Raw genomic sequence first — 115,343 nt, 5'->3', positions numbered from 1 at the left:
CATAGCGGAGAACTTATTCATAATAATGCAAGTGTGACTGTTCCCTCATTGGATGCACTATTTCTGTTGAAAAAGTAATGGCATGTGATCAGAATGTTTTGTGAAGTTCTGTTATGGGTAGTTGATAAGAGTGTTTAAGTCGGTGGTTTACTATGTTGATTGTTGATACAAGAAGTCGTTTAATTTTTAGGTAATAATAAAGATCATTAAATATGAAGAAAAATAAATTAACAATCCAGTATATAGGCATCCTATTGCTCATTGTAACGAACATTTCCTTTATCGATAGTTTGCAAGGCCAAACTATAAAGAAAAAGCCAAATGTGATTGTAATCATAACTGATGATCAGGGGTATGCTGATGTGGGGTTTCAAAACTTTCATGCTTCAACACAGGTACTAACTCCTAATCTGGACAAACTGGCCCAATCAGGTCTTATTTTCAATAATGGGTATGTAGCCTTTTCAACATGTGGTCCTTCACGGGCATCGTTGCTTACCGGAAGAAGTGCCAGCAGGTTCGGCGTGGAAGATAACGACAGATATGTCGACTCTACTGAGATAATTATACCCAGAGCAATCGCATCACAGGGCTACGCAACAGGCGCTTTCGGTAAATGGCATTTGGGTAAAACGTCAGGCACAACACCATTGGACAGGGGTTTTGATTATTACTATGGCGATCAAGAGAAGTATAAGGATTATTTTATGCGCATCGTAGCAGACCCTCCGTGCTGGGTAGATGGAACTAAATCACCAGGGGAAAACGGTCGGTATATCACCGATGCTTATACAGACGAAGCGATGACTTTTATTGAGAAAAACAGCGACAAACCCTTCTTTGTGTACCTTGCTTACAATGCTCCGCACTCTCCTTTTTTAACCACTCGCCAATTGCTGGAACGCGTGGTAACCGAACGGCCTGAATGGACATCTGTTTATGAACGGATGAAAAAAGAGACAAAAAAATGGAAGGGCGACAATTATAGTTTTGGGAAATTTATGGGAGAGGGCCTTGATGAGGAGGTGATTAGGCTGTGCTATATTTCCATGTTGCTGGCTGCCGATGATGGTGTCGGGAAAATCTTGGAAACGCTGGAAAAAAATAATTTAAGAGAAAACACCCTTATATTTTATCTGAGCGATAATGGGGCTGCACTTGATAGACCGAATGATTTGGGTGGTGTTAATCTTCCTTTAAGAAGTGGAAAAGGAAGCGTATATGATGGTGGTGTAAGAGTGCCCTATGTGATGAGCTGGCCGGGGGTAATCAAACCTGGTGTCAATAACGATATGATTGTATCCTCGATGGATATTTTTTCAACTACGGTTGAACTGGCTGGGGAGCAAATTCCAAGTGATAGGGTGATTGATGGGGTGAACCTGATTCCTTATTTAACGGGAGAAAAAAGAGGACGACCACATGAATCTTTGTTTTTTAGAAGAGCAGATAGAAACACCTGGTCCATCCGACACGGTGATTACAAATGGGTTTATTATGGCGGTAAAAACAAGAAACTGGCAGATCAAGAGCCAGAAGGGGGCGGTCTTTATGATATTCAACATGAATTAGGAGAATCTGTAAATCTTGGTGAGAAATTAAAGTCAAAACATACAGAGCTATCAAAACTCTATGAGGAATTAACCAAAGGTCTGCCGGCACCACTGCTAAAAATTGAAGGGACTGAAGAATAAAACGTGCTTAGCCATTTTTAAAGCGACTCTAATAAATCATACGATTATGCAATCAATTAACACAATGACACATAGAGGTATTATTAGTACGGTGCTGCTTCTATTTATTGGCTTATCCACATCCTTTTCTTACAGTGGGAATAATCAGCGAAAACCGAACATCATCATTTTTTATCTCGATGATATGGGCTACGCGCAACCTTCATGTTATGGAGGTAAGCTGATAGAAACACCAAATATTGATAAGCTGGCTGCTAATGGCATAGACTTTACCGATGGGCATGGGTCAGCACCCATCTGCGGCCCCTCACGTGTTGGACTGATGACCGGAAGATATCAGGCAAGAACAGGTCAGGATTCGAATGGTAAATTGTTAGACAGAGAATTGTTAATAGATGAAGTTCCCCTGGCTCAGTTGCATAAGAAACTCTTTTATTAACCGTTTGAATAAAGCAAATATTCCACGTATAAACAATTTATTTAAAAATAAAAACTATGAAATTATTAAAAATGAATCAAATGATACGATTTAAAACATTGTTAGTATTTGTTTTTTTAGGCACCAATTTGTTTGCTCAAAACAACAAAATGAAAGAACGTGCAAACACATTGGTTGAAGAGATAAATACGCAAATAATTTCTGAAGATAAGACTATAGCGCTCTCAGAAAATCAAAAAATAAATATTGGAGAATTAATGATTCAGCGAATGCAAGCTGTTAAAGATTTAAAAAAGTCTGAAACAAATGAAGAAAAACGTAAAGAAGCCCAAAAGGCAATAAATAAAGAATATAATCAGAAAATATACGGTGAAATTTTATCAAAGGCGCAGCGACTTGCCTTAAGAGATGCAAAGAGTAAATTAAAAGGCAAAAAAAACAAGTGATAGGTTAATTTACTAAGGTTATTATCGCTAAAATGAAAAAAGTTTTTATTACAATAGTTTTATTTTTAAATAGTCAGGTATATGCTGCAGAGATTATCTGGAACTTAAACGCCACTTATGGTGTTACACAAGCAGGCATAGCCAATACCATATCGGATGCCAAAACACATTTTATAGGCAATCCAAATGATATCATTACAGTAACCATAGATGCAGGAACTTATAATATTGGAGGCAATGGAAATCACGGCATAAACCTTGCCTCTGGTTTTGAGCCAGGACCTAACGGAAGACTCATTTTTAAAGGTGCTGGAATGGATTTAACCAAACTTATTTTTACCGAAACCAGAGAAGATATGATTTATGGAAAAGGTGTTTATAGGATCACGTTCCAAGATATGCACATGGCCAGATCTGGTTATACGGTTACGCAAGGGATCGTTGTAAGCAGGGCGGCTGGGGAACTTGTGCTAGAAATCCAAAACGGGTTTCCGACCCCTTTGGAATTATACAATGACACATTTGCTCAAGGGAGATATTTTAGAAAATACACGAATAGTACCACAGACCCTCAAGTGATACAAACAAATAATGACCAAGTAGCCTGGGGATATAGAAACAGTACCTATTTATACCCTGAATTAATTAGTGGACAGACCTGGAAGTTTTTCTTGAACAATGCAACAACAGTGTTATCGAACTATAATGTTGGAGACCTCGTTGGTGTAAAATCGAAACATGAAGGCGAAATATATTGGTTTGCCGGTGGAAGCGACGTTGTTTTCGAGAACATAAAATGGACTGGAAGTTCCAGAGGGCTTGCCCGTGGAGGTTTTTCAAATCTTACTATTCGAGGCTGCAGAATTGATCGTGGTGCTCCCATTAATGGACAAATGCCATGTTTGTCTACCCCTTCTGGAGGGCCACAAATGAACCAACCTTTAGACGCTGTGTCAACTAACATGATTGTTGAAAATTGTTATATTGACTCTCCAGGTGATGATTGTGTGGCATTTTTCAATGCAGACTGTGGAAAGGTTATAAACTCTACCCTCAGAAACTCTTTTGCAAGAGGGTTTTTAGTAACCAGCGATGCTAGCAATATTTGCGGTGCCAATAATATTGTACAGAACAATCCATATCAGATTGAAAACGGACAGCCTTTGATAGAGATTACAGATTGTGGCACGGAGATCCTCGACATCACAGCCACCGACAGTTATCTGTCCAATTCTGGAATTTTGTATACAGAATCTGCCTATTTTGCAGATATTTATGATGACTCCATTTGTGATACCGTAAAATATATCAATTTGACCATTGAACCCTTATCAACAGAAGATCTTATAATTGTAAAGCAAAATAGAATTTCTTATCCATCCATCACAGAAAACATAATCAAGTTTTCAAAAACACTAAGTAAAGTACAAGTGTTTAACATCAATGGAATAAAGATTTTGGAAATTTCTAATAAGGAAGGTATACAATCTATTGATGTTTCGCAGTTAAGTTCCGACTTATATTTTATAAAATTAGATGAATTAGTAGTTGAAAAAATTATAAGGAAGTAAGACAAGAAATTTGTGTCATTTTTAACATTATTATTATGTATAGAATAATTTTAGCATTTGTCATGATATTGTGCACAACAATATCCTTTTCACAATTACAACTTCCTTCTTTTTTTGGGGACAATATGGTACTACAACAAAAATCAATGACTTCCGTTTGGGGGAAAGATGTACCCAATAGTGCGGTTGTTATTACCGGTAGTTGGAACGAGAGAGTTGCAACCAATACAGATAAAGAAGGTAAGTGGCATGTAAAATTAGCAACACCTGAAGCAGGGGGGCCATATACACTCACTATTCAAGGAAGCGAAAAGATTGTTTTAAAAAATGTATTAATTGGCGAAGTTTGGATTTGTTCTGGACAATCAAATATGGAGATGCCATTAAAAGGATTTCGTAATCAACCAGTTAATGGAAGCGATGAAGCAATTGCAAATGCTAGTAACAATAAAATAAGGTTATTTAATGTAGATAGAAAGGCAAGTCTTGTTCCCTTGAATGATGTTTCTGGCAAATGGGCTGTTACAGAACAACAAACAGTAAAAGATTTTAGTGCAGTGGCCTATTTTTTTGGAAAAACCCTCAATGATTCATTGAATGTACCTATTGGATTGATTAGTGTAGCATGGGGATCTTCCAAAGTTGAAGCATGGATGGATGAGAAAACGATATCAAAATTTAAGAATATTGAAATTGAGAAAGAAATTCCAGCAGAAAAACCCCAACGTTCACCAATTTTTCTCTACAATGGAATGATACATCCACTCCAGGGGTTCACAATCAAAGGGTTTATTTGGTACCAAGGAGAAGGAAACAGGCAAAATGCAAAAGAATATACCGACTTGTTTCCTGCCATGATCAGTCAATGGCGAAACCAATGGGGTCAAGGCGATTTACCTTTCTACTTTGTGCAGATAGCACCATTTGGAAAAGACGCGAAAATACCTGACGGAGCATTTCTCAGAGAATCACAGTTAAAAACTATGCAAAAAGTGACAAATACAGGAATGGTGGTTATTATAGACATAGGGGACTGCGAAGCTATACACCCTCCAGACAAGCAGCAGGTTGGCGAACGCCTCGCATATTGGTCACTCGCCAAAAGCTATGATATGAGCGGTATTAGTTATTCAGGGCCATTGTATAAAAAAATGATAAAGGCTAAAGGTGGGAGAGTCATATTGTACTTTGATTATAGTGACAAAGGTTTGTCTAGTTTTGGTAATCCATTAACTGGTTTTGAAGTAGCTGGAACAGATAGGGTCTTTTATCCGGCAATAGCTGAAATAAACGATGATGGATCGGTTATCGTTTTTTCAAAACAAGTTAAACAACCAAAAGCTGTTCGTTATGGATTTAAGAATTGCCCTACCGGAACTTTATTTAACACTCAAGGGCTTCCCGCTTCTCCGTTCAGAACTGACAATTGGGAGCGATAAACGTTTTTTAAATCTGGAAAAAGAGCAATAAGACAATTAAAAGCGTATTGTGTACAAGAGTTATTACTTCAAAAAAATCGTTGATGTTACAAAAACGGCAGGAATGGTTACATAAGCCATACTTCCGTGAAGTTCTAAACTCGTAAATTTACTTAACTGTAAATCCATATTGAGAAAAATGATCAAGGTAATTCTGTAATTAAGAAGAAAAACAGTGATAATTAATGTTCTAATTAAGAAAAATAAACAGATTAAGATGAAAAAGATAACTATGATTTTGGCAATAATAGCGGTGTCAGCTACTTTGGGTATGGCCAAAACGTCTGATCCAATAATTATAAAACCAGTTGATGGAGACATGACGCCGATAATTATTAAAATACTTGATGATGTCGACACAAAGGATATTCAACTGGTATTCGAGAAAGGAGTTTACAGATTCCTGCCCGACTATGCGCTTGGAAAATATCTGGAAATCACGAATCACGGAAATGGGTATAAGCGAATTATTTTTAACTTCAATAAATTTCGATCAGTATCTATAGAGGGAAATGGTTCGGAATTTATTTTTCATGGGCAGGCAATGCCTTTTCTTTTCGAAGATTGTGAAAGTATTAAAGTAAGTGATCTTGTAATTGATTGGGATATTCCTTTTACTTTTCTTGGTGAAGTTGTTGCAGTCAATGAAGAAGAGGGATGGCGAGATATCAAACCTTTAAAGGATGGGTTTTCCTGGGAGATAAGAAATGGTCAACTGGAATTTCCCAATATTGACGGTTTTAGTTACAGCTATCCGGGTAGTACATTGGCATTTGATGCGACAGAAAAGCGACCGGTACACGGGGCTTGGGATATAGATAGTAAACCTCGATGGGTGGAAAAATTACCAAATGCCAATTTAAGATTTCATGAACGCCTTAAGCATTATCCTCCAATTGGTTCTTTGCTGAGCTCTAAAGGAGATAGAGAGCATGATCGTTATGCCCCTGCATTTGATTTTAAAACATCTTCAAACATATATCTTGATGGAATTGTTATCCATCATGCCTTAGGTATGGGTTTTCTTTTTGAACGCTCTGAAAATATTAGATTGATCAATTCTGGTATTTATCTTCGGGTAGGTACAAACCGCGTCATATCGACCACTGCAGACGCTACCCATTTTTGTAATTGTAAAGGATCCATACTAATTGAAAACTGTAGGTTTGAGAATATGCTGGACGATGGGACCAACGTTCATGGAACCTATGTAGAAGTGGATGAGGTGATTGATAATAGTACCCTACGGACTAAGTTAATGCATTTTGAACAGCGAGGATTTGAATTTGCAGCTCCAGGGGATGAAGTCTGGTTTATCATACAACCATCCCCACAGCGAAGTGAAACGGCTGTAATTAGTAAAGTAAAATTCATAAACGATGAGTTTATTGAAATTAGTTTTGATTCTCAACTTCCAGCAGGGCTAAAGTCTGGTGATATTTTAGAAAACAAGACATGGAATCCTGAATTTACTATGCGAGGTTCTACCATCAGGAACCATAGGGCCAGGAATGTTGTGCTTAAAACACCTTTAAAAACAGTAATTGAAGATAATTATTTTTCGTCCATGATGTCATCAATATTTTTCAGAGGCGAGACTTTCTTCTGGTTTGAGTCCGGCGCAGTAAATGATGTCTTGATTCAAAACAATACCTTCGAATACTCTGCCTACAGCGGATCAGAGCATTCTGTTCTCAATATCACGCCTAGGTTAGGTAGCGCGTTTGATCAGTCGATTACATACGACCGTAATATTAGTTTTGTAAACAATACGATCCGTACCTTTGGCAACAGGATTGTAAATGCAGACAGGGTAGATGGCTTAACAATCAAAAACAATAAGATTATTAAAACCTATGGGGTACCAGAGCTTTATCCTGGCACACCACTTATCGAATTGACCAATTGCCAAAATACGGTGATCCAGGGCAACAGTTATGAAGGTGATTGTGAAACAGCTATCAAGACCGATGAACAAAGCAAATTAACTTTATTCGTAAAAAACAACAAAGATTTTAATTAAGGGTTGGGTTGATTAAAACCCTCTAAATAGAATTACTTTTTTTGCTTTAAATTAGCTATGTATTCTGTCGCAGTAACATTCATGATCTTCTTGAAGTTATTATTGAATTTGCCATAGTTGGTAATTCCCACAGCATCCATTGCTTCTTGTACACGGTCACATCCATTATCAAACATGTCAACGGAATATTTTATTTTTACGCTGGTGATGATGCTTCTTCCAGTTTCTCCAACCAGTGTTTTCAATTTACGGTGTAAATGCATCCTGCTAAGGCCAACTTTTGATGCAAGATCATTTACCGTAAAATTAGGATTGTTAAAATTGCTCTCAATGATCTGATTTATGTTTTTGATGAGCTTTTGATCATAGGATGTGTAATGAGATTTAATATCCAAATTAATATTCTGGTCCATTAAATAGGTTTTGAATTTGTTTCTTGTCTCAAGGATATTATCCACTTTTCTATGTAAAGCTTCTGAGTCAAAAGGTTTGTTTATAAAATCCCAAGCCCCTGCTTCAAGACCTTTTTTCTGATATTCAACATCAGTTTTTGCGGTCAGAAAAATTAAAGGGATATGCGATGTGTCCTTATTTGATTTTAGTTTTTGACACATTTCAATGCCATCCATTAATGGCATCATAATATCACTGATGACCATATCTGGAAGATTTTCCTCTGCGAGGAACAAACCTTGTTCGCCATTACTTGCTTCCAAAATAGAATAATCATTTTGAAGACTCATCTTTAGGTAATTTCTGAGATCATGGTCATCTTCTACGATGAGTATGGTCTCCCCTTTTTCAATGGCTTCATCATCAAACACACTATCTTCATATTTTCCAGTATCAAAAACTTCTTCAATGTTTTCATCTATTGCTTTATCATCATAATAATTACTTGATATAGGTAACCTAATCTTAAACTTGGTGCCGCCCAACTCACTATCTTCTACAGAGATACTTCCACCGTGGGCCTGGATAAGGCTTTGTGCAAGATGCAATCCTATCCCTGACGACGCCCTATCTTTTCCATGATAAAAACGTTCAAAAATAAGTTCCTTTTGGGAGTCAGGCACGCCTGGTCCACTGTCACTTACTGTTATGATTGCATACTCAAAATCTTTTAATTTTTCAACTTTTAGAGAGATGTCAATAACACCGCCTGAAGGGGTATATTTAAATGCATTTGACAATATGTTATAAAATCCCTTTTCTAATACATTACGGTCAAAGTATCCTTCACATTTATCAAGATTTAGCCGCAGATCTATTTCTTCATGTAGTACCTGCCATTGAAATGCTTTAGTATAATCTATTATAGCTTGACGGAGGTCTTTTTTTGTTACCTTAACAAGTTTCTCTCCTTCGGATATTTTACCAAAGTCCAATAATTGATTCACCAAAAAATTCATCCGATGGATATTACGCGACACTATTTCCATGCACATCTTTTTTTGTTCCGTGCTTAAGGTTCGATTCATTAAATCATTAAATGGTGCAAGTATTAATGAAAGAGGTGTTTTAAATTCATGACCAACATCAACCAAAAACCTCAGTTGTTTGTCTCTGAGTTCTTTGTCCTGGTTAATCTTTATTTGATCCAGTTCAATCTGATGGTCAAGTCTCTCTTTGTGGAACCAGAAGTAAATGAACCCTGAGATCATTAGGCAAATAATGATGGCATAAATCGCATAGGCAAGCTTGGTTTTCCAGGGGGATGGAATAATAGATATTGGGAGTCTAATGCTTTTTTTGGTCCAATTACCCTCATTATCCTCTATCTGAACGTGTAAAGTATAATTTCCTGGATCAAGTTTAGAATACGATATGAAGGAATTGGTGGAAGTGTAAACCCACTCATTGTCATAACCTTCAAGTCGATATCTGAAATTATTTCTCGAATTGTTCGCATAATTGGTCCCACTAAAATCCAAAGACACATTATTTTGTAAATGGTTTAAGGATAACCGCTCTGTTGAATTGATGTTTTCGTTTAAAATAACCGATCCAAATAATTTGACATCAGGCTTTACTAATTCGTTGTTTACCTTGAGATTTGATAACAACAATTGAGGGTGGTAGGGATTTGGAGAAATTTCAAGTGGATTAACATAATTTACACCATTGGTTGTGCCAAAGAACAGTTGCTTTCCGTAATATCCAGATGCTTCGGTCATGCTACTGGATAACAGACCATCATCATACGTATAGGTTTTAACCTTCTTTGTATTTGGATTATAATGAATCAGACCATGTGTACTGGAAAGCCAAAGTTTATTATGTGAATCTTCGATGATACTCATAATCTTTTTGTCAATGACTCCTTCTACCTCAACTTGTTCAAAGAAATCTGAGTTACCCTTTCTTTTGAAAAGACCAACGTCAGAACCAATCCATGTGGTATTGTCTTTTCCCTGGTGGAAACACCAAACAGAGGTATTAGTTACAGGGTTACCTTTTACGCCCATTAGAACCTCCTTATCAAGTCGTGTCACATGCCCATTATCCTCAATATTTAGCACTATTAACCCTTTGGAAATGGTGCCAATTAATAATTGATTAAAATTAGGGTCAAACAACATCCTAAATATGTGGTACTGACTAAAATTTTGAAGTGAAGGAAAAGCTTCCCGGAGCCACTTTACTTCATTATTTTCCTTTACGAGCATCCCTTCAGGAGTACCAATAAAAAGACGTCCATAATGATCTTTCTCAATACACTTGATATTTGTTGGATGGTTTGGATTATTAAGAACTTGTTCAAGATTATTATCCCCTTTGAGTACCTGAAGACCTCTATTAGAACACACGTATAAAGTCTTATCAATTTTTGCGATTTGATTGACGTAATCGATATTTAGACCCTTTATTTTCTCAAGACGATCACTTTTTAGGTCATAGTTGAAGAGCCCTTCATTACTTATCCCAAGAATAAGATTTGAACCCTCTACTGACATGGACCTAACATTAGGGCGATTGAGACTTTGTAAATCAATGGCATTAAATCCTGAATTATGAAGGTTTGTATAGCAAAGTCCGTGTCTGTTTCCTACCCAAAGATTATTAAATCTGTCATGATATAATTTTAGAATTGTGTTACTTAGTAAACCTCTGGGGTTGGTTCTAGAACTTGTAATTTGATTGGCATATTTCAAAGAACTATCTAATTGAAGGAGCCCATGATTTTGTGTTCCTATCCAGATGTTTCCTGTTTGATCTTTAGTCATGGACATTATGGATGCTTCAGGCATCTGTGAATTCTGAAGTTTTTTAATTCCGTCAACGGAATCTATGGTGAAAAGCCCTGTGTTTCCTCCTGCAAGGATTGACTTATTTGTATATATCAAACTTGTAAAGGTGAGCTTTTCAGGATTTAGTAGTTTTACCAGATTGTTATCATTTAAATAGAAGATCCCACTATTTCCAGCAAAAAAGATATCGCCTTCAGGTAACTGAATACCATCTCTGATGTGAGTATTACTCAAATTAGGAATATATTCAAATCTGGGTTCAGCAGTTTCATTCAATTTAAGGACCCCTGTTGAGGTTAAAGCATATAGGCTATGATCGCTTGTATGAAGAAAATTAAATATGATGCCAACATTTTCTGGGGATTTTACCCGAATGAATTGTTCTTTTAAAAGCGAATAATAAGAGAAAAGTCCGGCCTCAGTTCCTATCCACAATCTTTTGTTTTGGTCCTCGATAAGTGCACTCACACGATTATCCGGAAGACTTGCAGGGTTTCCCGTTTCTCTACGAAAAGTTTCTAAATTTCTTCCATCCAAACGATTAAGACCATCATAGGTGCCAATCCAGATAAAACCATAACTATCCTGTACAATAGAGTTTACATCATCTTGTGATAAACCATCCTCAACTGTTAAATTTTTAAAATATAGTTCCTGAGCGTATAATGGGTTTAAAATGATGATGCCTATAAGCAAAAAAAATAGACATATTAACAGTTTTTCTGGTTTGACAAAACCCATCATAAGGTTGATTTTAAATTTCTACTCGAAAAGATAATTATTTTTCATTGAAAATTAATTGTAATTACACGAAAGTCTTAATCTGTTACTTTTTGAAAATGATATTAAATCCTTTATAATTAGATTATTGAAATATTACTTCTTTTACCCCTTTATTGTAATCTTTGCCTCTTAATTCTATAAAAAGAGTGTTCATTTCAGCTAGCTTTTCTAAATTAGAATTTGCCAAATTATTTGTCTGTCCTTTATCTTCCATTAAATTATACAGTTGCTCAAAAGGAAAGTTTCCAACTTCAATTCCAACTTCTTCTCTAAAATTTTTTCCGTCATATGCAGGAATATATAACCAATCTCCACTTCTTAAAGCGGTTTTTCCAGTAGCTTCTATAATTAAATGATCTCTACCTTTTTGTGATGTTCCAAGTAAGGCATTTAGGATATTTTTGCTGTCTGTTGATGTGTCTTCAGCACCTATTAATGTTGATAGTGAAGCTAATAAATCCATTTGACATACAATAGCATCAGAAACCCCTGGCTCTATTTTGCCTTTCCAATATGTTATAAACGGAACCCTGGTTCCGGCTTCGAAAATGCTGTATTTACCTCCTCTTAATCCTCCTTTTGGATCGTGATCACCTAATTTTTCAACCGCATCATCATAATAACCATCGTTTAAAACAGGACCATTATCACTTGAAAAAATTATAAGTGTATTTTCCAATAAACCTTCAGTTTCTAATGTCTTTATAAATTCACCAATGCACCAGTCTGCTTCCAGGATCACATCACCTCTTGGTCCCAAACCAGATCTGCCCGAAAATCTTGGATGTGGCGTTCTTGGAACATGAGGTTGTTGCATAGCATAATACAAAAAGAATGGTTTTTCTTTATGAGATTTCACGTAAGTTTGAGCCTTTTGTAAAAAATGATCGGCCATATCAATATCGCTCCATTTTGCAGATTCTCCACCTTTCATATAACCAATTCTTGGGATGCCGTTTACAATACTGTTATTGTGACCATGATGCCATTTCATGCTTAACATTTCAGGATTGGATATAGCTGTAGGTTCACCATCAAAATTTTCTTCATAACTAACTTGTATGGGGTCATTCTTATCTAATCCCACAACATTACCGTTTTCAATATAGACTGTGGGTACTCTATCTTGAGTGGCGGCTAGAATATAAGATTCTTCAAAACCTACTTCATTTGGTCCTGGAGAAACCCTCTCATTCCAGTTAACAATTCCTGTTCCTAAGCCTAAATGCCATTTACCGACAATTCCTGTTTGATAGCCTTGCTTTTTTAAAAATTTAGGTAATGTTTGTTGTTCTGTACTTATTAATAATGGAGCTGTTCCTGGTAATATTTTTGCCTTTTTATTGCGCCAAGGGTATACTCCTGTAAGTAAAGCATATCTACTTGGTGTACATGTAGCGGAAGATGCATAGGCATTCGTGAACTTGATACCATCTTTAGCTAAAGCAAATATATTTGGTGTTTGAAGCCCTGTTGCTCCATATGAACTTAAATCACCATAACCAAGATCATCGAGATATATGACTACAATGTTCGGTTTTATTGAATTGGTTGAGGGCTCTGCAACATCTTTTTTATGTGAAGAATTACAAGAGAGTGTCATTAAGGTGATGAAAAGGATTATGCTTTTTCTCATTTTAGTTTCATTTAACCACAAGTTTTAGACTTAAGATTTCTAAACAAAACTATTAAAATTAATAAGACAGAAAACAAGTATTTATTCAAAAATCATGCGGATGTTACGTAACGTTATCATCTTGTTACAAAACAAAACACCTAATTATAAAATGATTTATAAATTTGATTATTGACTAGTGAAGCAATCATTTAATTGAAAAACAACCTTATTTCTATATCAATATTTTTTTATTAACTAAAATTCAAAAACGATGAAAAAAAATTACTTTTCTTTACTTTTAACGCTGAGCTCAATTTTTCTGATTGCTCAGAATAACGATTTTAACAATGGAGGTGGAGACCTTTTGTGGTCTAATCCTGCCAATTGGACGCTTAATGCTGTGCCAGGCCCTGCAGACACTGTTCGATTACCTTTAATAGTTGAATCACAGGTAGATGCTCCATATACAATAACTAAAATCCAAACAACTAGTGCAACATCAGGAGATGTGGCTGTGGCTGGCAGTAATTTATTAACGATTAATCCTGGTGCTGCTAATGGGTATGCTTTTGAGAATGTATCAATGAACGATGTTAAATTGTCATTTAAAGGCAATGTTACACTAAACAATCCCTCTGGTTTCTCTCGCATTGGAAATGCAAATGGTGCTTCTAATTCTATAGAATTTGAAGATGGCTCTACGCTAACACTTACAACTGGTTTAGATATATATCCAGGTGCTAGTAATGATATAAATTTCAACGGAACTTTGGCTGGAAGTGGAAATATTCGTTTTCCAAATAATTCCGTTGCTACTTTTGGTAGTACCGCATCAAATTCAGGTTACTCAGGACAATTAGTTTTTATTGGAAGCGGAACTATTATAGTTAATACAGCAGATAACAATATTTTTTATGATGGGCCTAAAATACAAGTAAATCAAACTGGTGGTTCAATTACACTAAATGGCGCAAATGTTTTTCCCTCTGGTATTACGGTAGGAGGCACACATGCGTTTACGCTTAATGTAAATAAAAATCAAAGCAATATGACTAATATTATTTTTCAAGGTAGTGGTACACTTAACATGGCCATAGGTAATGATGTAACCAACCTTACATTCGCAGATAATTCGGCATCAGCATGGAATACAGGAACCCTGAATATTACAAACTTCACAGAAGGTGTTGTGCGTTTTGGAACTGACAATGCTGGTCTTACAGCGGCACAATTATCTCAAATTGTTGTGGATAATGGTGGTGGTCCAGTCGCCTTGGATAGTGCTGGATATTTGGTCCTTGAAAGTTCATTATCAACTAATGATATTGAATCGGGTGCTGTTAAAAGAATAGCTTACCCTACACTAGCTTCTAATAAACTCTTTTTCAGCAGGCCTCAACAAGATGTGAAGGTTTTTGATCTAAATGGTAGAATGATTATTCAAAATCAATCTAAGAGTCAAACAGAAATAGCAGTCAGCGCTTTAAATAAAGGCCTTTACTTTATTGTTTTTGATAACAAAATAGCTGAAAAGTTCATCAAACAATAAAATAAAATTGAGGTAGCCATATGAGGAGTTGTTCTATTTTTCTTTTACTGTATATTCTAACTTTTAATGGATATGCTCAGTTTCAGCCTGCCCCGTCTTTTTTTAGAACACCGCGAGCAACGCCATTAATCGAACTGAATGCTACCCAAACAATATTTGTTTCAAATTATGGGGCAGTTGCAAATGATGGCAATAATGATATTGCAGGTATTACAGCAGCCATTCAGGCTGCTGTAAGTCTTGCAACTTCACAAAACCCTGTTCGTTTGGTATTTGAAAATGGAACTTATGATTTAATGCCAACCAGCGGAACCCACTCTTTAAGTATGACTAATGCTAATGGCATTTTATGGGATGGACAAGGTGCAGTGTTTTTAATACACAATCCAGTTGTAGGGTTTTTAAGTTTACTGCGTTGCTCAAACACCATCATAAAAGATTTATCTGTAGATTATTCGACGCTTCCTTTTACTCAGGGAAAAATCACCAATGTAGATGCTGCAAATGGATTTTTTGAATTTGTTGTTGATGATAATTTTCCTTTGCCTGTAGAAAGTCATTTTACAAACGCTCCTCAAAGATGGGGCATGATTAAAAATTCTAAAGGAGGTATCAAAGAAGGTACACGTAATTTAATTCCGCATAACAGATTTTTTGAATTGGTAGGCACTAGAACATACAAATATGCCAATCAGAGCAGTAGTACTTTAAGTAACGTAGAGGTTAGTGATTATTTTGTACACATTGCCAGATATAACGGTTCAACTATTATTCTAAATGATGGAGGTAAAAATCTCACATATTTAAATGTTACAGGCTATGCAAGTCCTGCAGGGAGTTTTAATGCAAGAAACAGTGAAGAGTGGAATGTAATAAATTGTAAAATTAAGCTAAAAGAGGGCAGAGTAAATTCTAGCAATGCGGATGCCATACACGTTAGTGGGGGTAAAATTGGACCTTGGGTTGAAAACAGCCTTTTTGAAGGATTTGCAGACGATTGTATGAACCTCAAATACACTAAAAGGCAAATTAAAGAAGTACATTCACCTACTGAAATAACCGTTCAATTTCTTACTGAAGTAAACGATAATTTAGAGTTTTATAACCCTAGAGATGGTGTTTTTTTAGGTAGTGCAACAGTAACTAATGTACAAAACTTAGGAGGCAACCAATACAAACTTACCTTGTCATCATCAATAAATATTACTAATGTTGATGCTACAGACCATCAGTTAACAGATAAGGCTTATATCGAGACCAAATCGAATGAATCTTTTGTTTTTCGAAACAATATCGTAAGAAACTCAAGAAGATATGGCATTTTAGTACAAAGTAAATATGCCATAATTGAAAACAACCTCTTTCAAAATTTAAGCGGTTCTGGTATTAGAATAGAAAATGGGGTTGATTGGGGCGAAGGCTTTAGAGCAGACAATATCGAGATTAAAAACAACAGATTTGAAAATTGTGGTTACGATACAGATTATATTTTAGATAGTAACTCAGCATCCATTGCGGTAGATTTTGCTAAGTTGGGCACGCCTTGTTCTTTAAGCAATACTTGGTGTGGTACAGAAACTTCTAGTTGGAAAGCACACTCTAATATTCGTATTATAGACAATACCATACTGTATAACAAAAAAGGGATATACCTCAAAAACATAGAAGGATTAACCCTTACTAATAACTTTATTTGCCATAGGGATGAGGATATTACGCTAACTAATAATCAAAGTCCAGTACCTCAAACCATTCTAAATTGCAGCAATGTTTATATTGAGGATTATCAATACGCATTACCAGACCCTAACATACATTTTTTGCTTAATGAAGCACCTGGTTCACAAGATTTAATAAATTCTGGCACTGATAGTAATGTAAGTTTAGATGTTATTGTTCAAGGAGGTCAAATTACACAGGGATTTGTTGATGATGAAATTGGCTATGCTTTTAAAATAAACACCAGCGCTAATGGAGAATTAAGACTTGTAAATTCCAATGATGGTTCACCCTTTCCTGGACCAGTTCAGGGGGCAGCAAGAACCTATTCTTTTTGGGTTAAACCAGAACAATCAATCTTTCAAGCCTTGCTTTACAGTGGCGGCCCAACTGATGGAGAGGTTTTCACAGTTCAAATGCAATCTAATAGGGTTTTAAGAGTAACTGACAATAATCAAAATTTTGTTAGGATGGAGGACATGCCGCTCGATATAGGAAAATGGAATCATGTGGTCATTACAGTACCTACTAATAGCACCATGTTTAGTATCCAGTTATATAAAAATGGAATGCCATCAACTGAAACGCATTCTGGAAATGATGTGTTTATAAATACTGCAAGCAATACGGTAAAATTATTCCCTACATTTAATGGAACTGTAAGTGATATAAGATATTTTGATTATAAGTTATGTAGTAGTGAAGTAGAAAGTCTTTATAATAACAGACAAACACTCTCCATTAATGATTTTATAGGAGAGACCCACAAGATAATTGTCTATCCAACTATTACATCAAATACTCTTTATTTTAGTGAACCTATTTCTTCAATTAAAGTAATCAACTTACTTGGTGCCACTTTAATATCAAAAAAGGGCGTTAATTTAACCGAGCTAGATGTTTCCAAATTAGCCTCGAGTTTATACATTTTAAGAATAAACAACAACCAAACCGTCAAAATTTATAAAAAATAGCAAATGAAAAGAGCCTTTTTTACTTATGTTTCACTTTTAATATTTGGTTTTTATGCCAATGCGCAGTATCAATTTACCCTGCCTGAAAACTTTAGAACGCAACGAAACTTGCCACTCATTGATATGCTAATTTCTGTAAATATTAATTTAAAAGATTTTGGCGCAATACCCAATGATGGCAAAAATGATACCCCTGGCATCATGAAAGCCATAAACTTTTGTAAAAAAATGTCACTTACTGGAGCCACCGGTATCAAATTAGTATTTGAAAAAGGGCGCTATGATTTGTTTAGTAATGAAAAGTCCAAAAACACACATATCATTTATCTAAGTGACGCAAAGAATATTGTTGTTGATGGAAATGGCGCTGAGATAATTGTACATGACCCCCTGAAAGGTTTTTTTTCGGTCTTTAAAAGCGAAAATATCATTGTAAAAAACTTTTTTATAGATTATGATCCCTTGCCATTTACTCAAGGAAAAATTACTGCAGTTAATTTAAAAGATAAATTCTTTGAACTTACATTAGATGAAGGTTTTCCTAGTCTAAATGAAAAAATGTTTCAGCAAGCGTCTAGAGTTTGGGGCATGCTTATGGATCCTGAAATCCCAGGAAAATTAAAAGACGGAGCACCAAATCTTTTTGCAGCTAAAGAATTTGAAGAATTATCTCCTGGTCATTTTAAAGTGAAATTAAACGCTATCAACCTTCTCAAATCTATGGAAATAGGCGACTTGTATGTACACTTGGCAAGAACGAATGGTATAAGTGTTTTTAAATCTGGTAACAGTAAAAATATTACCTATTTAGAGAATACCAATTACTCAAGTCCTGCGGGTAGTTATAATGCTTTTAACATGGAAGAATGGAATATCATTGGAGGTCAAATAAAATTAAAACCTGGAAGAATTCATAGTGCCAACGCAGATTGTGTTCATGTTAATGGAAGTAAATTTGGACCATGGATTGAAAATTGTCTTTTCGAAGGCTACAGTGATGATGCAATCAATATGAAAGCTATAAAAGCACCTATTTTAGAGCAAAAATCTCCAACAGAATTAGTTGTGAAACAAACAGTAACAAAAGGAGACGTTCTCAGAATTTTTAACCCAAGAGAAGGTGTCTTAATTGGTGAATTTGAAGTCATCCAAAATAAATTTTTAGGAAATGCAAAAATGCACATTACTTTAAATAAACCAATAGAACAGAAACTTGAAGTAGGCGATACAAAAACAAATGATCTTGCATATGTTGACACGCAATCTAACGAATCTTTTGTAATTAGAAATAACACGTTTAAAAATGCTCGAAGATATGGCATATTACTACAAAATTCTTACGGAGTTATAGAACGTAATGTTTTTCAAAATTTAAGCCAATCAGGTATCACAATAAATAATGGCGTAGATTGGGGTGAAGGTTTTGTCGCCCATGATATCATCATTAACCAAAACATTTTCAATAATTGTGGTTATGATGACACGTATTTGAAAGAATACGATGCAGCAGCAATTCGGATGAGAGTTACAAAACTCAAAGATTTGGAAGCTAAAGGAAAATGGAATGGCGTAGCTACAGCAGACTGGCAAGGATTAGAAAATATTTCAATAACCAATAACACATTCTTGTATAATAAAAGAGCTTTATCTATTGAGTGTTCTGTGAATACAGTTGTTACAGGAAACAAATTTATAAGGAACATGAAAGACCTTTCTGATAAAAATGAAATTCTATTAGAGAACAATAATACAAACTTAGTTTTCGATAACTAAGTAGAACAAAAGGAATACAATAATTTTTTTTATGAAAAAAATAAAATTCTATTTTACGGCGCTATTAGTATTATTAGTTGGTAGCATTTTATTTGCCTGTCAGTCAAAAGAAACCGAACCAATTAAAAGGCCAAACATTCTATTTTGTATTGCAGATGACGCAACATGGAGGCATATGAGTATCTACGGAACAGATTGGATTGAAACACCTGCTTTCGATAAAATAGCAGATCAAGGTTTACTATTTAATAATGCCTATACCCCAAACGCAAAATGTGGTCCATCCAGATCTATTATTCTTACAGGTAGAAACTCATGGCAACTTGAAGAGGCCGCTAATCACTTGGCTTATTTTCCAACCAAATTTAAAACGTATCCGGAAGCACTTTCTGAAATAGGATTCCACGTAGGTTATACAGGGAAAGGTTGGGCTCCAGGAACATCTTTGAATGAAGATGGAAGCCAAAGAGAACTCCTTGTTAAAGCATATAATAAAATAAAAACAGAGCCACCAACGACGGGTATTTCAACAATTGATTACGTTGCGAACTTTAAAAGTTTTTTAGATCAAAGAAAATCCGATGAGCCCTTTTGCTTTTGGTATGGAGGACATGAACCCCACAGAAGTTATGAGTATGGTACAGGGGTTAGTGTTGGAAACAAAAAATTATCTCAATTAGATTCAGTTTTCCCTTATTGGCCACAGTCAGATGTAGTGAAAAATGATGTTTTAGATTATGCTTTTGAGTTAGAGTACTTTGACAAACAGCTGGATGGCATGCTTACAATTTTAAAAGAGAGAGGTGAATTAGAAAATACCATTATAGTTGTTACATCTGATAACGGTATGCCATTCCCAAGAGTTAAAGGCCTAAGTTATGAGCATTCAAATCATTTGCCATTAGCTGTTATGTGGAAAAAAGGGATTAAAAACCCCGGAAGAAAAATAGAGGATTATGTAAGTTTTATTGATTTTGCGGCCACATTTATAGATTTAGCAGGATATGATGCACAAGAGCTTGGTATGCATCCTATTCAGGGAAAAAGTTTAACGCCATATTTTAATTCAGAGAAAGAAAAAATTATTGATGCAAAAAAGGATTATGTTTTATTAGGTCAAGAAAGACATGATGTTGGTAGGCCTAATGATGTAGGTTACCCTGTACGGGGAATTGTTAAGGAAGGATTTATGTATTTGAATAATTATGAAAATGATCGCTGGCCTGCAGGAAACCCTGAAACAGGGTATACAAATACAGATGGTAGCCCAACAAAAACTGAAATACTGGAACTTAACAGAAGTGGTGAAAACAAAGAGTATTGGAATTTAAATTTTGGGAAACACCCCAAAGAGGAATTATACCAAGTTAGTATTGATGAGAACTGTTTAAATAATTTGGTAGAAAAAGAAGAATTTCAAAACATTAAAGAGGAATTAAAAAAATTGTTGGAATCAGAATTGAAAAAACAAAATGATCCTAGGATGTTTGGAAATGGTTCTGTTTTTGACAATTATCCTCCAGATAGAGGCGCAAATTTTTATGAAAAATACATGAATGGGGAAAATGTAAATGCAGGATGGATTAATGAATCAGATTTCGAAAAGAAAAAGAACTGAGTTTTCTCAAAATTCATAAATAATCACTCAAAAGCATATAAAACCTAACCGCATAATTTATATACTATAATTTATGCGGTTAGCACTTATTATTCAGGCATTCTATAGAGTTCATTTTATGAGTGGTTTTTATTTTATAGCCCTATCTTTTCCGATTGTGATATAAAGACTTTTAAGAATTTGAACGTCTTTTTTTGTTATTCAGGACTTCGGTTTAAGAACAGGTTCATTCTGATTGAAAGATTTACTGTTTTTAAATCACATAAATTCGTATCTTTATTAAGCATTTATACATGAATATTTAATAATAACCAAACAAATATTATAATTATGGATTTTAAAAAATCAATTCTTAATCTTCTCTTGTATTTAGTATTATCACCTGTCATTATTTACATCATTTTAGGAATGGCTGGATTAGCAGGTTCAACTTATGAAATGACTAATGGCGAAACGTTTATTATATGGCTATTAATGGCCATTGTAATAAAATTGGCTATTGTAAATAAAAGTTAATTACTTATAATGAGAAGAATGAACTAAAAATGCCAGTTTTAAACTGGCATTTTTAATTTAGAATTTATTCATTAAAGGATTTAATTAAATCTATAACTTTTTGAAGGTGTTTGGGCAAATAATTTTCGTTCCATGGATGTGATGCTCCAAATACATGATTAGCTCCTTTAATGACTTCTAATGAACTTTTTGGATTCCATTGATGCAGGCTTTTGGCTTCGTCTATAGAAACACTGGTGTCGGCATCTCCATGAATAATTAAAAATGGGATGTTTAAATGTTTTACCGCACTTTGTATGTTTAAACGAGCCTCATTTTTTATAAAATCATCGTAGAACTGAAAATAGTGGGGCATTTGTTGTTTTGTTCTGGCGTTTTCAACAAAGTAAACGCCAGATTCTTTCCATTTGTTAAATGCTGTTCCAAGGGGGAATCTGTTTTTATAATTACTGACACCGGCTAAACTCACTACTGCTTTTATTCTGGAATCTTCGGCAGATTTAATAATTACAATACCACCACCTCTGCTATGCCCAAGTAATGTAATATTATTTATATTGGCTTCTGTTGAAAGCTCCTTATTTAAACAAACCCAATTAATCACAGAGTCCAAGTCGTCTAACTCTTTAGTGTAATTGTTATTCCCAAAGGCTTCTAAATCCGGAAAATCTATGGGTTGCTCTTTAGTTCCTCCATTATACGAAAAATTGAATTTAATAAAACAAAAACCAGCTTCAGCAAAGGTATTGGCCATTAAATTCCAAGCGCCCCAATCTTTAAAGCCTTTATAGCCATGGCAAAAAATGATGAGGGGTTTTTGTAAGCCATTTGCCAAATACCTATAGTCAATTAAAATTGGTTTTTCATGTTTACCCTGAATGTCAATACTCTTTTTAATCATAATTTATATTTCTTTTTCTGTAAAAGGAATAGTGGGATTACATATTTCTAAAATAAGATTTTTTAACTGTATTGAAAAAAGGTTGAGTGTTTCGTCTGTAATTAAAACATCTTTTTTAGCATAGGCTCCCGATTTATCTTTTTTCGCAAATTTTAAAAACCCTGATTTTAAATTCTTAAAAGAAATGATCCCTGCTTCAACAGGAAGTTTAATGCTTCCGGATTGGTGTATCATATAGGCATAGGTTAGTATTTGAAAACTTTTGCTGAATTTTTTATAGTCTGAAGCAATTTCATCCCAATTCACAATTTCTACTTCATTTTGGGCTACTTTCCCCGTTTTATAATCAACTATTCGTATAATACCATTATATTCATCAACGCGGTCAATTTTACCTTTGATTCTCACTGGAAAGTCTAATTCCGGGATCTTAATTTCTGCCGAGGCATCAGCTTCAACAGCTAATATTTTTATATTATTACCTTTTTGTATATCGGATATTTCTAAATCTAAAAAATTAGAAACATAGCGTTTAGCAATCTCATAGATTATCAAGTTTTTGCCTTTGGTAATATCCCCTTCTTTGTAAACCTCTTTAAAATGAGACCTTACTGTTTTTTCTATGAGCAGTTTCATCTTTTTTATGGCTTCAACTGTTAAGAACGTATTTATAAAAGGACTATAGAAGTCTTCAAGAGTATTATGTATTACGGTCCCAAGAGTATTAGCAGCCACCGTTTCTTCTGCCTCGTCATATTCTCTAATATTTAAAATTTTCTGATAATAAAAATCAATAGGATTTCTGATATAGTTAGTAAGTGAGGAAGGAGAGAATCCTTTTTCAGCTATTAATTTTAAAGATTCAATGACAGCCGGTGTCTTGTGAATGGTATTTAAGCTGTTATTAATTATTGGAACTTTAGGCGTAATTAGATGATAAGATAATTTGTGAATACCTTCAATTTCCAATTGCGTAATAAAGCGACTTTTTTCGCCACCAGTCAGCACATCAGCCTCCGTATTATATAATATGAAAATATTTTTGGCACGCTGTAATAGACGATAAAAATGATAAGTATAAACAGCGTCCTTTTCTTTGTAGGTGGGTAATTTGTTTTCTACTTTAACGTCAAAAGGAATGAATGAATTATTTGTTTTTCCTGCAGGAAGAATGCCTTCGTTAACTGAAGAAATGATGACCGTTTCAAAATCTAAAACGCGTGATTCCAGCATGCCCATTATTTGTAATCCTTGTAATGGTTCGCCTTTAAAATCTAATGTTTCTGTGCTTAATAATTCTTTGTAAATGTTGTGTAATGTTAAAATATCAGAAATATGATTGTATTTAGAATTTAGCAACGTGAGCTCATTAAACAATTCATTAAAACGGTATAAATATTCTAATGAAAGTAAGTTTGAATTCTTGTTTTCATCTAAATATGATTTTATATTTAGAATGAGTTCTGAACAGTTTTTTAATGCTAAATCAATTGTTTCATGCCATTTCAAAAACAGCAGGTCAATAATGTTATTACACTTTGCCTCTGTAATTTCTTTTAATCGCTCAACACTAACATATATTAAATTATTGGATTCAATTGTTTCTGTTAGTTTTGCGGCATAATCAATGCCATTAACATAAAATAAAGGCCTTAAAAATTGATGCGACACTAATAGTATGATGTCTTTATAATAAAATGACTGAGAGGGCTTTTTATGCAGATGAAATAAGTGCTCAAATAATGAGGCCAAAGGAATAGATTTTAAAGGAAATCCCATGGTTATATTTAAGGCATTTATGTTTGATGGCAGGGAATTTAAAACAGGGATTAACAAGTTTTCATCTCCTAATACTAAAGCAGTATTAGTTAAAGAAAGATTCTCTTGTTTTAAGTTTTTTAAAATGGAACCAATGTATTTGGCCTGACCAATATTTTTTGGGATGCCGTAAACCGATATGTTTTTCTCTTTTGAATAATTATTGGTAATCCAATCAAAATTATTGTTTTTAAAATAGCTCCATTTGTTTTTGTGACTTCTTGTGAATAAGCCGGCATCATGAATGGCGTTATTCATAAAGATCTCGTCAATATCCCAATAAATTTTAGCCATACCACTCTGAAGAAGTTCTTGAAAAATAGTTTCTTCAGAAGTGTTTAGTGCATTAAACCCTAAAAACACATGGTCTTTGTTCAGATTATTTTGAATATATGTTTCTAAGTTTTCAACGGCTTCTCTATAGATAAGCCCTTGATATCCTGTTTTTTTAAGTAATAACTGTTCGGTAAAATGAGAATAATAAGTAAATATCTTATTCCAAAAGGACAAATAGTTTTTTATAAAATCTGTTTTATTTATTTCTAATGACCAATGACTCAGATCTTGTATGGCACTTAAATAATTAAAAATATTTTTTTGCGGAATAAGATATCTGTCAATTTCATTAAAGTCCTGAATGAGTATCTGGGCCCATTTTGAAAAGGATTCAAAGGATTCTTGTTGGTCTTTTGGTGTTAATGAGCTATATGTGTTATAAAACTCAAAGAGAAGTTCGGTATTGGAAATGGTTTTAAGTTCAGACAGTTCTTCAACGAATTCTTCAACACTTAAAATCTCAGGAGAAAAAATAGTTTCATTAACAACTTGAGAAAGCTGATGTTTTAAAAAAAGTCCAGCTCTTTTGCTGGGTAAAATAAAGGTTATTGAAGAAAGGTTTACATGTTTTTTTTGTAAATCTTTTAATACATCAAAAATAAAGGTAGCCATTATATAAAAATAAAAAACGCTTCGGATATCCGAAGCGTTTTAAACTTATTATTTTTTAGTTAATTAAAGAAAATTATTTAACTAAGTTAATTTCAACACGTCTGTTGTTAGCTCTACCCGCACTAGTTGTGTTTTTATCAATTGGTTTAGATTCACCATATCCAACAGATGAAAGTCTAGAACTATCAATACCATTTGCAACTAAATAGTCTTTAACTGAAGCAGCTCTTGCTTCAGATAACTTTTGGTTATTAGCTTCGCTACCTACACTATCAGTGTGACCTTCAACAGTGAACTTAGCATTAGAGTATTCTTGTAAGATATTAATAATATCGTTTAGTACTCCTGCAGATTGAGTTTTGATAGTTGCTTTACCGGTATCAAATAAAATCGTTTTAGCATAAGCATTTAAAGCTTTTTTAACTGCCTCAGTAACTTCTGGGCAACCATTATTAGCTACAGTACCTTTAACATCTGGACATTGGTCATCTTTATCTAATACACCGTCACCGTCAGCATCTGGCCAAGGACAACCTTTATTAGCAGCAGGACCAGCAACAGTTGGACAAGCATCATCAGCATCGGTTACTCCGTCACCGTCGGCATCTGGACAACCAGCTAAAGCTTTTAATCCAGCAACTGTAGGACATTTATCATTTTTGTCAGCAACACCGTCACCGTCAGTATCAGGACATCCGTTAAATTCAGCTAAACCAGCTTCGTTTGGACAATCATCTTTACTATCTTCAATACCATCACCATCAGTGTCAGGACAACCATTGAAAGCTACTAAACCAGCAACGTCTGGACAAGCATCATCTTTATCGTAAATACCATCACCATCAGTATCAGTTCCACCAAATTTGATAGAGATACCGGCAGTATGTTGGAAATGAGTTGATAAATAATCTTCAAATGCATATTTATAAGATGACTGAACTGTTAAACCAATATTTTCTGAAAACCAAAGATTGAAACCTAAAGTTCCGTTTAATGTACCAGCTCCAATGTCATCAACCCATGTGTAACCTCCACCAATACCTAAATAAGGGTCGAAAGTTGTTTCTTCTAGGAAGTTGTATTTAATGGTACCATCTAAACCATAGTAAGACAAATCGCCTACTGCAGCATCTCCAAATTTAGAGATTTTGTTTAAAGATCCAGCTACCCCAAAAGAGATTCCATCACTTAAATATTTAGATACAGAGATTGATGATACAGATGGCAAAATGTTCCAGTGATCACCAACATTAAAAAATTCAGCGAACGTATCGCCTTGCGGAGCATCTTCTCCAACAGGGAAGAAATCAACTGCGTTTACCCCAATAGTAATTTGCCATGGGTTGTTTTTGTCTTGCGCATTAACGTTGCTATAACCAAGTACAAGCAACATAGCGAACAATAATCTGCTAAGATTTTTCATATTCAAAAGTTTAATTTTAAGTGTTAATTGTAAACAAAAGTAAGTTGTTAAATTTTATTAACAAAGATAATTATACAAAAAAATTGAAGAAACTGTTTAATAATCAATAGTTCCAAGCTATTTTAGATAATATTCAGTGCTTTTCCAACCTTAGTAAACGCATAAATAGCCTTGTCTAAATGCTTTTTGGTATGTGCGGATGATAATTGTACTCTAATTCTTGCTTTTTCTTTCGGAACTACAGGAAAAAAGAACCCTATTACATAAATACCTTCTTTTAATAACATATTGGCCATAGTTTGTGACAATTTTGCATCATATAGCATAACAGGAACTATAGCTGAATCTCCATCAATAATATCAAAACCAGCTTCTTTCATACCTTTTTTGAAATAATTAGTATTCCATTCTAAAGTGTCTCTTAAGCTTGTATTGTTAGTGAGCATTTCAAAAACTTTAATAGAAGCACCAACAATAGCCGGCGCAAGTGAATTTGAAAACAAATAGGGTCTTGAACGTTGGCGTAACATTTCTATAATTTCTTTTTTACCGGTTGTATAACCTCCCATGGCGCCTCCTAAGGCTTTTCCTAGAGTTCCAGTAATAATGTCAATTCTGCCCATGACCCCTTTTTCTTCAAGGGTTCCTCTGCCAGTTTTTCCTATAAATCCGGCTGCATGGCACTCATCAATCATAACTAACGCATCATATTTGTCAGCTAGATCACAAATTTTATCAAGAGGCGCTACCAATCCGTCCATTGAAAACACACCATCAGTCACAATAATTTTAAATCTGGCGCCATTCATATTGGCTGAAATAAGCTGTTGCTCCAAATCAGACATATTACTGTTTTCGTATCGATATCTTGCGGCTTTACATAAACGCACCCCATCAATAATAGAGGCATGATTTAAAGAATCTGAAATAATGGCATCTTCAGCACCAAAAAGAGGCTCAAATACGCCTCCATTAGCATCAAAAGCTGCAGCATATAATATGGTATCTTCAGTCTGATAAAAATTCGCAATTTTTTGCTCTAATTCTTTGTGAATATCTTGTGTTCCACAAATAAATCTTACCGAAGACATTCCAAATCCATGAGTGTCCATAGTATCTTTAGCGGCTTGAATAACCTCAGGATGAGAGGATAATCCCAAATAATTATTGGCGCAAAAATTTAAAACCGTTTCCCCTGTATTTAGTGTTATTTCAGCGCCTTGAGCCGAGGTTATTATGCGTTCTTTTTTAAAAAGACCGTTGTCTTCAATAGATTGAAGTTCTTGTTGCAAATGTTGTTGAAGTTTGCCGTACATTTTATTATTTTTTACAAAGTTATAATTCTTTTACTTGTATGTCATTATTAATATAAACAAGAAATTTTTTTATCACTTTTAAGTGCATTGATTCTAATACATCCTGATAAGAAATTAATTGCTGTATATGACTTTTGTCTTCTTTACCCGTTTTATAATCAATGATAATAGCTTCGTTTTTAGAATTAATAATGACTCTGTCAGGTCTTAAAATCTGAGCTTGATTGGTAATTATATCACGTTCATTGTATATGAGAAGATCTGAATTAAAACAATTGGAAAGTTTTGGATGTTCAATAATTTCAAAAACTATTGTTTTTAGTATTTCAGATTGTTCCAGGTTAATTATAGACGATTCCAAAAAATCATTTATAGTAAAGTCAACATCTTCTTTCGTGTTGATTTTTTGCATGATATCATGAATGAGATTGCCTTTTTCTATGGCTTCTTCTTGATTGGAGTCCCATAAATAACCAGAGTTAGTAACAATTTTTATATTGTGATCTTCTTTTGCAGTAGAAATAAATTCTTGCTCTTGTAACAGGAGTTTTTGTTTGTTTTGTTTATCAGATTTTTCTGGTTTTCCAAAACTATAGGATAAATCAGAATCATGCCAAAGCCCTAAATATGTGAGATAATTAATAAATAATCCTGAATATTTTTTCTCAGTCACACCCTCTTTTATCAAATTTTCTTTTTTTGAAATAACATACAGCTGTTCAATAGCTCTTGTTAATGTAACATATAAAAGATTGATGTTATCTAGTTCTTGTTCAGATTTGTGTGAATTAAATATTCTTAAACCCTCCTCTCCAAAATATTCAAAGTCCTTAGAATAATTTAAAAGCGTATGCGAAAAATCATTGAAGTTTTCTTTTTCTAACGGAAACCATTCTTTAGGTTCTATTTCTGAGTAAATATCTAAATCTGCGTAGGGAAAAATAACTACAGGAAATTCCAGCCCTTTAGCTTTATGTATAGTCATAATTTGAACAGCATTTTGACCACTAGGAGAAACAATACTTAAAGAGTCTTTTTTCTTATCGAAATAATTCAAAAAACCTGAAATATCGGATCCTTTTTTCTGAGTGTAATCTAAAACTATATCTAAATAAAACTGAACATAAGCGTTTGAAGTTTTTACCAGTTTAAAATTTCTTACAATGGTTTCAGTGAGATCATAAAGAGAAAGATCAAGTAATGAGTTACTATTCATATAAACCTCAAAAACCTCGAAACTTTTGAATAAGTGAGCTACCGGCAAATGAATGCGATTACTAAAAAAGGCATGTTTGTCCTCAATCTTAAATAGAGTCGCTAAGTAATTTAGGACGCTGACTTTTATTTCATTATTTTTTGGTTGAATAATGAGCGTGAGCAAATCATTAATAAACTTAACTTCTTGGGCGTTGTAAATTAACAAAGTCTCAGAAGAAATAATAGGAACCGCTTTCTGACTTAAATAATTGGCAATGGCAACCCCTTCTTTTTTCTTTCTGACTAAGATGCAAATGTCTTCCAGATTAAAATTATTCTCTCTACAGGTATTAATGGTTTCAAATACTTTAGAAGCATAAAGTACATCCCTGTCATCCTCTTTTGTTATTTCTAAAAATGTAAAATTTACATAACCATGATCTTGAAAAGAACTGTCTTGAGAGGCATTTTCATAAAGAGATTCATAGCCTTTATTGATAAAAACATGTGTTGCTATATACTTAAAAAAAGCATTATTAAAACTTATAATCTCCTTAAAACTTCGATAGTTAGTGGGTAGATTTTTTATTTTTTTATCAACATGAAAAGGATTCACGTCATTAAATAAATCAATAAATTGTTCTGCTTTGCCACCACGCCAGCGATATATTGCTTGTTTTGCATCACCTACCAACATGGCGCTTCCGTTTTCAGTGGAAAGTGAGTTACTTATTAGTGGAATTAAATTTTCCCATTGAAGTATTGATGTGTCTTGAAACTCATCAATAAAATAATGATTAAATTTTTCACCAATGCGTTCATAAATAAAAGGGGTTGGTTGATTTTTGATTTCATTGCTTATTATGGAGTTAAATTCTGAAATCAATATTTTGTTTTGTTCGCTTTTAAGAGATTTAAGTTCATGATTTATGGCGTTTAAAACCGATAAAGGGGTGATATTTTTATAAAAGGCTTTAAGAAACTTAAGATGATAAACCGCCTGTTTTGTTTCATTAAAGGCTGAAATTAGTTGAGGCTGAATATTGTCAATAATTAAAATGATATCCTCACCAACTCTTTTGGGGTAAATAGGATTGTTTTCAATTAAATCTTTCTGCCATTTAGTTTCAAAGTTTAAGTCATATTTTTTATCTGCTAAATTTTTAAAATGTTTAGGTAAATAGCTGCCAGAGAAGTTATTAAATTCTAGCCCGCATTCCTGAATAAAAGTTAGAACTTTATTAGAAGTATCAACAATAATTTTCTCAGAAAGGGTTATCTGCTCTTTTAGTAAAAGTTTAAGAGCATTAAAGTCTTCTATTGATTTTTCTTTTAAAGTTTCAATAAAAGGAATATCATTTTCATTAATAAGAAGTTTAGCAATCTTGTTAAAATCAAAAGAAAGATCCCAGCTTTTGTCGTCATCAGCCTTTTCAATGGCAAAATCAACCAGGACTTTAGTGAGTTTTTTTTCAAGTCCAGCTTTTGAAAGAAGGCTATCAACCGCTTCATTTAAAAGGGTTTCTTGGTCAATTTCAACCTCAAAATTTAATGGAAGTTTTAAGTCATGCGCAAAGGTTCTAATGAGTTTATGAGTAAATCCATCAATAGTAGAAACATCAAAAGCCGCATAATTATGTAAAATAGTTTCTAAAAGCTTCTTAGATTTTAAATGCAATGCCATAGCATCCATTTCAAGCTCTTCATTAATGGCCATAAACATACTGTTAGGCTGTGATAAAATTGTTTTAGAAGAAAACTCTTTGAGGGTGTCGATAATTCGCTCCTTCATTTCAGCCACTGCTTTGTTGGTAAAAGTGATGGCTAAAATATGTTTGAATGGCTCCCTTTTTTCAGACTTGAATAATATTTTAAGGTACTCTTTAACAAGAGTGTAGGTCTTTCCGCTACCTGCTGATGCGTTGTAAATTGTAAAGGAAGGCAAGTTTTCCACAAAAAAGAAATTTTGCTTACAAGATAAAAACTATCAATGAGTTCATAACTATTAATTATTTTTAATTGAAGGCATTTATGCGTAAATTTGGATGAAATAAAATATTAATAAATTAAAACAAAATAATTATGGCTTTTGAATTACCGAAATTAGGATATGCATATGACGCTTTAGAGCCTCATATTGACGCGCGCACTATGGAGATACATCATACAAAACATCACCAAGGATATACAAATAATTTGAATACGGCTATAGCAGGTACTAATTTAGAAAGTAAATCTATTGAAGACATACTTACTGGTTTAGATATGAATAATGCAGCCGTAAGGAATAATGGCGGTGGATTTTATAATCATGCATTATATTGGGATGTTATGAATCCAGAAGGAAAAGGATATTTGTCTGGAGAGTTAAAAGAGGCTATTATTACAGCATTTGGATCTGTAGATGCTTTTAAGGACGCTTTTAGTAAAGCTGCGGCTACTCGTTTTGGCTCAGGTTGGGCCTGGTTATGTGTTCATAAGGGTGGAAAAGTTGAGGTTTGTTCAACACCAAATCAAGATAATCCAATAATGCCTGGAGTTTCTTGTGGGGGGACTCCAATTTTAGGAATTGATGTTTGGGAACACGCCTATTATTTAAATTATCAAAACCGTCGTCCTGATTATATTAATGCATTTTTTAATGTCATTAACTGGAATGAAGTTGAAAGAAGATATGCTTTAGGAAAATAACAGATAGTTAAATTGATATTATAAAAAAAGCGTCTAGATTTATCTAGACGCTTTTTTTATATCTATCAAATTAGTAAATATTTCAAATGAAAAAGGTGAACGTTAGTTCACCTTTTTGCCCCAAATCTACCATGAACTTAACCTACTTATGTTATGGTGAGTCAAATGTATGCAGTCATTAACAACTACAAAAATATTTTAGTTCAACTACTAATTTATTAGCTTAACAGAGAAAACGCGATGCTGTTTCAGGAAGAAATTTCCTTGTATTAATTAAAAAGGGCATAAAAAAAGGCGAACAGAAGTTCACCTTTTTTTGCCCCAAATCTACCATGAACTTAACCTACTTATGTTATGGTGATACCAATTTATATGTATTTTAGATAAAAATTTTATTTTTTAGATAAACAGCACTTTTATTAGATTAAATGTAATTATCATGGATAAAGTGCCTAAAATTTGATGAATTTAAAATTAATACGCTCTTTTTTTATTGCCTTCATAAAAGTTGATAAAAGCTCTGTTAACCACTCTATTGCCACCTACGGTTGGGTAGTTGCCGGTAAAATACCAATCGCCTAAATGATTAGGGCATGCTTTATGCAAATTTTCAACTGACTGGAATATTATTTTTATTTCTGAATTAACATTTTCACCAGTTAGTAATTCTGCTATTTTATCAGAGATTTGCTCATCAGTAAACGGATCATAAATTTCTTTAACAAAGTTTTTTACCTCTTTATCTTCTAGTTCTGTTTGATCAATACATTTATCATAGACCTCTTTTACAATGTCGTATTTGTTTGACTCTTTGAGCAATTCTAATGCGGCTTTAAAAGCTATGAGACTTTCAAGGTTGGCCATATCAATACCATAACAATCTGGATAACGTATTTGTGGTGCAGAAGAAACAATCACAATTTTTTTAGGATTCAACCTATCAAGCATTTTTATGATACTCATTTTTAAAGTTGTTCCACGAACAATACTATCATCTATAATAACCAAATTATCGGTTCGCTTGATAACACCATAGGTTACATCATAAACGTGCGCCACTAAGTCGTCACGGCTGCTGTCTTCTGTAATAAAAGTTCTTAATTTAACATCCTTAATGGCAATCTTTTCAATACGTGGCATTTGTGATAAAATTTCGGTAACACGCTCTGCAGACAAATTTCTGCTACCGCTAAGAATGGCTTTGGTTTTCTTTTTGTTAAGGAAATCTTCTACAGTTTCTATCATACCATAAAATGAGGTTTCTGCAGTGTTTGGTATGTAAGAAAAAACAGTGTTTTTAATGTCCTTGTTGATGGCTTCTAACACTTTCGGCATTAGTAATCTACCAAGCATTTTTCTTTCTTGATAAATTTCGGCATCACTTCCTCTTGAAAAATAAATGCGTTCAAATGAGCAAGCTTTTCGCTCTAATGGGTTCAATATTTTTTTGAGGGCAGTCTTTCCAGATTTCTTTGTGATAATAGCATAACCAGGTTCCAATTCTTTAACATCCTGATATTTTACATTAAATACCGTTTGGATCACAGGGCGTTCAGAAGCTACCACAACAATTTCGTCATCTTTATAATAATATGCAGGGCGTATCCCTGCGGGATCTCTTAATACAAATGAATCACCATGTCCTAATAATCCTGCCATAGCATATCCTCCATCCCAATTTTTAGCAGCTCTTTTAAGTATTTTAGCAACGTTTAAACGGTCTGCAATAAGCGGCGAACACTCGTTTTTGCTGTAACCTTCATTTTTTAAATCTTTATAAATTTTGCTAACAGAATCATCTAAAAAGTGACCAATTTTTTCCATTATGGTTATAGTATCCGTATACTCCTTTGGATGCTGACCTAAATCAATGAGGTTTTGAAATAATTCTTTAACATTGGTCATGTTAAAGTTTCCAGCAAGAATAAGATTTCTGTGTTGCCAGTTATTTTGTCTTAAGAATGGATGAACACTTTCCACACTGTTCTTTCCAAAAGTACCATATCTAACATGTCCTAAAAAGAGTTCACCAATATATGGAATGTTCTTTTTTTGTAAAGCAACATTTTCAACATATTCAGGGTTTTCAGAAAACTCTTTGTTAATACGTTGATTAATTTGAGCAAAAATATCTTGAATGGGCTGTTGTGCTATAGAACGCACTCTACTTATATAGCGCTCGCCAGGTTTTGTATCTAATTTAATACTTGCAAAACCAGCACCATCCTGACCTCTGTTATGCTGTTTTTCCATCATAAGATACATCTTATTGACGCCATAAAAAGCACTTCCATATTTCTCTTTATAGAATTCTAATGGTTTTAAAAGTCTTAAAACAGCAATTCCGCATTCATGTTTTAAAGCATCGCTCATTTGAGTAGTATTATTTGTTTTTTTATATAATTAAAAAACGCGCTCTATTTAGAGCGCGTTTGTTTATGTTAATTTGATATCAAATTGTGTTAGTTTTTTAAATTGTAATAAACGCTTATGAACTTCGTCATGAGTCAAAGTTTTCATGCGTTCTGTCCCAAATTTTTCAACACAAAAAGAGGCTAAGGTTGATCCATAAATAACCGCATTCTTCATGTTTTCAAATGAGGTATCTCCAGTTTTTGCTATATATCCAGCAAAACCACCAGCAAAAGTATCTCCAGCACCTGTTGGGTCAAATACTTCTTCTAAAGGCAACGCAGGAGCATAGAAGACATTATCATTGTGAAACAATAAAGCCCCATGTTCACCTTTTTTAATAACCACATATTTAGGGCCCATTTCATTAATTTTTCTTGCCGCTACTACTAAGGAGTATTCACCAGTTAGTTGTCTAGCCTCCTCATCATTAATAGTAATGACGTCAATTCGTTTAATAACATCATGCAAATCTGAAAGAGCACTATCCATCCAAAAATTCATGGTATCTAATATCACCAATTTTGGTTTAGTGGTCATTTGATTTAATACACTTGATTGAACTATAGGATGCAAGTTTCCAAGCATAACAACCTCAGCATCACGATAATTTGTGGGTACTACAGGATTGAAATCGGCCAATGTATTTAATTCAGTTACTAAAGTATCTCGGGTATTCATATCATTGTGGTATTTACCACTCCAGAAAAATGTTTTTCCTTCTTTAACAATTTCAACACCAGAGACATTTATGTTTTTACTAGACAATAAATCTAAATATTCTTGAGGAAAATCACCACCAATGATTGATACAACAGCAGAATCAACATCAAACTGTGAGGCTGATAAACCAATAAAAGTGGCTGCGCCACCAAGTATTTTATCGGTTTTACCGAAAGGAGTTTCAATAGCATCAAACGCTAAAGTACCTACAATGACTAATTTACTCATAAAGAGAAATAATATTTTTGTGCAAATATAAACTTTTTAAAAGCTAAAAAGCGAATTTATTTTCTCTCCAAATCGGCTGGATTTTTTAGCTAATTCTAAAGTTAGAACCTGTAAATATTAGTTCTTCAATCGTTAATAGCAATCAAAGGAGTGAACTAATTCCAATTGTTTGTCAAATTTTTACATAGATTTTATTTCTATCCATTATATAGCCTACTAACCAACAAGTCAATAATACAGAAAGGGCAAAGGCAAAAGACCCTGTATAATTTCCAAGCCAAGAGATGAATACGTTTTCTGCAATCCAATCATAAGCCGAAATTCCTTTCAATTTAAATTGGTATAGAGATATAATAAGTAATTCTGAAAGCAAATAAATAAATAAGGGGTTTTTACCCAATACTTCAAAGAAATAAGTCCATTTATCTTTTTTCAAAATATCTAAGAAATAGACTAAAACTGAAATAATAATAAGATCAATACCGATTGTGAGTAAAACAAATGAACTTGTCCAAAGTTTTTTATTAATTGGAAATAGTAAGTCCCACCCTAATGCCATAAAAATCAGAAAACTTCCAAACATTGTAAGAAGCGCAAGGGTTTTGTAATTCTGACCACTTTTTTGGAGAAATGAGCCAGCCAAATAACCTCCAATGATATTTACTATTGCAGGAAGTGTGCTTAACAAGCCTTCAGGGTCAAAAGCAATCCCATCCCCATGATACATATGGCTGGCACCAATTAACCAATTATCTAATTTTAACACAGCATTGCCTGAAAGGGAAAGGTCGCCAAAAACAAGAAGAACTATTTGATAGGAAAGAAGTGCAATAACACTAAATAATATAGCTCCTTTTGGTTTCCAGAAGCGTAAAATTAAAGAAGCAAAAAAATAACACAGCGCAATTCTTTGGAGTACTCCAAAAATTCTTGTTTCACTCAAACTTTTGAGTTCTCCATTTTCAAAAAACGGGAACCAATACATTAAAAAGCCTAATAAAAAAATTATTAATGTACGCTTAACCACTTTTGTTAGAAATATTTTATTCGATAAAGTTTCATACTTAGGCATGCTAAAACTCATTGAAGTACCAACAATGAAAAGGAAAGTTGGAAAAACCAAATCGGTTATTGTAAAACCATGCCATTGGGCATGTAATAATGGTGAAAAAGTAGTAGAATATTTCCCTGGGGAATTAACAATAATCATTAGGGCTATATCCAGGCCTCTAAAGACATCTAATGACAAATAACGTATTTTCAACTGTTTCAAATTGATAATTTATTAGAATGAAGATGGGTATTTATTTTTTTAATTAATCTGCGTTTATAAAATCACTTTTTCGGTTTTTTCCCCTAAGCGACTTTTTTCTGCTGTAAATCCTATAATATGACTTTCTACTGATACATCTATTGATGAAGAAAGCAAATCTGAGTTTTGCTTTGATACCGCCTGGACCCAATCTGATACTAAATTCCAATCGCCTCCACCATGGGCATCACTTGTTAGCTCCCATTCAGTCTTTTCACCAGTTATAAAATTGGTATACACAAATTGAGACATGTCTCCAACTATATCTCCATGACTACCCATAACACGCGTGCGCCTTCCTTCGTAAGAAGTAAAAGCCTCCATGCTAAATGCGGCGGTAACACCATTGGAAAACTGAAGATTGGTTGTATAATGATCTGGCTGGTCATTATCCATTTGATATACACAGCGTCCATAATCAGTAGTTTTTAGACGATCAAGAATGGCTTCACCATGTTTAGTTTCGTCCTCAGGTAGATCAAAAACATGAGTACGCTGTCTATCTCTATAATAAATTTTTAATGCACTGTAAGGGCATTCTTTTTCAATGGCACATCCATCCACACAACGCGGTGTTGCTCCTGTTGGCTCGTTCTCTTTTTTAAACCAGCTTAAATCACCAAAAGCAGAAATCTTTTCACAAGATTTTCCAACCATCCAACGTAGAATGTCTAGATCATGACATGATTTGGCAAGAATTATAGGGGTCGTGGCTTTGCTATTATGCCAGTTTCCTCTAACATAACTATGAGACATATGTATGTGTTCAATAGGCTCAAAGTGTTGAATACTTATGAGTTCACCAATACTTCCGTTTTGGATTAGTTCATGTAATTTTATAAAATAGGGGGAATACCTTAAAACATGGCAAACGGCAACTATTCGTTTAGTTTCTTTGGCCAACGATAAGATGTCTCTACATTCCTTTTCAGTAGGAGCTATTGGTTTTTCCAATAAGATATCATATCCCATAGATAGAGCTTTCATACAAGGGCCAAAATGCAAATTATCCGGAGTAGTAATAATAATGGCGTCTGCAAATTTGGCTCGCTCAAAAACATGTTCCCAGGTTACAAAACTATTTTCGACTGGAATATTGTGTTTTTGGCAATACCGGTCGTTTCTAATTTCGATAGGTTCAGCGACACCAATAATATTTAAATGATCAGAGTATTTAAGGGCATAATCACCATATACATTTCCACGGTTTCCAGCCCCAAGAGTAATTGCGGTAACGGGTTTATTAGGAGCTGGATACTTTATAGAATTAGGTATATGCAAGCGAACGCTCGTTTCTCCAAAACCTTGAAGAGGTAAACTAAGTAATCCACCAGTGGCAAGACCTAGGGTTTTAAGGAGATTTCTTCTAGTAAGGTCTTTTTTCATTTTTTTAATAAATTTAATAGTAGTTATGCTTGTTTAAACAAGTTATATTACTTTTTATAGTTAAATATAATATTTATAATTTAATAAAAGTAAAAGTTTATAGGGGGTGTTTTTTAAAAAGATTAAGTCTATTTATAAATCAAATAATAGCTCTTACTTTCGTCCAAAATCAGCGGGAATTTCACCCCAAGCTTTGGTTTCCCATTTTACTATAACTGATTTAAAATCATTAGTTTTTAACCATTGAACCGCTCTTTCTACCAATTCAAAAAGGGGCTTGTTTTTCTCGTTTTGTTCTAGTTTTGTGTTACAAGTTTTCTTTTTTACCCAGCTGATAGCCGTTTTAGAATCAGTATAAATGATTTTATCACTATTATTTTTTTTAAGAAGCGCTAATCCATGAACAATAGCTAAAAACTCACCTATGTTATTTGTTCCTTCTTCAAAAGGACCTTGAATGAACAATTGTTTTTTTGTTCTGGTATCAACACCTCGATATTCCATTATACCAGGATTCCCACTTGATGCCGCATCCACTGAAATGGAGTTGTAATTGGGCTGCCCTATTTTTTTGAGTTGTTCTGGAGATAATTCGCTTTTGAACGATTTTGATTTTCCAATATGATCCTTATAATTACTATTTAAAGCTTTATTAGCTGCCTCAAAAGTTAAAAATGATTTGTATTGTGCGCCTTCAAAATTGGTGATCTGAGCTTTACAGTCCTCCCAAGATTCGAACACACCTGTTTTGTGTCCTTTCCAAACCGTATAATATTTTTTCTTTTTACTACTCATTTGGGAATAAAAAGGATTCAACCACTCTCGGGAAATACTCCATTTCTAATTTATGAATCTTTTCTGCAATGTCTTTAGCCGAATCGTTCTTGTCAACAGCACATGAGATTTGAAAAATAATGGCACCTTCGTCATATTGTTCATTGACATAATGTATGGTGATTCCCGTTTCTTTTTCATGATTGGCAACAATGGCTTCGTGCACGTGCATGCCATACATTCCTTTTCCTCCATATTTAGGTAATAGGGCGGGATGTATGTTAATGACTTTATTTGGAAATTCTTTCAAAATTGATTCCGGGAATTTCCATAAAAAACCAGCTAGTACAATAACATCAGGGTTTATTGTTTTTAAAATATCTAAAATATGATTCTCAATATAAAAAGCCGTTCTATTAAAAGATAAGCAGCTAACTTTAAGATTGTTACATCTGTCAATGACTTTAGCATGAGGATTGTTAGTTAAGACCTGTACAACAGACACCTGTTTTTTTTGATTGAAAAACTGAATTAAATTTTCTGCATTAGTTCCAGAACCCGAAGCAAAAATTACAATGCGTTTCATTTACTATTTTTTAAGTATTTAGATATGTAATTAATTTAAAATTAATTGAATAACCTTTAAAGCTTCATGTTTACCCTATTAGGGAACGGCAAGAATGGTATAAAAATTTAAACAAAAAAAAGAATAATTATTAACAATTAGAGGGTAAATTATAAATACTTAAAAGTTATTTGGTAAATTTAGAATCATATTTTTAAACTAAAGTCGTGTTTTAAAAATAAAGTTTTTTATTTTTGCCAACTAATTAAAACCTTAAATTAAAAGATTATGTCAGACATTGCATCAAGAGTAAAAGCGATTATCGTAGACAAATTGGGAGTTGATGAGAACGAAGTTGTAACTGAAGCTAGCTTCACAAACGATTTAGGAGCGGACTCATTAGACACAGTTGAATTAATTATGGAATTTGAAAAAGAATTTGACATTCAAATCCCAGATGATCAAGCTGAAAATATCGCAACAGTAGGTCAAGCTATATCATATATAGAGGCTGCAAAATAAGTAAAAACTTTTATGGAATTAAAGCGAGTTGTAGTTACAGGATTAGGCGCTTTAACACCTATTGGGAATACCAAAGATGAATTTTGGGAAGGCTTAATTGGTGGTAAAAGTGGTGCTGGACCTATAACCTATTTTGATACCGAAAAGTTTAAAACAAAATTCGCTTGCGAATTAAAAAACTTTGAGGCTACCGATTTTCTGGATAGAAAAGAGGCACGCAAAATGGATAAGTTTGCGCAATACGCTATGGTTGCCGCTGATGAGGCAATTGCGGATGCCAAACTTAATCTTGACGAAGTCAACAAATTACGAGTAGGGGTTATTTGGGGAGCAGGAATAGGTGGATTGGAAACATTTCAAGAAGAAGTTTTAAACTTTGCTTCTGGTGACGGCTCTCCAAGATTCAACCCATTCTTCATTCCCAAAATGATTGCCGACATTGCTCCGGCTAACATTTCCATAAAATATGGTTTTATGGGGCCAAATTATACAACAGTTTCTGCCTGTGCTTCTTCGGCAAACGCGATGTTTGATGCACTAAACTCTATTCGTTTAGGGCATTGCGATGTCATAGTAACTGGAGGAAGTGAAGCAGCAGTAACTATTGCTGGAATGGGTGGATTTAACGCCATGCATGCGTTATCAACCAGAAATGAAAGTCCGGAAACTGCTTCTCGTCCTTTTGATGGAACTAGAGACGGTTTTGTTTTGGGCGAAGGCGCTGGCGCAATAGTTTTAGAAGAGTACGAACATGCAAAAGCAAGAGGCGCCAAAATTTATGCTGAATTTGTTGGTGGAGGCTTGTCTTCAGATGCTTATCATATGACGGCACCACATCCTGATGGAATTGGTGTTATTGCGGTCATGAAAAACTGTTTAGAAAATGCAGGGTTAAAACCTGAAGATGTTGATCATATTAACACTCATGGAACTTCTACACCTCTTGGTGATGTGGCAGAACTTAAAGCTATATCAGAAGTTTTTGGTAATCATGCTAAAGAAATAAATATTAATTCAACAAAGTCAATGACTGGTCACTTACTTGGTGCTGCTGGTGCTATTGAAGCTATTTCTGTGATTTTGGCAATGGAACACGGTATTGTTCCACCAACAATTAATCATTCTACTAGGGACGAAAATATTGACCCAGAATTAAATTTAACTTTAAATAAGGCTCAAAAGAGGGACGTCAAGGTAGGTATGAGTAACACCTTTGGATTTGGCGGACATAATGCTTGTGTAGTATTCAAGAGATTAGATTAATTACCGATTGAAAACCATTCGAAACATATTAAATTCCCGTTTTAAAAACAGCGGGAATTTTTTTATTCATTTAAAAAAAGTCTTGGGATTTAAGCCTAAGAATATTCAAATTTATAAAACGGCGTTTACGCATCGTTCCATGAATATTAGGGATGATGAAGGTAATGCTATTAATTATGAGCGTTTGGAGTTTTTAGGGGATGCCATGTTAGGAGCTGTTATAGCCTCTCACTTATATCTTGAAGTTCCTGGTGGTGATGAGGGTTATTTAACTAAGATGCGCTCTAAAGTGGTAAGCAGAGAACATTTAAATGAATTAGGGAGAGACTTAAATCTTATTGAACTTATTGAAAGTAAAATAGCGACGGCCCAGTTTGGAGATAATATCCATGGTAATTTATTTGAAGCCTTAATTGGAGCGATATTTTTAGATAAAGGATTCAAATATTGCGAGAAATTCATTTACAAACGAGTGATTATTCCATATGTTGATATTGCTCAGTTAGAGGGCAGAGTGATCAGTTATAAAAGTTTACTCATTGAATGGTGTCAGAAGGAAAAGAAAACATTTAATTATAATGTGTATGAAGACTCAGGTAATGATGAAATCAGACACTTTTCAGTAAAATTATCAGTGGATAATAAGGTGATAGCTAAAGCTCGAGCTACCTCAAAAAAGAAGGCTGAAGAAAAGGCTTCAAAACGTGCGTTTTATGTGTTTCAGACAAGAATGTCACATTAGCTTTTTTTATTTATAGAATAGTAATAACTACAACGATTGAGTTGTTGTTTCTTCTTAAGATTACGAAAAACTTATCACTTTGAATGTTTTAAATATTATATTTACATCGATTTATATAAGTTATGGCGGTACACAAACTTATTCTTGATGATGTTTTTGATGAGTCTGTATTTACTTTAATTGCAATTCATTGCAGTATTGAAGACTATCGTTTAGCGTATCTTCTTAATAAGTTTTTACATATCAATTTATGTAGGAAAAGATTTGATTTAGATTTTAAAAATGGAAAATCGGCCTATTCTATATTTAATTGGGAAGATAAAAAGCAACTTATTGACTGGAATTTAGTGTCAAATATTTGTAAAACAAATGATTACACACAAGTTAATTCTGGATTGTTATTTGAAACAACACAAAGTATTACTAAAACATATCATTTATTGCCTGAATTAAAAACGGTTAATTATCTATTGAAAATAGATGATGAATTAAATTTAGTAAAGGAAAAATATATTATTAATACGATATTAAGTATTCCTCAAATAGCAACAGCCTATACTATTGATCAAAATCAATTAAAATCTAAAGACAATTTAATTTTCAACTAATGCCAATCAGAAAAAAAACTAAAATAGTAGCCACATTAGGGCCAGCATCAAGTACCAAAGAAGTATTAAAAGGAATGCTTGATGAAGGCGTTGATGTCTTCAGAATTAATTTTTCTCACGCAGATTATAATGATGTCGCAGAACGCATTCAAATGATACGTGATCTCAATAAGGAATTTGGATATAACTGTGCCATTTTAGGCGATTTACAGGGTCCTAAACTTAGGGTCGGAGTCATGAAAGAAGAAGTTGTAGTGCATCCTGGTGATGAAATTATATTCGCAACTGGAGAACGTTTTGAAGGTACAAAAGAGCGCGTTTACATGACTTACGATAGATTTCCTCAAGACGCTAAACCAGGAGAAAGAATTCTATTAGATGATGGTAAATTAATTTTTGAGGTTGTTTCTTCGGATAAAATAAGTGAAGTAAAAGCTAAAGTCATTCAGGGAGGACCTTTAAAATCAAAAAAAGGAGTCAACTTACCTAATACAAATATTTCACAACCGGCCTTAACAGAAAAAGATATAGAGGATGCCCTTTTTGCAATAAAGCATCAGGTGGATTGGATTGCTTTATCATTTGTGCGTCATGCAGAAGATTTAATGCAGCTTCGTGATTTAATTAAGGAGCATAGCGAAGAAAAAATCCCAATTATCGCTAAAATTGAAAAACCAGAAGCTGTTGAGAACATAGATAAAATTGTGGCTCATTGTGATGGTATTATGGTAGCCCGTGGTGATCTTGGTGTTGAAATTCCAGCTGAAGAAGTTCCACTTATTCAAAAGCAATTAGTATTAAGAGCTAAAAAAGCGAGAATTCCGGTTATTATTGCTACACAAATGATGGAGACCATGATATCCAGTTTAACACCTACCAGAGCTGAGGTTAATGATGTGGCTAACTCTGTAATGGATGGAGCTGATGCGGTTATGCTTTCTGGTGAGACCTCAGTAGGTCAGTATCCCATTCAGGTAATTAGACAAATGGCCAATATTTTGAAAAGGGTTGAAGACTCTCCACTCATTCAAGTTCCTCAATTACCACCGCATATTCGTACAAACCGTTACATAACAAAATCTATATGTTATCATGCGGCTAATATGGCAAATGAAATTAATGCAAAAGCTATTTCAACATTAACAAATAGTGGTTATACGGCATTTCAAATTTCAGCCTGGAGACCTTTATCTCATATTTTAGTTTTTACTTCAAACAAACGAATTCTTACACAACTCAGCTTACTTTGGGGTGTTAAGGCTTTTTATTATGACAGATTTGTGAGTACAGATGAAACTATTGAAGACGTCAATAATATTTCTTGTAAAATGGGTTACCTTGAAGAAGGAGATATGTTAATTAGTTTAGCTGCCATGCCAATTCAGAGCAAAGGAATGGTGAATACCTTACGAGTTACAGAAATTACCTCTTGTCCAATTTAACAAGAAAGATTTTTAATATTTTAAAAAGATTCACATTTAATTCTAATGTGAATCTTTTTTTTTGTGCCAATATTAGCCAATAGCTTTATTAAAACCCAAACTTCAACTGCACACTGATGCTTTTTTGTTCGAGTATTTTTTTTGTTTCAGTATTTAAATTAGAGATAGAGATACCCAATAAGCGAACTGAATTATTTAGTTTTTCCTGAAATAATAAGTCTTTAGCCGTTTCAAAAATTAGGGATTTATCACTTATATAATAATGCAAGGTTTTACTTCTTGTTTGTAAGGTAAAATCACTATACTTTATTTTTAAAGAGAGGGTTTTACCAGCTACCTTACTTTTGTTTAAACGCTTTGAAACTTCATTTGCGATTTGATCTAATCTTTCAAGCATGAATATTTCACTTGACAGATTTTCATTAAAAGTATGTTCCGCAGCGAGTGATTTTCTAACTCTATTTGGTTTCACTTCACTCTTATCAATGCCTCTAACTATATTATAGTAATGTATACCTGATTTTCCAAAATGTGCTTCTAAATATTCTATGGATTTTGATTTTAAATCTTTCCCCGTAAAGATGCCTAGTTGATACATTTTTTCAGCAGTTACTTTTCCAACGCCATAAAATTTTCTAATATCAAGTTTTTCTAAAAACTCATGAACCTCTTCAGGCGTTATGGTTTTTTGTCCATTTGGCTTATTGTAATCACTGGCTACTTTAGCAATAAACTTATTTATTGAAATCCCCGCGGAAGCTGTTAATCCAACTTCTTTCAATATGCGCTCTCTTATCTCTTTAGCGAGTAAGGAAGCGCTAGGGTTTCCTTTTTTGTTATTTGTGACATCTAAATAGGCTTCATCCAATGAAAGAGGCTCAACCAGATCAGTATAATCATAAAAAATGGTTCGTATTTTTTTTGAGATTTCATGATACCTATCAAAACGAGGTTTTACAAAAATCAATTCTGGGCAATTTCGTATAGCCTGTATACCGCTCATGGCGCTTTTTACTCCAAATTTTCTGGCTTCATAACTCGCTGCACTTACAACGCCACGTTTTTCACTTCCTCCAACTGCAATCGGTTTTCCTTTTAGTTCAGGATGGTCCATTTGCTCTACAGAGGCATAAAAGGCATCCATATCAACATGAATAATTTTTCTAACAGGTGGAATCTCAGACATCTTGTAAAAATATAATATCTTTATCAAAGAGAATTCAATGCCATGGCAAAAACAGCAATTATTATTGGAGCAACAGGCCTTACAGGAGGTTTATTATTACAAGGTCTTTTAGAAGATAAGAGATACCAAAAAATCAAACTAATTAGCAGAAAATCATGCAATATCAAGCATCCAAAAATTGAAGAGCATCTGGTAGATTTATTTGAACTTGAAAAACAGCAACATTTATTCATTGCTGATGAGGTTTTTTGCTGTATTGGCACAACCAAGGCTAAAACACCTAATGAGGAACAGTATCTTAAGATTGATTATGAAATTCCTGCTACTTTGGCTGGCCTTTGTGGAAAAATGGGAATACAAACCTTCGTGGTCATTTCAGCATTAGGAGCCAATAAAAAGAGCAAAATATTTTATAATAGAACCAAAGGAAGAATGGAAGAAGAAGTTTTGAGGAATAAAATTAAAAACATCTATATTCTTCAACCTTCATTAATTGGAGGCTCAAGAAACGAAAAACGATTAGGAGAAAAAACCGCTAAATTATTTATGAGTGTTTTAAATCCGTTTTTAATAGGAAATTTAAAAAAATACCGATCTATACATCCTAAAACTATTGTAAACGCCATGATATGGCTTGCCAATAATGAATACAAATCTGGTAGAATCCCTTCAAATGAAATTCAACAAATTGCTGATAGTGTATGATTGAAATAGAACGCAAGTTTTTAGTAACCTCTCAAGATTTTAAAAATGAAGCTTTTAAAACCATCAGAATAGAGCAGGGATTTTTAAACACTCATAAAGACCGAACAGTGAGAGTTAGATTAAGTGGCAATCAAGGATTTATAACAGTAAAAGGGCTTTCTTCTGACAATGGATTATCTCGATTTGAATGGGAAAAGGAAATTTCAAAAGAGGACGCTAAAGCATTATTAAAACTTTGTGAACCCGGAAGAATCGAAAAAACACGATATGACGTTGAGTTTAACCAACATGTTTTTGAGGTAGATGTTTTTCATGGTGATAACGAAGGCTTAATAATAGCAGAAGTTGAATTAAAAAAAGTGAACGAGAAATTTAATAAACCTCATTGGATAGGTGAAGAAGTAACAGGAAACATTAAATATTATAATTCTCAATTAAGTTTAAAACCATTTAGCACCTGGCATCATTTATAGATTAAATAAAATTTAAAGCATGAGACTATTTTTTATAATTGGTATTATTTTACTCAACTTAACATCTTGCCGAAAGGTTGTTAAATCTAATTCAGAGATAAACACAGAGGACACTTTAAAAATTCAGAGTATAGACAGTTCTGCGAATGCCATTTTAGAATTTAAAAGTGAACAGAAAAAGGATTCGATCTTAACAGTCACAAATCAAAAAACTATTAAACAAATAAAACAAGAACTCATCCAAAAAGGGTTTCAAACCTTTGATTATGTTGATGTAAAATCAAAGGACACTATTTTAATGCAACAATATTTTATAGCCTTTTTAAAAAGTGGGCCGACACGTTCACAAACAAAAAAAGAAGCAGATAGTCTTCAATCATTACATTTGGCGCATTTAAGTAAGATGTATGAGTTGGGATACGCGGATATTTCTGGACCATTTGGTGACAATGGTGAAATTAGAGGCATTTCTATTTATAATGTGCCAACTTTATATATGGCGGATAGTTTGGCTAATTTAGACCCCATGGTAAAAGCAGGCAGATTAATTATTGAAATACATCCATGGTGGGCAGCAAAAGGGTTTTCTTTAAGATAGTACTGATGGTTTTCAGAATGATGTTACAACTTATTGATGTCGTAACAATTTTAGGTCTATTAGCAGTTCACTTTGTTATAAAAGAACGCACTTTTTGGTCTTCATTGTTTTTTTATGCCCTGCCTTTACCTGTTATTATTTTTATTGTATTAATGCTGTCAATTGTTCTCACAAAAAAGTGGAGGCGATATAATTTAATAATAGCTGCATTATTGTTATTGGTTTGGTTAGGAAGAAGTTTTAAATTACATATTCAAGATGATATTTTAGAAAATGATTTAGAAGTTGTGTTTTGGAATACTGCTAGACTCAATACTTTTGAAACGGCTTTTAATGAAGTGGAAGATATTCCAGATGTTATGGTATTGGCGGAGTACAGAAATAAAGATATAGGGGAATTAAAAATAAGATATCCTGAATATTATTTTTATAGATCAGATCAAGAAATGCTTATCTTTTCAAAAACACCATTAGTTATTGAAAGGGAAAACACTTCAAAATTTAACACTTCAGTTATTAATTTTAAAACAGCTGGCATCAATTTTTATGCAGTTGATGCTGCAGGAAGCACTGATGTCCCTCGAGAATGGGGATTAAGATACATCAATAAATCAATCAAGGAAAAGAATAATACCATTGTTCTGGGAGATTTTAATACACCTTATGAATCTATCTATTTAAAAGAATTAAAAAAGGATTTTAATCACGCATTTTCTAAAAAAGGAAATGGATTTAAGGAAACCTGGTTTTATAATTTACCATTATTGTGTCTCGATTATATTTGGGTTTCAAGGGATTTACATATTTTAAAAACAGAAAAAGTATTTAGTTCAAAATCAGACCATAGTATGTTGAAAACAGTTGTTAAAAGGCAATAGTATTTAAGTATATTAATCATTTAACCACTGCAATTATTTGTCTTAAGATGTCGGTTTTGATAATGAGTTGCGTTTTATTTGTTTCTAAGAGAAAAAATTATTTTAGTTTTTAACTTGTTATATTCCAAAGTCATATTCATGCACCACTTTACAAATCCTAACATGAAACCAACTGTACCAATCATTTTTGCCTTTTTCTTGAGCCTTTAAATGATCACTTTGATGTTTCCAGTTTTTAATATCCTCTAAAGTTTCCCAATAACTTACGGTAATACCGATATTGTTTCTTGCACTATCCATACTTATAAACCTTTTTTGTTTTTTGGCAAGTGTTTCCATATAGCTTGCCATATCATGGTATCCATTAGTGTTTAAGGTTTGCTTTGATGTAAAAATCACTGCATAATAAGTTTTTTTTCAGTCATTTTTAGATTTTAATTTTGCATTTTAAAGTTACATTTTTTAGGAAAAAGGCTGGGTTTTAAACGGCTTTTTATTAGTACCTTTACTTCAAAATTGGATAATTCGTAAAAACAAAGACAATATGGGCGCAATTGCTGCTGATTTCGGAATAAAAGAGGCCTTAAAACAATTAGGCGTTCAAGACATAAATAATGGAACTTCAACGGGGGCAAATAATTTTTCTAGCGGAGAAATCCTTGAAAGTTATTCGCCGGTTGATGGACAATTAATTGGAAAAGTAAAAACAACCACCAATGCAGATTATGAAAAAGTAATGGAGACAGCAACTTCTGCTTTTAAAATCTGGAGAACTAAACCAGCACCTCAGCGAGGCGAGATTGTGCGTCAATTTGGAGATAAACTTAGAGAGAAAAAACAAGCACTGGGCAAACTCGTTTCCTATGAAATGGGTAAGAGTCTTCAAGAAGGATTAGGAGAAGTACAAGAAATGATTGACATCTGTGATTTTGCGGTAGGATTATCGCGTCAGCTTCATGGATTAACCATGCATAGCGAAAGACCGGGTCACAGAATGTATGAACAATATCATTCCCTAGGAGTTGTGGGAATTATTTCGGCGTTTAATTTTCCGGTTGCTGTTTGGTCTTGGAATACTGCCTTAGCTTGGATTTGCGGCGATGTTTGTGTTTGGAAACCTAGTGAAAAAGTACCCTTATGTGGGATTGCTTGTCAAAATATTGCAGCTGAAGTTTTTAAAGCAAATAATTTGCCTGAAGGCATCTCTTGTTTAATTAATGGAGATTATAAAGTTGGTGAATTAATGACAAAAGATGCTCGAGTACCATTAATTTCTGCTACGGGCTCAACTAGAATGGGTAAAATTGTTGCGCAAGAAGTGGCGGGGCGTTTAGGAAGATCTTTATTAGAATTAGGAGGGAATAATGCTATTATAGTAACACCAGATGCTGACATTAAAATGACCGTGATTGGAGCTGTTTTTGGCGCAGTAGGCACTGCCGGACAACGTTGTACTTCAACACGCCGTTTAATTATTCACGAATCTATTTATGATAACGTAAAGCGAGCAATTGTTGACGCATATAAACAATTGAGAATAGGAAACCCGCTTGACGAAAACAATCATGTAGGGCCATTAATTGACAAAGATGCCGTAAAAATGTATCAGAATGCTTTATCAAAAGTAGTTGAAGAAGGCGGAAAAATAGCGGTTGAAGGAGGAGTGCTAACAGGTAAAGGTTACGAAAGTGGATGTTATGTGAAACCGGCCATTGCTGAAGCAAAACCAGATTTTAAGATTGTTCAGCACGAAACATTCGCACCAGTATTATACTTGTTAAAATATAATGGTAATGTGGAAGACGCCATACATATTCAAAATAATGTAGCTCAAGGATTATCTTCTGCTATTATGACAAACAATTTACGTGAAGCAGAGCGATTCTTATCTGTTGAAGGTTCTGATTGCGGAATTGCCAATGTTAATATTGGAACATCGGGAGCTGAAATTGGAGGCGCTTTTGGAGGTGAAAAGGAAACAGGTGGAGGACGTGAGTCTGGAAGTGATGCCTGGAAAGTTTATATGAGAAGACAAACAAATACCATTAACTATACTACCAGTTTGCCATTAGCTCAAGGTATAAAATTTGATTTATAAAATTATATAGGAAAAAACCTTGCCTCAATGCCGGTTTTTTTCGGGAGAGACAAGGTTCAGAATATAATTGATTAATAGCAATACAAAAATATAAATATTTTATGTTGTAATGCTATTTCAAGGTTAAGTAAAGGTTAAATTTAACTGTGTACATTAACTATATTTTACTTTTCTTAAGATCCTTAGGGACTCTTTATATGAATTATAAATGTCTTCGCTGTATTCTTTTAGAAAAGGCCTTGCTTCATTGAGTTTATCGATGGCTTCATGGAATAAATTCAAATAACAAATCAGGTAAGTTGCCGGTAAATTTTTTAAATCTAATTTTTCAATTTTTGTAAGTGTTAATCCTTTTTTAAGTTTTTCTAAAATGGTGTTATTACTGTTGTAAATATGATGTAATGTTTTTTTGTCAAATTGTGGCGGCTCAAATAATAACGTAGTTTCAATCGAATAGTTGGCATTATTTTCAAATTTTATGATGGTTTCTTCTAACTGATAATATTTATTATTGTTTTGCAAACCAAGATTAACATACTCAATAATTTTAAAATGGCTGTCATCAAAACTGATAGAAACCTCATCTAGAACTGAAAAAAATAAACGTACTTGCTCGTTAACGAGTTCTATGTCAACTCTAGAGAAAAATTCTTCATCCTTCACCATTTTTTTTTGTCCAGACCAACAAACCACAAAATATTCTTTGAACACTTTATATTGAGGATTGTAATCTTTTCTTTTGTTCAAAAAATCAAAAACACCATTTAAGGTATGTTCAATGTTGTTTTGAGCATTATTCTCAATGGCCTCAACCATTTTTGAATTAACATCTTTTATTTCAACATCAAATACTTTTGGCATACTCATGCTGCCATCTCTAAAAAAAACAGAGCCACCGTAATACTTCCAAATATTTTTTCTGAGCGATGTTATTTTTTCAAGAGACCTTATGGTCACCAATCCAACCACCTTATCATCTGGTAAATGAGGAAAAGGAATATTTTCGTATTGAACAATTGGCGGATTAGTTAGATAGGCATTAATGAGATTCTGAATTTTACTGTCATCAAAAAAATCGACTCCAACAATATTATTGTCTTCATCATCTACTCCAATAACAATGTAAGAATTGTTTTTTGGGTTGCTGTTTGACAACGCACAAATATGTTTTAAAAACTTCGCTTTTCCTTCTTTATGGCTAATATCAATTTTACGTTTTTTATCATAAAAACTATTCTCATCATTATGAGCCAACAGGTGTTTTATGAGCAAACGTTTATTAATCATAATCAGTTCAAACTAAAAGAGGTATAAAAGGAATTTAAATTATTAGCTTTTTTTAACGGTGGTACTGTTTGCTTGTGCTGTAGGAAACACGAGTAAATCAGCAATATTTACATGATACGGACGAGAAATAACAAAAGATATGATGTCTGCAATATCTTGAGCTTGTAATGCTTTAAAACCTTTATAAACAGTATCTGCAATTTTATCTCCTTTAAAACGTACTTGTGAAAATTCCGTTTCAACTAAGCCAGGGTTTACAGAGCCCACTTTAATTCCAAACGGATTAAGGTCAATTCGCATGCCTTCAGTAATTGCTAAAACGGCATGTTTGCTGGCACAATATACATTGCCTTTTGGATATACTTCCTTGCCTGCCGATGAGCCAATATTTATAATGTGTCCCGCCTGTCTTTCAGTCATTTGAGGAATAATCGCTTTGCTAACATATAAAAGACCTTTTACATTAATATCCATCATAGCATCCCAGTCATCAAGACTGCCTGTTTGTATGGGGTCTAATCCATGTGCGTTACCTGCATTATTAATTAATATATCTATTGTTTTAAATTCGTTTGGCAATGAATTTATAGCTTTTTCAATTTCAGTTTTATCTCTAACATCAAAGCTTAGAGTATAAATTTTTGTTAATGACTCCAATTCTTTTTTAATAGTTTGAAGTCGTTCTGCTCTTCTTCCACATAAAATTAAATTAATGCCTTGTTTAGCAAATTCATAGGCCGTGGCCTTTCCAATGCCACTTGTTGCTCCAGTTATTAGGGCGGTTCTTTTCATTTATTTATAGCGTGTAATAATGGCACTTAAACGAATACCATTGCAGGTTATATATGTTTTTTTGCAATTCATGTATAAAAATACTTAAAACGAATTTAATATCTTACTATTGCTTATTAATTATGATTAACTATTGAAATAGAGTGTATTGCATGCTTTTTTGTTTTAATAATTTCATGTTTAAATCACATATTGATATTTTATTATTCATTAAATAATTTTTATGAAGTCTAAAACTCAATGATAAGTCGTATATAATTTAATAAACCCAAAACATAATTTTTATGAAAACTCTCAAAAAAATAAACCTTTTTATTTTAACTCTGATTTTAATATCCTTTTATTCTTGTAGTAATTCAGAAACTGACGCTAATAAAATGGAAGGGATAGCACCTAGAATATCAGTTAGATTGGTCGATGCTCCCGGTGATTTTAAGGCTGTTAATGTTGAAGTTGTTGATGTTATGATTAAAATGGATGATGACAGTGATGGAGAAGGCGGTTGGATGTCTCTTGAAGTGCAAAATGCAACAGTGAACTTATTGGATTTCACAGGCGGAATAAGTCAAGTTCTTGTGGACCGATTTCCTATCCCTGCGGGTACTTTAAGTCAAATGCGTTTAGTGTTAGGAGACGGAAACACGATTGTTATAGAAAATAATTCTGAAGAAGATATTGAATATGACCTCAAAACACCAAGTGCGCAGCAATCAGGATTAAAACTTAAAGTGAATACGGTTATTGAAGAAGGATTTACCTATGATTTTATTTTAGATTTTGATGTTGAAAAATCTATTGTAATCGCTGGAAATTCAGGTAATATTATTTTAAAACCTGTTCTTTATGTAAGCACAGAAGTCAGTTCAGGAATTATTGAAGGAACTGTAACACCTGTTGATGTGCCATCTATAGCATCGGTATTGGTTGACGATAAAGGGACGCCAGAAACGGACGATGATTTTATAATTTCTGCTTATACAGATGAAAATGGAAGTTTTGCTTTATGGGGAGTTCCAGAAGGGACGTATGAGGTGATTATAACCCCTGTAGATCCTGAATCAGATTATATTGGTGGAAGCGCAACAGATGTTGTTGTTACTAAAGGAGAAATAACGATTATAGCGAATCCTATAGAGTTACAATTGAAACCAGGATCCATAAGTGGAGACGTAACTAATAATATAGAAGTAACAGTTGAGGTAAAAGTTAGTAGTACTGAAGAAGTTATTGTAACCATGAATTCTAATGAAAATGGAGAATTTCTTATTGAAGGTATTCCGGCAGGAACCTATATTGTAACCATAAGCGCTACAGGATATGTTTCACAAGACTACTTAAAAGATGGTTCAAAAGATGTAGTAGTTTTAGTAAATACAGAAACAGTATTAGACCCAATTACTTTAGTCGCAAATTAATTATTAAAAACATACTTATTTTAAAGAGCAACACTTAGGTGTTGCTCTTTGTATTTTAACCAATTATTAACGGCCTTTCAGAAATATTTTAACCAATTATTAACACCATACTATTTAAAATTTTAACAATTTGCATAGCCTAATTAAGGGCAGTATATTCAAGTTTTTAAAAAATAAAAAATGATGGAAGAAACAGGGACAATTGATATAAAAACAATCAATGAAAAGATAGAAAAAGAAAGTGCTTTTGTTGATTTGCTCATGCTAGAAATGAACAAGGTCATTGTGGGCCAAAAGCATATGGTTGAAAGACTTTTAATTGGCCTGTTGGGCCAGGGGCATATTTTACTTGAAGGAGTGCCCGGTTTAGCAAAAACATTAGCGATTAATACTTTAGCAAAAGCTATTGATGGGTCTTTCAGCAGAATCCAGTTTACACCAGATTTGTTACCAGCGGATGTTACGGGAACATTAATCTACAACATGAAGCTTAATGATTTCTCAATTAAAAAGGGGCCCATTTTTGCCAATTTTGTTTTGGCCGATGAGATCAATAGAGCGCCTGCAAAAGTGCAGTCTGCTTTGCTTGAAGCCATGCAGGAAAAACAAGTCACTATTGGTGATGAAACCTTTATTCTTGATAAACCATTTTTAGTAATGGCAACCCAAAACCCTGTGGAACAAGAAGGAACCTATCCATTACCAGAGGCTCAGGTTGACCGTTTTATGCTAAAAACAGTGATAGACTATCCAAAATTATCAGAGGAGCAATTGATCATGAGAGCCAATATGAAAGGCGCTTGGGATAAAGTGAATCCTGTGGTATCCATTTCAAAAATATTAAAAGCTCAAGAAGCGGTGAAGGAAGTTTATATGGACGAAAAAATTGAGAAATACATTCTTGATATTGTTTTTGCTACACGTTACCCAGAAAAATATAAACTACCAGATCTAAAACCTTTAATTTCTTTTGGAGCTTCACCGCGTGGTAGTATTAATTTAGCAATAGCTGCTAAATGTTATGCCTTTATCAAACGTCGTGGTTATGTCATTCCAGAAGATGTTAGAGCCGTTGTACATGATGTATTAAGACACAGGATTGGGATTACTTATGAAGCTGAAGCTGAAAATGTGACTTCTGAGGATATCATCAACAAAATTGTCAACGAAATAGAAGTACCATAGAATTTCAGATTTTAGAATGAAGAATAACGATTTAAAGAAATCGTAAATCAATATCTACAATCGTAAATTGAGAAATGGACACTAAAGAATTACTAAAAAAAGTACGAAAAATAGAGATTAAGACACGTCGGTTGTCTGATCATATATTTGGAGGAGAATACCATTCCACCTTCAAAGGGAGAGGTATGACATTTAGTGAAGTAAGGCAGTATCAATACGGTGATGATGTTAGAAATATTGATTGGAATGTTACAGCAAGATATAGTGAGCCTTTTATAAAAGTTTTTGAAGAGGAACGTGAATTAACCATGATGCTCATGGTAGACATTTCAGGGTCAGAATTTTTTGGTACCCAAGGACAGTTCAAAAATGAAGTAATTACAGAGATTGCAGCAACTTTAGCTTTTTCCGCAACACAAAACAATGACAAAATTGGGTTGATTCTGTTTTCAGATAAGATAGAACTTTATATTCCACCTAAAAAAGGACGATCACACGTGTTAAGGATTATACGTGAACTTATAGAATTTAAGCCTCAAAGTAAAAAGACAAACATAGCTGAAGCCTTGAAATTTTTATCAAGTGTTATGAAGAAAAAGGCAATTGTCTTTGTGCTTTCAGATTTTATTGCAGATGATTTTCAGCACAACATGAAGATAGCAGCAAAAAAACACGATGTTACTGGAATACGCGTATATGATAAACGCGAAGAAGAAATTCCAAATTTAGGAATGGTTCAAATGGAAGATGAAGAAACTGGTGAGTTAATGTTGGTAAATACATCATCAAAAAAAGTCAGACTTAATTATGGTAAATTCTATCGTGACCGTGTTGAATATTATAAAAACAGTTTTTCAAAATCTGGTGCAGGGACCATTAATTGCAGAGTTGATGAAAGTTATGTTAAAAAGTTATTAGGTTATTTTAAGGCAAGAGCATAAAAATATTTATGAATAATAGTTTAAGAATATTGAACAAAAAATTAGCTGATTGGGGCCTTAGGTCTTCAGGTGTTTTATGTTTGTTCTTTTTCCTTGCGTCATGGCTCTTAAACGCTCAAGTTACGGCCTCAATAGACTCAACTTCTATAAAAATAGGAGCACAAATAACATATAGTATTGAGGTAAAAACAGATACAACCAGTTTAGTTGTCTTTCCTGAAGGACCATCATTTTCTCCTTTAGAAATGATTGAGTCTTATAAAACCGATACGCTTTGGCAAAATGATAAGTATAATCTTATAAAAAAATACGGATTAACTCAATTTGATTCCGGTGCTTATACTATTCCGCCTCAAAAAATCATTATTGGAGACAAAACATATCTAACGGATTCATTAAAAGTTGAGGTGAGAAATATTTTGGTAGACTCTACCAAGCAAGGTCTTTATGATATAAAACCAATAATTGAAGTTGAAAAACCTACAAGTGATTGGTGGAAATATCTACTTTATATTTTGTTGGCATTAGGGGTTGTCGCCGGCATATTATATTGGTTTTTATGGCGAAAAAAGCCTCTAACTGAGGAAGAACAGATTGCCTTATTACCGCCTTATGACAGAGCGAAATTGGCATTAAAAAAGTTAGAAGAAAGTACTTATTTAAAGCAGGATGAATTTAAAGAGTATTATTCTGAACTGACATTAATAATTAGAAAATATTTAGATGAGAAAGTGTATGACCATTCTTTGGAAAGTACCACAGATGAACTTATTAATAGACTTAGATTATTAAAGGAAGCCAATCAGATTGATTTAAATCAAGAAACTATAAAAAATCTGGAAAGCATCCTAAAACGTGCAGATTTAGTAAAATTTGCAAAATCCAAACCAGATCCTGCCTTGGCTGAATTAGACCGAAAAACCATTGATGTGGAAATTGATCATGTAAAAGAAGTTTTGCCAGAGCCTAGTGAAGAAGAGAAACTTCTTAACGAACAATACAAAGAAGAATTAAAAAGAAAAGAAAATAGAAAAAAGATAGTAATCACTATTGCCGTTGCAGCGGCGCTTATAATCTTAACATTTGTTGGCTTTGGGCTTAAATATGGTTTCAGTTATGTAAAAGACACTGTATTAGGAAATTCCAGTTTAGAATTGCTTGAAGGAAATTGGGTAACTAGTGATTATGGCGTACCACCAATCACTATTTCGACGCCAGAAGTGTTAAAGCGCATGTCACCTGAACAATCAAAAGAAGCTATTGAACAAGCTCAAATGACGATGTTTGGTTTTGGGAATTTAGTCGAGCAGTTAAGTATTGTGGTAGTCACTTCAAAAGTGAAACTTGAAGGAGATAAAAAAGTAGATTTAAAAGAGGTTGTAGAAAAAAACATTAAAACCTGGGAGGATAGTGGTATTCAAAACATAGTAGTTCAAAACGACCAATTTGTAACACCTAATGGCGCGGAGGGATTAAAAACCTATGGAACGGCAGATTTTCCGCATGGTACTTCTGGTGACAATAAATCAAAAGGGAATTATGTGATATTGGCATTTAATTCAAACAATGTCATTCAAGAAGTTATTTTGTCATGGAAAATGGATGATGTTTATGCTAATGAAATGGCAGATCGTATTTTAAATTCAGTTGAACTCATTAAACCTAAAGAGTAATGTTTGAAGGCATTGAATTTATAAACAAGGAATTCTTTTGGTTGTTATTATTACTTCCTGCTGCTATACTTTGGTATATTTTAAAAAATAAAAAGCAAACAGCAGAACTTAAGATAACGAGTTTAAAAGGCTTTAAGATTACAAATTCTATTTTGCCAAAGTTTAAGCACCTGCTATTTGTTTTAAGACTTCTGGCTTTGGCTTTAATAATTGCAGCAATGGCAAGACCTCAAACAGTTGATGTGTCAACACGAACAAAAACAACACGAGGTATTGATATCGTCATGGCTATTGATGTATCGGCAAGTATGTTGGCAAAAGATTTGTTACCTAACAGACTTGAAGCTTTAAAAGAAGTGGCTGCAGAATTTATAAAAGACAGGCCAAATGACAGAATTGGGTTAGTAGAATATGCGGGTGAAAGCTATACTAGAACGCCAATAACTAGTGATAAATCCATTATTTTAAATTCTTTAAAAGGCGTAAGATATAATACTATAATTGAAGGAGGAACTGCTATTGGTTCTGGTTTGGCTACCGCTGTGAATAGGTTAAAAGATAGCAAGGCTAAAAGTAAAGTTATCATATTATTAACTGACGGAGTTAACAATTCAGGATTCATAGACCCGAAGATAGCAAGTGAATTAGCCGTTGAATATGGCATAAAGGTTTACACCATTGGATTGGGAACCAATGGAATGGCTTTATCACCTATTAGAATTGATCCAAGAACCGGAGATTTTGAATATGGTCGTGTTCAAGTAGAAATAGATGAAGCTTTATTAAAGGAGATTGCAGAGGTTACGAACGGGAAATATTTTAGAGCGACTAATAATGAAAAGTTAGAAGAAATTTATGCTGAAATCAACAAACTTGAAAAAACGGACATTGATGAATTCAAGTATTATAATTATCAAGAAAAGTTTCGCCCTTTGGCTCTTTTAGCAGGATTTTTATTGCTATTAGAATTTTTATTAAGAGCGACCATTTTTAGGAGTTTTGTATAAAATAAAATATTCAAATTAATAGAATAGGCACAGAAAACAGATGTATCAATTAGATGAAAAAATATGGTTTTGGGTTTTGGGAGTTATTCCTATAATAGCCCTATTCTTTCTAATTTTACAAATTTGGAAGCATAAATCACAAAGCAATTTTGCTGATAAATTATTGCTTAAAAGATTAAGTCCTAACACCTCATTATTTAAATCAATCTTAAAATTAGTAGTACTTAGTTTAGTCTTTGCATCTCTTGCCATCGCCTTAGTAAACCCTAAAATTGGAACAAAACTGGAAACAGTAAAGCGCGAAGGTGTTGATATCGTTTTTGCTATTGATGTTTCTAAAAGTATGCTGGCAGAAGATATTGCGCCAAACCGTTTAGAAAAGGCAAAGCAATTAGTAACTCAAATCATTAATAATTTAGCAAGTGACCGTGTTGGTATTATTGCCTATGCGGGAAAGGCGTTTCCTCAATTACCAATTACGACAGATTATGCCGCTGCAAAAATGTTTTTGCAGAATATGAACACAGATATGCTATCGTCTCAAGGAACGGCTATTAATGAAGCTATTAAACTGGCTAAAACTTATTATGATGATGAAGAACAAACCAATAGGGTGCTTATTATAATTTCCGATGGCGAAGATCACAGTGAAGAAGCTGCATCGGTTGCTGAAGAAGCTAATGAAGAGGGCATTCGAATATTCACTATAGGTGTTGGTGATGTTAAAGGTGGTCCAATTCCTGAAAAAAGAAATGGAATAATTTTAAATTATAAAAAGGATAATAATGGCGAAACTGTTATAACTCGATTGAATGAAGAGATTCTTGAAAGTATAGCTAGTAAAGCAAATGGCGTTTATATTAATGGTAAAAACACTAATGAATTAGTAGATCAAATAGGCGAAATTTTAAATAAAATGGATAAAAAAGAATTTGAATCAAAACAATATGCCGATTTTAAAGACCAGTTTCAATGGTTTTTAGGTTTGGCTTTGTTCTTTTTATTTTTAGACATTTTCTTATTAGAACGTAAAACAGGTTGGTTAAAGAAATTGAATTTATTTAACGAGAATTTATAAAACCTTTAACTTGTTGATATATATTGGTTTAATATCTTTAGATTGATTTAAAAAAGGAAGAAAGAAGATGAATATGAAGAACTTAATTATAATTATTACTACATTATTTGTGACCGTTTCTTTTTCGCAGGAAAAGGAAGAACAGGATCTATTGGCAATAAAAAAAGCCAACAGTTATGTTTATGAAGGGAATCAATTATCTAAGGGAGAGGATTTTGTGACGGCTGAGATGGAATACAGAAAAGCCATATCTGAAAATGTATCCAGCGCTGTAGGTGCTTATAATTTGGCCAATGCTTACTACAAAAAGGGAAGTTTTGAAGAAGCTTTATACCGTCAACAACAGGTTGTTCAATCATCTACTTCCAAAGCAGAAAAACATAAAGCTTTTCACAACATTGGAAATATTTTAATGCAGAATAAAAAGTGCAAAGAGGCCGTTGAAGCCTATAAAAATGCATTAAGAAATGACCCAACTGATGATGAAACTCGTTACAATTTTGGGCTAGCTAAAGAATGTGCCGAGCAACAAAAAGATCAGCAAGACCAAAATAAGGACAATAAGGATAATCAAGACAAACAAGACGAAAATAAAGATAAGCAGGATCAAAAGGATAAAGACAAGGAAGGTGATAATAAGGAAGACCAAAAAGATAAAGGCGATCAGGATAAAAAGGAAGGAGATGATAAAAAAGATGAAGAAGGAAAGCCTAAGGAAGAGAAAAAAGATCAAGATAAAGGAAAAGAAGATACTCAAAATAAAGATCAACAAAAACCTCAACCCCAACCTGGAAAATTATCTGATCAGCAAATAAAAAGTTTGTTAGAGGCAATGAATAATCAGGAACAAAAAGTTCAAGAAAAAATGAATGCCGAAAAGCAAAAAGGAGTAAAAGTAAAAACAGAGAAAGATTGGTAATTAGATAGACGTATTGTTAAAGATTATGAATTTCATAAAACATATTGCCGTAGTATTAATTTTAATTGTGAGTAGTATCTCCTATTCGCAAGTGAAATTTGAAGCTAAAGTGAGCAAGAACAAATTGGGTCTTAATGAACGTTTGCGTATTGATTTTGAAATGAATCAGGACGGCGATCATTTTAGTCCTCCAGACTTTAGTAATTTTACTGTTGTAGGGGGTCCAAATCAATCAGTTAGTAATTCTTGGATTAACGGTGTGCGTTCATTCACTAAAACCTATAGCTATTTTCTAGCTCCAAAAAATCAAGGCAATTTCACTATAGAACAAGCTTCTATCACTATAGATGGTCAAACTTATAAAACGATTCCATTAAAAATCGAAGTCACTGCAGCTATTGATATTCCTAAAGATCCTAATGACCCAGATTACTTAGCAGCAGAAAGCATTCATTTAGTCGCTGAAATTTCTAAAACAAACCCTTATTTAAACGAAGCGATTACTGTTGTTTATAAGCTTTATGTATCTCCAAATACGGGTGTTGATAATTGGCAAGAAACTAATAGTCCTAGATATAATGATTTTTGGAGTCAGAATATAGATATGCAAGGGCAAAAAGTTCAAACAGGAACTTTTAATGGCGAAGATTATCGTTTTCTGGTGTTAAGGAAAACAGTTCTTTATCCTCAAAAAACTGGTAAGCTAGACATTGAACCTTTAACTTTAGACATTTCAGTACAAGTGCCAACAAATAGGCGAGATATTTTTGGTAGACGCTTAATGACACAAGCTCATAGAACAGTTTCTGCAGGTAATAAGACTATAGATGTAAAACCATTGCCGGAAGTTGGTAAACCGGCCGATTTTTCAGGCGCAGTTGGGGATTTTAGCTTTAATGTTACCATGTCAAAAACTGAACTTAATGCTACAGAATCCTTAGAGGCTAAAGTTGAAGTTAAAGGGAAAGGCAATTTAAAACTTATTAATCTTCCTAAAATATCTTTACCTAGTGCATTGGAAGTTTATGAACCTGAGCATAACGAAAATGTTCAAACTAATTTAGAGGGTATGCAAGGGTCCATTTCAGACACTTATACCGTAGTGCCTCAATATAAAGGTAAATATCCAGCCCCTAGTATTTCCTTTTCTTATTTTGATTTAAAAACGGAAACCTATAAGCGCTTGGATTCAAAGGAAATCGTTATTGATGTATTGGAAGGACCTACCGGTGGGGCAAGTTCAAATGACAATATTGCTGCCAATAGTTTTAAACAACCCGTGGTTTTAAGTAGTGACCAATTTGCCTATATTAAAACAAAATCAAATTTCACTTCCATCACACCATCTTATTTTTTTCAATCCAGATTATTTTGGAGCACGCTTTTATTACCATTCTTAGCTATTCCGTTAGCGATGGTCATAAGAAGGAAAAAAGCAGAACGAGATGCTGATATTTTTGGGAACAGAATGAGAGCTGCGGATAGATTAGCTAAAAAATATTTAAGTCATGCAAAAAAGGCATTGGGTAAAAAGGAAGCGTTTTATGTTGCTCTAGAAAAGGCCTTACATAATTATTTAAAAGCAAAGCTACATATAGAAACCAGTGATTTTAGCAAAGACATCATTAAAAATCTTTTGGGTGAGCGTAAGGTGGATGCCCAAATCATTGCAGATTTCATCAGCATTTTAGAAAGTTGTGAATTGGCTAGATATACGCCAATAAACATAGTAACCATGCAGCAGGATTATGAAAAGGCTGCTAAGACTATTTCATTAATTGATAAACAAGCAAGTTAATATGAAACAGTTATTATATATATACATCGCCTTGTTTAGCGCAGTGCTTTTTTCCCAAAACCAATCTTTATTTGAGCAAGGGAATCAGTTGTATAATGATGGTAAATACGATGAAGCTATTGAGAAATACCAAGCTATTCTTAAAACTAATAATCATTCAGAAGCCTTATATTTTAATTTGGCCAATGCGCATTATAAATTAAATCATATTGCACCGAGCATCTATTATTATGAGAAGGCTCTTCAGTTAGCTCCTGATGATCAAGATATCAAAAACAACTTGGCATTTGCAAGAAACATGACTATTGATGCCGTTGATGTACTTCCTGAGACAGGGTTTTCTAAACTCAGTAAAAAAGTAACCGACCTTATGAGTTTTGATAATTGGGCGAAATTGGCCGTAGGCTCTGTTTTAATGTTCGTCATTATCTTTTTATTGTATTATGTCACCTATTCTACTGGCAAAAAACGATTAGCATTTATAACCAGTAATCTATTTCTGTTTTTAGCCATATTTTCTTTAGTAATTGCATTTCATAAATATAACCTTAGTAAAAAGGACAAGCCCGCCATTGTTTTTGCACAAGAAACTATTATTAAAAGTGAGCCAAACAAGAGAAGTCAAGAATTGTTCAGGTTGCATGAAGGCACTAAAGTTCAAATTCTTGATACCGTTAACCAATGGAAAGAAATAAAGTTGGCAGATGGTAAAATAGGTTGGATTGAAAATGAAGATATTAAGGAACTTTAATATATTTCAAGTATCTTTATCTCAATCAATTTTAGTTTTATGAACTTAGATAAAGTATTTGAAAATAATGAACAGTGGATTAAAGATAGGCTTGCTGTGGAACCTGATTTTTTTACCAATTTAGGAAAAGGTCAAAGTCCCGAACTTTTATTTATAGGCTGCTCTGACAGTAGGGTTTCTGCTGAAGAATTAATGGGCTTAGGTCCTGGAGACGCCTTTGTGCACCGCAATATTGCTAATATGGTTATAAGCATTGACCTTAATGTAATGTCTGTTGTCAACTATGCGGTAGAAAATCTTAAAGTAAATCATGTTGTTGTTTGTGGACATTATGAGTGTGGTGGTGTAAAAGCGGCTATGCAATCTGCTGATTTAGGTATTTTGAATCCTTGGTTACGTAACATTCGTGATGTATACCGTATCCATAAAAATGAGCTCAATGCCATTACAGATGAAGACAAAAAGTACGATCGTCTGGTGGAACTTAATGTTAAGGAACAATGCGTTAACCTTATTAAAACAGCGGCGGTTCAAAAAGCTTACAGAGACCGAGGATTAAAGGTACACGGTTGGGTATTTGATGTACATACCGGGAAACTTATTGATCTAAAAATAGACTTTGAGAAGTATTTAAAAGATATTATGGAAATTTATCATCTTGACTAAAATATGAGAGCTTAAATAATCTCTTCTTGTTCAGGATTTATCTCTTCGCCAATTGGTTTGCCATTCACTTTTACCTCAGGGAATAGCATAGGGACTAATGATTTTACAGGATTATAAAGTACAGATTCTTGTTGATCCTGCTCCTTAACAAAGGGCACATTGGCATCTAGTTTATCTAACACAATAAGGATAACACTTAAAATTAAAGCTACTTTCAATCCACCAAAAAGGGCCCCAAGTACTTTGTTAAAAAGACCCAACATTGCAAAATCGGCTATTTTAGTTAAGGCTTTTCCGGCTAAGGCAATCACTAAAACGATGATGATGAAAGTAATAATAAAGGCTGCAATATTTACTGAATTTTCATCCCAGTTTACCCGTTCTTTTAAAAATGAGGCTGCAAAATTACTAAAATGAAAAGCGCCATAAACACCCGCAATTAAAGCAACTAAAGAGGCTAATTCAACAAAAAAGCCGCGCATAAAACCACGGACTAACCCTAAAACCAATAAGGTTAACAAGGAGAGGTCTAAAATACTCATAACATTCAGATTTATAACAAACCTACATAATTTTTGTTTTAAATTTACAAATGCAACATAAAAAGAAGTATCACTTAGGTTCCCTCTGACATCTATTTAAAATATTTATTTCAGAGGAAATATAAAGTTTTGAAAGGAAACTACTTCGTAACTTTGCAACTTTAAAAAAACATTATGTCAAGAGACGAACTTTTAAAACAACGTTGGGAATTAGTAACTAAAAAGTTATCTAATCAATTTGCAGATGGAGACACTTTAGATCTTGATGCCATTATTTATTTAATTGGGGTACAAGAACTTGGGCAGTTGGACCGCCCATTTAAAAAAGAACAAAAACTAGACTTAATGCACATAGCTATCTGTAAGCTTTTATTGCCTTATGGCTATTATGAGCTCGATTTTGTAGATGATGAAGGCTGGCCACATTATAAAACAATTGAAACCTTACCGCACTTAAAGGCAGGCGAACAAAGTGTGCTGATGAAAGAAGCCATAGTAAATTACTTTTTAGAAACAGAGTATATATTTTAAATAAACAGACATACTCGGAATAAAATTCTTACATTCGCGGCTAACTTAAAAAAAACCAACAATTTTGAAAAAATTAATTTTAGTATTAAGTCTAGTTGCCATTGCTTTTACTTCATGTAGTAAAGATGATAACAATGATCCATCGCAGGATTTATTGATTGGAACATGGACCTATTTTAGTGCCTTTGAAGATGGTGTTGAAGTTCCTTTAACCGATTGTGAAAAGCAAGAAACACAGGTTTTTAATGCGAATGGTACGTTTACCATGACGTTTTATGATGACTTTGATGGGCCTTGTGTTGAGGATGGGTCAATTTCAGGTACATGGGTAAACTCCGGTAATGGAATTTATACTGCCACTATTTTTGGGCAATCCATTGAACAGGCAATTACATTTGATGGTAATACTTATACGATAATTACAACGGATATAGATGTGGAGTATATTGATGTATATGTTAGAAAATAGTTATTTTTTTAATTAGAAATATTAACTCCTTCTGAAATGAAGGAGTTTTTTGTTTAAAAAAATCATTAAATTTGCCATCATTTTGAATTGATATCATGATAGAGAAGATAAAGGAACTTATTGCAGAGGCTGAGGCATTTAAAGCACAGTCAAAAGAAGAGATTGAAGTATTCCGTATAAAATATTTAGGTAAAAAAGGACTATTAAACGACTATTTTGCAGAGTTTAAAAATGTGGCGAATGACCAGAAAAAGGAGTTTGGTCAGGTTATAAACAAACTTAAAAAAACCGCTGAAGATAAAGTAGCCGCTTTAAAGGAAGAGCTTGAAAGCAAGGAAGAAGTTAAAGGTGTTTATGGTGATTTATCAAGACCAGGAGAACCCCTTCAAATTGGCGCACGTCATCCTATTTCTATTGTAAAAAACCAAATTATTGATATCTTTTCACGTATTGGATTTAACGTGAGTGAAGGCCCGGAAATGGAAGATGACTGGCACAATTTTACAGCCTTAAACTTACCGGAATACCATCCGGCACGCGATATGCAGGATACGTTTTTTATTCAAACTAATCCTGATATTTTGTTGCGTACGCATACCAGTTCGGTGCAGGTGCGTTATATGGAAAACAACAAACCACCTATTAGAACCATTTCACCAGGGCGCGTGTTTAGAAACGAAGCTATTTCCGCACGTTCTCATTGTTTTTTCCATCAGGTAGAAGGCTTGTATATAGATAAAGATGTGAGTTTTGCAGACTTAAAGCAAACACTACAATACTTTACCACAGAAATGTTTGGAAAGTCTAAAATACGCTTACGTCCTTCTTATTTTCCATTTACTGAACCAAGTGCTGAGGTAGATGTGTATTGGGGATTGGAGACTGAAACCGATTATAAAATGACCAAAGGAACCGGTTGGTTAGAGATTATGGGTTGTGGTATGGTAGACCCTAATGTACTTGAAAACTGTGGTATAGATTCTAAAGAATATTCCGGATTTGCTTTTGGTATGGGTATAGACCGTATAGCCTTATTACTTCATCAGATTAGCGATATAAGACTCTTAAGTGAAAACGACGTGCGTTTTTTAGAGCAGTTTAAATCTGCTTTATAGAAAGCCATATTTTATAATAATTTAAGCCGATATATGTCGGCTTTTTTTATTTAACATTTTTTTGTAATTTCGATTGGTTCGGATAAAAACGAACCTAAATTATATTTGTATTCAAATTTATTGGTTATGAATAATGAGTTATGTAAGCAAAAGCAAGCCTTAGTTGAAAAATTAGGAGTTTTAATTGAAAGCAAGGACCAACTTGCACCAGTTGAGGCGCGGATTTTATCTTATATTATACTGACTGGAAAAGCAGGAACCACTTTTGAAGATTTGGTAACAAACCTAGGTGCCAGTAAAAGTACCATATCTACACACTTAAATCATTTACAAGACTTAAAGAAAATAGAGTATTTCACTAAAACAGGAGATCGAAAAAAGTATTTTATTATGAATCAGGAGGCGATACTTCAAAGTATTGATGATATGATAAATACATGGTCAAGCCAAAAAGAACTGCATATTGAAATCAAGCAATATAAAGAAAAAGAAAACCTAAAAATTTCTGATGAAACAAAAAAATTTGATTTAGAATTTCATGATAATTATATCCAATTTTTAAATGAAGCCACTAGATCCATTCAAGAATTACAGACAAAAATCACCAATAATATAAATAAAAACTAACTCATCATAATGAAAAAAGTCAAGCTAAAATCAATAATAACAGTATGTTTTGCCATGGTGTTATTGTCAAGTTGTGGAAACAAGCAAGACAATCAACAAGCACAAATGCCACCGGCAACCTTTCCTGTTGCTCAAATTGCACATAAAACAATAACCGGCTATCAAGAATATCCAACAAATATTGAAGGGATTGTAAACAGTCATGTTAGAGCCAAAATTTCCGGGTATATTCAAAAGGTATTTGTTGATGAGGGTCAAAAAGTTACAAAAGGCCAGCCTTTATTTAAATTAGAAACACAATCATTAAGTCAGGATGCCGGATCAGCTAAGGCTCGTATCAATGTGGCACAAGTTGAGGTTGATAAACTCATTCCTTTGGTTGAAAAAAATATCATTAGCGCTGTTCAGCTGGAAACCGCTAAAGCTAATTTAGCGCAGGCTAAAGCTAATTATAACAGTATAGTCGCAAATGTTGATTATGCGACGGTAAAAAGCTCTGTTGACGGGTATGTGGGATCAATTAATTTTAGAGAAGGTTCCTTAGTTAGCCCCAGTGATGCAACACCATTAACTACAGTAAGTGATATTAAACAAGTGTATGCTTTTTTTAGTTTGAATGAAGCGGATTATTTAGATTTTTTGCAAAAGACAAAAGGAGAAAATTTAAATGAAAAGATTGCTAATTTTCCTGAAGTTAGTTTAATTCTTGTGAATGGAAACACCTATTCTGAAAAGGGAAAAATTGAAACAAGTTCAGGTCAAATAAACCAAAACACCGGAACAGTAAATTTTAGAGCTATTTTTAATAATCCAAATGAGCTGTTAACGAATGGTAATAGCGGGAAAATTAACATTCCAACTATTTATGAAAATGCCATAGTGATTCCGCAGGAAGCCACTTATGAGCAACAAGGAAACATCATGGTTTTTAAAGTGGGGGAAAATAACACAGTATCCTCTTTAATAGTTAAGGTCAAAACAAGTATTGATAATTTATATGTTGTGGAATCTGGTATTAAAGAAGGGGATAAAATTGTTACTAAAGGTGCTGAAAAATTGCGAACTGATATGGTTATTACACCTCAGGAAATTCCTTTTGATAGTATAATGAAGCCTATTAAAACTGCATTTAAAAACTAGAACGGATCATTATGCTAAAGACATTCATTGAACGACCAGTACTTTCCACTGTAATTTCCATTATCATATTAATGCTTGGATTTATAAGTATTTCAGGGTTACCCATAGAACAATATCCAGACATAGCACCACCAACGGTACAAGTGTCGGCCTCTTATCCTGGAGCCAGCGCTGAAACCGTATTAGAAAGTGTTATCATCCCTATTGAAGAACAGATTAATGGTGTAGAAGGGATGACTTACATCACTTCAACAGCCGCGAACAATGGAACTGCAAGTATAACTGTCTATTTTGATCAAGATGTTGACGCCGATGTTGCCGCTGTAAATGTTCAAAACAGGGTATCCCGAGCAAATCCTTTGTTGCCTCAAGAGGTAAAGCAAACAGGAGTAACCACTCAGAAACAACAGACAAGTTTCTTAATGGTATTTGGGTTTTATTCAGAAAACAAAGATTATGATGCCACTTTTATTCAAAATTATTTAAAAATCAATGTTATTCCTGCCATTCAACGGATAAACGGGGTTGGCAATGTTAATGTATTTCAACAAAACGATTACGCTATGCGTATTTGGTTAAAACCCGAAAAATTAGCGGCATATAACTTGATGCCTTCTGATATAACAACTGCATTACGAGAACAGAATATTGAAGCTGCTGCTGGATCTCTTGGAGAAAATTCTGGAGAGGCATTTACCTATGTGCTAAAGTATGGTGGTCGTTTTAAAAATGAAAAGCAATATTCAGATATCATTATAAAAGCGTTGGGTAATGGCCAGTTTTTACGTTTAAATGATGTGGCCTCCATAGAGCTTGATGCGCAATCTTATACTTCAGGAGCTATGGCTTTTGGCCATCCGGCGGTGTTTATGGGCGTTTTACAAACCAAGGGATCCAATGCTCAGGAAATTATTAAAAACATTAAAGTTTCTTTGGACGGTATTACAAATAATTTGCCAAAAGGAATTAAAATTTCTATTCCAATGGATTCAAGTTTATTTCTCACAGCATCCATAGATAAGGTTATAATTACCTTAATAGAAGCATTCCTACTGGTGTTTTTGGTGGTTTTTGTTTTTTTACAAGATTTACGTTCCACGCTTATTCCGGCCATTGCAGTTCCAGTGTCTATTATAGGAACCTTTTTCTTCTTGAATTTGTTTGGGTATTCCATCAACCTATTAACTTTATTTGCTCTTGTTTTAGCCATCGGAATTGTGGTTGATGATGCGATCGTTGTGGTTGAAGCGGTTCACACCAAATTAGACCACGGTGAGAAAAATGCTAAAAAAGCAACATTGACCGCCATGCATGAAATAGCAGGTGCCATTGTATCTATTACATTGGTTATGGTAGCGGTATTTATTCCAGTTACGTTTGTAGAGGGGTCGACAGGGGTGTTCTACAAGCAATTTGGGATTACCCTAATAATTGCCATTCTTATTTCGGCAGTTAACGCTTTAACCTTAAGCCCCGCGTTATGCGCACTCTTATTAAAATCTCATAATGAAGAAGAGGAATTAAAAAGTAAAAACCCGATACAACGTTTTCATGCACTTTTTAATCTTGGATTTAATGCTACGCTAAGTAAATATGAAAACGTCCTTAAATTCCTTTTCAAAAGAAAATGGATTCCAATACTCTTATTAATGATAGCTGTAGTTGGTATTTTTTGGGCTTCCAAAACCACACCAACCGGCTTTGTCCCCAATGAAGATAGAAGTATGATTCTTGCAAATATTGAATTACCAGTAGGAGCTTCTTTGGATAGAACTAATGAAATAGTGCAGGAACTGTATAACAAATCGCGCGATCTTCCGGCCATTGAAGATGCGGGTTTCATTCAAGGGAGAAGTTTGATAAGTGGTGCTGGAAGTAATTATGGAATGGCGTTTATAAAACTCAAGGATTTGTCAGAACGCAAGGATCCGTCACTGTCAAGCGACGCTACTATAGGTAAATTATTTGGTATCGCTTCCACTATTAAAGGGGCCAATATCATTTTTTTTACCCCACCAAGTATTCCAGGATTTGGTTTTTCTGGAGGTTTTGAAGTCAATTTGTTGGACCGTTTTGGGGGCGAATTTACTGAACTGGATAAGGTAAATAAAGAATTTATTCAAGCTTTAATGAAACACCCGGAAATTAAATATGCACAATCGTCTTTCAACACGAATTATCCACAATATGAAATGGAAGTTAATGTGCCTTTGGCCAAAGAAAAAGGGGTCTCAATAAATAGTATATTTTCAACTTTACAAGGCTATATTGGGGGTGTTTATGCTTCAGATTTTGCACGATTTGGAAAACAATTCCGTGTCTATATGCAGGCGTTACCAGAAGATCGTGCCAATATAGATGACTTAAATAGCATGTATGTGAGAACTGATAACGGGGAGATGACACCAATCACGCAGTTTGTGACATTAAAACGGGTGTATGGTCCGCAATCGGTCACGCGCTTTAATTTGTTCAATTCTACAAAGTTATCGGGAGGCACAAATCCGGGATATAGTTCCGGTGATGCCATTAGGGTTATTGAAGAGGAAGTAGCAAAATTACCTGGCAATTATACTATTGATTATTCGGGGTTAACTCGTGAAGAGATTAAAGCTGGAAATCAAACAACCTTTATTTTTATATTGAGCATCCTGTTTGTTTACTTTTTGCTTTGTGCACAATATGAAAGTTATTTTTTACCATTTGCGGTTATATGTTCACTTCCGCTTGGGATTTTCGGAGCTTACTTTAGTACAAAAATGATGGGTCTTGAAAACAATATTTATTTTCAGATTGCTTTGATCATGCTTGTTGGATTGTTGGCAAAGAATGCGATTCTTATTGTAGAATTTGCAGTGCAACGACGACGACAGGGTGAGACTTTGCTGGATGCGGCCATACATGGAGCTAAAGCGCGTTTGCGCCCCATTTTAATGACTTCCTTCGCTTTTGTGTTTGGGTTGATGCCGTTGGTATTGACCAAAGGTGTTGGTCATGAAGGTAACAATTCAATAGGAACGGGTGCTGTAGGAGGTCTGTTTATTGGAACTATTTCAGGAATATTCGTCATTCCAGTGTTGTTTGTTTTATTCCAATGGTTACAGGAAAAAATTACTGGAAAAACGCCGGTTATTGTTCAAAATCTAGAAGATTAAAATTATGAGTTCATCTATAAAAAATAGCATGTTGAATAAAGTTGTGGTTTTGGTAGTTGTCTCAATAACACTGCAAAGTTGTTTTGTTGCAAAAGATTATCAACGACCAGTGATTGAGGAAACGCAAAATTTATACAGAACAGATCAATTGCCTGCCGATAGTTTATCAATGGCTGAGGTGTCTTGGAAGACCATTTTTACCGATCCTTTTTTGACAAAATATATTGAAGAAGGGCTTCAAAATAATATCGACATTCGCATTGCCATTCAGCAAATAGCTGCTGCCGAAGCCTACTTTAAACAAGGGAAAGTTGGCTATCTACCAAGTATTAAGGCCAATGCCTCAGTAACGCATCAAGAATTGTCAGGAAACGGTCAATTTGGTCAAGTGTTTGATGGCTCCCTAGAACAGTTTGATTTATCAGCCAATCTGTCTTGGGAAGCAGATATTTGGGGTAAAATACGCAGCAATGAAAGAGCGTCTCAGGCCAATTATTTACAAAGCATAGCGGCCCATCAAGCGGTAAAAACCTATCTTATTTCAAGTATTTCAACAACATATTATCAGTTGCTGGCATTAGACCAGCAACTACTCATTACTGAACAAACCATTGGTACACGTGAAAAAAGCGTGGAAACCATTAAAGCCTTAAAAGAGGCTGGTATGGTAACACAGGTTGCTGTTGACCAGAATATTGCCCAATTAAACAATGCGAAAGTCTTAAAAGTAGATATTGCCACAGCCATTTTTAAATCTGAAAATGTGCTGAGCATTCTTCTTGGAATGACACCGCAACATATAGAAAGAGGGATACTTGAAACACAAACAATTGATACGGATATGAAATTGGGAGTACCAGCTACTTTATTGAGCAACAGACCAGATGTTATGGCCGCCGAATACCAATTGGTACAAAATTTTGAAATGACCAATGTGGCAAGAAGCAACTTTTATCCATCATTAACTTTAACTGCAAATGGGGGTTTTCAGAGTATTGAGCTTGATAAATTGTTGAATGTAAATTCTCTTTTTGCCACACTTGTTAGTGGCTTGACACAACCTGTTTTCAATCAGCGAAAAATTAAGACCCAATATGAGGTGGCCAAGGCCCAACAAGAACAGGCTTTATTAAATTTTAAACAAACTTTACTAGTAGCAGGCAATGAAGTGTCCAATGCCTTATATGCTTATAAGGCTGAAACGGAAAAATATACTTATCGACTCAATGAAGTTGAAGCTTTACGAGCGGCAGAAACCAACTCGGAAGAATTACTGAATAATGGATTTGCCAATTATCTGGATTTATTAATTGTAAGACAAAGTGTTTTAAATTCTGAACTCAATGTGATAGAAAGCAAACTGCAGCAATTGTTGACCGTAGTTAATTTATATGAAGCCTTAGGTGGGGGTTGGAGGTAATTGGGTTTTTTAAGTTCTTTTCCCTGATGTTTTTCTTCTTTTCGTTTAACTATTATGATATGAAATCGTTTTAATGTTTTATATCAGACGTTAAACGAAGTTATCATTTTTTTCTGACAAAGTTAATTTTTTTGTTGCCACCTGACTTAGGTTATTTTACTTGTATCATTTTTAAAGTGAATCCTCCAAGAAGTACTATAATCACAATAATAATAAGCCATAACCAAAGTTTGTTTTCAAATAAGGGCGAGGTAGTTTCTTTTGGCGTTTTTGAAATAGCTTCTTCTTCTCCTAAGTTAATACTGGTAATGGTGTCTGGGGTTTTTGCTATAAAGTGATCCAGATCATAATAGGGTTTATAAGCCAAAGCATTTCCGTACGTTAAATAATAAGTTGCGGGTTCATTAAAACGAATATCTAAATCATACACATTGCCTTTTACATCCACCTTATTAATAGATAGTGGCTGATTGTCCTGATTTTGAATGGATATTTTTATTTTTTTAACAACGGTGTTATTAAACTTAAACTCGTTTTTTTCAATAGAGGTTAAGGTGCCATCGGTCAAGGTTCTGTAATTATACAGATATCCTTTTGGTGTCTTCAAACTATCAGAAATATATTGAATAGTGATGGGTCTATAATAGTCAAACGAAGCATTGACATACACCTTGACAAAACTTACAGGCACAGATCTTAAAAGTTCAACATCAATTTCGGTGCGTTTTTCAGCTTTATTGTCTTTTATGTTCATACGTTTTATTGTATAATCATTAAAAACACCATTTTTAATGGTATTGTAGCTGGCTTTGGCAGATTTTAACTCTGATTTTTCGGCACTTTTTACCAGGATTCTAAAATAGCGATAGCTGGAATTTGGGAATGACAGACTGGTATATTCATAAAATGTTTCCGCATTTTTTATAGACAATATTCTATAATCCTCTACTATTGAAAACCATTCTTTTTGATCGTGACTGCCTTCTAAATTAATACGCCAGTCAAAATTAAATTGCTTAAAAGCTAATTGCAAATTGTTTATAGGTGCTTTTGAAGGGACTTCAAGTGTAAAATAATACCCCTTTTCATTATGCGAGGTATTCAATATTTTGAAAGGCACGTTGTCTGTAATAACTTTTTCATCATTAAGTTTTAATACATAGGATGCTTCAACCGTATCATTTTTAGTAGTAATGCCATAAACTCTAATGTCTGATAAACTTGGTGAAACCTTCTCAAAAATATCATCAGGTAAGGTTAATTTATGCCAGGGATCTTGAACACCAATCAATGCACGCTGATAGCTATATTTTTGCATTTGCGCAAAAGACAATGCAAAAATTAATAAAGAAAAACAGGTTAAAAGTTTAATCTTCAACGTCATCTGAAATACTGTGTTTAAATTTGTTATATAAAAATGAAATGATCAATAAAAGGATACCTAAAGATACAAATACAATGGTTTTTGACAGCGTACCTAGATGTGAAATGTCATAAAAGAAAAGTTTTATTAAGGTGATTGAAAACAGCGCAATGGCAGCAATACGTAAATACTTTTTCTTTTTCCAGATACCTAAAGAAATTAAAAATAAAGAATATAAACCCCAGAAAATACTTAAGCCTAATTTATGAGATTGTGTAGAACCGGATAAATCCAACACATTAATCAGTTCACTGCTTAAAACCCATACTAGGGTTATGTGGAATAAAATACTAAACAGGACTTTGTTGGTAAACTTCATAAAAGTTTCTTGAATGTATTTATAACTCACAAATAAGGTGATGACAAGAAACACAAAGGAAATATAACGGATGATGATATGGAAAACCCCTATTTGGTAATATTCAGCAGGGTTTTCATCAAGATAACTTTCTCTTAATTCACTGAGCATATATAAACCTGAAGTTAAAAATGCAAAAACAACCAAACAAGTGAGTATGATATTGACATTGCCCAAGGTTTTATTTTTAATAAACCTTATGTTAATGATGGAAAGGACAGTTGTAAATGCCATGGAATAAATAAGTAACCAGATATCTTTAAAATGTAATAAATCATAATTATTATAATGCTCATATTTGCTTAAGCTTACCTCTGAATCTTGGAAGAGCGTTTGAAAATAATGCGCTATTTCAAAGTAAAAACCAAAGTAAACCGTGCTAATAAGGATGGCAGGAATTATTATGGAAATCAAATTATTGAACTCCTTTTTTGATTGCATAACCGCTTCATATAATTTGTTGTTGTACAAATAATAGATAAAACCAAATCCAGAAATAAATAAAACGGTACTTAAAAAATGAATATTTAATAACGGCGTAAATGTATTAAAGCTGCCATGCTGGTAAAAGCTTGGATATACATTTGACCAATCCTGATACAGACTAAAAGTAGCTAAAACCATTAATGGGTAAGACAGGTATTCATATACCAAAATATTTTTTGTTCTTCCAATCCAAAATAGCAGAGCCGCTTCACCAACCCACAACAAGGTCACCCAATTACCATCTAACTGAACAGGAATAGCAATGGTGATAAACACCAAAACCAAGCCTGCAACTAAATAGAATAAATTTTTGTCTGCCAGTTTTAGTCTGTAAACAACTACACTTACAATAAAATGCAAAATGGCATTACAAAGCGTAAAGAATCCTAATAATTGACTGCCAGTTTCATGGTCATTTAAAATGGCATAACCAAAACCGTAAAACACAAAGGAGTTAATCAATAACAGAATAATATCTAAGGTTTCAAAGGCTTCTTTTCTAAGAAGTTTATAGGCCAAAAACGTGGTATATAAAATGACGAAAAACAGGCTGGCAAATAGTAATGCTGCAGCGAAATCTTCGTTTTTTTGATAACTAAATGCAAACCATGAGAAATAAATCAACCAGGTTAAAACAAAGGCCACATAATAAAGAGGCTTCCAGTATTTTTTAAAAGACAACATCAGAATACCAATATTAATAATGGCTATATAACTAAATAAAACAAAGGTGTTGCCGGAGTCTTCACTCAACAAAAACGGGACGGCATAGGCACCTACAAGACCAATGTGAGCAATAATTTGTTTATTGTATTGCAATGCTGCTAACACAGTGAAAATGGTAAAAATAACCATCAAAATAAAAGTTAATACTTGAGGAATTAACTCATAATAACTGTATGCAGCATAGGTGAGAAAGTAAAAAATAGTCATAGACCCGCTCACTAAAACCGCACTGAAATTTTCATATTTTGGCTTTAGTTTAATAGACAGCCCAAACAACCCTATTCCTACTAAATACCCCAGAATTATGCGTGTTAGGGGGCTTATTAAATCATTGTCAATAGTATATTTAGCGCCAATTGCAACACCGATGATTAATATGGCAATACCTATTTTATTAATAAGGTTTTCTCCAATAAATTTTTCAAGTTCATTACTTATTTGAAGTGGTTTTTTAACAGGCCTTGGAACAGTCTCTTTAATTTCTTTTGGAGGAAGGTTTGAAGGTTTTTGAACAGTTTTTTGATAGGTTATTTCTGTTTTAATTTTTGGAACAGCTATCCAAAGGATGAGGTATAAGAAAAACCCTATTCCAAAGAAGATACTCAGTAAAATCCACAAAACACGAACAAGGAATCTGTTTATGCCAAGGTAATTACCTATACCTGCACAAACACCGCCTATAAAACGATGCTGAGTATCTCTAAAAAATCGTTTTGGGGATTCAATTACTTTTTCAGGAATCTCTTTGGTTTCTGAGTTTTCAATAGGTTTTTCTAGTTTTTCAGGGGCTTGCTTAACAGAAGACTGTAATTGTTTTAATTCTTCTTTAATGCTTTCAACTTCTTTTGAAAACACTTCTTGCTTTTGTAAAAGAAGTTCTAGCTTTTTAAGCAGATCATTTATTTTTTCTTGAGTATCCATTAGAATCAGATATTAAATTAAGAAAACCAAAGGTTAGTAAGAAAAGTTAAAATAGAGGTAATATTAATTTGAGGTTTTAAAACCTTTCAATTTAAGGCTTTTTGAGTTATTATCATTGAAAATAAGTACTTTTGATGCACTAATAATTTTGTTTAAAGTGAAAAGAGACATCCATATTCCAAAGGTAGAAAACGTTTATGTAGCTATTGTTAATGAGTACAATGATATTTATAAAACTCAAGACTGGAATGCTTATATTATTAACGATAAAGAGGTCGATTTAGAAATGGTTTTAATTCTTTCAAAAGGGTATAGTGAAACCAAAGTAACATCAACAATGCGGCATAAACTGGACAAACTTCCGGCAAAAAGTTTTGCTAAAATCGAACTCATGCAAGAAGATGTGCTCCAACTCAACAACGAATTTAAAGTCACTTTTTTTGAAGCTAACAATATGTTTGATAAAAACTACTTGTTTAGAAAGAACACGATCAATTTAAAAGCCTTAAAAACCATACCATTAATGGATAAAAAAGGTATATTTAATAAATAACATTAATATAGAATAAAACTTAATAAAATGGCTAGTAACGAATTTGAAAAAGGCGTGAATTTTTCTTTTGATAATAGCATCAGTTATAATGAAAAAGCTGTTGTGAGTAAGCATATATTAAAAAAGGAAAACGGTAACATTTCCTTGTTTGCTTTTGATAAAGGAGAAGGATTAAGCGAACACACCACCCCTTTTGACGCCCTTGTTTATATAGTTGATGGTAAGGCTGATATTATTATTAACGGCATTTCAAATATTCTTGAAGCAAATGAAACCATTATTATGCCTGCAAATATTCCACACGCATTAAAAGCCGTAGAAAAATTTAAAATGGTTTTAACAATGATAAGATAAAAGACTTAATCAAGCATTTCAGTCAGTTTTTTAAAGGTCTTTTTTGGGTCTTTACCTTCATACAATATATCGTAAACCGCATCAATTATTGGTAGTTTTGTTTTATTCTTATTTTTTTCGTTGAGTAAATGCGCGCTTTTTGTAGCATAATAACCTTCAGCAATCATACTCATTTCCATTTGGGCAGATTTCACGGTATAGCCTTTACCAATCATATTACCAAACATTCTGTTTCTTGAAAACACAGAGTATCCCGTAACCAGCAAATCACCTAAGTAGGCCGAATTATTAATGTTGCGTTTCATTTTGTGCATTTTCTTAATAAAGCGCTTCATTTCACGTATGGCATTACTCATAAGAACACTTTGAAAATTGTCGCCATAACCTAAACCATGTGCAATGCCTGCAGCAATAGCATAAATATTTTTAAGCATCACCGCATATTCAGTACCAATGATATCATCACTAATTTTGGTTTTAATATAATCGCTGGACAAGTTTTTAGCGATCTCTTTAGCTTTTTTAGAATCTGCACAAGAAATCGTTAAGTAAGACAAACGCTCCAGAGCAACTTCTTCAGCATGGCAAGGGCCTGCAATAACCGCTATATTTTCAAAAGGAACATGATATACTTGATTGAAATGTTCGCCCACCAGTAAACCGGATTCTGGCATAATACCCTTTACAGCAGATACAATGGTTTTACCTGAAATATCAACGGTTAATTTTTCCAATTCGCTGTGCATAAAAGCAGACGGAATAACAAAAATTAAAACATCGGCATAAGCCGCCATTTCATTAATATCATTACTTAATTTCAATTGCTCTAAATGAAATTCAACAGAACTTAAATAATTAGGGTTATGTTGTTCTCTTAATAAATGCTCTTTGGTATAAACGCTGCGCATATACCAGCCCACTTCAGGAAGATTTTCACAAAGCATTTTTACTATAGCAGTGGCCCAACTTCCGGCACCAAAAACGGCATATTTTTGCTGATTACTCATACTTAAATTCAATGGTTATAGTTTCAAAAGTACGTAAAATTTTAGGTTTGTTTGGCTCATAAGTTTAATCTGGATTTTTTTTTGGCACGTGTTTTGAAAACCACTAAGTATAAATCCTAAAATAGAATGATTATGAAGACCATAAAATTACTTTTGAGTTTTGCTTTGGCAACCACACTTTTTACTTCTTGTTATACAGAAGTAATAGTAGATGATTATATTGATGAACCAGCCATATCCTTAAACCAATTGTTAGGGTCTTATGAATTGTGGTATGTAGACATCAATCAAACTAAAGGTTATGGAACAACGCCCTTTTTGCAAAAAGCGTTTACCCTTTCATTTAGAAACGGAACTATGTTTGCAAATAATAATTTAGTTGGCCTAGGAAGTAGTGGTAATGGCTTCGGAATTGCTGTCGCAGATTATAATGCACATAATATGATTTTAGATGTGTATCATGATATTGATGGTTTTGAAACTTTTGACGTCTTTCAAATAAACAGTAATACCATAGAACTTTACAACCCGAATAATGATACTTCTTATTTTTTAAAGGGCTATCAACGTAGTGTTTTTGATTATGATTTTGTGTTTTATGATAATATTCATTATTTCCTGCAAGAGTATCAAGCTTGGGAAAAAACATATACCAGTCAATTTGGAGCGCTTAATGAATTTGATAATGAAAACTTCTTACAGTTTTTAGCTGGTGGAAATGATTCTGAATTTAGAAGTTCTCAAGATTTCTCAGGAACCAGTATTTCAAATATATTTTGGGATTATACAGGTATATATGGTGTGGGAAATATTTCTAATAATATGTACCTAAAAACTTTAACATTAGATTATGATTACTTCAACAATGAATATTTTGAATTAAGCGTTATAAATGACGGTAAGATTGAATTATATCATCCTGCGTCACAAACAGTGTATGAATTTGTTGGAAGAGGTTATATTCAATACTTAAAAACATCAAATACAAAAGATAAAACGGCGTCAACTGAAAAGTTACGTAAAGAAAGAAAAGATAAAATAGAAAACCCAAGAGAGAACACTCGTGGATAAAAATTAGTTTGGTTGGTTATTTAAATTCGAAACCGCTTAAAGCCATGTGCTTTAGGCGGTTTTTTTTGGTTTGTTAAAGTATTGGCCTGGTTAGAAATATTTAGTAACCTACCGCTGCTCCATCTGAACTTGAAGAATCAGAAGCACCAATAATAATTTTATTTTCAGAATCAAATTGAATTCCCATCAATTCACCCAATACATTTTCGGGAACTAACTTATGTCCCATCGCTTCAAGTGCTTTTCTGGTATCAGGAGATAATAGTAACTCTTCGTAATATAGTTCATCTGGTAACCACTGATGATGAATTTTCATTGACTCAATAGCTCTGTCAACGGGCATACCATATCCCAAAACATTTAGCACGGTCTGAAAAACAGTATTGATAATAGTTCTCCCTCCAGGACTTCCTATAACAAGAAAAGGCTTGCCGTCTTTAGCAATAATGGTGGGCGTCATACTTGAAAGCATCCTTTTTTCAGGTTCGATAATGTTTGGTCTTGTCCCAATCAGACCGGAAATAGAAGTGTTATTCGGCATGGGGTTAAAGTCCCCCATTTCATTATTAAAAATAAAACCCAGCTCATTGGAACCCATCCCTGAGCCATAACTGTGTTCTAAAGTGTAAGTCAAAGACACGGCATTCCCGTTTTGATCAACCACAGAAAAGTGAGTCGTGCTACTTCCATCATAAATTTGTCCAAATTTTGCAGGGTCGCTTATTGAAGCTTTTGACATATCAATATTTTCATAACGCTTTTTCGCAAATCCTTTAGAGGTCAATTTATTTAACGGCGTATCCAAATTAAAATCAGGGTCTCCTAAATGTTCTGCTCTATCAGCAAAAGCTCTTCTCATGACTTCAGCTAATAAATGGACATATTCAGTAGAATTGAATTCAATCGCATCTAAGTTTGCTAATTCCATGAGATTCATCATTTCAATAAGCGCTGTTCCACCTGAACTTGGCGGAGGCATAGAGTATATATCGTAGTCTTTATAGCTTCCTTTTACAGGTTTCCTTTCAACAGCAGTGTAGTTTTGAAGGTCTTCTTTGGTTATGATGCCGCCATTCTCCTTCATAAAACGGGCAATCTCTTTTGCTACTTTCCCTTTATAGAAACCGTCGTGACCATGATCCCTGATTTCTGATAATGTATTGGCCAGTTCAGGTTGTTTCCAAATCTCTCCGAATTGTGTTAGCTCCCCATTATCCTTTCTGAAATAATCTTTTAAAAATTGAATTTGGGAGTTGGAATCAAAAAAAGCGGCAGCTCTTGAAAGGCTCCATGTGAGTTCAAAGCCATTTTTCGCTAAGTCAATGGAAGGTTGCACCAAATCAGCCCATGATAGATTTCCGTATTTTTGATGCGCCAGATAAAGACCGGCTACTGTTCCAGGTACCCCAACCGACTTCAGACCAATGTGATTCATTGTTGATTCACTTCCGTAAAGGTTTATTCCTTTGGGGAGATTTCCGGATTCATCAAGAAACATATCCGAAGATGCTTTCAGGGGCGCTTTTTCTCGAAAGTCAATGGTGGTAGTTATTCCAGAAGAATCCATAAAGACCAAAAATCCACCTCCTCCAATATTCCCAGCGGATGGATGGGTAACTGCCAATGCAAAAGCTGTGGCTACAGCAGCGTCAACAGCATTCCCTCCTTTTTTTAGAATTTGAATTCCTGCTTCGGAGGCGACTTTGCTACTTGATACCACCATGCCGTTCCTAGAATATGTCTGGGCTATTGTGACATGGCACGATATTATTACATAAAAACTTACAAAGGCAATAATTTTAATATAACTCATATTAATTATTTATTATGTTTCGATTAATGGATTTAAATAGTCAGGCAAAGGAAACCCGTATTTTTCTTACAAACATACTAATATTATAGATGAAAGGTATCATCTGATTGTTGTTCGTCGAAAAAATTAACACTTATAACCCTTCGTATTGTATCTTTAGCTTATTAACCTACTTAATATGATGTTATGAAAAAATGTACTTTTTTAATGGTAACGTTTATGGTTCTAACCTTTACTAGTTGTAATATGGAACCTGTGAATGAACTAGGAACTGCCCTGCAATCTAAAGCTGTAAAAGATAGTGAGCAAGTCGATGATGATGTTGACCTTAATGATGGCACACATTGTGAAGTTGTGCGATTAATGGCTGGTCAGCATTATGAAGCCGGCATTATTACAGTAGATAATGATGGTCAAAATCTTATAATAACATACACTGTGAATGGTGATTGGACCATTTATGCGACTCATTTAAGCATTATAGATTGTACTGCGGAAAGTTTTCCAATGACCAATGCGGGTAACCCAAAAATTGGACAATTTGAATATTCTGATACTTTTGCAGATGGTGTTACGGAAGTAGTATATATGATACCTTTAGATGAAGTGAGTGCAACGTATTGTTTTGCAGCACATGCTGAAGTTACTGGACCAACCGGCGGAGAAACTGCTTGGGGTGAAGGTAAAGACTTTGGTGGTAAAAGCTGGGCAATGTATGTGGAAGCCGATTTAAGTGATTGTGATGGTGGTGGTTTAGGATATGGTTAAAAATTAAACCAACCTATTTATAAAAATTCATCTCGTCAAGATATTCCCAAACGTGCTGTGGTAACATGGGTTGTACATTTTTACCTTTCTTTATGGCGTTGCGTATAAAGGTTGAAGACAACTCCATTATGGGCGCATTTATAAGGTGTATTTTTTTATGATTATCAAATTGAGTTTCAACTTTTTGTTCTGAAACACGAGGATACACATAAATATGATGATTTTCAAGAATGAGCTCATAGTTTTTCCACTTATGGAAACTCTTTAAGTTATCTTCGCCCATGATTAAAGCAAACTCATGTTGTGGATATTTTTCCTGTAAATGAACCAGTGTATTAATCGTGTAATTTGGTTGAGCTAAGTTAAACTCAATGTCACTTGGTTTAAGTTTGCTGTAGTCTTTTGTGGCACGATACACCATTTCTAATCTTTGGTAGTTATTTAACAAAGTGTTTTTGTTTTTGAACGGATTGTGTGGCGTTACTACAAACCAAACCTGGTCTAAATCGCTATATTCAACCAGATGGTTGGCAATAACCAAATGTCCAATATGAATAGGGTTAAAAGAGCCAAAAAACAATCCCACTTTCATGATGCTATCAGGAGTTTACAAAGTTTTTTACTAAATGTTCAGCTTCTATAAGGGCTTTATCTAAATCATGGTTTTCAATAATAACATCAAATAAAGGAGCGGTTGCCAACTCAGCAGAAGCCTTGGCAATACGCATATTAATTTTGTCTTCGCTTTCCGTTTTACGTTTCTTGAGTCTTATTTTAAGTTCATCAATACTTGGTGGTTTTACAAAAACGGCTAATGTTTCTTCTGGGAACTTCCGTTTGATGCGTAAACCACCAGAAACATCAATATCAAAAATAACATGTTTGCCTTTGGCCCAGATACGTTCTACTTCAGCTTTTAAAGTGCCATAAAAATTATCACGATACACTTCTTCCCATTCCAGAAATTCGTCATGCTTAATTTTGTTTTTAAATTCATGAGCAGACAAAAAATAGTAATCTTTTCCATGTACTTCTTCACCGCGTTTTTCTCTTGAAGTGGCAGAAATTGAAAATTCCAAATTTAAAGAATCAATACCCAACAAATGCCTTACAATAGTTGTCTTTCCTGAACCTGAAGGTGCCGAAAACACAATAAGTTTTCCTTTAGTCATTATAAAACATTTAAAAGTTGCTCCTTAATTTTTTCAAGCTCATCTTTCATTTGAACAACCAGTTGCTGCATAGGAGCATAGTTACTTTTGGAGCCAATGGTATTAATTTCTCTACCCATTTCCTGACAAATAAAACCAAGTTTTTTCCCATTGGAATCTTTTGAATTAATAGCTTCAATAAAATAAGACAAATGGTTTTTTAAGCGCACTTTTTCTTCAGTAATGTCAAATTTTTCTATATAATAAACCAACTCTTGTTCAAAGCGGTTTTCATCATATTTTTCTTTTAATTCTTCAACCCCTTTGATCAAGCGATCACGAACTCCAACAATACGATCTGGATCCATAGTAATGACCTGTTCCAGTAAATCTTCAATAATCGACACGCGCTTTTTAAAGTCAAGCTCAAGCACTTTGCCTTCGTCCAATCGGTAATTATTAATCAATTCAATTGCAGCGTTAATTTCATCTTCAATAGCTTTCCATTCTGTTTCGTCAATTTCTTCACGAACGGTATTTAAAGCGTCAGGAAATCTCACCGCCATTTTAAGAAGCTCTATCTCTTGGCCGTCAACTATTTTTTTTAGCTGATTTATGTATTGCTTTACAACGGGCTCATTTATTTGCGTTGAAGTGTCTTCAGCAGTCATTTCCACATAAATAGAAAAATCTATTTTACCACGTTCTAATTTATCAGCCAAAAGTTTTCTTATGTCAAGTTCCTTTTCTCTGTAGATAGAGGGCATTCTGGCATTTAAATCAAGGCTTTTACTGTTTAAAGATTTTAGCTCAATACTTATCTTTTTTGTAGGTAATTGCAATATAGATTTTCCGTAACCGGTCATTGAATATATCATATGCTTAAATATAAAGTTGTACAAAGGTAATTAAAACCAAAGGTTTTGAAAACACCTGTTGTTTTCTTTTGGATTTAGTTTAATGCTATGATTTTTAGTAATAAAAACGAAGAGATCAATAAAAAAAAGGAATATATACTAAATATATTCCTTTTTCCTCACATAATATGGGTTTGGGTTATACCCTATTACAAAACCAAAATAACAATTATTTTATTTTTTAAAACATGACTTTTGTTAGGTTTTCACATTATACTAATGGTTAAGTAAAAATTTTAATTTTAAAAACAAACATAGCCTTATTTTGAAAAACTAAACTTAATTTTTGTAACGAGTGGAATGTTGTAAAAAAATGTCATTAATCATAAAGGAAATACAGTCATAAAAATGTATTTTCGTCAGCAAAATATATATGAAATGACAGTGACGGAGTTCGCGCCAATTATTGAAGTCATAGAGGAGGCATACGAAATACCACATTTAAATGCCACAAGAAAAATCTCGGCATTATTACCATATGATTACTACCATACAGATAAGCAATATCCTGTTTTATATCTGCAAGATGGGCAAAATCTGTTTAACCCAATGGCTCCTTACGGAGATTGGGCTATTGATAAATCAATGGCCAAGCTGGCTGAGGAAGGATTAAGTGATATTATTATAATCGCTATTGATCATGGTGAAAACGAACGTATTATTGAATATTTACCCTATTATCACCCACGTTTTGGAGAAGGTAAAGGTAATTTTTACATTCAATTTATGATTGAAAAACTAATTCCGTATATTAATAAGAAATACAGAACACTTTCAGATTTTGAGCATACCGGAATAGGGGGTAGTTCTATGGGAGGCTTAATAAGTCTGCATGCCGGTTTATCTAACCCGGGAGTATTTGGTAAAATGATGATATTTTCGCCTAGTTTATGGATTTCAAAAACGATTTTTAATAGTACAAAATCTTTTAAACCTTTGCAGGAGTCAAAAATCTATTTGTATTCTGGCGGACAGGAAAGCAAGGAACATTTACCCAATGCACAGAAATTTGAAGGTATTATAAGAAAGAAAATGGTAAAAGGCCATCATATTGATTTTCACTTTTCGGTGAATGAATTTGGAAACCATTCTGAAGTGCATTGGCGAGAAGAATTTCCTAAGGCAGTAAAATGGCTTTTTTTTAATAAGTAAATATGACTTACAAACACATTCAACATATTGATAAGGATAAGGACTTAATTATTCCTTGTTCAAAAGGAAATTTAGAATACTTAAAAGAATTGGTTTCAATAGAAAACCTAGATTTTGAAGGCGAATTTTCAAGCAGTCAACTTTTTTTTGGAAAAAAGGGCAATAGAATTTATGCCTTGGGTTTAGGTGAAGAAAAAGAGGTTGCGAAAATAGGAGAAGCTTTCAGAAAGTTATGCTTTGATAACAAAAAGTATTGGAAAGAATCCATTCAAGTATATGTGGAACACTTGTCCGTTAATGAAGTAAAAAAGGCCGCTATTGGTTTTGAAATGGCAGCGTATGAAATAGGACAATTCAAATCAAAAAAAGAAGATAACAAGGAATTAAGTATTGTATTTGCCACAACTAAAGACATCTCACTGCTGCTTAAAGAAAGTAAGGATACAGGTGAAACTATTAATAGAATTAAGGCGCTCATTGACGCTCCTGCTAATCAAAAAACACCCGAGTATTTGGGTGACTGGGCTCTAGATTCTGCAAAACAAACCAATTTTAAATGTACTGTTTTCAACAAGGAGCAATTAGAAAAACAAGGGTTTAATGCCGTACTTGCAGTGGGTCAGGGTAGTGTCAACCCACCGGTGGTTATTGTTATGGAATACATGTCAAAACCAGGGGCAAAAATTGATATTGGTTTAGTAGGTAAAGGCGTTACTTTTGATACAGGAGGGTTGTCTATAAAACCATCTACAAATCTGCATTACATGAAGAGTGATATGGGCGGTGCAGCCGTTGTTCTTGGAGTGATGGAGTTGGTAGCTAAATTAAAACTCGACATCAATATAGTGGGTGTGGTGGCATCAGCTGAAAATGCGGTTGATAGCAACAGTTATAGACCTGGAGATGTAATCAATTCGTATTCAGGAAAAACTATTGAAATTATTGATACAGATGCCGAAGGACGATTAGTATTAGCAGATGGATTGAGTTATATTAATAAACAATTTCAGCCAGAGCAATTGATTGATTTGGCCACTTTAACCGGAAGCGTTGTTCAGACCTTAGGGTATGCGGCGGCAGGAATGTTTACAAATAATTCAGAAATGGCTAAAAATATGTCAGCGATTGGCTATGAAATAAACGAACGTGTTTGGCAATTACCTTTATTTGCTGATTTTGAAGCCGAGTTACATTCAGATATAGCAGATCTACGTAACTTTAGTGGCAAACCAATAGCTGGTGCCATCACTGCAGCTAAATTTTTAGAAGCCTTTACAGAATCTCATGAAAAATGGATGCATCTTGATATTGCAGGCGTTTCTTTTGGTGATTCGTCGTATTCTAAGATGAAAAGTGCTACTGGCTATGGCGTACAGTTGATTACCAATTATATAAAATCTTTAAGCTCATAAATCATGTCAAACAGGTCATTAAATTTTTTGTGTATTTCTACTTTTTATAAAGGGGTCGATTTTTTAAAACGCTGTAAAGCCGAAGGCAACAATGTTTATTTATTGACTATGAAAAAGCTGGAACATGAAAACTGGCCTCATGAATCTCTTGATGACATTTTTTACATTGAAACATGGAATGATAAAGATATTATTAAAGGGATAGCCTATAAATACAGAACAATAAAGTTTGACCGTTTTATGGCATTGGATGATTTTGATGTGGAAAAAGTAGCTTTATTACGAGAACATTTCAGAATGCCAGGAATGGGAAGAACCACTTCGCATTATTTTCGTGATAAATTAGCGATGCGCATTAAAGCAAAAACAGAAGGTGTTAATGTTCCGGCATTCACTTCTTTATTTCATAATGATGATATTAATGCATATGCAGACTCTGTAAGTGCTCCGTGGTTATTAAAACCACGTTTAGAAGCATCCGCCACTGGTATAAAAAAAATTCATAATAAAGATGAATTATGGCAGATTGTAAATGACTTAGGTGATGAAAGAGATAATTATTTAGTTGAAAAATTTGCGCCGGGTGATGTCTATCATGTGGATGGCTTAAATTTAGATGGTAAGGTTATATTCTCTCGAGTCAGCAAATATTTAGACACCCCTTTTGAAGTAGCTCATGGTGGAGGCATTTTTAGGTCTGCCACTTGTGAAATAGGAACACCTATTGAAAAAGGGTTGACCAAGATGAATGCAGAGGTCATGAAAGCTTTTGGGATGCAGTTTGGAGCTTCACATACTGAATTTATTGTTTCTAAAGCAACGGGTGATTTATTTTTTTTGGAAACATCTTCAAGAGTAGGTGGCGCCAATTTAGCTGAAATGGTAGATTTTGCTTCAGGCATCAACTTATGGAGCGAATGGGCTAAAATCGAATCTGATACTTTAAAACAAAAACAATACAAATTACCAAAAACTAAAAATACCTATGCAGGTATTGTAGTATCCTTGAGCCGTTTTGAATATCCGGATTCTTCCAGTTTTACTGATAAGGAAATTGTGTGGCGCATGAACAAAGCATGGCATATTGGAATAATTGTGGTGTCTGATTCCAGCGAACGGGTCTTGGAATTACTTGACCAATACACTAAACGTATTGCCAATGAATTTCATGCCAGTTTACCGGCTCCTGATAAAACACAGTAATATTTTTATGTATTAGTTATGATTTAAAAAGACAAGATCAAATCTCAAAAAAACCAGTACTACCGCCAACCCAGGTTTTATCCTTATTGTATTTAACACCAATCATTTCTCCTTTGCTTAAACGCATCAGGTTACTTACAATCTGAGTGGTATTATCTTTTTTATTATGGAGTAACATCATACGGATTTCGCACTTTGCAGGCTCATCCAATGTTTCAATAATGGGGTGATATGCTACCTTTTCTTGCAGTAAATAATCGGCTTTATTTGTAATACCATCAATCATTGCTTTAGTCACATGAATTTCAACACCAGCACCGGCAAAAGAAAACAAAGGTTTTAAAACATAATTTTCTAAATCTTCAGGAATGGTTTCTAATTGGTTCAGGTAATATGATTTTGGTACGTAATTGCCTTTTAGTAATGGCATGGTATACTTGCTGATTCTGAAAAACCAGTTCGGATGACCTATCCACTCCACATCTACTTCATCCTGAAAATTGAATTCACTTTTCAAATCATCACGCTGATTCAGCTCATCAAAAATAATGCGGTTATAGATTTTTAAAATCTGAATTTCCTCACCTTTATCATCTACATAAAAAAGTGATTTTCCTCTTTTAATAAGTTTGCTTATGCACAATATTTTAATTCCAAGCATCGCTTCTGTACAATAAAAATCAATAGCTGTAGCTTGTTTATCTGGTTCTATTTCTAATAAAATAACTTGTTTGGGATTTGTTTCACCAACAATTTCCGTACGCAACAACTCTATAAATTCTTCAGAAGATTGCCCAAGTGGATGAATGCTCAACCCTTCAGGAATGGAGTAATGTTTTTTGTACATTTTTTCCATAAAGTCCTGAAAAAAATATAAGGAGGGAAATCCCTGTAATTCTATAAGTTTTGGTGTTGGATGGCCTTCATCATCCAGACAAATGCCAAAATCAAATTGTACGAATTTAGAATGCTCATCCTCATTTGGAACCCTCATTTTGTCATCAAAAAAAGCCCCTTCCGTTAAAGATTTAAAATTGGGCTGATTGATGACAGACATAATATCGTTGCAAGCTTCAATCAATCTTGATTTTAATAAATCGGGTATAAAAACAGGCGTTTCTGCAATTTTAAATTTAGGGGTATAATCAAAACTTTTTACAACATCATTCATTAAGGCAACATAAGTGTCCTGACTAAATTGCGAATTAAATGCTTTACGATATTTAGGGATCATAGTGTCCTTATGATATTAATTGTTGAGTTGTTTGCTGAATGGCTGACTTGATAAATCTTGGTAAAATGTGAGCGTAGGTTTTAATAATTTTATCGGGATCATCCATTTTATCCATCATATCATTATACTTGGTTTCTCCAAAATTGTTAATGACTTTTTGTTTGATGGTTTCATCTGAAAAATGAGTGTACATACCAACCGGATCTGCCTCTGGATGAAATTGGGTGCCTACAAATTCATTTGAAAAACGAACCGCCATAATAGCTCTTTCATATTCAACATGTGTTCTTATTTTTTCCAGACTCAAAATGGAGGCGCCATGCTCTTTAAAGACTTTTAGTCTAGGTTGAATAAGTTGCCAATCACGAGAATCTACGGCATAAAACGGGTCATCCAAACCTTCTAATAGAGGATCTATCATACCAGCTTTGGTTTTATGAACAGGTAAAATGCCAAAGGATGTACTTTTTCGTGGTTTCATTTCACCCAGTTTAAAGTAATCACAAACCACTTGGAAGGAATAGCAAATTAAGAATACAAATTTTTTGTCTTCAATAGAATTTTTGTTAAAATCCCATAGTAGTTGAATCAAATTTAGATAGGATGCTCTCCAAGGGCCTTTGTCTAAAGGACTGCCCGGTCCTCCACTTGAAATGTAGATATCATATGATAAATCGGGCAATTCATCTTTGGTCCGTACGTTAAAAACGGTATAATCTAGGTCTTCATTAAATGACTTGGCAATATCAACAATACAACGCAACCCTTGATTTGGTTCGTTATTGTTCATATCCAAAATAGCCATTCTGGTTTTCTGTTTCAGCATCATCTCTTTTCTAGGTGGTTCCTAAAATGGTTTGTTCCATAATATAATCAACCACCTTAGTTAAATCTTTTGTTTTTTCATAAACGGCCAATTGTCTGTCGGCTCCAGTACCGTTTTTAAGAATGGTTCTTAAATATTCAACTTCTTTCCTAGAGCCCAATTCATCAACAACATCATCTATAAACTCTAAGAGTTCTTCCATTAATGCCCGTGTACTGACTTCACACTCTTTACCAAAATCAATCATTTTGCCGTCAATACCATAACGGCTGGCTCGCCATTTATTTTCGTTAATTAAGGCACGATGGTAAACAATAAAATTTAAGTTTTGTGTTTTTAGTTTGTATAATTTAGCTACAAGCGCTTGAATTAATGCGGTAATAGTTATGGTTTCATCAATGGTTAATGGGACGTCACAAATTCTGACTTCCAATGTTGGAAAAAAGGGATGTACCCGAATGTCCCACCATATTTTTTTAGGATTGTCAATACAATTTGTTTTTACTAAAAGATTAACATAATTTTCATAATCAGTTAAGTTGTCAAAAATACCAGGAATTCCTGTTCTAGGGAATTTATCGAAGACCTTTGAACGAAAGGATTTAAAACCTGTATTTCTACCTTCCCAAAATGGTGAATTTGTCGATAAGGCATACAAATGTGGTAAAAAATAACGCATGGCATTCGTAATATGAAGCGCCAAAGCCCTGTCTGCAATACCTACATGCACATGCAGCCCAAAAATTAAATTAGAACGTGCCGTGTCCTGGAGTTCATTTACAATTTCATCATAACGAGGGTTGGGTGTAATTAACTGTTTTTGCCAGGCAGAAAAAGGATGGGTACCTGCTGCACCAATTCTGAATCCTAAATTTATAGCAATATCTGAAATGGATTTTCTTAAATGTATAATTTCAGCTCGTGCTTCCGCAATGTTTTGGCATATATTGGTGCCTACCTCTACCACAGCCTGATGCATCTCAGCTTTCACCTGCTCATTTAAGTGTTTTCCGGCTTCCACAACGATTTTTTGGTCGTGCGAAATCAATTCTCTACTTACCGGATCAATGACCTGATATTCTTCCTCTATGCCTAACGTGAACTCCATAATTAATTTCTGTTATTTAAGAGGGGTCTTTTTACCTGTAATTTGATCTTTTACAAAAGTTCCCCAGGTTAAATTCATTTTGCCTTTTTTGAATTGTTGAGCCTTTTCAATAGCCATATTAGCAGCGTTTTCCACAATCCAATTAAAATTTTCCTGACCTACTGAATTGATATCAGCGTCCGGAGCCGGATTACAAAAATCGATAGCATATGGAATACCATCTCTAACAGCAAACTCAACGGTGTTGAAGTCATATCCTAAGGCTTTATTCAAACGAACACAATATTTTCTTACCAAATCTAGAATTTCCTTTTTTACCGGTGGCCCATCAATAACGTAACGTAAATGATGTGGGTTTCTTGGTTCATATTGCATGATATGAACATTATCAGTATTCAAAACATAACATCTGAAATATTCAGTAAAATTGATTTCTTCCTGAAGCATCATCACTAAATTTTCTGTCTCTGCATGTTTTTCCCATAAATCTTCTGGTGATTCTACACGATAAACACTTTTCCATCCACCACCATCATGCGGTTTCATATAGGCAGGAAAACCAATGGTTTCAAACATTTGTTCCCAGTTAAAAGGAAATTTCATGTTTCTAAATGAATTTTCATTAGTGTCTGGTGGTCTGTGAGAGGTTGGTAAAATAAAGGTTTTAGGAACTGGCACACCCACTTTTTCGGCGAGAGCATTATTAAAAAACTTTTCATCTGCACTCCACCAAAACGGATTATTAATAACAGCCGTTCCAGAAATAGCCGCATTTTTTAGGTAGGCACGATAAAAGGGAACATCTTGTGATATTCTATCAATTATGACTGCATAGTCTGTAGGTTTTGCTTGCTCAACCATGTCAATACTGACTGCTTCTGCCTTAATATCTTTGATTCCTTTTTCATTTACGCGATCAATAAATGCTTGAGGGAATGTGTTCTCCTGTCCAAATAAAATGCCTATTTTTTTCATAATGGTAAAGTTTTTAATTATAATTTTGATAAATAATGCGGAAACATTTGTCTCCAAATTGGCCAGTCATGTTCTGCCCATTTGCGTTCGTCATACCAAAAAGGAATGTTTTTATCGCTTAATATTTTTGCTAATTTTTGATTGGATTCTAAACAGATATCCCATTCTCCTACGCCTAAAACTATTTTCATATTCCATAAATCAGGGTGATTACTTCCTGGTAGAAAGTCCATAGGATTATTAAAAAACACATTGTCATCATAGTACCCATCCATAAACGATTTAATATCAAAAGCCCCACTCATACTAAACATGTGACTTACTTTTTCAGGATGTTTAAACGCAAAATTGGCCGCTTGATAGCCTCCAAAACTAGGTCCGGCAACAGCCACTTTGGCAAGGCCTTTTTCATGGCAAATGGGGTTTACAACTTCGTCTAAAATAAATTTATCATACCAAATATGATTTTTTACACGCTCAGCCGGATGAATATTTTTGTTGTACCAACTTAATTCATTGATACTGTCTGGACAAAAAATTTGAACCAACCCTTCGTCAAGAAACCATTTTACAGAATCTATAAGTTTAAAATCCTTGCACTCATAATAACGTCCGCTGGTGGTAGGAAATAATATTACAGGATAGCCTGCATGCCCAAAAACGAGCATTTCAATGTCTTTACTTAAGGTAGGTGAGTACCATTTGTGATATTCTTCTTTCAATGACTTGGTTGTTAATTACATACTTGTTTAAGTTTGCAAAACTACAATATATTATAATAGTTGGTAAATTTATTTTTATGACAAATTACAGTAGTATTGGTTTAAACGTAATTTACTATTTCTTTTCAAACGGTGCATTTAAAAGTTGAATTTCTTTTATCAAGCCACGAAGCATTATTTTGCGCTATCTAACTAATGACAGTTTCTATTTCAGTTAATTTTTTTACATTTATAAACATTACCTCAAAACGAGCATATAATTTTTAATCATTTAAAATGACGGACTTAGAAATAGCAAAGAAAACAGAAATGAAACACATTTCAATAATCGCCAATAAGCTGGGCTTAGAATCAGATGAGATTGAAATGTACGGTAAATACAAGGCTAAAATACCTTTATCGAAAATTGACATAACAAAATCTAAAAAAAGCAATTTAATTCTAGTTACGGCCATTTCTCCTACTCCAGCTGGTGAAGGAAAAACGACAATGTCTATAGGTTTATCTGAAGGACTAAATCAATTAGGTAAGCAATCAGTAGTTGTTTTGAGAGAGCCATCACTTGGGCCTGTTTTTGGTATTAAAGGAGGGGCAACAGGAGGCGGCTATTCTCAGGTGGTTCCTATGGAAGACATCAATTTACATTTCACCGGTGATTTTGGCGCTATTGAGAAAGCCCATAATTTATTATCAGCAATTATTGACAATAATATTCAAAGTAAAACGAATTCCTTAGGAATTGACCCCAGAACTGTTGCCTGGAAACGGGTTATGGATATGAATGACAGATCACTTAGAAATATTATTATAGGTCTTGGAGGTACCGGATCAGGAGTTCCAAGAGAAACAGGCTTTGATATAACAGCAGCTTCTGAAATAATGGCCATTTTATGTCTTTCAGATGATCTGGGAGATCTAAAAAAGCGTTTAGGAAATATTTTTATTGGTTATACACATGAAAGAACACCTGTCTATGCAAGGGATTTAAAAGTTGAAGGCGCCATGGCGGCCTTACTTAAGGATGCTGTCAAACCTAATTTAGTGCAAACACTTGAAGGAAATCCAGCGATTATACATGGAGGACCATTTGCTAATATTGCTCAAGGAACTAACTCGGTGATAGCTACCAGAATGGGAATGACACTGGGAGAATATACTGTAACGGAGGCTGGTTTTGGGGCAGATCTTGGTGCTGAAAAGTTTTTGGATATAAAATGTCAAAGTGCAGGATTAACTCCAAAAGCAGTGGTCATTACAACTACTATCAGAGCTTTAAAATATCATGGAGGCATGGACTTAAAGTCGTTAACAGAACCTAATGTTACCGCCTTAACAAAAGGATTGCCAAATTTAGAAAAGCATTTAGAAAACATTAAACAGTTCGGGTTAACACCTGTAATTGCTATTAATAGATTTATGACTGATCATGATGATGAAATTGCTATTATTAAAGATTTTGCCAAAAGAAATAATATTAGAGTAGCCTTAGCTGAAGTTTGGGAAAAAGGAGGAAAAGGTGCTTTAGAATTGGCGCAACATGTGGTTGATATTGTTGAAGAAGTGTCTTCTAATTTTAAACCCTTATACTCTTGGGACTTGGATGTGAAATCTAAGATTGAAATGATCGCCACCAAAATTTACGGAGCAGATGGGGTTGAATATTCTGGGTTGGCAAACAAGAATTTAAAAACGATTACCAATTTAGGATTAGATCATTTACCCGTTTGCATAGCAAAAACTCAAAAATCATTATCAGATAATCCTGCTCTATTAGGGAGGCCAAAAGGTTTTATTATTACCATTAGAGAAATTGAAATAGCCGCTGGAGCTGGTTTTTTAGTTCCAATATCTGGTGATATGATGCGTATGCCAGGACTTCCTGCGCATCCGGCTTCAGAAAATATTAACATTGATAATGAGGGTAATATTACCGGTTTATTTTAAATAAGTGTAACTTCAAAGATAGAAAGAAAACAAAAAGATGGCGACAAGAAACTATGAAGGGGTTAAATTTGATGTTAAATCAAGTAACAAAATTGTTGATTCTTTAACAATTGAAGAAGCTTTACAAATCAATATCAATAACAAACCCTTTACCATTACTATGCGTACTCCGGGAGAAGACGTTAGTTTGGTGCGTGGCTTGTTGCACTCAGAAGGTATCATTAATGACCTAAAGTTTTTGCCAGATATTGTTCTTAAAAAAGAAAACAAAAAAGGCATCGTCACCATTGTAGATGTTAATATACCTGAGAATAAACTTGGTGAAGGCTATTTAAATAGCCGCAGTTTGCTGTCCGTGTCATCTTGTGGAATATGTGGCAAAACGGAATTAGGAGATTTAGCCTTTATTGGAAAAACGATTGACAACAATAAAAAGATTGATATTGGTTTAATTGATGAGTTGTTCGAAAAAATGAATGCGCATCAACATGATTTTATGGAGTCCGGAGGGACTCATGCAGCGGCTGCATTTTCATTAGAGGGTCAGTTAATGTGCTCCATGGAAGATATTGGCCGTCATAACGCGGTTGATAAAGTGGTAGGAAAGTTAATAACTCTGGATAAATTAGATCAGGCTAAAATCATTACCGTTAGCGGGCGTGTTTCTTATGAAATAGTGATTAAGTGTTTTAAAGCACGAATCCCTTTTTTAGCGGCAGTTTCAGCACCTTCATCACTAGCTGTTGATTATGCAAAAGAACTAGGAATTACACTTTTTGCCTTTTGCAGAAAAGGCAGAAGTACCTGTTATTCAAATCCTCAAAGGACCAAAAACAGTAACTCAAACAAAAAAGTAAGTTAAGTCAAATGTCAGATAATTTAAGTGAACTTTTAGGCAGAAAAGGAATTGATGATAATTTCTTTGATAGATTAGGAAAACTGAGCCATCCCGGTGGTTCACCTGCTCCTGATGATATGGAAAAATTAGCGGAAGCCTTTTTGATTGGTAAAGCTAATGCCTATGGAACCGCCAGTTTTTATGATTTTTTAAAACCTGAGAACAAGGGTAAAAAAGTATATGTCTGTAATGGAACTGCTTGTGTCTGTGCTGGGACACAAGATAAAGTCATTGATTCACTTGGAGACTATTTTGATGCCGATGAAATTGGGCATATGACCTGCTTAGGCCGATGCCATGAGAATGCGGCATTTCATTTTCAAGGAAAGAATTATTCAGGAAAAGCTATAGAATATTTAAAGGAATTAATTAAACATGACAGTGATTTAAATCTCGATAAATATACGGTGCTATCATCGGGAGAAGCCATTTTAACAAGGGATTTCACAACTATTTCACAACATTATCAACCTTTTTTAGAAGCACTTAAAACGGATTCTGCCAAAATTCTGGATGAGATAAAAACCTCAAACTTAAGAGGTCGCGGTGGGGCTGGTTTTCCTATGGGAATGAAGTTAGAATTTTGCCGGAAAGAAGTAAACAAGAATAAATTTATTATCTGTAATGCAGATGAAGGGGATCCAGGCGCTTATTCTGACCGATATTTATTGGAACAACAACCGCATGCCGTTTTATTTGGGATGTTAATTGCAGGTTATGTAACACATGCCAGTCATGGAATTTTATACATCAGAGCGGAATATCCGGAGGCCGCAAGAATTGTTCAGAAAGCGATTGATGCACTTCGTTCAGAAGGATTATTAGGAGAAAATATAGCGGGAAGTGATTTTAATTTCGATTTGAAAATTATTCAGGCCCAAGGCTCCTATATCTGTGGAGAGGAAACGGCCTTGATTAATTCTATTGAGGGGCAGCGTCCGGAAGTTAGAGTTCGCCCACCTTATCCAGCTCAAAAAGGATTATTTAATAAACCAACAGTAGTAAATAACGTTGAGACTTTAGCAGCTTTACATTTTATTGTTTCTAATGGTGGTAAATCATGGAAAAAAACAGGAACAGAACGTTCATCAGGCACAAAACTAATTTGTCTTGACAGCTTTTTTAAGAATCCGGGATTGTATGAAGTAGAGATGGGAACTTCTTTAACTAAAGTAGTTTATGAGTTAGGAGGCGGGTTCAAAACCGAGGTTAAAGCCATTCAGATTGGTGGACCTTTAGGAGGTTTAGTTCCAGTTGAAAAAATCAAGGATTTATCGGTTGATTTTGAGTCTTTTTCAAAAGAAGGCTTTTTATTAGGTCATGGGTCATTTGTATGCATTCCCAATGATTTTCCTATGATTAAGTTTATTGAACATCTTTTTGATTTTGCATCCTATGAAAGTTGCGGAAAATGTTTTCCCTGCAGATTAGGCACAAAAAGAGGTCAGGAATTATCTGAAAAGGCCATGACCTCTGATTACAAAATTGATAATCAATTATTTAATGATCTTTTATCTACGCTTGAAAAGGGATCCTTATGTGCTCATGGGGGAGGTATTCCATTACCTATAAGAAATGCGTTACATTATTTTAATGACGAATTAAAACCATACTTCAACTAATTCAGAAAGGAATGAAAACGGCATATATTGACAATCAGGCTTTTAATATAGATGTAGGAGAGACCATTCTATCATTTATAAGGCGTTATAAAGAAGCGTCTTTGGTACCGACCTTATGTGACGCCCCTAATTTAGAGCCTTTTGGATCTTGCAGAGTGTGCAGTGTTGAGGTAGCAAATCAGGAAAACGGGCTAGTTAAAACGGTGGCATCCTGCCATACACCAGTTGCTGAAGGACAGTATATATTTACAAGTAGCCCAGCCATTAAACAATTGCGTAAAAACATTATAGAACTGGTGTTAACAGACCATCCATTAGATTGTTTAACCTGTGAAGTTAATGGGAATTGTGAATTACAAACCGTCGCTGCCCAAGTAGGAATTCGTGAAGTACGCTATCCTGAAGGGGAGAATCATTTATCCAGGAAAAAGGATTTGAGTCATCCTTACATGACTTCAGATTTGTCAAAATGTATCAATTGTTATCGATGTGTTCGCGCCTGTGATGAAGTACAAGGGGAGTTTGTGTTGAGTATGGCCGGAAGAGGATTTGATTCACGCATTATAAAAGGATTGGGCCAAAGTTTTGAAGCATCCGATTGTGTAAGTTGTGGGGCTTGTTCTCAAGCTTGTCCTACATCAGCAATTTCAGACGTCTTTCAATCCAAGGCAAAACAGGCTACCAATACCACCAGAACTATTTGTACTTATTGTGGGGTAGGTTGTAATCTTGAGGTTTCAACAAATAACGGTGAAATATTAAGTATTAGAGCCCCTTATGATGCTGAAGTGAATCAGGGTCACACCTGTTTAAAAGGGCGGTATGCTTTTAAATTCTACAACCATCCAGACCGATTAAATAGTCCAATGATCAAAAGAAATGGTCAATTTGAAAAGGTGAGCTGGGACGAAGTATATAGCTACATCACTGATAAATTTATAGCATATAAGAAAGAATTTGGACCAGACTCCATGGCGGGAATATCATCATCTCGTTGTACTAATGAAGAAAATTATTTAATGCAAAAATTCTTCAGAGCTGTAATTAACACAAATAACATAGATGGTTGTGCAAGGGTTTGCCATTCCCCAACAGCTTTAGGTATGCAGCGTACTTATGGTACAGGAGCTGCCACCAACTCAATTGATGATTTAAAAGACACTAATTGTATCATGGTCATTGGAGCTAATCCTACTGATGCACATCCGGTTACTGGTGCAAAGTTGAAACAGTTTTCAATGAAATCGCACAATGTGTCTATTGTTATTGATCCACGAAGAACGGAATTGGCTAAATACGCTACCCATCATTTGGCTTTAAGACCAGGAACTAATGTTGCGGTTCTTAATATGATGATGTATTATATTATTACAGAAGGGCTTGTAGATAACGATTTTATTAAGAACAGGACGGAAGGCTATGAAGATTTTAGAAGGGAGTTGCTTTCAATAGATTTAGATCATTTAGAAAAAGTATCGGGAGTGAGTCGTTATGATGTTCGGGCGGCAGCCATAGCTTACGCAACAGCTCCAAATGCCATGTCATTTCACGGTCTTGGAGTCACAGAGCATTCTCAGGGTACCTTTACAGTAATGCAAATTGCAGACTTGGCGATGATGACAGGGAATATAGGTAGAAGAGGCGTTGGCGTTAACCCCTTAAGAGGTCAAAACAATGTACAGGGTTCTGCAGACATGGGGGTTCAGCCCCATCAGGGCGCGGGGTATTTAGATGTGACTAATGAGGAAGTCAATAAAAAGTACAATGCATTTTATGGTGCAGAAGTACCAAAACACATTGGATATAAAATCCCTGAAATGTTTGATGCAGCCTTAAAAGGCAAATTAAAAGCCATTTGGATTATTGGAGAAGATGTGGTACAAACGGACCCTAATACTCAAAAAGTTATAAAAGCGCTTGAAGCGACAGATTTAGTGATCGTTCAGGAATTATTTATGACTGAAACCGCAAAATATGCAGATGTCATTTTACCTGGAGCCTCATTTTTGGAGAAAAGCGGCACGTTTACTAATGGAGAAAGAAGAGTGCAAGCGGTACGTGAAGTTGTTAAACCAATTGAAGGCGCAAAACCTGATGGTCAGATTATTGTTGAAGTTATGAATAAAATGGGTTATAATCAACCAGACTATACTCCGGACGGTATGCTAGAAGAAATTTCACAAATTGTACCATTTTTTGCAGGAATTCGATGGGATAGATTAGGAAAAAATGGTTTGCAATGGCCGGTAAAACCAGATGGAACTGATACAAAAATTTTGCATCAGGAAAGCTTTAAAAGAGGTAGAGGCTTCTTTAAATTCAATCCATGGGAGGAAACGGCAGAACTAACAGAACATGCCAAAGACTACCCATTAATTCTCACTACCAACAGAGAATTGGAGCATTACAATTGTGGTGCTATGACAAGGCGAACCGCTAATGAACAAATTTTGAATGATGATTATTTAATGATCAATCCTAAGGATGCCAGTACCTATTTAATAAATGACGGAGATTATGTTTGTGTTGAATCGCCCAGAGGCAAGGTAGATGTAAAAGCAAGAATTACAGATGAAGTAAAAGAAGGGATTTTAAGTACGACCTTTCATTTTCCCGATATCATGATTAATAATATCACTGGAGACATTCATGATTCTGAAGCTATGTGTCCGGAATATAAAGTGGTTGCTGTAAGAATTAGAAAGAGTAAAGGGAAGTATAAAAGTGAACTTAGTTAATTTTTCAATACCTAACATTTGTCATGTTTTATTATTAAAATATATGTTAGTTTTCGGCGACTAATTCAAGTAAATATTATTAAGTGAAAGGTGAAGTAAGCCTAACATAAGCCTTGCAAAAAAGCAAGGCTTTTTTAGTATTTGTAAAAAGGAGATGATTTTTAATTATTTTACACATTTCAATACAAATTAAGAACAAAAGGCAATGGACAATGAACAAATAGAACAATTGCGAGCATCTATAAAAGAATTGATAGCAAGCTTGCAGTCTGTGAAATATTTGATGTGGGAAGAAGAATTGGAGGATTTTGAATATTATGAAAGTTTTATCATCACAGACCAAACTAATAAAGAGGTCTGTTTTTCAATATTAGACAGATTATCTTTAATAGAAAAAAGACTTCTTAAACGGAATAAGCAATAACATAAAAAGGATTGTATAGCTGTTATAAAAAAAGAGATGTATAAGTATACATCTCTTTTTCTGAGTTAATTATGAAAAACCCCTTTCTTAAGTGCTTTGTAGAATAGAAGGGCTCTTCCTTTTTTAAAGACCTATTAAAATAATTAAAAATTATCTGTTTATACATTGATAAATATCAATCGGAATAGATTTAGTTAATAAATAGGATTAAATTAATTTTACAATTATTTAATGTAAAACAATTTTTTTCTGAACAAAACCAGATTTTACACTTTTTATTTCAGTGATAGACTGACATTCCGTATTATAAATGATCTCGACAAGAAAATTATCTACTACGTAATAATTTATTAAAGTATCATTAATAATATGATTGTCTATAAACAAACCATTACTTCCGATATAGGCAAGTTTTTTATTAACATTAAGGATGTTAAACTTGTAAAGTTTCATTTATTGATGATTTTTTGGGTTTAAGAACAGTGAATTTAGAAGACTAGAACAAAAATCAAAATGATAAATATCAATGATAAAATTTTATCACTAATAAACTATTAACAAGGGGTTGATTATAAGGGTTACTTTTTTAAAATACAAAAACCAAACATTTGTCATGTTTTAATTAAAAGAAATATAGTACATTTTGCACGCTGATTTGAGTATATATTTTATATATGAAAATTATGTAAATATTTATTTGAATTAGTAGAGCCTTGCAGGAATGCAGGGCTTTTTTGCAATATAATCTAAGAGATAAGACCTGTATTTTAGGGGTGTAATCCATTTAAAAAGGGACAAGCTTTAAATCTCATCCCTTTTGTTTAAAAGTTTTTAATTTGTTGTTACAGGAAAGCCCCTGTCTCTCATCAAGGCTTCAATTTTTGCATCACGACCTCTAAATAATCTATAGGCTTCAGCAGGATCTACAGAGTTTCTTGGCGCGAATAAAAATTTAACAAGTTTGTTGGCCATTTCCTTATCATAAAATCCACCAGGAGCTTCAGCGAAGGCCTCTGAAGCATCAGATGTCAATACATCTGCCCACATATATCCATAATAAGCCGTGGCATAACCTTCACCAGAGAAAACATGACCAAAATGTGGAGATCTATGTCGCATTGGTAATTCTTTGGGCATTTTTAATTCTGAAAGTGTTTCACGTTCAAATTTGTCTATATCTATATTTGCGGGATCTGCCATATGGAATTTCATATCCATAATGGCCGATGCCAAATACTCAGTAGTAGAAAACCCTTGATTAAACGTGGCGGCATTCTTGATTTTAGCCACTAATTCTGCTGGTATGGGCTCACCAGTCTTATTGTGTACTAAAAAGTTGTTAATAACAGCATCTGTAGATAACCAACGCTCTAATAATTGAGATTGAAACTCCGTAAAATCTCTTACACCACCATTTAACGTAGGGTATTTTACATTGGATGATAAAGAGTGTAACGCATGACCAAACTCGTGGAATAAGGTAGTGGCATCATCCCAGGAAACTAATATAGGTTGACCGGGAGCAGGTTTTATAAAGTTTGTATTGATTGCTGATAATACATTTTTCTTACCATCAAGAGTTGTGTGACTTCTGTATGATGTTGCCCATGCCCCAGATCGTTTGCCATCTCTTGCATAAGGATCGAGGTACCAAAGGCCTATATTTTCTCCGGTATTGTTGTCACTTACTTCCCATACTTTTACATCTTCATGAAAAACGGGTACTGACCCATGAGGAACCGGAGTAAACGTAAAGTTTAATAATCTTCCTGCCACATAATGTAGGGCGTCTGTAAGTTTATCAAGTTGAAGGTATTGCTTCACTTCATCAGAGTCTAAATTGTATTTTAATTTCCTGACTTTTTCGCCATAAAATCTGTAATCCCAAGGTTCAATAGTAATTTGGTCTCCATTTTTATCAGCTATAGCTTGCATATCAGCTACTTCTTCAGCAACTCTTGCAATAGCAGCTGGCCAAACGGCTTCCATTAAGGCTATGGCATTTTCAGGAGTTTTTGCCATTCTATCTTGCAAGCGCCATTCGGCATAATTTTTATACCCTAATAGCTCTACACGTTCTCTTCGTAGTTTAAGAATATCTGCAATTATTTGATTATTGTCATACTCGTCACCATTGTCTCCTCTTGAATAGTAATTGGTCCAGACCTGTTTACGTAATTCTCTTTCAGTAGAATACGTTAAGAAAGGATCCATTGAAGATCTGGTATTTGTTATGGCATATTTATCTTCTTGTCCTTTGTCTGCCGCAATTTTTGCAGCAGATTTTACAAACCCTTCTGAGAGGCCTCCTAATTGTTCTTTTGTTAAATAGGTAATATAGTTTTCTTCATCGTTTAATATATTGTTTGAAAACTTAGTATATAAACTGGACAGTTCTTTATTAATGGCTGCATAACGTTCTTTTTTTTCTTTATCAAGTTCTGCGCCATTCATTTCAAATCCTTTATACGTTAGCTCAACAACGCGTTGTTGGTCAGCTTCAAGAGGGTTTTTTAATGATGCATCATAAACCGCCTTAATGCGTTTAAATAATTTTTCGTTTTGAGTTATTTTGGATCTAAATTCAGAAAATAATGGTGCCAATTCTGTCTGAATGTCCCTGAATTCGGGTGTAGACATATTGCTGCTTAAAATACCATAATAAGTAAAGCCTCTATCAAGTTCTTTACCTGAACGCTCCATTTCTTCAATAGTATTTTCAAAAGTAGGAGTCTCCGGATTATTGGCGATGGCGTCAATATCTTTTAAATTTAAATCCATACCTTGAATCATTCCTGCTTTTACATCTTCAACTTTCATTTGGTCAAATGCAGGAACACCTCCGTAGGGGCCTGTCCATTCTTTCAATAATAAATTATCAACAAGAGGTTCTTCTTCTTTTTCTTTTTTACAACTAATAATAGTAATTATAACTATTAAAAAAAGCATTAAGTGTTTTGTGCTGGGATGTTTTGTCATCGTTTTGAGTTTAAATTAAAATCACTAAAAAACCAGCTTTACAATTTGTAAAAACCGAAGCTAATTAGTAACTAAAGCAAGCAAATTACCTTTTTATTAAGGCTAATTCCCTAACATTTGTCATATTATAATTTCAAAAAAACACTTATAATATTAGTTTGGTCGTTATTGTTTATTTTTTTAAATATTTGGTTTACTTTAGATTTTTGTGTTTAGTACAATTATTGTCATGTGTTATCATATTTCTTTAACTAAAAAAGACGAAACTATAAGAAAACGTTTTGAAATTCCTCAAAGCGACTTAAATGTTTATACGCCTTTTTATCATAGAAATGGCTTTGAACAAGAGGCGATTTATATTATTAAAGACAGTCAGCCTGTTCACTTTGCTTCCGCCTATTGGGGAATGCTTCCGGAAAGTTATAATATTAACCAAAGAGGGACCTTTTTAAAAAAAAGTAACACCCTGAATGCAAGAGCAGAGGGTTTGCTTGAAAGTCCACTATTTCACAAGCCAATAAAGAATAATAGGTGTTTAATAATTGCAGATGGTTTTTTTGAACCCCACGCTTTTAATGGAAAAAACTATCCTCATTACATTACATATAAAGACAATTCTATTATGGGAATTGCAGGTATTTACACAGCACTTGATGAACATGTTTTTACCGTTTCTTTAATTACAACCTTGGCAAATGATTATTTCAAAAAAATACATAACAAAAAAAATACTCTTGGAGAATACAGAATGCCATTAGTTCTGGATGAAAGCGATGAATTGGATTGGCTTGACACTAATTTAAAAATAGAGCAGGTAAATAAATTATTAAGCTCTTTTACAAATAAAGAATTTGAATCCTATCCTGTTTCTAAGGAGGTTATGAACGCACATGTGAACAGTAATTATGCTCATATTTTAAACAAAGTGGATTATCCGGAATTACATACTTTATTTTAAAAAGTGATTTAGTTTTTTATAATTTCTAAATACCTTATGGTCTCCTATTATTTTTTTTCTTAAATAAAATGGATGAGTTATAAAAAAGGGCTCAAATTATTGAGCCCTTTTCTTGATTGATTTTGATTGATGAATGGTATTTAAAGAATCTTATTTAAATCTTCTATTATTATTCCAAGCGTAACTTTTTGTGTTATCAAAGGTTCTTTGTAAATGATTGTTTTTTGTAGTTCTCATGATTTCTGTTTTTTTTGTTGGTTTATATTGTTTTAATGTGTTTAACTGGCCTTAGGCTATTCATTATTACCGGAATTGATATGTTTGAATAAGTATATATAAAATCGTTATCGGTTGTTATAAAACGCCTTTTAATGTGATTAATAGTTTTCATAATTTCTGTTTTTTATTGACTTGTACTATATAGACGAGCATCAAATAAAAATGTTACAGTACTATGTATAACAAAGTAATAATTTAACAATTTTTAACAATGAAACACTTTATTTACTAGGACGGATACTTTGACCTTTATGAGTAATCTGGGCATTTGTATTAATTAATCTTTTGAAATAGCATATTTTGAAACATTTAATTATTTTTATTATTGTAAGTATATTGTTGAATATAAAGAATTGTTATATCAAACTATTGTTGCAGTTTTTATGAGATTTGATCAAAAATTTTTAAGATTATTTTTTTTTCTTATTAGTAGTATGTGTCATTCGCAAATAGTGGATACCATTCTCGTTTTGACTGAAGATAACTACATTGAAAAAATGAGCAATCAATTAGCCATGGATATTTCATTGAATAATTCTTATGAAATATTTGAAGTAAAAACCCCAAACAATAAATCAATTCTATACCCTAATACGCCTACCAATTTACGTTTGAAACTAAATTACCGGTTTATTTCATTTGGTTTTCAATTTTCCCCTGATTTTCTCCCTGGAAATGGAGATGAAAACATTAAAGGCGAAACAAAATCATTTGAAATAGGCACCTCATTAATATTCAAACACTGGTTTGTTGACGCTTCCTATTCAAAAGTAAAAGGATACTACCTTTACAATTCGGAGGATTATGGCACCTTGTTACCTGGCGATCCATATTTTCAGTTTCCTGATTTACATTATTCTGGATTTAAAGTGGCATCAGGGTATTTAAGCAACTCAAAATTTTCATTGAGAAGTTTAACTATACAAACGGAAAGACAGTTAAAAAGCGTAGGAAGTTTTATTCCTGTTTTCAATTTAAGCTTCTATACAATTGATGATAAATCAGATGGGACAAGTACACAAAAATCTAACAATATTGAAACTACAGTTGGACCAGGTTACGCTTATACTTTTATTGTTAAAGAAAATTTTTATATGTCTTTAGGTCTTTCCGGGAGTATAGGGTATTTAAATTCAAAAATAACCACACGTAGTGTTTCTGAAAGCGTGTTAACAAAACAAGACAATTTTATATTTCGATGGGAAGGCAAAGTGGGCATGGGTTATAATGGAAATAGATTTTATACTGGGCTCTATGGAAATATATCCGGAACACAGTATGAACAACAGAATACATCAGTCATGAATTTTGACAACAGAGTTTCTTATCATCTTTTTTTTGGAATGAGATTCCAACCACCAGATTATTTAAATAGAAAAGTCAATAAAATAGAAGATAAATTAAATTTATAAAATGGCTTGTGATGCTATTAAAAAATGAAAGTCTTATTTAATACAAGGAGATTCAGCAAATCTAAAACTATTACTATTAATAATTCCAGAATGCATGGTGCCGCTTAAAGAAGTTATTGAAATTACTTCGCAAGATTTTGGAAGTCCTTTCAGGGTATTATATTTAGTTTCAGAAACACAATACCATGTAATATTGCCATAATCGTCACAAAGAGTACATAAACCAACTTGGTAGGTTCTGTTTCGTGTAAGTTCTTGGCCTATACTAGCAATACTTTCGGCATCACAACTAAACATTATAAAAACTAATAGAATTAATAACGGGGTTTTCATTAGAGGTGGGTTTTATTGAGGAGAAAAATACAATAAATTAATGAAACAATAGCCTTCATTATGGTGAGGCTTTTTAGCTGATTATATTATTAGGATTCTGCTTTTAGTTATAAAGCAAAAAAAAAGAGAACCATTCATATAGAATTACTCCCTTTTTTCTGTTATCAACCAACCACAATAAATAACATCACAAATAAACAATATGTTTATTTAAAAAAACATGACTTTTGTTAGGTTTTTGTATTTTCCCTTTTTTTTATTACAATTATTTTGTGTCTCGTTATTTAGAGGCTAACATCTGTAATAAATCCTAAATATTGGCTTATTTAAACATTTTTTCAGTTAAATTAATCTATAAAGCAAGGATCATAATTTCCTGTATAAAACTCTAAAAGGTATCCTTGAAAATTATCGCCGTAAAAACTGGTGCCATAAATATAAACACAAGGTTCAGAAGATGTATTAACAATATTTAAAAGCCTATTGTACTCTTCTGTTGTAATCCAATAGTCAGAATTACATATAGAATTATTACAATTACAATCACTGGAGACATATACAACATATATTTTACAGTCGTTTACTGTTGGAGACTCACTGGTATTGGAGCAACCAAAACAAACAAGAGTTAAGATAGCAAATAAACTTCTGAAGATCGATATTGTTTTCATTAGAACAATTTTCCCCTTGTTATTAGTGCTCCCAAAAAACGAGTGGGTGTCATTATAAACCATTTTTGTATTTATCTTTTTCTGCGTGCGGGTATTGGGGTCTTAATTCGCTCTATTTTTAAGTCTTTTGTACTGAGATGAGGTTATTTTAAAGTGCTACTTATATAATATTTTGTTATATTAAAAAAGGGAAGCACTTTCATAAGCTAGTTGCTTCCCAATTCTTCCCAAATTAATTAATAGCGTCTTTGGATATTTAGTTTATTTTTTTACTTTTTTATTAAGTTAATTTTACCGGTCCAATGGTGGTGAGAAAATGGGTCCTTAGAACTATTGTAATCGTTGGTCATACCGCTACCAGTTGCCCCTTCAAAACGACCAGTGCCGCCTGTAATTATAAAGGGGTCTTTGAAATATGACGTTGCAAAATTGGGCATGCCAGGTACCCTACCACCCAAAACAAATCCTTCAACATACACAAATAATTTGTCTCCGTTTTCGTCCATAAAATAGGCGTCTTCGACACCATTTGGGTAAGAAAAGTCTGTGATGTCAACACAAAAATCAAAATGAGCAGTGAATTTCCCTAAGTGTGTACCGGTTCCTTCAGCTGTGTTTACTACATTAATCATTGGAGGGAAAGAACCACATCTTGGTGGATTAGGCCCTTGATATTCATAAGTACCTGTAAATACAAGGTTAAAACCTAAAGCAATGGTTTTTGATGATGTAACTTCTTTTTTTGAAGTAACTTCTTGTTTGGTAACAGCATTGTCAAATTCAAAGACATCTTCCTTGTTACACCCTGAAATAAGGGTCAATACAATCGTTAAGAAGAAAATTTTTTTCATAATAATCAGTAATATTAAATTTATACTATATTTTATTTACGGGGCAGAATGGCTAACTATTGGCACATCATCACAAAAATGCGTCAATAGTTTTATGTGATGATAAGGAGCTAAATATTATAGAATAGCTATTACTAATATTACTGATTATTTCAAAAATAATTGATGTTTTACAGTATGTTGAACTATGTTTCATAACATATTAAATTTGGTTTTACTTATTTAATAGTTTATGTTAGTTTAACATTTTATTCATTTTAAAACTTTTTAAAATGATAATATTGGCTTGTTATTATTGTATCAAAATGATATAAATACATCATCATTTAAATTGATATCAAAGCTCAGCTAAAAAGTCATGGATGATAGAGATAACGGTTGTTTATATTGCACTAAAAGAAGTCATTCACTTCTCAGTGATTTAAGCAATGATGAATTATTTCAAATAAAAATCTTCACCCCAGGCAAACTTCTGGTTTATAATAGTTGCCTTTTCAGAATTTAGAAAATCTAGATAGGCTAATGCCACTGGTGATAAATTTTTAGATTTTAACCAGATCAAGTGCCAAATGGTGTTGATAGGTAATCCTTTGACCGGAACAATCTGTAGTTCTTTATTTTTAAGTTCATTTCTAATACCAATAAGAGGCATCACCGAACAGCCTAATCCAGCAAGAACGGCCTGTTTTACTGCTTCGTTTGAGGTTAACTCTATCTTTTTTGTTACTGAAAAGCCGTTCTTCGTTATAAACGTTTCCATAGCATTTCTGGTTGCAGACCCTTGTTCTCTGTAAATCAAAGGAAATTTCTCGAACAGGTTCTTTTTAGTGAGATTCTGTTTTAGTTTTAATCCACTGCTTGCAATAAAGTAAAGCTTATTCTGCATGAGTTCTACCTTATGAAACTTTAATTTTTTTGGTAAAACCGAGACGAGTGCGAAATCCACTTCATTCATTTCTAAACTTTCAATAACTCTCGATTTATTGGTCACATCCATAAAGAGGTCAATCCCTTCATTTTGCTTCATGAAATCTGATAAAAAATAAGGCATTACATATTTTCCTGTTGAGACCACAGATAATTTGAGACGACCGGAAAGTTGCCCTTTATAGGCTAATGTTTTATAATTAATGGCATGTACCTGATTAAGAATTTTTTCCGCAGCATGAGCTATTTCCATTCCAAAATCAGTAATGTAAAGTTGTCTTCCCACGACTTCAGTTAATGAAATCTGAAACTGATCTTGAAAATTTTTAAGTTGTATAGACACTGCTGGTTGGGTTAAATGCAGGGCTTCTGATGCTTTGGTAATACTTTTTAATTCAGCGATTTTCAAAAAAATATGAAGTTGGTGAAGTGTATAATTCATAAATATATTTTATATATAACATAACAAATATAAATAAAAATAAATGAATATTATGTATAACCTTTGTCCCAGCAAAAAAATAAATAGTCACTCATTAAATTTCAAAATTAAGTAAAATGGAAACAAAGGAATTAAAACAAATCGAAAAAGTAGCACAAAAAATTCAATTGGTTAAAGGGGAGTTTACGCCTTCTGAAGCGTCTCATATTGTCGTGAACTTGATTGATGAGAAAATAAACTTTCACAAGATCCAGAGACTTCAAATGTGGGAAGGTAACCACAAGTGTAAAACAGACTTACTTGACGGACGCATTAAAGAGTTGGAAAAGGAAAAGGTGATTGCAAAAGAATTCATCAACAACATTAGAAGTCTAGGTCAAAATTTAAAAATCAATGGTATTCTAGAAATTAGTGTAGCTCAATAAGGTCTAATCTCAAATTTAATAAAACATGCAATTTTCAAAATCAACATTTTTACCAATTTTAGGCCTAGTGGTCCTCATATTCTTTGTGGGTATGGCCTATTTGAATAATCATATCTTTCTGGATAAATTAGTACTATGCAGCTTTATTTTGGGATTGGTCTTTTTTACCAAAATGCGTGGAGAGAGTAATGAAACAAAATCTAATTCAGATAGCACGAATTAAAAATCAATAAAAGCTTAAAAATGACTCTTGTAAATAATTTAGATTTAAAGACCTCAGCAAGTGCTCTTGGCAAATATGAAGGCTCCAAGAAGAGAATGGGTTATAAACTGGCGTCTATCTTTTTATGGTTTCTCTTTGCTGGCAATATGCTATATCTCACTATTAACTTTACCGAAATGCCCCAATGGTTTTTGGGAAATCTTTTCCACATTAATGGTTTTACCATTTTAATTTGGGCAACGGTTACTTTTTTTAGTGCCATTGTAAGCAGCTACGCAAGCAGCTATCTTAAAGGATTTAGATTTCATTCTCGGTTTATGAGGCTCTGTTTGGGCTTTACTTTTTCAGTGATGCTTCTGGTCATGTCTAACCATATAGTGCTTGTATTGTTCAGCTGGTTAATCATGGGGATTTTAATGTCTCAATTGATTGGGATTGATAAAACCTGGGGAGAAGCAAGAGAAGCTTCAAAATTTACCCAAAAGTACTTTCTAACGGGCTCCTTGTTTTTAACTATTGGCTTACTGTTGTTGGCATTATACAGTAAAGAGTTTACAATTACTGGTTTGTCACGGGTTGTTAGTGAGTTACCTCTTTTTATACTCATACCATCAGCACTGTGCATCATTGCAGCAGCCATAGTGCAGTCAGCAATATATCCATTTCACCGTTGGTTGTTGTCTGCTATGACATCTCCTACACCCGCTTCGGCACTCATGCATGCCGGTTTTGTGAATGGTTCTGGAATTTTACTGGCATTGTTTGCAACACTATTATTTGCATCTGATACCCTGACCATTCTGTTTATTATTGGTGGCTTTACGGCGATTATTGCTCAATTCACGAAGCTGCTTCAAGTGAATGTCAAGCAAAAACTAGCCTGTTCTACCATTGCACAAATGGGTTTTATGATCATGCAATGTGGGTTGGGGTTTTTCAATGCAGCAGTAGTCCATTTGATTCTGCACGGATTTTATAAGGCTTATTTATTCCTTTCTTCGGGAGAGGGTATTGTGCAAACGAAACCTCAAAAACAACAGCAACTAAAAATTAAGCCGTTTCAAGCGGTTGTGGTATTGCTTTTTGGTGGTCTGGGAGCGATTCTTTTTGCGCTATGGACCGGAAAGGGAATGGCGATGGATAGTAGTGTGTTTCTAACCCTTATCGTTGCTATAACTGTTGGGCAGGCCACTTATAATATTGCGAAAGAACAAAGCCTATCCGTGTCCCAAAAAATTATGGTTCCACTGGTGCTTTTTGTAGCTGGAATAGGCATTTATGCACTCATGTATAACGCTGTTACGGTGTTAATGGCAGGTATGCCAATGATTGCACAGCCCTTGCCCTTGTCTTGGGTGCAAATCATTTTTGGCATCATATTTCTGATTGGTTTTTTCGTGATGAAATTAGGTGTTTACAAAAAGATTCCTTGGCTCTATGTTAAATTAATGAACATATCCCAGCCATATAAAAAATCAGTTTTAATGTATAAATCAAAATCGATATGAACCAGTCTCTAATAAACAGTATTGATGAAGCCTCAAAGGTTATTGGAAAAACCTGGCCTTTGTACACTTTTGTCGCTTCCAACCCATTATCGGGTTATGAAAACGTACCGTTTCAGGAAGCCGTAAGTATAGCAAATAGGCATTTCAACGCCAATGCCTTTCCTGCGGCTGCACTTTATCGTCAGGCTTGGGAAAAAGGAGATATTAACCAAGAGGTACTGGTAGCCCTTCTGCAAGAAAACGGTTTGTCAGAATCACCAGAATACTATTTACAACAATTAGAATCACAAAGCAGCACTGAAGCACTAAACGACAATCATGAGGTCGATCGCATCATGGCAAAGTGGCTTGCGGCTTATATGGATGAAGGTCTTGCTGAATGGGAGATGCCATTTAAGACCGAAGGTTTTTATGCAGCGTGGAGACATTTGGCAATCTATGATTCGGAATTGGGAATTACTTACCTAAAAGATATTCCAAAAAATAGTGAGGAAGCCTTAGAGCAGATCTTGAAGGAGTATTCAAAAAGTGACTATGCGAAGATCTTTACTTATCATTTGGCGGCTCTCCCAGGATGGACAGGTTACATTAATTATCGCACAGAATCTAATTCAGAATGGAATAAAGATTATCCAATAAGTTTAATGGATTATTTGGCTGCCCGTCTCTGGACAGCTAAAAAATTAAATGTACCAATGCTGCCAAAAAATGATATAGAAACTTCAAACAGCATAGTGCCACAGCTCCAATATATCTGGTTAAAAGCCTGGGAAAAAACCTGGCAAAACCAATTGGTCAAAACCTTTGAACAGGAAGCTAAGGCGACCAAATCTTTGAGTGAGCATGAAGTTCCGGAGGCACAGATGGTATTTTGTATCGACACGAGGTCAGAACTCATCCGAAGACATGTGGAATCAAAGGGTCATTATGAAACCTATGGCTATGCCGGTTTTTTTGGTATCGCAATGGATTATGAAAACCTAAATGATGGGATTACACGTAAATCCTGTCCGCCAATTGTGTCTTCAGCCTATAAAGTATGTGAAACAGCACAATTAAATAAAGAAAAAAGGTTTTTGACGTTCGAAAAGAAAAATGAGATCCTCAAATTTGGGGACTATTTCCTTAAACGGATGAAAAACATGTTGCCGTCTGCTTTTGGATATGTGGAAGGGTCAGGTCTTTATTACGGCTTGTCATTAATCGCTAGAACTTTGATACCAGGAAAGATGTATCAAATAAATGAGCGAAACGCGTCCAAAATGGAAACGATTTGTCAACCTGAAATAAACAAGTTGGTAAATGAAGACCTTGTAGCGTCTGGAATTCCATTGAATGAAAAAGCAGGAATTGTGAAATCGGCATTTGATCTTATGGGCTGGAAACAGTTTGCTCCTTTGGTGCTTTTTGTAGGACACAGAAGCCACACTGCCAACAACCCGTTTAGTTCTAGTTTAGATTGTGGTGCCTGTGCTGCAAGCCCGGGAAGACATAATGCAAGAATGCTTGCAAAACTAGCTAACTTGGCCGAGGTGAGAGAGGTTTTGGCTGAGGTTCACGGGATAAAGATTCCTAAGAACACCATCTTTATAGGTGCTGAACACAATACGACAACTGATGATATTGTCTTGTTTGATTCTGAAGTTCCTGTTTCACACAAGCAACTCGTTCAAAATTTGAAATCAAATTTATTAAAAGCTCAAATCACAGCTACTCAAGACAGACTTGATGTCAAAACAAGTAGTATTTCCTCGGCGCAACACAAAGCGAATAATTGGGGTGAGACCAGACCCGAATGGGGACTCGCAAAAAACGCAGGTTTTATTGTGGGGCCTAGAAGCCTGACTAAAAACACCAACCTAGAAAACCGTTGTTTTCTTCATTCCTACGACTGGGAATTAGACATTAATGGCAAAGCTTTGGAAGGTATTATGCAAGGCCCAATGGTAGTGACCCAGTGGATCAATAACCACTATTATTTCTCAACAGTAGATAATAATATGTATGGAGGGGGCTCTAAAATCACGCATAATATTACCGGTAATTTTGCTGTTGTTCAAGGGAACGGAGGCGACTTAAAAATGGGTCTGCCGCTGCAGTCCTTGTTCCAGTCAGATGATGCTATGTATCATGCCCCATTGAGACTGTCTGTTATGATTCAGGCACCCGTTAATCGCGTTTCGGAAATCCTAGCCAGAAACGGCAACCTTAAGACCCTATTAGACAACGAATGGATTTATCTCATGGTCATGGACCCGACAGATAAGAATGAAATTTTTCTGTATAAAAAATCAATTGAATGGGTATCCGCGTCAATCTCTAAGAAAACGGTAAGAACTGCCGTTCTAAAGAATGAAATAGAAGAATTAGTTTTATTTTAGGTTATGTTAAAATTGTTATGAAGAAGAAGTTTAACGGCCATCATATATTTGATGGTCGTTTTGATTTTAATTGCATTACAGATTAATAATTGGAATATTAACAATTCTTAAAGAAGATTAGAAAGTGATATGTTAATTGAGATTTTAGTTAATGTAGAAACTGATTTACAAACATCAAAAAAAAGGAAAGAAAAATAGATGTTCGTAAAACATAAAAAATATTTATATAAAATATAAAAACATTAAATAAAAACTTATGTATTTCTCAATAAAAAATAACTTTTTTTGTAGTGACTAATTCTAAATAGCTTCTCTGCAAAATGATGATTTGTTTGATTAGTCTCTCGCTTTGAAATCGTATACAGAGAAGGTTAATTAAAAATGATGATTATCTTGAAAAGGATAATTGTCTTTTTTTTTTGTACTACAATTTGTTTATGAATTGTATAACAATTGGAATTTTTTGATTTTGTAAGGTATAAGCTATTAAGAGTAGTAAAAGAGTATTTATGTGTCACATTAAAATCCTCTTAAAGATGTGCTTCGCGCTATTAATTAACCAACCTTAGGAGAACTCCACACATCTAAAAGAAGTTAAATTAAACTTTGTTGCAAAAAAAGGATTTACAAAAAAGCCAATGTAATTAGTAATTTTGATAGGTTCAAAAATACAAATTTTAATAATATTCAGGTATAAACTATAATCTTATTTCAAATATATTGGTATTTCAAGTTTGCGTAATTAATAATTATTATATTTTTTTATGAATCTATCAAAATGACTATTACTGGATTTGTAAGATATAGTATTCAATAAAAATGAAATATTTGACTTTGGTTTTGTAAATTTAGGTATAGTAATTACGGTAAATCTGCTTTTGCCTAAACAAAACAATAATTTTAGACTTGGAGTATGATTTTAAGTTTATTTATTCAATTACGTAAGCCAAAAATAGTTGAGTTCATATTGGATAATATCCTAATAATCGGCATAATTATGGGTATAGTTTTAGTGACTTTAGCAATTGTAAAATTTATTGAATATCAAGACACAAAGAAAGACGATAAAAAGTAATTTAATTATCAAATAAATCTAATTGAGTTTTATTATCACTAAAAAGTCTTGAATACACTAGTGCTGTTATATTAATTAGCGTAAACCCGCTTTTACGCAAACTAGGCAAAATAGGCGTTCTGTTGCTGTTTTATTCTTTAGGAGTATTATATACTCTTATTCTTGTACATTTTGCCTTTAGTGCGGATGCTTAAATAAGCATATAAAGCAAAAAAAAAGTGCCTAAAAGGAATTTCTACCTATTAGACACAATTTAAATTCTCCCTAAGAATTAATTAATAGCATTGCGAATTTAAAATAAAAAAGATTATTAATAAAGAGTTATTAATTAATATTTTTACATCTGGCTTATTTTTTATGTCTTTCATAATAGCAATAGTGATGTGAATATTAATAATGCAATTAAATAGTGATTTATTGATAAAATGAAATTTGAAAAATGTAAAAACGGCTGCTATATTGTGCTTATTGATTTAAGATTGAATTATGATTCATCAAAATAAAGATTGTTTGAGAGGCAAAAAGAATAGATAGAAATATCAATAAGATAAAATAAATTGGGTTGTACCGTTACTATACCGTCACTCAAAAAAATAAAAAACCACGATAATTAATTAGTGACCAAGGTTTATTGGTATTCTTTATTAACCTATTCTCGAACCAAATATTGGAGTTTTTAGAAAATTTGACAGAAGATTTCTGAAAACAAAAAACCTCCAACCGAAAAAGGTTGAAGGCTCTACTTGTACTCAAGTTTTGAGTTTGCGCCTTATAGCCATCCTAAGTTTGTTTTCAATTAAATTAGACCTATTAATCAGAAAGAACAAAAGAGCAGAGTAAGGTTATTATAGCCGTAGGAACTTTAGATTCCGTCAACAATGCGAATCCCTGCTCTTTTACT

Annotated in this window: 94 protein-coding genes (1 of these 94 running past the window's edge); 58 read left to right on the top strand and 36 right to left on the bottom strand. The window is 33.8% G+C overall.

What is annotated here, in order from left to right:
* From V8G56_RS00470 to V8G56_RS00440, 7 genes are all read left to right on the top strand, one after another.
* Positions 1-78: the end of a hypothetical protein gene (locus tag V8G56_RS00470; RefSeq protein ID WP_395436470.1), read on the top strand. It extends 1,980 nt beyond the left edge of the window; the window shows 78 of its 2,058 coding nt (coding positions 1,981-2,058); its start codon lies off the left edge, out of view; it ends in the stop codon at positions 76-78.
* Between the two features lie 134 nt (positions 79-212).
* A complete protein-coding gene (locus tag V8G56_RS00465) occupies positions 213-1,694 on the top strand; it encodes a sulfatase-like hydrolase/transferase (protein ID WP_395436469.1) in 1,482 nt (493 codons plus the stop codon).
* 46 nt (positions 1,695-1,740) lie between these two features.
* On the top strand, positions 1,741-2,133 hold the full coding sequence (locus V8G56_RS00460; protein WP_395436468.1) for a sulfatase family protein: 393 nt from the start codon (positions 1,741-1,743) through the stop codon (positions 2,131-2,133).
* A gap of 56 nt (positions 2,134-2,189) precedes the next feature.
* Complete coding sequence (locus V8G56_RS00455) at positions 2,190-2,579, top strand: hypothetical protein (protein ID WP_395436467.1); 390 nt, start codon at positions 2,190-2,192, stop codon at positions 2,577-2,579.
* Positions 2,580-2,611: 32 nt separating this feature from the next.
* Positions 2,612-4,150 carry a hypothetical protein gene (locus V8G56_RS00450; RefSeq protein ID WP_395436466.1) on the top strand — a complete coding sequence of 513 codons (1,539 nt, stop codon included), beginning with the start codon at positions 2,612-2,614 and terminating at the stop codon, positions 4,148-4,150.
* Between the two features lie 35 nt (positions 4,151-4,185).
* Positions 4,186-5,589, top strand: coding sequence for a sialate O-acetylesterase (locus V8G56_RS00445; protein ID WP_395436465.1), 1,404 nt, complete (start codon positions 4,186-4,188; stop codon positions 5,587-5,589).
* A gap of 256 nt (positions 5,590-5,845) precedes the next feature.
* Positions 5,846-7,651 carry an alpha-1,3-galactosidase-related protein gene (locus tag V8G56_RS00440; protein WP_395436464.1) on the top strand — a complete coding sequence of 602 codons (1,806 nt, stop codon included), beginning with the start codon at positions 5,846-5,848 and terminating at the stop codon, positions 7,649-7,651.
* Between the two features lie 32 nt (positions 7,652-7,683).
* Here the strand turns inward: V8G56_RS00440 and V8G56_RS00435 are convergent, their stop codons facing one another.
* Together V8G56_RS00435 and V8G56_RS00430 are read right to left on the bottom strand one after the other, a co-directional pair.
* A complete protein-coding gene (locus V8G56_RS00435; protein ID WP_395436463.1) occupies positions 7,684-11,646 on the bottom strand; it encodes a hybrid sensor histidine kinase/response regulator transcription factor in 3,963 nt (1,320 codons plus the stop codon).
* 121 nt (positions 11,647-11,767) lie between these two features.
* Entirely contained in the window at positions 11,768-13,321 is a 1,554-nt protein-coding gene (locus tag V8G56_RS00430; RefSeq protein WP_395436461.1) for a sulfatase family protein, read from the bottom strand.
* A 253-nt stretch (positions 13,322-13,574) separates the two neighbouring features.
* Here V8G56_RS00430 and V8G56_RS00425 point away from each other — a divergent pair, with 253 nt between their 5' ends.
* The 5 genes from V8G56_RS00425 (at position 13,575) to V8G56_RS00405 (ending at position 21,452) form a co-directional block, all read left to right on the top strand.
* A complete protein-coding gene (locus tag V8G56_RS00425; protein ID WP_395436460.1) occupies positions 13,575-14,852 on the top strand; it encodes a T9SS type A sorting domain-containing protein in 1,278 nt (425 codons plus the stop codon).
* A gap of 20 nt (positions 14,853-14,872) precedes the next feature.
* A complete protein-coding gene (locus V8G56_RS00420; RefSeq protein ID WP_395436459.1) occupies positions 14,873-17,545 on the top strand; it encodes a LamG-like jellyroll fold domain-containing protein in 2,673 nt (890 codons plus the stop codon).
* A 3-nt stretch (positions 17,546-17,548) separates the two neighbouring features.
* Entirely contained in the window at positions 17,549-19,318 is a 1,770-nt protein-coding gene (locus tag V8G56_RS00415; RefSeq protein WP_395436458.1) for a right-handed parallel beta-helix repeat-containing protein, read from the top strand.
* Positions 19,319-19,349: 31 nt separating this feature from the next.
* Positions 19,350-20,936, top strand: a complete 1,587-nt coding sequence (locus tag V8G56_RS00410) for a sulfatase family protein (RefSeq protein ID WP_395436457.1) — start codon at positions 19,350-19,352, stop codon at positions 20,934-20,936.
* 330 nt (positions 20,937-21,266) lie between these two features.
* Positions 21,267-21,452, top strand: coding sequence for a hypothetical protein (locus tag V8G56_RS00405; RefSeq protein ID WP_395436456.1), 186 nt, complete (start codon positions 21,267-21,269; stop codon positions 21,450-21,452).
* A gap of 64 nt (positions 21,453-21,516) precedes the next feature.
* On the opposite strand, the gene V8G56_RS00400 is transcribed toward V8G56_RS00405, so the two are convergent.
* The 5 genes from V8G56_RS00400 to V8G56_RS00380 all read right to left on the bottom strand — a co-directional run bounded on the left by V8G56_RS00400 (position 21,517) and on the right by V8G56_RS00380 (position 31,009).
* On the bottom strand, positions 21,517-22,353 hold the full coding sequence (locus V8G56_RS00400; protein WP_395436455.1) for an alpha/beta hydrolase family protein: 837 nt from the start codon (positions 22,351-22,353) through the stop codon (positions 21,517-21,519).
* Positions 22,354-22,356: 3 nt separating this feature from the next.
* Positions 22,357-25,119: a PD-(D/E)XK nuclease family protein gene (locus V8G56_RS00395; RefSeq protein WP_395436454.1), complete on the bottom strand. Its 2,763-nt coding sequence runs from the start codon at positions 25,117-25,119 to the stop codon at positions 22,357-22,359.
* A gap of 73 nt (positions 25,120-25,192) precedes the next feature.
* Positions 25,193-26,542, bottom strand: a complete 1,350-nt coding sequence (locus V8G56_RS00390; protein ID WP_395436453.1) for an OmpA family protein — start codon at positions 26,540-26,542, stop codon at positions 25,193-25,195.
* Positions 26,543-26,664: 122 nt separating this feature from the next.
* A complete protein-coding gene (gene kbl / locus V8G56_RS00385; RefSeq protein WP_395436452.1) occupies positions 26,665-27,858 on the bottom strand; it encodes a glycine C-acetyltransferase in 1,194 nt (397 codons plus the stop codon).
* A gap of 19 nt (positions 27,859-27,877) precedes the next feature.
* On the bottom strand, positions 27,878-31,009 hold the full coding sequence (locus tag V8G56_RS00380; RefSeq protein WP_395436451.1) for a UvrD-helicase domain-containing protein: 3,132 nt from the start codon (positions 31,007-31,009) through the stop codon (positions 27,878-27,880).
* Positions 31,010-31,137: 128 nt separating this feature from the next.
* Between V8G56_RS00380 and V8G56_RS00375 the strand changes: the two genes are divergently transcribed.
* Complete coding sequence (locus V8G56_RS00375; RefSeq protein ID WP_395436450.1) at positions 31,138-31,746, top strand: superoxide dismutase; 609 nt, start codon at positions 31,138-31,140, stop codon at positions 31,744-31,746.
* Positions 31,747-32,220: 474 nt separating this feature from the next.
* Here the strand turns inward: V8G56_RS00375 and V8G56_RS00370 are convergent, their stop codons facing one another.
* The 6 genes from V8G56_RS00370 to purN all read right to left on the bottom strand — a co-directional run bounded on the left by V8G56_RS00370 (position 32,221) and on the right by purN (position 39,167).
* The gene (locus V8G56_RS00370) at positions 32,221-34,119 is read right to left on the bottom strand and encodes an amidophosphoribosyltransferase (RefSeq protein ID WP_395436449.1); all 1,899 of its coding nucleotides are present in this window, start codon (positions 34,117-34,119) and stop codon (positions 32,221-32,223) included.
* 63 nt (positions 34,120-34,182) lie between these two features.
* On the bottom strand, positions 34,183-35,109 hold the full coding sequence (locus V8G56_RS00365) for a PfkB family carbohydrate kinase (RefSeq protein WP_395436448.1): 927 nt from the start codon (positions 35,107-35,109) through the stop codon (positions 34,183-34,185).
* Between the two features lie 172 nt (positions 35,110-35,281).
* On the bottom strand, positions 35,282-36,373 hold the full coding sequence (locus V8G56_RS00360; RefSeq protein ID WP_395436447.1) for an acyltransferase family protein: 1,092 nt from the start codon (positions 36,371-36,373) through the stop codon (positions 35,282-35,284).
* A 63-nt stretch (positions 36,374-36,436) separates the two neighbouring features.
* Entirely contained in the window at positions 36,437-37,807 is a 1,371-nt protein-coding gene (locus V8G56_RS00355; protein WP_395436446.1) for a Gfo/Idh/MocA family protein, read from the bottom strand.
* Positions 37,808-37,960: 153 nt separating this feature from the next.
* Positions 37,961-38,602: a ribonuclease H1 domain-containing protein gene (locus V8G56_RS00350; protein WP_395436445.1), complete on the bottom strand. Its 642-nt coding sequence runs from the start codon at positions 38,600-38,602 to the stop codon at positions 37,961-37,963.
* Positions 38,595-39,167 (bottom strand): phosphoribosylglycinamide formyltransferase, encoded by a 573-nt coding sequence (purN, locus tag V8G56_RS00345; RefSeq protein WP_395436444.1) that lies wholly within the window; start codon positions 39,165-39,167, stop codon positions 38,595-38,597. The genes V8G56_RS00350 and purN overlap by 8 nt, the downstream gene beginning before the upstream one ends.
* Before the next feature lie 267 nt (positions 39,168-39,434).
* Between purN and V8G56_RS00340 the strand changes: the two genes are divergently transcribed.
* The 5 genes from V8G56_RS00340 to pyk all read left to right on the top strand — a co-directional run bounded on the left by V8G56_RS00340 (position 39,435) and on the right by pyk (position 43,723).
* Positions 39,435-39,668, top strand: coding sequence for an acyl carrier protein (locus V8G56_RS00340; protein ID WP_007647141.1), 234 nt, complete (start codon positions 39,435-39,437; stop codon positions 39,666-39,668).
* 12 nt (positions 39,669-39,680) lie between these two features.
* Positions 39,681-40,931 (top strand): beta-ketoacyl-ACP synthase II, encoded by a 1,251-nt coding sequence (fabF, locus tag V8G56_RS00335; protein WP_395436443.1) that lies wholly within the window; start codon positions 39,681-39,683, stop codon positions 40,929-40,931.
* 7 nt (positions 40,932-40,938) lie between these two features.
* A complete protein-coding gene (gene rnc, locus V8G56_RS00330; RefSeq protein WP_395436442.1) occupies positions 40,939-41,673 on the top strand; it encodes a ribonuclease III in 735 nt (244 codons plus the stop codon).
* A gap of 122 nt (positions 41,674-41,795) precedes the next feature.
* Positions 41,796-42,281 carry an IPExxxVDY family protein gene (locus V8G56_RS00325; protein ID WP_395436440.1) on the top strand — a complete coding sequence of 162 codons (486 nt, stop codon included), beginning with the start codon at positions 41,796-41,798 and terminating at the stop codon, positions 42,279-42,281.
* A complete protein-coding gene (pyk, locus tag V8G56_RS00320) occupies positions 42,281-43,723 on the top strand; it encodes a pyruvate kinase (protein ID WP_395436439.1) in 1,443 nt (480 codons plus the stop codon). The genes V8G56_RS00325 and pyk overlap by 1 nt, the downstream gene beginning before the upstream one ends.
* Positions 43,724-43,811: 88 nt before the next feature.
* Here the strand turns inward: pyk and dinB are convergent, their stop codons facing one another.
* Positions 43,812-44,909 (bottom strand): DNA polymerase IV, encoded by a 1,098-nt coding sequence (gene dinB / locus V8G56_RS00315; RefSeq protein WP_395436438.1) that lies wholly within the window; start codon positions 44,907-44,909, stop codon positions 43,812-43,814.
* Positions 44,910-44,951: 42 nt separating this feature from the next.
* Between dinB and V8G56_RS00310 the strand changes: the two genes are divergently transcribed.
* The 4 genes from V8G56_RS00310 to V8G56_RS00295 are packed head-to-tail and all read left to right on the top strand — an operon-like array spanning position 44,952 to position 47,563.
* Complete coding sequence (locus V8G56_RS00310; protein ID WP_395436437.1) at positions 44,952-45,614, top strand: NAD-dependent epimerase/dehydratase family protein; 663 nt, start codon at positions 44,952-44,954, stop codon at positions 45,612-45,614.
* Positions 45,611-46,087: a CYTH domain-containing protein gene (locus V8G56_RS00305; RefSeq protein ID WP_395436435.1), complete on the top strand. Its 477-nt coding sequence runs from the start codon at positions 45,611-45,613 to the stop codon at positions 46,085-46,087. The genes V8G56_RS00310 and V8G56_RS00305 overlap by 4 nt, the downstream gene beginning before the upstream one ends.
* A 19-nt stretch (positions 46,088-46,106) precedes the next feature.
* Positions 46,107-46,685, top strand: a complete 579-nt coding sequence (locus V8G56_RS00300; RefSeq protein WP_395436434.1) for a YciI family protein — start codon at positions 46,107-46,109, stop codon at positions 46,683-46,685.
* A gap of 17 nt (positions 46,686-46,702) precedes the next feature.
* On the top strand, positions 46,703-47,563 hold the full coding sequence (locus V8G56_RS00295) for an endonuclease/exonuclease/phosphatase family protein (RefSeq protein ID WP_395436433.1): 861 nt from the start codon (positions 46,703-46,705) through the stop codon (positions 47,561-47,563).
* A gap of 117 nt (positions 47,564-47,680) precedes the next feature.
* Here the strand turns inward: V8G56_RS00295 and V8G56_RS00290 are convergent, their stop codons facing one another.
* On the bottom strand, positions 47,681-47,962 hold the full coding sequence (locus V8G56_RS00290; RefSeq protein ID WP_395436432.1) for an antibiotic biosynthesis monooxygenase family protein: 282 nt from the start codon (positions 47,960-47,962) through the stop codon (positions 47,681-47,683).
* Positions 47,963-48,107: 145 nt separating this feature from the next.
* On the opposite strand from V8G56_RS00290, the gene amaB reads away from it, so the two are divergent.
* Entirely contained in the window at positions 48,108-49,661 is a 1,554-nt protein-coding gene (gene amaB, locus V8G56_RS00285; protein WP_395436431.1) for an L-piperidine-6-carboxylate dehydrogenase, read from the top strand.
* A gap of 153 nt (positions 49,662-49,814) precedes the next feature.
* Here the strand turns inward: amaB and V8G56_RS00280 are convergent, their stop codons facing one another.
* Both V8G56_RS00280 and V8G56_RS00275 read right to left on the bottom strand, forming a co-directional pair.
* The gene (locus V8G56_RS00280; protein ID WP_331634088.1) at positions 49,815-50,948 is read right to left on the bottom strand and encodes an ATP-binding protein; all 1,134 of its coding nucleotides are present in this window, start codon (positions 50,946-50,948) and stop codon (positions 49,815-49,817) included.
* Positions 50,949-50,990: 42 nt separating this feature from the next.
* Complete coding sequence (locus V8G56_RS00275; protein WP_395436430.1) at positions 50,991-51,740, bottom strand: SDR family NAD(P)-dependent oxidoreductase; 750 nt, start codon at positions 51,738-51,740, stop codon at positions 50,991-50,993.
* Positions 51,741-52,024: 284 nt separating this feature from the next.
* Between V8G56_RS00275 and V8G56_RS00270 the strand changes: the two genes are divergently transcribed.
* From V8G56_RS00270 to V8G56_RS00225, 10 genes are all read left to right on the top strand, one after another.
* Complete coding sequence (locus tag V8G56_RS00270) at positions 52,025-53,155, top strand: DUF4382 domain-containing protein (protein ID WP_395436429.1); 1,131 nt, start codon at positions 52,025-52,027, stop codon at positions 53,153-53,155.
* 183 nt (positions 53,156-53,338) lie between these two features.
* Positions 53,339-54,340 carry an AAA family ATPase gene (locus V8G56_RS00265; protein WP_331634144.1) on the top strand — a complete coding sequence of 334 codons (1,002 nt, stop codon included), beginning with the start codon at positions 53,339-53,341 and terminating at the stop codon, positions 54,338-54,340.
* Positions 54,341-54,414: 74 nt separating this feature from the next.
* Positions 54,415-55,281 carry a DUF58 domain-containing protein gene (locus V8G56_RS00260; protein ID WP_331634091.1) on the top strand — a complete coding sequence of 289 codons (867 nt, stop codon included), beginning with the start codon at positions 54,415-54,417 and terminating at the stop codon, positions 55,279-55,281.
* Between the two features lie 8 nt (positions 55,282-55,289).
* Complete coding sequence (locus tag V8G56_RS00255) at positions 55,290-56,954, top strand: BatD family protein (RefSeq protein WP_395436428.1); 1,665 nt, start codon at positions 55,290-55,292, stop codon at positions 56,952-56,954.
* Complete coding sequence (locus V8G56_RS00250; RefSeq protein WP_395436427.1) at positions 56,954-57,961, top strand: VWA domain-containing protein; 1,008 nt, start codon at positions 56,954-56,956, stop codon at positions 57,959-57,961. The genes V8G56_RS00255 and V8G56_RS00250 overlap by 1 nt, the downstream gene beginning before the upstream one ends.
* Positions 57,962-58,001: 40 nt before the next feature.
* A complete protein-coding gene (locus V8G56_RS00245) occupies positions 58,002-59,039 on the top strand; it encodes a VWA domain-containing protein (protein ID WP_395436426.1) in 1,038 nt (345 codons plus the stop codon).
* 73 nt (positions 59,040-59,112) lie between these two features.
* Positions 59,113-59,958 carry a tetratricopeptide repeat protein gene (locus tag V8G56_RS00240; RefSeq protein WP_395436425.1) on the top strand — a complete coding sequence of 282 codons (846 nt, stop codon included), beginning with the start codon at positions 59,113-59,115 and terminating at the stop codon, positions 59,956-59,958.
* Between the two features lie 25 nt (positions 59,959-59,983).
* Positions 59,984-61,756, top strand: coding sequence for a BatD family protein (locus tag V8G56_RS00235; protein ID WP_395436424.1), 1,773 nt, complete (start codon positions 59,984-59,986; stop codon positions 61,754-61,756).
* Position 61,757: 1 nt separating this feature from the next.
* On the top strand, positions 61,758-62,507 hold the full coding sequence (locus V8G56_RS00230) for a tetratricopeptide repeat protein (RefSeq protein ID WP_395436423.1): 750 nt from the start codon (positions 61,758-61,760) through the stop codon (positions 62,505-62,507).
* A gap of 39 nt (positions 62,508-62,546) precedes the next feature.
* Positions 62,547-63,173: a carbonic anhydrase gene (locus V8G56_RS00225; protein ID WP_395436422.1), complete on the top strand. Its 627-nt coding sequence runs from the start codon at positions 62,547-62,549 to the stop codon at positions 63,171-63,173.
* An 11-nt stretch (positions 63,174-63,184) separates the two neighbouring features.
* Here the strand turns inward: V8G56_RS00225 and V8G56_RS00220 are convergent, their stop codons facing one another.
* Positions 63,185-63,715, bottom strand: coding sequence for a CvpA family protein (locus V8G56_RS00220; protein WP_395436421.1), 531 nt, complete (start codon positions 63,713-63,715; stop codon positions 63,185-63,187).
* A gap of 174 nt (positions 63,716-63,889) precedes the next feature.
* Here V8G56_RS00220 and V8G56_RS00215 point away from each other — a divergent pair, with 174 nt between their 5' ends.
* The 7 genes from V8G56_RS00215 (at position 63,890) to V8G56_RS00185 (ending at position 72,172) form a co-directional block, all read left to right on the top strand.
* Positions 63,890-64,246: a hypothetical protein gene (locus V8G56_RS00215; protein ID WP_395436420.1), complete on the top strand. Its 357-nt coding sequence runs from the start codon at positions 63,890-63,892 to the stop codon at positions 64,244-64,246.
* A 64-nt stretch (positions 64,247-64,310) separates the two neighbouring features.
* Entirely contained in the window at positions 64,311-64,715 is a 405-nt protein-coding gene (locus tag V8G56_RS00210; protein ID WP_395436419.1) for a lipocalin-like domain-containing protein, read from the top strand.
* 95 nt (positions 64,716-64,810) lie between these two features.
* The gene (pheS, locus tag V8G56_RS00205) at positions 64,811-65,830 is read left to right on the top strand and encodes a phenylalanine--tRNA ligase subunit alpha (protein WP_395436418.1); all 1,020 of its coding nucleotides are present in this window, start codon (positions 64,811-64,813) and stop codon (positions 65,828-65,830) included.
* A 126-nt stretch (positions 65,831-65,956) separates the two neighbouring features.
* A complete protein-coding gene (locus V8G56_RS00200) occupies positions 65,957-66,457 on the top strand; it encodes a GbsR/MarR family transcriptional regulator (protein WP_395436417.1) in 501 nt (166 codons plus the stop codon).
* 9 nt (positions 66,458-66,466) lie between these two features.
* Positions 66,467-67,597 (top strand): efflux RND transporter periplasmic adaptor subunit, encoded by a 1,131-nt coding sequence (locus tag V8G56_RS00195; protein WP_395436415.1) that lies wholly within the window; start codon positions 66,467-66,469, stop codon positions 67,595-67,597.
* Positions 67,598-67,608: 11 nt separating this feature from the next.
* Positions 67,609-70,752: an efflux RND transporter permease subunit gene (locus V8G56_RS00190; RefSeq protein WP_395436414.1), complete on the top strand. Its 3,144-nt coding sequence runs from the start codon at positions 67,609-67,611 to the stop codon at positions 70,750-70,752.
* 4 nt (positions 70,753-70,756) lie between these two features.
* Positions 70,757-72,172 (top strand): efflux transporter outer membrane subunit, encoded by a 1,416-nt coding sequence (locus V8G56_RS00185; RefSeq protein WP_395436413.1) that lies wholly within the window; start codon positions 70,757-70,759, stop codon positions 72,170-72,172.
* Positions 72,173-72,323: 151 nt separating this feature from the next.
* Here the strand turns inward: V8G56_RS00185 and V8G56_RS00180 are convergent, their stop codons facing one another.
* Together V8G56_RS00180 and V8G56_RS00175 are read right to left on the bottom strand one after the other, a co-directional pair.
* Positions 72,324-73,556: a DUF3999 family protein gene (locus V8G56_RS00180; protein WP_395436412.1), complete on the bottom strand. Its 1,233-nt coding sequence runs from the start codon at positions 73,554-73,556 to the stop codon at positions 72,324-72,326.
* Positions 73,540-76,086, bottom strand: a complete 2,547-nt coding sequence (locus V8G56_RS00175) for a DUF2339 domain-containing protein (protein ID WP_395436411.1) — start codon at positions 76,084-76,086, stop codon at positions 73,540-73,542. The genes V8G56_RS00180 and V8G56_RS00175 overlap by 17 nt, the downstream gene beginning before the upstream one ends.
* Before the next feature lie 157 nt (positions 76,087-76,243).
* Here V8G56_RS00175 and V8G56_RS00170 point away from each other — a divergent pair, with 157 nt between their 5' ends.
* Together V8G56_RS00170 and V8G56_RS00165 are read left to right on the top strand one after the other, a co-directional pair.
* Entirely contained in the window at positions 76,244-76,639 is a 396-nt protein-coding gene (locus tag V8G56_RS00170; protein ID WP_395436410.1) for a hypothetical protein, read from the top strand.
* A gap of 27 nt (positions 76,640-76,666) precedes the next feature.
* A complete protein-coding gene (locus V8G56_RS00165; protein WP_395436409.1) occupies positions 76,667-76,993 on the top strand; it encodes a cupin domain-containing protein in 327 nt (108 codons plus the stop codon).
* Positions 76,994-76,998: 5 nt separating this feature from the next.
* Here the strand turns inward: V8G56_RS00165 and V8G56_RS00160 are convergent, their stop codons facing one another.
* Entirely contained in the window at positions 76,999-78,000 is a 1,002-nt protein-coding gene (locus V8G56_RS00160) for an NAD(P)H-dependent glycerol-3-phosphate dehydrogenase (RefSeq protein WP_395436408.1), read from the bottom strand.
* Positions 78,001-78,132: 132 nt separating this feature from the next.
* Between V8G56_RS00160 and V8G56_RS00155 the strand changes: the two genes are divergently transcribed.
* Positions 78,133-79,071: a nicotinic acid mononucleotide adenyltransferase gene (locus V8G56_RS00155; protein ID WP_395436407.1), complete on the top strand. Its 939-nt coding sequence runs from the start codon at positions 78,133-78,135 to the stop codon at positions 79,069-79,071.
* 100 nt (positions 79,072-79,171) lie between these two features.
* Here the strand turns inward: V8G56_RS00155 and ggt are convergent, their stop codons facing one another.
* Positions 79,172-80,884: a gamma-glutamyltransferase gene (gene ggt / locus V8G56_RS00150; RefSeq protein WP_395436406.1), complete on the bottom strand. Its 1,713-nt coding sequence runs from the start codon at positions 80,882-80,884 to the stop codon at positions 79,172-79,174.
* 186 nt (positions 80,885-81,070) lie between these two features.
* On the opposite strand from ggt, the gene V8G56_RS00145 reads away from it, so the two are divergent.
* The gene (locus tag V8G56_RS00145; RefSeq protein ID WP_395436405.1) at positions 81,071-81,652 is read left to right on the top strand and encodes a hypothetical protein; all 582 of its coding nucleotides are present in this window, start codon (positions 81,071-81,073) and stop codon (positions 81,650-81,652) included.
* 13 nt (positions 81,653-81,665) lie between these two features.
* On the opposite strand, the gene nadD is transcribed toward V8G56_RS00145, so the two are convergent.
* The 3 genes from nadD to V8G56_RS00130 are packed head-to-tail and all read right to left on the bottom strand — an operon-like array spanning position 81,666 to position 83,681.
* Positions 81,666-82,244 carry a nicotinate (nicotinamide) nucleotide adenylyltransferase gene (nadD, locus tag V8G56_RS00140; RefSeq protein WP_395436404.1) on the bottom strand — a complete coding sequence of 193 codons (579 nt, stop codon included), beginning with the start codon at positions 82,242-82,244 and terminating at the stop codon, positions 81,666-81,668.
* Between the two features lie 7 nt (positions 82,245-82,251).
* On the bottom strand, positions 82,252-82,824 hold the full coding sequence (gene gmk, locus V8G56_RS00135) for a guanylate kinase (protein WP_395436403.1): 573 nt from the start codon (positions 82,822-82,824) through the stop codon (positions 82,252-82,254).
* Positions 82,824-83,681: a YicC/YloC family endoribonuclease gene (locus V8G56_RS00130; RefSeq protein WP_395436402.1), complete on the bottom strand. Its 858-nt coding sequence runs from the start codon at positions 83,679-83,681 to the stop codon at positions 82,824-82,826. Before V8G56_RS00130 ends, gmk begins: the two co-directional genes overlap by 1 nt.
* 417 nt (positions 83,682-84,098) lie before the next feature.
* Here V8G56_RS00130 and V8G56_RS00125 point away from each other — a divergent pair, with 417 nt between their 5' ends.
* From V8G56_RS00125 to V8G56_RS00115, 3 genes are read left to right on the top strand one after another with little or no spacing between them, the layout of a single operon-like run.
* A complete protein-coding gene (locus V8G56_RS00125) occupies positions 84,099-84,872 on the top strand; it encodes an alpha/beta hydrolase (protein WP_395436401.1) in 774 nt (257 codons plus the stop codon).
* 2 nt (positions 84,873-84,874) lie between these two features.
* Positions 84,875-86,284 carry a leucyl aminopeptidase family protein gene (locus V8G56_RS00120; protein ID WP_395436400.1) on the top strand — a complete coding sequence of 470 codons (1,410 nt, stop codon included), beginning with the start codon at positions 84,875-84,877 and terminating at the stop codon, positions 86,282-86,284.
* A gap of 3 nt (positions 86,285-86,287) precedes the next feature.
* Positions 86,288-87,487 (top strand): ATP-grasp domain-containing protein, encoded by a 1,200-nt coding sequence (locus V8G56_RS00115; protein WP_395436399.1) that lies wholly within the window; start codon positions 86,288-86,290, stop codon positions 87,485-87,487.
* A 37-nt stretch (positions 87,488-87,524) separates the two neighbouring features.
* Here the strand turns inward: V8G56_RS00115 and V8G56_RS00110 are convergent, their stop codons facing one another.
* Genes V8G56_RS00110 through V8G56_RS00090 form a run of 5 tightly spaced genes read right to left on the bottom strand, consistent with a single transcriptional unit; the run spans position 87,525 to position 92,352 of the window.
* Positions 87,525-88,721 carry a hypothetical protein gene (locus V8G56_RS00110; RefSeq protein WP_395436398.1) on the bottom strand — a complete coding sequence of 399 codons (1,197 nt, stop codon included), beginning with the start codon at positions 88,719-88,721 and terminating at the stop codon, positions 87,525-87,527.
* A 7-nt stretch (positions 88,722-88,728) separates the two neighbouring features.
* Positions 88,729-89,550 carry a type 1 glutamine amidotransferase gene (locus V8G56_RS00105; protein ID WP_395436397.1) on the bottom strand — a complete coding sequence of 274 codons (822 nt, stop codon included), beginning with the start codon at positions 89,548-89,550 and terminating at the stop codon, positions 88,729-88,731.
* A 7-nt stretch (positions 89,551-89,557) separates the two neighbouring features.
* Positions 89,558-90,655 carry a carboxylate-amine ligase gene (locus V8G56_RS00100; protein WP_395436396.1) on the bottom strand — a complete coding sequence of 366 codons (1,098 nt, stop codon included), beginning with the start codon at positions 90,653-90,655 and terminating at the stop codon, positions 89,558-89,560.
* 12 nt (positions 90,656-90,667) lie between these two features.
* Positions 90,668-91,633 carry an ATP-grasp domain-containing protein gene (locus V8G56_RS00095; RefSeq protein WP_395437590.1) on the bottom strand — a complete coding sequence of 322 codons (966 nt, stop codon included), beginning with the start codon at positions 91,631-91,633 and terminating at the stop codon, positions 90,668-90,670.
* 14 nt (positions 91,634-91,647) lie between these two features.
* Complete coding sequence (locus V8G56_RS00090) at positions 91,648-92,352, bottom strand: esterase family protein (RefSeq protein WP_395436395.1); 705 nt, start codon at positions 92,350-92,352, stop codon at positions 91,648-91,650.
* A 276-nt stretch (positions 92,353-92,628) separates the two neighbouring features.
* On the opposite strand from V8G56_RS00090, the gene V8G56_RS00085 reads away from it, so the two are divergent.
* The 5 genes from V8G56_RS00085 to V8G56_RS00065 all read left to right on the top strand — a co-directional run bounded on the left by V8G56_RS00085 (position 92,629) and on the right by V8G56_RS00065 (position 99,978).
* Positions 92,629-94,296 (top strand): formate--tetrahydrofolate ligase, encoded by a 1,668-nt coding sequence (locus V8G56_RS00085; RefSeq protein ID WP_395436393.1) that lies wholly within the window; start codon positions 92,629-92,631, stop codon positions 94,294-94,296.
* Between the two features lie 37 nt (positions 94,297-94,333).
* Complete coding sequence (gene fdhD, locus V8G56_RS00080) at positions 94,334-95,158, top strand: formate dehydrogenase accessory sulfurtransferase FdhD (RefSeq protein ID WP_395436392.1); 825 nt, start codon at positions 94,334-94,336, stop codon at positions 95,156-95,158.
* A 5-nt stretch (positions 95,159-95,163) separates the two neighbouring features.
* The gene (locus V8G56_RS00075; protein WP_395436391.1) at positions 95,164-96,816 is read left to right on the top strand and encodes an NADH-ubiquinone oxidoreductase-F iron-sulfur binding region domain-containing protein; all 1,653 of its coding nucleotides are present in this window, start codon (positions 95,164-95,166) and stop codon (positions 96,814-96,816) included.
* 11 nt (positions 96,817-96,827) lie between these two features.
* Positions 96,828-99,554, top strand: a complete 2,727-nt coding sequence (fdhF, locus tag V8G56_RS00070) for a formate dehydrogenase subunit alpha (protein WP_395436389.1) — start codon at positions 96,828-96,830, stop codon at positions 99,552-99,554.
* Positions 99,555-99,759: 205 nt separating this feature from the next.
* Positions 99,760-99,978 (top strand): hypothetical protein, encoded by a 219-nt coding sequence (locus V8G56_RS00065; RefSeq protein ID WP_395436388.1) that lies wholly within the window; start codon positions 99,760-99,762, stop codon positions 99,976-99,978.
* 228 nt (positions 99,979-100,206) lie between these two features.
* On the opposite strand, the gene V8G56_RS00060 is transcribed toward V8G56_RS00065, so the two are convergent.
* Both V8G56_RS00060 and V8G56_RS00055 read right to left on the bottom strand, forming a co-directional pair.
* The gene (locus tag V8G56_RS00060; RefSeq protein ID WP_395436387.1) at positions 100,207-100,431 is read right to left on the bottom strand and encodes a hypothetical protein; all 225 of its coding nucleotides are present in this window, start codon (positions 100,429-100,431) and stop codon (positions 100,207-100,209) included.
* 378 nt (positions 100,432-100,809) lie between these two features.
* On the bottom strand, positions 100,810-102,957 hold the full coding sequence (locus V8G56_RS00055) for a M3 family metallopeptidase (protein WP_395436386.1): 2,148 nt from the start codon (positions 102,955-102,957) through the stop codon (positions 100,810-100,812).
* Between the two features lie 229 nt (positions 102,958-103,186).
* On the opposite strand from V8G56_RS00055, the gene V8G56_RS00050 reads away from it, so the two are divergent.
* Positions 103,187-103,915, top strand: coding sequence for an SOS response-associated peptidase (locus tag V8G56_RS00050; protein WP_395436384.1), 729 nt, complete (start codon positions 103,187-103,189; stop codon positions 103,913-103,915).
* Positions 103,916-104,646: 731 nt separating this feature from the next.
* The gene (locus V8G56_RS00045; protein WP_395436383.1) at positions 104,647-105,606 is read left to right on the top strand and encodes a DUF4421 family protein; all 960 of its coding nucleotides are present in this window, start codon (positions 104,647-104,649) and stop codon (positions 105,604-105,606) included.
* 33 nt (positions 105,607-105,639) lie between these two features.
* On the opposite strand, the gene V8G56_RS00040 is transcribed toward V8G56_RS00045, so the two are convergent.
* The 4 genes from V8G56_RS00040 to V8G56_RS00025 form a co-directional block, all read right to left on the bottom strand.
* The gene (locus tag V8G56_RS00040) at positions 105,640-105,939 is read right to left on the bottom strand and encodes a hypothetical protein (RefSeq protein WP_395436382.1); all 300 of its coding nucleotides are present in this window, start codon (positions 105,937-105,939) and stop codon (positions 105,640-105,642) included.
* Positions 105,940-106,286: 347 nt separating this feature from the next.
* Positions 106,287-106,610 (bottom strand): hypothetical protein, encoded by a 324-nt coding sequence (locus V8G56_RS00035; protein WP_395436381.1) that lies wholly within the window; start codon positions 106,608-106,610, stop codon positions 106,287-106,289.
* A 269-nt stretch (positions 106,611-106,879) separates the two neighbouring features.
* A complete protein-coding gene (locus tag V8G56_RS00030) occupies positions 106,880-107,461 on the bottom strand; it encodes a hypothetical protein (protein WP_331632374.1) in 582 nt (193 codons plus the stop codon).
* Between the two features lie 436 nt (positions 107,462-107,897).
* Positions 107,898-108,830, bottom strand: a complete 933-nt coding sequence (locus V8G56_RS00025; protein WP_331632372.1) for a LysR family transcriptional regulator — start codon at positions 108,828-108,830, stop codon at positions 107,898-107,900.
* Between the two features lie 116 nt (positions 108,831-108,946).
* Between V8G56_RS00025 and V8G56_RS00020 the strand changes: the two genes are divergently transcribed.
* The 4 genes from V8G56_RS00020 (at position 108,947) to V8G56_RS00005 (ending at position 113,367) form a co-directional block, all read left to right on the top strand.
* Entirely contained in the window at positions 108,947-109,255 is a 309-nt protein-coding gene (locus V8G56_RS00020) for a hypothetical protein (protein WP_395436380.1), read from the top strand.
* 25 nt (positions 109,256-109,280) lie between these two features.
* On the top strand, positions 109,281-109,478 hold the full coding sequence (locus V8G56_RS00015) for a hypothetical protein (protein ID WP_395436379.1): 198 nt from the start codon (positions 109,281-109,283) through the stop codon (positions 109,476-109,478).
* A gap of 176 nt (positions 109,479-109,654) precedes the next feature.
* Positions 109,655-110,986 (top strand): proton-conducting transporter transmembrane domain-containing protein, encoded by a 1,332-nt coding sequence (locus V8G56_RS00010; RefSeq protein WP_395436377.1) that lies wholly within the window; start codon positions 109,655-109,657, stop codon positions 110,984-110,986.
* Positions 110,983-113,367: a DUF2309 domain-containing protein gene (locus V8G56_RS00005; RefSeq protein ID WP_395436376.1), complete on the top strand. Its 2,385-nt coding sequence runs from the start codon at positions 110,983-110,985 to the stop codon at positions 113,365-113,367. The genes V8G56_RS00010 and V8G56_RS00005 overlap by 4 nt, the downstream gene beginning before the upstream one ends.
* The last annotated feature ends 1,976 nt before the right edge of the window (positions 113,368-115,343 follow it).

Origin of the sequence: Gaetbulibacter aquiaggeris, from assembly GCF_044003965.1 — a bacterium.
Taxonomy (GTDB): Bacteria; Bacteroidota; Bacteroidia; order Flavobacteriales; family Flavobacteriaceae; genus Yeosuana; species Yeosuana aquiaggeris.
This window is presented reverse-complemented; position numbering and strand designations above follow the sequence as displayed.

Excerpts from the sequence above, each read along its gene's own strand:
- V8G56_RS00270 (WP_395436429.1), top strand. The coding sequence starts at position 52,025 with ATGAAAACTCTCAAAAAAATAAACCTTTTTATTTTAACTCTGATTTTA.
- pyk (WP_395436439.1), top strand. The coding sequence starts at position 42,281 with ATGCCAATCAGAAAAAAAACTAAAATAGTAGCCACATTAGGGCCAGCA.
- V8G56_RS00310 (WP_395436437.1), top strand. The coding sequence starts at position 44,952 with ATGGCAAAAACAGCAATTATTATTGGAGCAACAGGCCTTACAGGAGGT.
- V8G56_RS00265 (WP_331634144.1), top strand. The coding sequence starts at position 53,339 with ATGGAAGAAACAGGGACAATTGATATAAAAACAATCAATGAAAAGATA.
- nadD (WP_395436404.1), bottom strand. The coding sequence starts at position 82,244 with ATGAAAGTGGGATTGTTTTTTGGCTCTTTTAACCCTATTCATATTGGA.
- V8G56_RS00445 (WP_395436465.1), top strand. The coding sequence starts at position 4,186 with ATGTATAGAATAATTTTAGCATTTGTCATGATATTGTGCACAACAATA.
- V8G56_RS00280 (WP_331634088.1), bottom strand. The coding sequence starts at position 50,948 with ATGATTAATAAACGTTTGCTCATAAAACACCTGTTGGCTCATAATGAT.
- V8G56_RS00425 (WP_395436460.1), top strand. The coding sequence starts at position 13,575 with ATGAAAAAAAATTACTTTTCTTTACTTTTAACGCTGAGCTCAATTTTT.
- dinB (WP_395436438.1), bottom strand. The coding sequence starts at position 44,909 with ATGTCTGAGATTCCACCTGTTAGAAAAATTATTCATGTTGATATGGAT.
- V8G56_RS00245 (WP_395436426.1), top strand. The coding sequence starts at position 58,002 with ATGTATCAATTAGATGAAAAAATATGGTTTTGGGTTTTGGGAGTTATT.
- V8G56_RS00225 (WP_395436422.1), top strand. The coding sequence starts at position 62,547 with ATGAACTTAGATAAAGTATTTGAAAATAATGAACAGTGGATTAAAGAT.
- amaB (WP_395436431.1), top strand. The coding sequence starts at position 48,108 with ATGGGCGCAATTGCTGCTGATTTCGGAATAAAAGAGGCCTTAAAACAA.
- V8G56_RS00035 (WP_395436381.1), bottom strand. The coding sequence starts at position 106,610 with ATGAAAACAATATCGATCTTCAGAAGTTTATTTGCTATCTTAACTCTT.
- V8G56_RS00405 (WP_395436456.1), top strand. The coding sequence starts at position 21,267 with ATGGATTTTAAAAAATCAATTCTTAATCTTCTCTTGTATTTAGTATTA.
- V8G56_RS00050 (WP_395436384.1), top strand. The coding sequence starts at position 103,187 with ATGTGTTATCATATTTCTTTAACTAAAAAAGACGAAACTATAAGAAAA.
- V8G56_RS00165 (WP_395436409.1), top strand. The coding sequence starts at position 76,667 with ATGGCTAGTAACGAATTTGAAAAAGGCGTGAATTTTTCTTTTGATAAT.
- V8G56_RS00400 (WP_395436455.1), bottom strand. The coding sequence starts at position 22,353 with ATGATTAAAAAGAGTATTGACATTCAGGGTAAACATGAAAAACCAATT.
- V8G56_RS00375 (WP_395436450.1), top strand. The coding sequence starts at position 31,138 with ATGGCTTTTGAATTACCGAAATTAGGATATGCATATGACGCTTTAGAG.
- V8G56_RS00325 (WP_395436440.1), top strand. The coding sequence starts at position 41,796 with ATGGCGGTACACAAACTTATTCTTGATGATGTTTTTGATGAGTCTGTA.
- V8G56_RS00120 (WP_395436400.1), top strand. The coding sequence starts at position 84,875 with ATGACTTACAAACACATTCAACATATTGATAAGGATAAGGACTTAATT.
- V8G56_RS00195 (WP_395436415.1), top strand. The coding sequence starts at position 66,467 with ATGAAAAAAGTCAAGCTAAAATCAATAATAACAGTATGTTTTGCCATG.
- V8G56_RS00010 (WP_395436377.1), top strand. The coding sequence starts at position 109,655 with ATGCCCCAATGGTTTTTGGGAAATCTTTTCCACATTAATGGTTTTACC.
- V8G56_RS00295 (WP_395436433.1), top strand. The coding sequence starts at position 46,703 with ATGATGTTACAACTTATTGATGTCGTAACAATTTTAGGTCTATTAGCA.
- V8G56_RS00220 (WP_395436421.1), bottom strand. The coding sequence starts at position 63,715 with ATGAGTATTTTAGACCTCTCCTTGTTAACCTTATTGGTTTTAGGGTTA.
- V8G56_RS00075 (WP_395436391.1), top strand. The coding sequence starts at position 95,164 with ATGTCAGATAATTTAAGTGAACTTTTAGGCAGAAAAGGAATTGATGAT.
- V8G56_RS00180 (WP_395436412.1), bottom strand. The coding sequence starts at position 73,556 with ATGACGTTGAAGATTAAACTTTTAACCTGTTTTTCTTTATTAATTTTT.
- V8G56_RS00040 (WP_395436382.1), bottom strand. The coding sequence starts at position 105,939 with ATGAAAACCCCGTTATTAATTCTATTAGTTTTTATAATGTTTAGTTGT.
- ggt (WP_395436406.1), bottom strand. The coding sequence starts at position 80,884 with ATGAGTTATATTAAAATTATTGCCTTTGTAAGTTTTTATGTAATAATA.
- V8G56_RS00300 (WP_395436434.1), top strand. The coding sequence starts at position 46,107 with ATGAGACTATTTTTTATAATTGGTATTATTTTACTCAACTTAACATCT.
- V8G56_RS00055 (WP_395436386.1), bottom strand. The coding sequence starts at position 102,957 with ATGACAAAACATCCCAGCACAAAACACTTAATGCTTTTTTTAATAGTT.
- V8G56_RS00005 (WP_395436376.1), top strand. The coding sequence starts at position 110,983 with ATGAACCAGTCTCTAATAAACAGTATTGATGAAGCCTCAAAGGTTATT.
- V8G56_RS00110 (WP_395436398.1), bottom strand. The coding sequence starts at position 88,721 with ATGATCCCTAAATATCGTAAAGCATTTAATTCGCAATTTAGTCAGGAC.
- V8G56_RS00420 (WP_395436459.1), top strand. The coding sequence starts at position 14,873 with ATGAGGAGTTGTTCTATTTTTCTTTTACTGTATATTCTAACTTTTAAT.
- V8G56_RS00395 (WP_395436454.1), bottom strand. The coding sequence starts at position 25,119 with ATGGCTACCTTTATTTTTGATGTATTAAAAGATTTACAAAAAAAACAT.
- V8G56_RS00085 (WP_395436393.1), top strand. The coding sequence starts at position 92,629 with ATGACGGACTTAGAAATAGCAAAGAAAACAGAAATGAAACACATTTCA.
- V8G56_RS00365 (WP_395436448.1), bottom strand. The coding sequence starts at position 35,109 with ATGAGTAAATTAGTCATTGTAGGTACTTTAGCGTTTGATGCTATTGAA.
- V8G56_RS00305 (WP_395436435.1), top strand. The coding sequence starts at position 45,611 with ATGATTGAAATAGAACGCAAGTTTTTAGTAACCTCTCAAGATTTTAAA.
- V8G56_RS00020 (WP_395436380.1), top strand. The coding sequence starts at position 108,947 with ATGGAAACAAAGGAATTAAAACAAATCGAAAAAGTAGCACAAAAAATT.
- V8G56_RS00025 (WP_331632372.1), bottom strand. The coding sequence starts at position 108,830 with ATGAATTATACACTTCACCAACTTCATATTTTTTTGAAAATCGCTGAA.
- V8G56_RS00255 (WP_395436428.1), top strand. The coding sequence starts at position 55,290 with ATGAATAATAGTTTAAGAATATTGAACAAAAAATTAGCTGATTGGGGC.
- V8G56_RS00175 (WP_395436411.1), bottom strand. The coding sequence starts at position 76,086 with ATGGATACTCAAGAAAAAATAAATGATCTGCTTAAAAAGCTAGAACTT.
- V8G56_RS00465 (WP_395436469.1), top strand. The coding sequence starts at position 213 with ATGAAGAAAAATAAATTAACAATCCAGTATATAGGCATCCTATTGCTC.
- V8G56_RS00240 (WP_395436425.1), top strand. The coding sequence starts at position 59,113 with ATGAAGAACTTAATTATAATTATTACTACATTATTTGTGACCGTTTCT.
- V8G56_RS00160 (WP_395436408.1), bottom strand. The coding sequence starts at position 78,000 with ATGAGTAATCAGCAAAAATATGCCGTTTTTGGTGCCGGAAGTTGGGCC.
- V8G56_RS00155 (WP_395436407.1), top strand. The coding sequence starts at position 78,133 with ATGAAGACCATAAAATTACTTTTGAGTTTTGCTTTGGCAACCACACTT.
- V8G56_RS00450 (WP_395436466.1), top strand. The coding sequence starts at position 2,612 with ATGAAAAAAGTTTTTATTACAATAGTTTTATTTTTAAATAGTCAGGTA.
- V8G56_RS00015 (WP_395436379.1), top strand. The coding sequence starts at position 109,281 with ATGCAATTTTCAAAATCAACATTTTTACCAATTTTAGGCCTAGTGGTC.
- V8G56_RS00200 (WP_395436417.1), top strand. The coding sequence starts at position 65,957 with ATGAATAATGAGTTATGTAAGCAAAAGCAAGCCTTAGTTGAAAAATTA.
- kbl (WP_395436452.1), bottom strand. The coding sequence starts at position 27,858 with ATGTACGGCAAACTTCAACAACATTTGCAACAAGAACTTCAATCTATT.
- V8G56_RS00190 (WP_395436414.1), top strand. The coding sequence starts at position 67,609 with ATGCTAAAGACATTCATTGAACGACCAGTACTTTCCACTGTAATTTCC.
- V8G56_RS00130 (WP_395436402.1), bottom strand. The coding sequence starts at position 83,681 with ATGATATATTCAATGACCGGTTACGGAAAATCTATATTGCAATTACCT.
- fabF (WP_395436443.1), top strand. The coding sequence starts at position 39,681 with ATGGAATTAAAGCGAGTTGTAGTTACAGGATTAGGCGCTTTAACACCT.
- V8G56_RS00065 (WP_395436388.1), top strand. The coding sequence starts at position 99,760 with ATGGACAATGAACAAATAGAACAATTGCGAGCATCTATAAAAGAATTG.
- V8G56_RS00350 (WP_395436445.1), bottom strand. The coding sequence starts at position 38,602 with ATGAGTAGTAAAAAGAAAAAATATTATACGGTTTGGAAAGGACACAAA.
- fdhF (WP_395436389.1), top strand. The coding sequence starts at position 96,828 with ATGAAAACGGCATATATTGACAATCAGGCTTTTAATATAGATGTAGGA.
- V8G56_RS00060 (WP_395436387.1), bottom strand. The coding sequence starts at position 100,431 with ATGAAACTTTACAAGTTTAACATCCTTAATGTTAATAAAAAACTTGCC.
- V8G56_RS00115 (WP_395436399.1), top strand. The coding sequence starts at position 86,288 with ATGTCAAACAGGTCATTAAATTTTTTGTGTATTTCTACTTTTTATAAA.
- V8G56_RS00215 (WP_395436420.1), top strand. The coding sequence starts at position 63,890 with ATGTCAAGAGACGAACTTTTAAAACAACGTTGGGAATTAGTAACTAAA.
- V8G56_RS00030 (WP_331632374.1), bottom strand. The coding sequence starts at position 107,461 with ATGAAAAAAATTTTCTTCTTAACGATTGTATTGACCCTTATTTCAGGG.
- V8G56_RS00100 (WP_395436396.1), bottom strand. The coding sequence starts at position 90,655 with ATGGAGTTCACGTTAGGCATAGAGGAAGAATATCAGGTCATTGATCCG.
- V8G56_RS00455 (WP_395436467.1), top strand. The coding sequence starts at position 2,190 with ATGAAATTATTAAAAATGAATCAAATGATACGATTTAAAACATTGTTA.
- V8G56_RS00230 (WP_395436423.1), top strand. The coding sequence starts at position 61,758 with ATGAAACAGTTATTATATATATACATCGCCTTGTTTAGCGCAGTGCTT.
- pheS (WP_395436418.1), top strand. The coding sequence starts at position 64,811 with ATGATAGAGAAGATAAAGGAACTTATTGCAGAGGCTGAGGCATTTAAA.
- gmk (WP_395436403.1), bottom strand. The coding sequence starts at position 82,824 with ATGACTAAAGGAAAACTTATTGTGTTTTCGGCACCTTCAGGTTCAGGA.
- V8G56_RS00415 (WP_395436458.1), top strand. The coding sequence starts at position 17,549 with ATGAAAAGAGCCTTTTTTACTTATGTTTCACTTTTAATATTTGGTTTT.
- purN (WP_395436444.1), bottom strand. The coding sequence starts at position 39,167 with ATGAAACGCATTGTAATTTTTGCTTCGGGTTCTGGAACTAATGCAGAA.
- V8G56_RS00275 (WP_395436430.1), bottom strand. The coding sequence starts at position 51,740 with ATGAAAAGAACCGCCCTAATAACTGGAGCAACAAGTGGCATTGGAAAG.
- V8G56_RS00125 (WP_395436401.1), top strand. The coding sequence starts at position 84,099 with ATGACAGTGACGGAGTTCGCGCCAATTATTGAAGTCATAGAGGAGGCA.
- V8G56_RS00185 (WP_395436413.1), top strand. The coding sequence starts at position 70,757 with ATGAGTTCATCTATAAAAAATAGCATGTTGAATAAAGTTGTGGTTTTG.
- V8G56_RS00410 (WP_395436457.1), top strand. The coding sequence starts at position 19,350 with ATGAAAAAAATAAAATTCTATTTTACGGCGCTATTAGTATTATTAGTT.
- V8G56_RS00105 (WP_395436397.1), bottom strand. The coding sequence starts at position 89,550 with ATGATGCTGAAACAGAAAACCAGAATGGCTATTTTGGATATGAACAAT.
- V8G56_RS00355 (WP_395436446.1), bottom strand. The coding sequence starts at position 37,807 with ATGAAAAAAGACCTTACTAGAAGAAATCTCCTTAAAACCCTAGGTCTT.
- V8G56_RS00435 (WP_395436463.1), bottom strand. The coding sequence starts at position 11,646 with ATGATGGGTTTTGTCAAACCAGAAAAACTGTTAATATGTCTATTTTTT.
- V8G56_RS00430 (WP_395436461.1), bottom strand. The coding sequence starts at position 13,321 with ATGAGAAAAAGCATAATCCTTTTCATCACCTTAATGACACTCTCTTGT.
- V8G56_RS00260 (WP_331634091.1), top strand. The coding sequence starts at position 54,415 with ATGGACACTAAAGAATTACTAAAAAAAGTACGAAAAATAGAGATTAAG.
- V8G56_RS00370 (WP_395436449.1), bottom strand. The coding sequence starts at position 34,119 with ATGAGCGATGCTTTAAAACATGAATGCGGAATTGCTGTTTTAAGACTT.
- V8G56_RS00340 (WP_007647141.1), top strand. The coding sequence starts at position 39,435 with ATGTCAGACATTGCATCAAGAGTAAAAGCGATTATCGTAGACAAATTG.
- V8G56_RS00390 (WP_395436453.1), bottom strand. The coding sequence starts at position 26,542 with ATGAAAAATCTTAGCAGATTATTGTTCGCTATGTTGCTTGTACTTGGT.
- V8G56_RS00235 (WP_395436424.1), top strand. The coding sequence starts at position 59,984 with ATGAATTTCATAAAACATATTGCCGTAGTATTAATTTTAATTGTGAGT.
- V8G56_RS00440 (WP_395436464.1), top strand. The coding sequence starts at position 5,846 with ATGAAAAAGATAACTATGATTTTGGCAATAATAGCGGTGTCAGCTACT.
- V8G56_RS00145 (WP_395436405.1), top strand. The coding sequence starts at position 81,071 with ATGAAAAAATGTACTTTTTTAATGGTAACGTTTATGGTTCTAACCTTT.
- V8G56_RS00460 (WP_395436468.1), top strand. The coding sequence starts at position 1,741 with ATGCAATCAATTAACACAATGACACATAGAGGTATTATTAGTACGGTG.
- fdhD (WP_395436392.1), top strand. The coding sequence starts at position 94,334 with ATGGCGACAAGAAACTATGAAGGGGTTAAATTTGATGTTAAATCAAGT.
- V8G56_RS00250 (WP_395436427.1), top strand. The coding sequence starts at position 56,954 with ATGTTTGAAGGCATTGAATTTATAAACAAGGAATTCTTTTGGTTGTTA.